This window comes from Marasmitruncus massiliensis (assembly GCF_900186535.1).
Taxonomy (GTDB): Bacteria; Bacillota; Clostridia; order Oscillospirales; family Ruminococcaceae; genus Anaerotruncus; species Anaerotruncus massiliensis_A.
Genome location: NZ_FYDE01000005.1, coordinates 1,031,679 through 1,147,021 on the forward strand (window position 1 = coordinate 1,031,679; position 115,343 = coordinate 1,147,021).

The 115,343-nt window shown below is 50.4% G+C and carries 100 protein-coding genes, 4 tRNA genes and 1 riboswitch (2 of these 105 cut by a window edge); of the genes, 66 read left to right on the forward strand and 38 right to left on the reverse strand.

From position 1 onward, the window contains the following. The 3 genes from C1A10_RS13020 to C1A10_RS13030 all read left to right on the forward strand — a co-directional run. Nucleotides 1-317 carry the 3' portion of a cyanophycinase gene (locus C1A10_RS13020; protein ID WP_101910667.1) on the forward strand. It extends 517 nt beyond the left edge of the window, so 317 of the gene's 834 nt are visible here — the last part of the coding sequence; the start codon falls outside the window, past its left edge; it ends in the stop codon at nt 315-317. Next, the gene (cphA, locus tag C1A10_RS13025; RefSeq protein WP_101910668.1) at nt 289-2,946 is read left to right on the forward strand and encodes a cyanophycin synthetase; all 2,658 of its coding nucleotides are present in this window, start codon (nt 289-291) and stop codon (nt 2,944-2,946) included. Before C1A10_RS13020 ends, cphA begins: the two co-directional genes overlap by 29 nt. Nucleotides 2,947-3,070: 124 nt before the next feature. Next, nucleotides 3,071-3,709: an HAD family hydrolase gene (locus C1A10_RS13030; protein WP_101910669.1), complete on the forward strand. Its 639-nt coding sequence runs from the start codon at nt 3,071-3,073 to the stop codon at nt 3,707-3,709. Nucleotides 3,710-3,779: 70 nt separating this feature from the next. Here the strand turns inward: C1A10_RS13030 and C1A10_RS13035 are convergent, their stop codons facing one another. From C1A10_RS13035 to C1A10_RS13045, 3 genes are read right to left on the reverse strand one after another with little or no spacing between them, the layout of a single operon-like run. Further along, on the reverse strand, nt 3,780-5,885 hold the full coding sequence (locus C1A10_RS13035) for a carbohydrate-binding domain-containing protein (RefSeq protein WP_101910670.1): 2,106 nt from the start codon (nt 5,883-5,885) through the stop codon (nt 3,780-3,782). Nucleotides 5,886-5,897: 12 nt separating this feature from the next. Next, complete coding sequence (locus tag C1A10_RS13040; protein ID WP_101910671.1) at nt 5,898-6,557, reverse strand: DUF4956 domain-containing protein; 660 nt, start codon at nt 6,555-6,557, stop codon at nt 5,898-5,900. Continuing rightward, nucleotides 6,550-7,275, reverse strand: a complete 726-nt coding sequence (locus tag C1A10_RS13045) for a polyphosphate polymerase domain-containing protein (RefSeq protein WP_101910672.1) — start codon at nt 7,273-7,275, stop codon at nt 6,550-6,552. Before C1A10_RS13045 ends, C1A10_RS13040 begins: the two co-directional genes overlap by 8 nt. Before the next feature lie 190 nt (nt 7,276-7,465). On the opposite strand from C1A10_RS13045, the gene C1A10_RS13050 reads away from it, so the two are divergent. Both C1A10_RS13050 and C1A10_RS13055 read left to right on the forward strand, forming a co-directional pair. Beyond that, nucleotides 7,466-8,143, forward strand: coding sequence for a response regulator transcription factor (locus C1A10_RS13050; protein WP_101910673.1), 678 nt, complete (start codon nt 7,466-7,468; stop codon nt 8,141-8,143). Next, the gene (locus C1A10_RS13055) at nt 8,140-9,372 is read left to right on the forward strand and encodes a sensor histidine kinase (protein ID WP_101910674.1); all 1,233 of its coding nucleotides are present in this window, start codon (nt 8,140-8,142) and stop codon (nt 9,370-9,372) included. The genes C1A10_RS13050 and C1A10_RS13055 overlap by 4 nt, the downstream gene beginning before the upstream one ends. 140 nt (nt 9,373-9,512) lie before the next feature. Here C1A10_RS13055 and C1A10_RS13060 read toward each other — a convergent pair whose 3' ends face one another. The 4 genes from C1A10_RS13060 to C1A10_RS13075 all read right to left on the reverse strand — a co-directional run bounded on the left by C1A10_RS13060 (nt 9,513) and on the right by C1A10_RS13075 (nt 13,936). Continuing rightward, nucleotides 9,513-10,850: a GntP family permease gene (locus tag C1A10_RS13060; RefSeq protein ID WP_101910675.1), complete on the reverse strand. Its 1,338-nt coding sequence runs from the start codon at nt 10,848-10,850 to the stop codon at nt 9,513-9,515. A 33-nt stretch (nt 10,851-10,883) separates the two neighbouring features. After that, a complete protein-coding gene (locus C1A10_RS13065; RefSeq protein WP_101910676.1) occupies nt 10,884-12,032 on the reverse strand; it encodes a CdaR family transcriptional regulator in 1,149 nt (382 codons plus the stop codon). 11 nt (nt 12,033-12,043) lie between these two features. Beyond that, nucleotides 12,044-12,847 carry an MBL fold metallo-hydrolase gene (locus tag C1A10_RS13070; protein WP_101910677.1) on the reverse strand — a complete coding sequence of 268 codons (804 nt, stop codon included), beginning with the start codon at nt 12,845-12,847 and terminating at the stop codon, nt 12,044-12,046. A 402-nt stretch (nt 12,848-13,249) separates the two neighbouring features. Further along, complete coding sequence (locus tag C1A10_RS13075) at nt 13,250-13,936, reverse strand: FadR/GntR family transcriptional regulator (RefSeq protein ID WP_101910678.1); 687 nt, start codon at nt 13,934-13,936, stop codon at nt 13,250-13,252. 346 nt (nt 13,937-14,282) lie between these two features. On the opposite strand from C1A10_RS13075, the gene C1A10_RS13080 reads away from it, so the two are divergent. From C1A10_RS13080 to C1A10_RS18905, 11 genes are all read left to right on the forward strand, one after another. Next, nucleotides 14,283-14,585, forward strand: a complete 303-nt coding sequence (locus C1A10_RS13080) for an alcohol dehydrogenase catalytic domain-containing protein (RefSeq protein WP_101910679.1) — start codon at nt 14,283-14,285, stop codon at nt 14,583-14,585. 71 nt (nt 14,586-14,656) lie between these two features. Then, nucleotides 14,657-15,421: an SDR family NAD(P)-dependent oxidoreductase gene (locus C1A10_RS13085; RefSeq protein ID WP_101910389.1), complete on the forward strand. Its 765-nt coding sequence runs from the start codon at nt 14,657-14,659 to the stop codon at nt 15,419-15,421. A gap of 23 nt (nt 15,422-15,444) precedes the next feature. Then, nucleotides 15,445-16,695 (forward strand): enolase C-terminal domain-like protein, encoded by a 1,251-nt coding sequence (locus tag C1A10_RS13090; protein ID WP_101910680.1) that lies wholly within the window; start codon nt 15,445-15,447, stop codon nt 16,693-16,695. A gap of 242 nt (nt 16,696-16,937) precedes the next feature. Then, entirely contained in the window at nt 16,938-18,254 is a 1,317-nt protein-coding gene (locus C1A10_RS13095; protein ID WP_101910681.1) for an amidohydrolase, read from the forward strand. 2 nt (nt 18,255-18,256) lie between these two features. Beyond that, nucleotides 18,257-18,790 (forward strand): L-2-amino-thiazoline-4-carboxylic acid hydrolase, encoded by a 534-nt coding sequence (locus C1A10_RS13100; protein ID WP_101910682.1) that lies wholly within the window; start codon nt 18,257-18,259, stop codon nt 18,788-18,790. After that, nucleotides 18,759-19,547 (forward strand): ABC transporter permease, encoded by a 789-nt coding sequence (locus tag C1A10_RS13105; RefSeq protein ID WP_207654733.1) that lies wholly within the window; start codon nt 18,759-18,761, stop codon nt 19,545-19,547. The genes C1A10_RS13100 and C1A10_RS13105 overlap by 32 nt, the downstream gene beginning before the upstream one ends. Nucleotides 19,548-19,610: 63 nt before the next feature. Further along, complete coding sequence (locus C1A10_RS13110) at nt 19,611-20,720, forward strand: ABC transporter substrate-binding protein (RefSeq protein ID WP_180951137.1); 1,110 nt, start codon at nt 19,611-19,613, stop codon at nt 20,718-20,720. A gap of 15 nt (nt 20,721-20,735) precedes the next feature. Then, the gene (locus C1A10_RS13115; RefSeq protein ID WP_101910684.1) at nt 20,736-21,518 is read left to right on the forward strand and encodes an ABC transporter ATP-binding protein; all 783 of its coding nucleotides are present in this window, start codon (nt 20,736-20,738) and stop codon (nt 21,516-21,518) included. An 18-nt stretch (nt 21,519-21,536) separates the two neighbouring features. Next, nucleotides 21,537-22,373: a nitroreductase family protein gene (locus C1A10_RS13120; protein WP_101910685.1), complete on the forward strand. Its 837-nt coding sequence runs from the start codon at nt 21,537-21,539 to the stop codon at nt 22,371-22,373. Nucleotides 22,374-22,384: 11 nt separating this feature from the next. Next, the gene (locus tag C1A10_RS13125; RefSeq protein WP_101910686.1) at nt 22,385-23,080 is read left to right on the forward strand and encodes an SDR family oxidoreductase; all 696 of its coding nucleotides are present in this window, start codon (nt 22,385-22,387) and stop codon (nt 23,078-23,080) included. 133 nt (nt 23,081-23,213) lie between these two features. Beyond that, nucleotides 23,214-23,831, forward strand: a complete 618-nt coding sequence (locus C1A10_RS18905) for a DUF1801 domain-containing protein (RefSeq protein ID WP_180951138.1) — start codon at nt 23,214-23,216, stop codon at nt 23,829-23,831. 120 nt (nt 23,832-23,951) lie between these two features. Here C1A10_RS18905 and C1A10_RS13135 read toward each other — a convergent pair whose 3' ends face one another. After that, entirely contained in the window at nt 23,952-25,004 is a 1,053-nt protein-coding gene (locus tag C1A10_RS13135) for an XdhC family protein (RefSeq protein ID WP_101910687.1), read from the reverse strand. Nucleotides 25,005-25,306: 302 nt separating this feature from the next. Here C1A10_RS13135 and C1A10_RS13140 point away from each other — a divergent pair, with 302 nt between their 5' ends. The 8 genes from C1A10_RS13140 (at nt 25,307) to C1A10_RS13175 (ending at nt 35,183) form a co-directional block, all read left to right on the forward strand. Beyond that, nucleotides 25,307-26,422, forward strand: coding sequence for a M20/M25/M40 family metallo-hydrolase (locus C1A10_RS13140; RefSeq protein ID WP_101910688.1), 1,116 nt, complete (start codon nt 25,307-25,309; stop codon nt 26,420-26,422). Nucleotides 26,423-26,435: 13 nt separating this feature from the next. Beyond that, the gene (locus C1A10_RS13145) at nt 26,436-27,056 is read left to right on the forward strand and encodes a cysteine peptidase family C39 domain-containing protein (RefSeq protein ID WP_101910689.1); all 621 of its coding nucleotides are present in this window, start codon (nt 26,436-26,438) and stop codon (nt 27,054-27,056) included. Between the two features lie 433 nt (nt 27,057-27,489). Next, nucleotides 27,490-28,176 (forward strand): hypothetical protein, encoded by a 687-nt coding sequence (locus C1A10_RS13150; RefSeq protein WP_101910690.1) that lies wholly within the window; start codon nt 27,490-27,492, stop codon nt 28,174-28,176. A 313-nt stretch (nt 28,177-28,489) separates the two neighbouring features. Then, complete coding sequence (locus tag C1A10_RS13155) at nt 28,490-29,056, forward strand: hypothetical protein (RefSeq protein ID WP_101910691.1); 567 nt, start codon at nt 28,490-28,492, stop codon at nt 29,054-29,056. Nucleotides 29,057-29,253: 197 nt separating this feature from the next. Continuing rightward, a riboswitch (TPP riboswitch) is annotated at nt 29,254-29,359 on the forward strand. Between the two features lie 109 nt (nt 29,360-29,468). Further along, on the forward strand, nt 29,469-30,773 hold the full coding sequence (gene thiC, locus C1A10_RS13160; protein WP_101910692.1) for a phosphomethylpyrimidine synthase ThiC: 1,305 nt from the start codon (nt 29,469-29,471) through the stop codon (nt 30,771-30,773). A 372-nt stretch (nt 30,774-31,145) separates the two neighbouring features. Further along, a complete protein-coding gene (locus tag C1A10_RS13165; protein WP_101910693.1) occupies nt 31,146-31,574 on the forward strand; it encodes a MarR family winged helix-turn-helix transcriptional regulator in 429 nt (142 codons plus the stop codon). Between the two features lie 31 nt (nt 31,575-31,605). After that, entirely contained in the window at nt 31,606-33,330 is a 1,725-nt protein-coding gene (locus C1A10_RS13170; RefSeq protein WP_101910694.1) for an ABC transporter ATP-binding protein, read from the forward strand. Continuing rightward, the gene (locus tag C1A10_RS13175; RefSeq protein ID WP_101910695.1) at nt 33,330-35,183 is read left to right on the forward strand and encodes an ABC transporter ATP-binding protein; all 1,854 of its coding nucleotides are present in this window, start codon (nt 33,330-33,332) and stop codon (nt 35,181-35,183) included. The genes C1A10_RS13170 and C1A10_RS13175 overlap by 1 nt, the downstream gene beginning before the upstream one ends. 241 nt (nt 35,184-35,424) lie before the next feature. Here the strand turns inward: C1A10_RS13175 and C1A10_RS13180 are convergent, their stop codons facing one another. After that, nucleotides 35,425-36,600, reverse strand: a complete 1,176-nt coding sequence (locus C1A10_RS13180; RefSeq protein ID WP_101910696.1) for an MFS transporter — start codon at nt 36,598-36,600, stop codon at nt 35,425-35,427. A 266-nt stretch (nt 36,601-36,866) separates the two neighbouring features. Here C1A10_RS13180 and C1A10_RS13185 point away from each other — a divergent pair, with 266 nt between their 5' ends. The 6 genes from C1A10_RS13185 to C1A10_RS13220 all read left to right on the forward strand — a co-directional run bounded on the left by C1A10_RS13185 (nt 36,867) and on the right by C1A10_RS13220 (nt 45,052). Continuing rightward, the gene (locus C1A10_RS13185) at nt 36,867-37,874 is read left to right on the forward strand and encodes a C45 family autoproteolytic acyltransferase/hydrolase (protein ID WP_101910697.1); all 1,008 of its coding nucleotides are present in this window, start codon (nt 36,867-36,869) and stop codon (nt 37,872-37,874) included. A gap of 321 nt (nt 37,875-38,195) precedes the next feature. After that, nucleotides 38,196-38,810, forward strand: coding sequence for a MarR family winged helix-turn-helix transcriptional regulator (locus C1A10_RS13195; protein ID WP_101910699.1), 615 nt, complete (start codon nt 38,196-38,198; stop codon nt 38,808-38,810). 90 nt (nt 38,811-38,900) lie between these two features. Beyond that, nucleotides 38,901-41,135 carry an ABC transporter ATP-binding protein gene (locus C1A10_RS13200; protein ID WP_101910700.1) on the forward strand — a complete coding sequence of 745 codons (2,235 nt, stop codon included), beginning with the start codon at nt 38,901-38,903 and terminating at the stop codon, nt 41,133-41,135. Continuing rightward, nucleotides 41,132-43,006, forward strand: a complete 1,875-nt coding sequence (locus tag C1A10_RS13205; protein ID WP_101910701.1) for an ABC transporter ATP-binding protein — start codon at nt 41,132-41,134, stop codon at nt 43,004-43,006. Before C1A10_RS13200 ends, C1A10_RS13205 begins: the two co-directional genes overlap by 4 nt. 1,276 nt (nt 43,007-44,282) lie before the next feature. Continuing rightward, nucleotides 44,283-44,525, forward strand: a complete 243-nt coding sequence (locus C1A10_RS13215) for a hypothetical protein (RefSeq protein ID WP_101910703.1) — start codon at nt 44,283-44,285, stop codon at nt 44,523-44,525. 353 nt (nt 44,526-44,878) lie between these two features. After that, on the forward strand, nt 44,879-45,052 hold the full coding sequence (locus C1A10_RS13220; RefSeq protein ID WP_242968930.1) for an IS110 family transposase: 174 nt from the start codon (nt 44,879-44,881) through the stop codon (nt 45,050-45,052). Between the two features lie 328 nt (nt 45,053-45,380). Here the strand turns inward: C1A10_RS13220 and C1A10_RS13225 are convergent, their stop codons facing one another. From C1A10_RS13225 to C1A10_RS13245, 5 genes are read right to left on the reverse strand one after another with little or no spacing between them, the layout of a single operon-like run. After that, complete coding sequence (locus C1A10_RS13225; protein ID WP_101910704.1) at nt 45,381-45,833, reverse strand: NanQ anomerase/TabA/YiaL family protein; 453 nt, start codon at nt 45,831-45,833, stop codon at nt 45,381-45,383. Nucleotides 45,834-45,890: 57 nt separating this feature from the next. Next, on the reverse strand, nt 45,891-47,336 hold the full coding sequence (locus tag C1A10_RS13230) for a four-carbon acid sugar kinase family protein (protein ID WP_101910705.1): 1,446 nt from the start codon (nt 47,334-47,336) through the stop codon (nt 45,891-45,893). 9 nt (nt 47,337-47,345) lie between these two features. Next, nucleotides 47,346-48,320, reverse strand: coding sequence for a hydroxyacid dehydrogenase (locus tag C1A10_RS13235; RefSeq protein WP_101910706.1), 975 nt, complete (start codon nt 48,318-48,320; stop codon nt 47,346-47,348). Nucleotides 48,321-48,345: 25 nt separating this feature from the next. Then, nucleotides 48,346-49,245, reverse strand: coding sequence for a dihydrodipicolinate synthase family protein (locus C1A10_RS13240; RefSeq protein WP_101910707.1), 900 nt, complete (start codon nt 49,243-49,245; stop codon nt 48,346-48,348). Nucleotides 49,246-49,266: 21 nt separating this feature from the next. After that, a complete protein-coding gene (locus C1A10_RS13245; protein WP_101910708.1) occupies nt 49,267-49,650 on the reverse strand; it encodes a hypothetical protein in 384 nt (127 codons plus the stop codon). 219 nt (nt 49,651-49,869) lie between these two features. On the opposite strand from C1A10_RS13245, the gene C1A10_RS13250 reads away from it, so the two are divergent. The 3 genes from C1A10_RS13250 (at nt 49,870) to C1A10_RS13260 (ending at nt 53,291) form a co-directional block, all read left to right on the forward strand. Further along, nucleotides 49,870-50,709 carry a class II fructose-bisphosphate aldolase gene (locus tag C1A10_RS13250; protein WP_101910709.1) on the forward strand — a complete coding sequence of 280 codons (840 nt, stop codon included), beginning with the start codon at nt 49,870-49,872 and terminating at the stop codon, nt 50,707-50,709. A 162-nt stretch (nt 50,710-50,871) separates the two neighbouring features. Beyond that, nucleotides 50,872-51,834, forward strand: coding sequence for an AraC family transcriptional regulator (locus C1A10_RS13255; protein WP_180951139.1), 963 nt, complete (start codon nt 50,872-50,874; stop codon nt 51,832-51,834). Continuing rightward, nucleotides 51,831-53,291: a four-carbon acid sugar kinase family protein gene (locus tag C1A10_RS13260; RefSeq protein WP_101910711.1), complete on the forward strand. Its 1,461-nt coding sequence runs from the start codon at nt 51,831-51,833 to the stop codon at nt 53,289-53,291. Before C1A10_RS13255 ends, C1A10_RS13260 begins: the two co-directional genes overlap by 4 nt. A gap of 246 nt (nt 53,292-53,537) precedes the next feature. On the opposite strand, the gene C1A10_RS13270 is transcribed toward C1A10_RS13260, so the two are convergent. From C1A10_RS13270 to C1A10_RS13290, 5 genes are all read right to left on the reverse strand, one after another. After that, nucleotides 53,538-55,508, reverse strand: coding sequence for a TRAP transporter permease (locus C1A10_RS13270; RefSeq protein WP_101910713.1), 1,971 nt, complete (start codon nt 55,506-55,508; stop codon nt 53,538-53,540). Between the two features lie 78 nt (nt 55,509-55,586). Continuing rightward, on the reverse strand, nt 55,587-56,684 hold the full coding sequence (locus tag C1A10_RS13275; RefSeq protein ID WP_101910714.1) for a TAXI family TRAP transporter solute-binding subunit: 1,098 nt from the start codon (nt 56,682-56,684) through the stop codon (nt 55,587-55,589). 772 nt (nt 56,685-57,456) lie between these two features. Beyond that, nucleotides 57,457-57,533 (reverse strand) — tRNA-Met (locus C1A10_RS13280). Nucleotides 57,534-57,696: 163 nt separating this feature from the next. Next, a tRNA-Ala gene (locus C1A10_RS13285) sits at nt 57,697-57,772 on the reverse strand. Between the two features lie 7 nt (nt 57,773-57,779). Beyond that, nucleotides 57,780-57,855, reverse strand: a tRNA-Lys gene (locus C1A10_RS13290). Nucleotides 57,856-58,036: 181 nt separating this feature from the next. Here C1A10_RS13290 and recG point away from each other — a divergent pair. Next, nucleotides 58,037-60,076, forward strand: coding sequence for an ATP-dependent DNA helicase RecG (recG, locus tag C1A10_RS13295; RefSeq protein WP_101910715.1), 2,040 nt, complete (start codon nt 58,037-58,039; stop codon nt 60,074-60,076). A gap of 43 nt (nt 60,077-60,119) precedes the next feature. Here recG and C1A10_RS13300 read toward each other — a convergent pair whose 3' ends face one another. Both C1A10_RS13300 and C1A10_RS13305 read right to left on the reverse strand, forming a co-directional pair. Continuing rightward, nucleotides 60,120-60,872: a coenzyme F420-0:L-glutamate ligase gene (locus C1A10_RS13300; RefSeq protein ID WP_101910716.1), complete on the reverse strand. Its 753-nt coding sequence runs from the start codon at nt 60,870-60,872 to the stop codon at nt 60,120-60,122. Between the two features lie 102 nt (nt 60,873-60,974). After that, nucleotides 60,975-61,838: a DMT family transporter gene (locus C1A10_RS13305; protein ID WP_101910717.1), complete on the reverse strand. Its 864-nt coding sequence runs from the start codon at nt 61,836-61,838 to the stop codon at nt 60,975-60,977. Nucleotides 61,839-62,029: 191 nt separating this feature from the next. On the opposite strand from C1A10_RS13305, the gene C1A10_RS13310 reads away from it, so the two are divergent. The 3 genes from C1A10_RS13310 to C1A10_RS13320 are packed head-to-tail and all read left to right on the forward strand — an operon-like array spanning nt 62,030 to nt 66,153. Further along, the gene (locus tag C1A10_RS13310) at nt 62,030-63,433 is read left to right on the forward strand and encodes an MBOAT family O-acyltransferase (RefSeq protein WP_101910718.1); all 1,404 of its coding nucleotides are present in this window, start codon (nt 62,030-62,032) and stop codon (nt 63,431-63,433) included. A gap of 23 nt (nt 63,434-63,456) precedes the next feature. Then, on the forward strand, nt 63,457-65,088 hold the full coding sequence (locus C1A10_RS13315; RefSeq protein WP_101910719.1) for a DHHW family protein: 1,632 nt from the start codon (nt 63,457-63,459) through the stop codon (nt 65,086-65,088). A 24-nt stretch (nt 65,089-65,112) separates the two neighbouring features. Beyond that, complete coding sequence (locus C1A10_RS13320) at nt 65,113-66,153, forward strand: TRAP transporter substrate-binding protein (RefSeq protein WP_101910720.1); 1,041 nt, start codon at nt 65,113-65,115, stop codon at nt 66,151-66,153. Nucleotides 66,154-66,192: 39 nt separating this feature from the next. Here C1A10_RS13320 and C1A10_RS13325 read toward each other — a convergent pair whose 3' ends face one another. Further along, entirely contained in the window at nt 66,193-68,445 is a 2,253-nt protein-coding gene (locus tag C1A10_RS13325) for a transglycosylase domain-containing protein (RefSeq protein WP_101910721.1), read from the reverse strand. Between the two features lie 194 nt (nt 68,446-68,639). On the opposite strand from C1A10_RS13325, the gene C1A10_RS13330 reads away from it, so the two are divergent. Further along, nucleotides 68,640-68,978 (forward strand): BofC C-terminal domain-containing protein, encoded by a 339-nt coding sequence (locus tag C1A10_RS13330; RefSeq protein ID WP_101910722.1) that lies wholly within the window; start codon nt 68,640-68,642, stop codon nt 68,976-68,978. A gap of 271 nt (nt 68,979-69,249) precedes the next feature. Here the strand turns inward: C1A10_RS13330 and C1A10_RS13335 are convergent, their stop codons facing one another. Further along, a complete protein-coding gene (locus tag C1A10_RS13335) occupies nt 69,250-70,026 on the reverse strand; it encodes a type III pantothenate kinase (protein WP_101910723.1) in 777 nt (258 codons plus the stop codon). A gap of 211 nt (nt 70,027-70,237) precedes the next feature. On the opposite strand from C1A10_RS13335, the gene C1A10_RS13340 reads away from it, so the two are divergent. Next, nucleotides 70,238-70,313: transfer RNA gene (locus C1A10_RS13340), tRNA-Thr, on the forward strand. A 120-nt stretch (nt 70,314-70,433) separates the two neighbouring features. On the opposite strand, the gene C1A10_RS13345 is transcribed toward C1A10_RS13340, so the two are convergent. The 3 genes from C1A10_RS13345 to C1A10_RS13355 all read right to left on the reverse strand — a co-directional run bounded on the left by C1A10_RS13345 (nt 70,434) and on the right by C1A10_RS13355 (nt 75,504). Beyond that, on the reverse strand, nt 70,434-73,517 hold the full coding sequence (locus C1A10_RS13345) for an efflux RND transporter permease subunit (RefSeq protein WP_101910724.1): 3,084 nt from the start codon (nt 73,515-73,517) through the stop codon (nt 70,434-70,436). A gap of 6 nt (nt 73,518-73,523) precedes the next feature. After that, nucleotides 73,524-75,077 carry an efflux RND transporter periplasmic adaptor subunit gene (locus C1A10_RS13350; protein ID WP_242968931.1) on the reverse strand — a complete coding sequence of 518 codons (1,554 nt, stop codon included), beginning with the start codon at nt 75,075-75,077 and terminating at the stop codon, nt 73,524-73,526. A gap of 199 nt (nt 75,078-75,276) precedes the next feature. Then, entirely contained in the window at nt 75,277-75,504 is a 228-nt protein-coding gene (locus C1A10_RS13355) for an HPr family phosphocarrier protein (RefSeq protein WP_242968932.1), read from the reverse strand. 277 nt (nt 75,505-75,781) lie between these two features. Here C1A10_RS13355 and hrcA point away from each other — a divergent pair, with 277 nt between their 5' ends. From hrcA to C1A10_RS13400, 9 genes are all read left to right on the forward strand, one after another. Next, nucleotides 75,782-76,813: a heat-inducible transcriptional repressor HrcA gene (hrcA, locus tag C1A10_RS13360; protein ID WP_101910726.1), complete on the forward strand. Its 1,032-nt coding sequence runs from the start codon at nt 75,782-75,784 to the stop codon at nt 76,811-76,813. Between the two features lie 36 nt (nt 76,814-76,849). Continuing rightward, nucleotides 76,850-77,491: a nucleotide exchange factor GrpE gene (gene grpE, locus C1A10_RS13365; protein ID WP_242968933.1), complete on the forward strand. Its 642-nt coding sequence runs from the start codon at nt 76,850-76,852 to the stop codon at nt 77,489-77,491. 58 nt (nt 77,492-77,549) lie between these two features. After that, nucleotides 77,550-79,394, forward strand: a complete 1,845-nt coding sequence (gene dnaK / locus C1A10_RS13370; RefSeq protein WP_101910727.1) for a molecular chaperone DnaK — start codon at nt 77,550-77,552, stop codon at nt 79,392-79,394. Nucleotides 79,395-79,483: 89 nt separating this feature from the next. Continuing rightward, nucleotides 79,484-80,641 (forward strand): molecular chaperone DnaJ, encoded by a 1,158-nt coding sequence (dnaJ, locus tag C1A10_RS13375; RefSeq protein ID WP_101910728.1) that lies wholly within the window; start codon nt 79,484-79,486, stop codon nt 80,639-80,641. Between the two features lie 121 nt (nt 80,642-80,762). Then, nucleotides 80,763-81,683 carry a 50S ribosomal protein L11 methyltransferase gene (gene prmA, locus C1A10_RS13380; RefSeq protein ID WP_101910729.1) on the forward strand — a complete coding sequence of 307 codons (921 nt, stop codon included), beginning with the start codon at nt 80,763-80,765 and terminating at the stop codon, nt 81,681-81,683. A 13-nt stretch (nt 81,684-81,696) separates the two neighbouring features. Continuing rightward, nucleotides 81,697-82,422 (forward strand): 16S rRNA (uracil(1498)-N(3))-methyltransferase, encoded by a 726-nt coding sequence (locus C1A10_RS13385; protein ID WP_101910730.1) that lies wholly within the window; start codon nt 81,697-81,699, stop codon nt 82,420-82,422. Nucleotides 82,423-82,466: 44 nt separating this feature from the next. Next, nucleotides 82,467-83,294, forward strand: a complete 828-nt coding sequence (locus C1A10_RS13390; protein WP_101910731.1) for a M15 family metallopeptidase — start codon at nt 82,467-82,469, stop codon at nt 83,292-83,294. Nucleotides 83,295-83,509: 215 nt separating this feature from the next. Continuing rightward, nucleotides 83,510-84,838 (forward strand): glycosyltransferase family 39 protein, encoded by a 1,329-nt coding sequence (locus C1A10_RS13395; RefSeq protein WP_101910732.1) that lies wholly within the window; start codon nt 83,510-83,512, stop codon nt 84,836-84,838. Between the two features lie 16 nt (nt 84,839-84,854). Further along, nucleotides 84,855-85,421, forward strand: coding sequence for a zinc dependent phospholipase C family protein (locus C1A10_RS13400; protein WP_101910733.1), 567 nt, complete (start codon nt 84,855-84,857; stop codon nt 85,419-85,421). Between the two features lie 52 nt (nt 85,422-85,473). Here the strand turns inward: C1A10_RS13400 and C1A10_RS13405 are convergent, their stop codons facing one another. The 3 genes from C1A10_RS13405 to C1A10_RS13415 form a co-directional block, all read right to left on the reverse strand. Beyond that, nucleotides 85,474-86,202, reverse strand: a complete 729-nt coding sequence (locus tag C1A10_RS13405) for an amino acid ABC transporter ATP-binding protein (protein ID WP_101910734.1) — start codon at nt 86,200-86,202, stop codon at nt 85,474-85,476. Continuing rightward, on the reverse strand, nt 86,183-86,848 hold the full coding sequence (locus C1A10_RS13410; protein ID WP_101910735.1) for an amino acid ABC transporter permease: 666 nt from the start codon (nt 86,846-86,848) through the stop codon (nt 86,183-86,185). Before C1A10_RS13410 ends, C1A10_RS13405 begins: the two co-directional genes overlap by 20 nt. A 134-nt stretch (nt 86,849-86,982) precedes the next feature. Further along, complete coding sequence (locus tag C1A10_RS13415; RefSeq protein WP_101910736.1) at nt 86,983-87,825, reverse strand: transporter substrate-binding domain-containing protein; 843 nt, start codon at nt 87,823-87,825, stop codon at nt 86,983-86,985. Between the two features lie 724 nt (nt 87,826-88,549). On the opposite strand from C1A10_RS13415, the gene C1A10_RS13425 reads away from it, so the two are divergent. From C1A10_RS13425 to gatB, 10 genes are all read left to right on the forward strand, one after another. Then, nucleotides 88,550-89,758 (forward strand): ABC transporter substrate-binding protein, encoded by a 1,209-nt coding sequence (locus tag C1A10_RS13425; RefSeq protein WP_101910738.1) that lies wholly within the window; start codon nt 88,550-88,552, stop codon nt 89,756-89,758. A 168-nt stretch (nt 89,759-89,926) separates the two neighbouring features. Continuing rightward, complete coding sequence (locus tag C1A10_RS13430; RefSeq protein WP_101911671.1) at nt 89,927-90,820, forward strand: branched-chain amino acid ABC transporter permease; 894 nt, start codon at nt 89,927-89,929, stop codon at nt 90,818-90,820. Between the two features lie 9 nt (nt 90,821-90,829). Further along, on the forward strand, nt 90,830-91,876 hold the full coding sequence (locus C1A10_RS13435) for a branched-chain amino acid ABC transporter permease (RefSeq protein ID WP_101910739.1): 1,047 nt from the start codon (nt 90,830-90,832) through the stop codon (nt 91,874-91,876). Beyond that, nucleotides 91,873-92,637 (forward strand): ABC transporter ATP-binding protein, encoded by a 765-nt coding sequence (locus C1A10_RS13440; RefSeq protein WP_101910740.1) that lies wholly within the window; start codon nt 91,873-91,875, stop codon nt 92,635-92,637. The genes C1A10_RS13435 and C1A10_RS13440 overlap by 4 nt, the downstream gene beginning before the upstream one ends. A 14-nt stretch (nt 92,638-92,651) precedes the next feature. Beyond that, a complete protein-coding gene (locus C1A10_RS13445; protein WP_101910741.1) occupies nt 92,652-93,356 on the forward strand; it encodes an ABC transporter ATP-binding protein in 705 nt (234 codons plus the stop codon). A gap of 61 nt (nt 93,357-93,417) precedes the next feature. Then, nucleotides 93,418-93,900 carry a Cys-tRNA(Pro) deacylase gene (ybaK, locus tag C1A10_RS13450; RefSeq protein ID WP_101910742.1) on the forward strand — a complete coding sequence of 161 codons (483 nt, stop codon included), beginning with the start codon at nt 93,418-93,420 and terminating at the stop codon, nt 93,898-93,900. 362 nt (nt 93,901-94,262) lie between these two features. Next, nucleotides 94,263-96,014 (forward strand): aspartate--tRNA ligase, encoded by a 1,752-nt coding sequence (gene aspS, locus C1A10_RS13460; RefSeq protein ID WP_101910744.1) that lies wholly within the window; start codon nt 94,263-94,265, stop codon nt 96,012-96,014. An 11-nt stretch (nt 96,015-96,025) separates the two neighbouring features. Further along, nucleotides 96,026-96,304: an Asp-tRNA(Asn)/Glu-tRNA(Gln) amidotransferase subunit GatC gene (gatC, locus tag C1A10_RS13465; protein WP_101910745.1), complete on the forward strand. Its 279-nt coding sequence runs from the start codon at nt 96,026-96,028 to the stop codon at nt 96,302-96,304. A gap of 4 nt (nt 96,305-96,308) precedes the next feature. Beyond that, on the forward strand, nt 96,309-97,760 hold the full coding sequence (gene gatA, locus C1A10_RS13470; protein ID WP_101910746.1) for an Asp-tRNA(Asn)/Glu-tRNA(Gln) amidotransferase subunit GatA: 1,452 nt from the start codon (nt 96,309-96,311) through the stop codon (nt 97,758-97,760). Further along, nucleotides 97,757-99,175 (forward strand): Asp-tRNA(Asn)/Glu-tRNA(Gln) amidotransferase subunit GatB, encoded by a 1,419-nt coding sequence (gene gatB / locus C1A10_RS13475; protein WP_101910747.1) that lies wholly within the window; start codon nt 97,757-97,759, stop codon nt 99,173-99,175. Before gatA ends, gatB begins: the two co-directional genes overlap by 4 nt. Before the next feature lie 33 nt (nt 99,176-99,208). Here the strand turns inward: gatB and C1A10_RS13480 are convergent, their stop codons facing one another. The 3 genes from C1A10_RS13480 to C1A10_RS13490 form a co-directional block, all read right to left on the reverse strand. After that, nucleotides 99,209-100,003, reverse strand: a complete 795-nt coding sequence (locus C1A10_RS13480; RefSeq protein ID WP_101910748.1) for a ZIP family metal transporter — start codon at nt 100,001-100,003, stop codon at nt 99,209-99,211. Nucleotides 100,004-100,081: 78 nt separating this feature from the next. Next, the gene (gene rbr, locus C1A10_RS13485) at nt 100,082-100,624 is read right to left on the reverse strand and encodes a rubrerythrin (protein WP_101910749.1); all 543 of its coding nucleotides are present in this window, start codon (nt 100,622-100,624) and stop codon (nt 100,082-100,084) included. Nucleotides 100,625-100,654: 30 nt separating this feature from the next. After that, nucleotides 100,655-101,035, reverse strand: a complete 381-nt coding sequence (locus C1A10_RS13490; protein WP_101910750.1) for a Fur family transcriptional regulator — start codon at nt 101,033-101,035, stop codon at nt 100,655-100,657. Between the two features lie 249 nt (nt 101,036-101,284). Here C1A10_RS13490 and C1A10_RS13495 point away from each other — a divergent pair, with 249 nt between their 5' ends. Further along, a complete protein-coding gene (locus C1A10_RS13495) occupies nt 101,285-102,049 on the forward strand; it encodes a DUF975 family protein (protein WP_101910751.1) in 765 nt (254 codons plus the stop codon). Nucleotides 102,050-102,149: 100 nt separating this feature from the next. Here C1A10_RS13495 and C1A10_RS13500 read toward each other — a convergent pair whose 3' ends face one another. The 3 genes from C1A10_RS13500 to C1A10_RS13510 form a co-directional block, all read right to left on the reverse strand. Continuing rightward, entirely contained in the window at nt 102,150-103,670 is a 1,521-nt protein-coding gene (locus C1A10_RS13500) for a sodium:solute symporter family transporter (RefSeq protein WP_101910752.1), read from the reverse strand. Nucleotides 103,671-104,033: 363 nt separating this feature from the next. Then, nucleotides 104,034-104,729: a superoxide dismutase gene (locus C1A10_RS13505; RefSeq protein ID WP_242968934.1), complete on the reverse strand. Its 696-nt coding sequence runs from the start codon at nt 104,727-104,729 to the stop codon at nt 104,034-104,036. Next, nucleotides 104,674-105,423 (reverse strand): N-acetylmuramoyl-L-alanine amidase, encoded by a 750-nt coding sequence (locus C1A10_RS13510; RefSeq protein WP_101910754.1) that lies wholly within the window; start codon nt 105,421-105,423, stop codon nt 104,674-104,676. The genes C1A10_RS13505 and C1A10_RS13510 overlap by 56 nt, the downstream gene beginning before the upstream one ends. Nucleotides 105,424-105,633: 210 nt before the next feature. Between C1A10_RS13510 and C1A10_RS13520 the strand changes: the two genes are divergently transcribed. After that, entirely contained in the window at nt 105,634-106,278 is a 645-nt protein-coding gene (locus C1A10_RS13520) for a hypothetical protein (RefSeq protein WP_145997742.1), read from the forward strand. A 17-nt stretch (nt 106,279-106,295) separates the two neighbouring features. Here the strand turns inward: C1A10_RS13520 and C1A10_RS13525 are convergent, their stop codons facing one another. After that, a complete protein-coding gene (locus C1A10_RS13525) occupies nt 106,296-106,874 on the reverse strand; it encodes a hydrolase (protein WP_101910757.1) in 579 nt (192 codons plus the stop codon). A gap of 282 nt (nt 106,875-107,156) precedes the next feature. Here C1A10_RS13525 and cysK point away from each other — a divergent pair, with 282 nt between their 5' ends. Next, nucleotides 107,157-108,089, forward strand: coding sequence for a cysteine synthase A (gene cysK / locus C1A10_RS13530; RefSeq protein WP_101910758.1), 933 nt, complete (start codon nt 107,157-107,159; stop codon nt 108,087-108,089). A 61-nt stretch (nt 108,090-108,150) separates the two neighbouring features. On the opposite strand, the gene C1A10_RS13535 is transcribed toward cysK, so the two are convergent. After that, on the reverse strand, nt 108,151-108,972 hold the full coding sequence (locus C1A10_RS13535) for a zinc ribbon domain-containing protein (RefSeq protein ID WP_101910759.1): 822 nt from the start codon (nt 108,970-108,972) through the stop codon (nt 108,151-108,153). A 362-nt stretch (nt 108,973-109,334) separates the two neighbouring features. Between C1A10_RS13535 and C1A10_RS13540 the strand changes: the two genes are divergently transcribed. Together C1A10_RS13540 and C1A10_RS18535 are read left to right on the forward strand one after the other, a co-directional pair. Beyond that, complete coding sequence (locus tag C1A10_RS13540; protein ID WP_101910760.1) at nt 109,335-110,474, forward strand: sodium ion-translocating decarboxylase subunit beta; 1,140 nt, start codon at nt 109,335-109,337, stop codon at nt 110,472-110,474. A gap of 13 nt (nt 110,475-110,487) precedes the next feature. Continuing rightward, a complete protein-coding gene (locus tag C1A10_RS18535) occupies nt 110,488-110,643 on the forward strand; it encodes an OadG-related small transporter subunit (RefSeq protein ID WP_180951140.1) in 156 nt (51 codons plus the stop codon). An 81-nt stretch (nt 110,644-110,724) separates the two neighbouring features. Here C1A10_RS18535 and C1A10_RS13545 read toward each other — a convergent pair whose 3' ends face one another. Then, nucleotides 110,725-111,474, reverse strand: coding sequence for a GntR family transcriptional regulator (locus tag C1A10_RS13545; RefSeq protein ID WP_101910761.1), 750 nt, complete (start codon nt 111,472-111,474; stop codon nt 110,725-110,727). A 264-nt stretch (nt 111,475-111,738) separates the two neighbouring features. On the opposite strand from C1A10_RS13545, the gene C1A10_RS13550 reads away from it, so the two are divergent. The 3 genes from C1A10_RS13550 to xdhA all read left to right on the forward strand — a co-directional run. Next, complete coding sequence (locus tag C1A10_RS13550) at nt 111,739-113,022, forward strand: amidohydrolase family protein (protein ID WP_101910762.1); 1,284 nt, start codon at nt 111,739-111,741, stop codon at nt 113,020-113,022. Between the two features lie 107 nt (nt 113,023-113,129). Then, nucleotides 113,130-114,608 (forward strand): NCS2 family permease, encoded by a 1,479-nt coding sequence (locus C1A10_RS13555; protein WP_101910763.1) that lies wholly within the window; start codon nt 113,130-113,132, stop codon nt 114,606-114,608. Nucleotides 114,609-114,826: 218 nt separating this feature from the next. Then, nucleotides 114,827-115,343, forward strand: the beginning of a protein-coding gene (gene xdhA, locus C1A10_RS13560) for a xanthine dehydrogenase subunit XdhA (RefSeq protein ID WP_101910764.1). Its footprint extends 1,772 nt past the window's final position; only the first 517 of its 2,289 coding nucleotides appear in the window; the start codon lies at nt 114,827-114,829; the stop codon falls past the right edge of the window.

Sequence of the window (115,343 nt, forward strand, 5' to 3'; positions counted from 1 at the left end):
TTGACCAGCGGGGCAGGTTCGGACGGCTGCTCTGCGGCGTCACGGAAAATCCGGGCGTGCTGGGTATCGGGATTGATGAAGACACCTCGATCAAAATACATCCGGACATGCATTTTGAAGTGATTGGTTCCAACGCAGTTACCATTATTGACGGAAAAACCATGCAAAGTTCCAATGTGTCTGAATTAGAGCAAGATGAAATTCTCGCGGTCAACGGGGTAACGGTCCATGTTTTGCCCCAGGGATACGGTTTTGATTTAAAAAACAGAAAGGTTCTGCGTCTTAAAAATGAAAACAGAGCAAATTCAAATTTATGAGTTCACAGTATTCAGCGGACGCAATATTTACAGCCACAGGCCTGTGATCAAGATGGTTGTCAATATTGGGAAATATGGGGAGATTCCGACCAACGAAATTCCGGGATTCAATAAGAAACTGCTGGAACTGTTTCCGGGGCTGAAAACCAACTGCTGCAGCCTGGGCTATGAAGGCGGGTTTGTACAAAGGCTCCGTGAAGGAACCTATATGGCTCATGTGCTGGAGCATGTGATCCTCGAAATGCAGTATATGCTGGGCTATCAGGTGAGTTTTGGAAAGACAAGGGCAGTTTCCGAGAATGATGTCTATTCGCTTGCCTATGAATATCAAAACGAGGTTTGCGGGCAGGAATGCGGAAAAGCCGCTGTTTTTATCTTAAATCAGCTGCTTGCCGGAGAAGAGGTTGCGATCGAGCAGTTTTTTGACTATTTAAAAAAAATTTCCCTGGAGGCCGAATTGGGCCCCAGTACATCCGCTATTGTAGATGAAGCAAAGAGAAGGGGAATCCCGATTACGAGAATCGGCAATGAAAGCCTGGTGCGCTTAGGTTATGGGAAGCACAGCAGGCTGATCGAATCCACGCTGACCGACGCCACATCGTGCATCTCAGCGGACATTTCCTGCAACAAACAGCTGACAAAATTTCTGCTCAATGAAAATAAGATCCCGGTGCCGTTTGGAAAGATTGTTTATTCCGAAATATCAGCCCTGATGGTGGCGGACCAGATTGGGACGCCGGTCGTTATCAAACCGTTTGACGGCAATCAGGGCAAAGGCGTGCATTTGTGCCTGAAAAATGAAAAAGAGATCAAAGAGGCTTTCCGCGATGCTGCCAAATACAGCAAAGGCATTATTGTAGAAAAATATGTTTCGGGAAGGGACTTCCGGATTCTGGTGGTCGGGGGAAAAGTCAGGGCGGTATCGGAACGGCTTCCCGCCAGCGTCATTGGTGATGGCGTCCATACGGTCAGGGAACTTGTTGGCATTACCAATCAGGACCCGGACCGCGGTGAACAGCATGAAAAGCCGCTGACGAAAATCTGTCTGGACAGTGTGGCCGAGAGCATCCTCGCTAAAAATGGAATGTCGGCGGAATTCATTCCTGAACAGGGACAGGAGGTCATTCTGCGGGAAAACGCAAACCTGAGCACCGGAGGGACGGCAGTGGACTGCACAGACATCATCCATCCGGAAAACATAGAGATTGCGGAAAAGGCAGCCGCGACAATCGGCCTTGATATAGCAGGCATTGATGTTGTATCAGAGAATATTTCGGAGTCAATTCTTGATACCGGCGGAGCGGTTGTTGAAGTCAATACCGCTCCGGGAATCCGCATGCACCTGTATCCCAGCAAAGGAACCCCGCGCAGCGTGGACCGGGATATTGTAAATATGCTGTTTCCCGATGAGAACTCCATGCGATTCCCGATTGTTTCCGTCACAGGCACGAACGGGAAAACCACAGTGGTCCGCCTGATTCAGCATATTCTCTCCCTGACCGGAAAAACCGTCGGAATGACCAGTACAAGCGGGACTTTTGTCGGGAATAAATGTGTGTGCAGGGGGGATAATTCCGGCCCGAGAAGCGCACGGTCGCTTTTGTCCAACAAGGCGGTGGAAGCCGCCGTTCTGGAAACGGCGCGCGGCGGGATCGTCCGTGAGGGTCTGGGATATGATCTCGCGGATGTGGGCGTGATCACCAATATCACGGAAGATCACCTTGGTATAGACGGCGTTGATACGCTGGAGGATCTGGCTTTTATCAAATCGCTGGTAGTGGAAGCCGTCAAAAAAGAAGGCGCGGCGGTCCTGAACGCGGAGGACGCCATGACCCCCTATATTTTAAACCGGGTCAAAGTACGAACCGTTCTGTTCAGCAAAGACACCGACGCAATCAAGCCTTATTATGCGCTGGGGCGGATTTTTGTCTTTCAGCATAAAGGCAAAATCCAGATCCAGGATGGACCTGTTCTTCAGGATGTTGTGCCGGTGGAGGAAATTCCGATTACAGTTCATGGCATGATAGAATGCAACATTGAAAATGCGCTTGCCGCCACCTCTGCGCTCTATGCGCTTGGGGTGCCTATTGATATCATCAGGGCGGGGCTCAAAAGCTTTACGGACAACACCGGAAGGTTTCATCTATTCGCATTGCATGGAATCCGGGTGCTGTTGGATTACGGACATAATCCGGCGGGCTACGAAAAAGCCATTCAGGTTTGCAAAAAGCTGGGCGGGAATGCGCTGGCAGGGGTGATCGGTGTCCCGGGAGACAGGATGGACCGCGCGGTAAAAGCGGTCGGAAAACAATGCGCACAGGCTTTTGACCGCCTTTATATTAAAGAGGACCGCGATCTGCGCGGCAGGAAAAGCGGGGAGATCGCCGGAATCCTCTACCATACCGTTATGGAGGAGAATTTCCCGAAAGGTGCGGTCAAGCTGATAGAGGATGAATTGGAGGCACTGAAATCGGCAATTGAGGATGCAAAGGAAGACGACCTGATCGTAGCGTTTTATGAGAAATTTGAGCCTTTGAAAGACTATCTGGAATCTGTTGGCGCCGTGGCTGTAGACCCGATGGAGATCGAACAGGCGGTCAGGCAAAAAGTACAAGCATCCGGGCGATGAACGCCGGGATGCTTGTTTTTTACGCTTCGCGTTAAAATTTTAAAAAACTTCATGAATGATTTACCAAACCGGTTATAATGGAGGATAGGAACAGCGGCATCCGATTTCAGGACAGGAGGGCATTATGAACATCACCCACATCATATTTGACATTGACGGCACCTTGCTCGACACCGAGGACGCGGTTTTGCTTTCTTTAAAAGATGTGATTGAAGAAAACAAAAATCAACCGGCAGACATCAATACCTTGCGGTTTGCGCTGGGAATCCCCGGTCCGGATGCACTTTGCCGGCTCGGTTTCGATGATCCGGTCTATTACAATTCCAGATGGGAAGAAAAGTTTCAAAACTACTATGATCGGATTCGCGTTTTTGACGGCATTCAAACCATGCTCACCGAATTGAGAAAACAACAGTATCAGTTGGGAATTATCACATCGAAAAACAAAAAGGAATTTCAGGCGGATTTTGTTCCGTTTGGTCTGGCGGATTATTTCAGTACCGTTATTTGTGCCGAGGACACCCGCAGGCATAAGCCCTTCTCCGAACCCATGGACAAATTTTTGCAGCTTTCCGGTGCGAAGCCCGACGAAGCGATCTATATCGGGGACACTTTATATGATCTTCAATGCGCCAAAGGGGCGGGCGTTCGCTTTGCGCTTGCTTTATGGGGCTGTAAAGCCCCTGAGGGGATCGCCGCGGATGATTTTCTGGAGAAGCCGGAAGATATTTTTGACCGATGCCTGCAAAAAGCAGCCCTTTGACTACATAAAAATCAAAGATTCCCGCCGCTGTTTCAGCTTGCGGGAATCTTTTTTATCTTGAAGGAATCCTTCAGCTGTTTTGTCCGGATGTGTTTCCTGCTTCGGTTGGAGAGGCGGCGTCATTCTGAGAAGGCGGCGTTCTGCCGCCGGGCTGCCCAAATCCGCCTCTTCCGCCCATCCCGCCGGGCCGCATTTCATTGGCGGCAGTTGTGGAACCGTCATCCGCAATGCGGGTTACTGCGCCCGACAGCGTTACATCCGTGAGTTTTGTGCCGCCGGAATAGGCCGCATCGCTTTCATACAATCCCCCTGTCTGTTCCCCTGTGCAGCTGCCGCCGGAAAACAGGGTATATGTTTTTCCCTGCTCCAGAGCGGGAGAACTGATCACAATGGAACGGTATTCCTTGGATGGGGCGAATGTGACAACAGGATTTCCATTTTCGTCGGCGAGACTAACTAACGTACCCGCCGCCTGCGCTGAGGAATAGGTTACCATCAGGGTGTTTTGCGAAGAGGATTCACCGGGAGCCTGCGCCATACCGGAGCTGCCTGATGCGATGAGAACCCCGCCGGTAATTTCGCAGCTGCCGTTATAATCCAAAGAACCGTTGCCGTCATTGACAGGCCCGTTTACCAGCGCCATACCGCCTTCAAAATAGAGGTTTCCGTTGGAGTCGATTCCGTCGCCTGCCGCATCGACTAAGACAGTTCCGCCTGAAATTCGGATGTAGCAGGTTTCATCAGCCGAATCCGGTCCGCCCTTTTGGGAAGAAGTTTCGGCACTGGAAGCATTGATGCCGTCGTCTTTTGCAGTGAGCTGTACAAAACCTCCGCTGATCGTAATCGATTGGCCTTCCAGCCCTTCGTAGCAGTTCGTAATGTTCAGTTCGCCGCCGCTGACAGTCAAAGCGGCATCGGCGTGAACGGCATCATCGCCGGAAGCAAGCTGGAACGTGCCGCCCTGAATCGAAACATCGCCGTTTGCATGTACCGCGTCGTCGCAGGAATCAATGGCAAACGTGCCGCCCGTGATCACGATTTTGCCGCCCGCTTTCAGACCCTTGGTGCTTTCGGCGGACTCTTCTGAAGAATCGGATGCCTGCATTTGCGGCATCGCTCCTTCGCTTTGGTCGGGTGGATTTATCGTTGCCCCGGCGGTTGTATCAGGCTCTGTCTGCTGCGGGGGAGCCGGCTGGCCGGAAGGTATATCTTCCGGCGGGTTTTCGCTGTCCGCCGATGCCTGCATTTGTCCCGGGAAATCGTCCCGCGGATCATCGGACTCGGCGTTTGCGCTTCCGCCGCCGGTAACAAGGTCAAATTCGCCACCGGTTACCTGAAGCGTGGTTTCCGCCTGAATCGCGTCGTTTCCCGACGTGATCGCGAAGGAACCGCCGTCAATGGAAACAGAGCCTTTTTTGGGGTCTTCATCGTTATTGGACTGAATACCGTCGGCTTGGGCGTCGATGGTGAAATTTCCTGCCAGAATGGAAACCGAGTCCCGCCCGCGCAGGCCGTCCTTTGCCGCCGTGGCTTTAATCGTTCCGCCGGTAATCACCAGGTCGTCCTTGGAGGCAACCGCGTTTTCATAGTTGCCGGTGACATCCAGCGAACCGTCCCCGTTGATCGTGACATCATCCTTTCCGAAAATCGCGGCGTTCGGCTCATCGGTTGTCTCATCAGGGTACTGATAATCCGGACTGTCTGAAACGGTATTCTCAGTTCCCGGCGCAAGCGTGAGAATGACCTTTTCGGACTGTTCGAAATAAAAGGGCGCGCTGTCGGAGCAGGAAATCGTCACGCCGTTCAGTACCAGCCGGACGAGATCATCTTTTCCCGCTTTTACGAGAACCTGCCCGTCAGTCATTGTGCCGCTGAGCACATAGGTACCGGCGGAGGAGATGGTGAGCACGCTCCCGTCGGCGGATGCGCCTGCCCCATTTACCGTAAAGGAATCGCCGTCCAGCGAAACGGAGACGGCGGACGCTTCCTCCCAGCTTGCGTCAAGATTTTCGCTGCTGTATTCTGTGAGCGGAGAAGCATTTGAAGCGACGGATTCGGAGGAAGAGCTTGAAGCGCCGGAAGAGCTTTGCGGCTGGGTACCGCATCCGGCGAACGTTCCAATTAAAACTGCCGCGGCACTTAGGCAGGCAAAGGTTTTTTTTGTAAAGCAGTTCATAAGTCCCTCCTGTTATAATTCATCCTTGGCGGTCGGCACGCGGCCGCATACAATTGTCAGATTGCCGTTGCGGCAGCGCAGCTCGTCAAGAAACTGCTTGTCGATGGAAGTCCCCTTAAGGGTAACATGATAATAAAGTTCGTACAGGCTGCCCATATTTGTAGTCCGGACACGGAGCAGCTCCGCCTTTTTGGTATATTTTCCGAACAGGTCGTCAAAAATGCCCTCATAGTCCAGATTTTCAGGGATGGTGATTTTCAGCTCCTTTTCCGCGGAGCGCTGCTCACCGAACTTTGTGGCGGAAAGCAGGACTGTCATGATACCGGTCAAAGCGGTAAACAGAACGGCAAAGGCCAGATACCCCATGCCGGTTGCAAGGCCGATTGCCATGGCTGCAAAGATGCTGCCGATCTCCCGTGCGCTGCCGGGTACCGAACGGAAACGCACAAGGCTGAACGCTCCCAGAACGGCCACTCCGGTGCCGAGGTTCCCGTTTACCAGCATAATGACCGACTGCACCATAAGGGGCAGCAGGGCCAGCGTCATTACAAAGCTTTTGCTGTAAGTGTTGCGGTACATATAAAAGAGCGCGGTGCAGATCCCCAAAAGCAGGGAAGCGGCGGTGCACAGAAGGATATTCTGTGAAGTGGCGTTAAGCAGTGTTTCAAGCACAAATGGGTCCTCCGTTCGTTACAAGATGTTGAATCAAATGATCTTTATAGCAGGTTCCGTATTTGGAGAAGGATGTGGGGAAAATTGCAAGCTCCGTCAGCAGATCGCTCATCCAGACAGGCATCGCGCCGGGAATCTTGATTTCCATGAGGACTGTTTTGGAATCGAGAATCAGGTTTCCCCAGTCGCCCCGCGACAGATCGAGCAGGGACTCCCGGAAACGGATATTGCGGTCGAAGGTGACGCGCAGGCTGCTGTTTTCGTTGCCGGACAGAGCAACCCGGTCGTAAGCGATGAATGCTTTTGGGGATGGCCGGTACAGCTTCATGAACCATCCAATTTCGTGAAGAATCTGACAGGTCTTTTCGGGCTCTGTTCCCCGCAAAAGATAATCGGACGCTTCCCGCAGGGTTATGGGAACCCGGCGTTTATAAACAACGCCTTTATATTTCTTTTTCAGCTCGATAAAAACGGTGTCGTCCTGTGAGGGGACGCCATAGCTGCGCAGCCGCAGTTTTTCCTTATAAACAGGCTTGTCAAGCGATGCACGGATCAGTTCAAAGCTGTCTGTGTCAAAATAAAGATTGCAGATCGTGTGCCGGCCATACTGATCCACCGTCATTCGGCTTTCCAGTTCCTTATGAAGCGTGGCATATTGCTGTTCGCTGAGCAGATATTTCTTTTCATAACGTTTAAAAACATCCTGATAGGATGACATACCAATTACCTCCTGTCGCGGCGAATTTTTTCAGCCGTCCCGTTTTCTGTACCCGTATCATAAAGCTGAAACCTGAAAACAGTCTGAAAAAGTGTATTCAGACTATTTTCAGGTTTCGTCACTAGAATGATTGCGTAAACAAATGCAACTCTTTATAATAAATACAGCTTGTGGGAAAGAAGGGTGGGCAATGCGTGTTTTAATTGTGGAGGATGAGGTCCGGCTTGCGGAAGCACTGGAACAGATTCTGACTGAGAAAAAATATGTGGTGGATGTGGTATACGACGGGTCGGACGGGCTTGAATATGGGTTAAGCGGAATCTATGACGTCATCGTATTGGATGTGATGCTGCCGAAACGGAATGGATTTGAAATCGTAAAGGAACTGCGGGCGAAAAAAATCGCGACGCCGGTCATTTTGCTGACGGCGCGCGATGAAACGGCGGATAAAGTGACCGGGCTGGACTGCGGCGCGGATGACTATATGACCAAACCGTTTTCGCCGGACGAGCTTCTTGCGCGGATTCGGGCCCTTTCCAGAAGGCAGGGGGATGTGGTGCTGGAGGAACTGACCTTTGCGGATCTGGCCCTTAACCTGTCTACCTATACGCTGCGGCGCGAGACAAAATCGGTACATCTGGGCTTCAAAGAGTTCGAGGTGCTCCGGCTTCTGATGACCAATCCGCAGATGATCGTTCCCAAGGAAAGCCTGATCACCAAAATCTGGGGGGTTGAGTCCGGTGCAGAGGATAACAATGTAGAGGCTTATATTTCTTTCCTTCGTAAAAAATTCTTCTTTCTCGGTTCTTCTGTCAACATCGGCACCGTTCGGAAAGTGGGTTACCGGCTGGAGGCGGAAGGGGCATGATTCAAAAACTTCGCAGAAAGTTTATTCTCATTAATATGGCGCTGGTGACGCTGGTGCTGCTGATTGTGTTCGGCGCGCTTTATTTTTCCAGTTATCAGCGTATGCGCGGGGAAAGCTTTGATTCCATGCGCAGAATCACCGGCCGCAATGCGCAGATGCCGCCCCCAAAGTTTGAAATCGGCGATCACAGCCCCAAGAACCCTGCCCAGATCATGCCTGTATTCTGCGTGTTGCTGGATGACAGCGGGGAGATTCAAACGATCACGCGGGATAATGTAGAAGTGTCTGATGAGGTGGTTGCGGATGCGGTAAAACGCGTCAAAGAGGCCGGAAAGGATATTGGGACGCTCTCGGGCTTAGGGCTGCGGTATCTGCGGGCTGATACATCGGAAGGGCCGAAAATCGCATTCGCGGATTTAAGCAACGAACGAAGCGCAATGGCAAGCCTGCTGCTGACTTCTCTGTTGGTTGGTTTTGCCGGTCTGGCCGCGTTTTTCCTGATCAGCCTGTTTCTTGCCGGTTGGGCGCTGCGCCCGGTCGAGCAGGCATGGACACGGCAGCGCCAGTTTGTGGCGGATGCTTCACATGAATTGAAAACGCCTCTCACGGTAATCTTAGCCAATACAGAGATCCTGGTTTCGCACAAAACGGACCCTATTGAACAGCAGATGAAATGGGTGGAATATATCCGCGCGGAAGCGGACCGGATGAAGAAGCTCGTCGAGGATATGCTTTTTCTCGCGAAATCAGATGCGGCGCGGGCGCCTTTGCAGCGCATACCGGTCAATTTCAGCGACACGGTCTGGAATTGCCTGCTGCCGTTTGAACCGGTGGCGTTTGAGCAGGGGGTGGAGCTGGACAGTGAAATTGAGCCGGGGATTCTGCTTTCCGGAGATGAGGGACAGCTCAAGCAGCTGGTGATGATTTTACTGGACAACGCCTGCAAGTATGCCGGGGAAAACGGCACTGTAAAAGTAACGGCGGGACGCCTTGCGGACAAGGTACGGCTGTCGGTTCATAATACGGGGGCTCCGATTCCCCAAGAGGATTTGGACCATCTCTTTGAGCGGTTCTTCCGGGTGGATAAAGCCCGCGCCCGCGATCAGGGCGGGTTCGGTTTGGGTCTGGCCATCGCGAAAAGTATTGTGGACGGACACCGCGGAAAACTGGCGGTGGAGAGCAACGAAGAAAAAGGGACCACCTTTACGGTTACGCTTCCTTTCAAATAGGCTTGGCATCAATAGCGCGTGTAAAAATTCCTGCAGCGCTGTGAATACGAATGAATGGCTCACATAAACTTGTGGAACAGTGAAAAAGAGGGCGTCCCGTTGGGACGCCCTCTTTTTCTGGAAGAGACAATGGAACCTCATTAAAGGAACATTGAAAGGATGGAAACAACGATAATGGTTGTAATGCCCATAGCGGCGGTCATACCGGTCTGACACTTATACGCCTGGCTTGGAGTCATATCGGAAAATTGGGATACAACCCAGAAATAAGAATCGTTGGCGTGGGAGACTGTCATTGAGCCTGCCCCGATTGCCATAATAATTAAAACTTTGCCGATGGGGGTGGTGCAGCCCAAAGCGGGCAGCATGGGTGCGATCATAGCGGAAGTGATGATCATGGCCGGCGTGGAAGCTCCCATGGCAATCTTCAGCAGGGCGGCGATAATGAACGGAAGGAAAACGCCAATTCCCAGCTTGAGCAGGGAACCGCTGAGAGCGTCCGCGATCGGCAGTTTTTGAAGGATTGCTCCAAACGAGCTGCCGGCGCCTGTAATCGCCAGAATGGATGCCGAATTCGTAATGCCTTCCGAAATCCAATCCAGCTTCTTTCCTTTTTCTGATACCGGAATGAGTGTGAAAGCAAGGAACACACCGATGATCAACGCGATAACCGGATCTCCGATAAAAGAAAAGAACTTTTGGACAATACCTTCTCCGAAAGGTCTTGAAGGGAAGTCAGAAACCGACTTTAATGCAATCAAAATAATCGGAAGCAGAATCGGGGAGAAAGAATGAAGCGCACCAGGAAGCTTGCCGTATTTTTTTATCAGTTCTTCCACGGTATATTCCGAGTTCGCGGGGATATTGATTTTACTTGCAACCTTATTCGCGTAGATAATTGCGGCGATCACGCCGGGAATGGAAACGAGCAGGCCGATTCCGATCGTTAGTCCCAAATCAGCCTCTAAAGTGCCCGCCATGGCGATTGGGCCGGGTGTAGGCGGAACCAGACAGTGGGTGGCGTACAGACCGCCGCTGAGCGCGGTTGCAAGAATTGCCAGCGATTTTCCGGATTGGGCGGATAAAGCGCGGGCAATCGGGGAGAGAATCACAAACCCCGAATCGCAGAAAACCGGAATGCCGGTAACATAGCCGGTAATCCCCATTGTGAGAACGGAACGGTCTTTGCCGACCAGTTTTAAAATGCTGTTTGCCATGGTCAGGGCCGCGCCGGTTTTTTCCAGTATGGTGCCGATAATGGTGCCCGCCAGAATAACAATGCCGATATTTGACATAATGCTGCCAAAGCCAGCCTTTACGGTACTGACGACATCGCTGGCAGGCATGCCGCACAGCAGACCGACCAATACTGCGACAATCAGCATAACCAGGAAAGGATGCTGCTTAAACCTGGAAATCGCGAGTATCATTGCCACAACACCAAGAATAATGACCGCAAACATATAAATGCCTGACATGATATTCCCTCCAAACTATTTTTATAGTAGGCATCAGCCTTTGAGACGATGATCGTAAACCAGCAGAATTTTCAAAAAACACCTCTTTGTAAAATCGTCTTCCGCCTCCAGATTCAAGGCGGAATATATCCGGTTCATACGGTAAAGCATCGTGTTTTTATGCACATGGAGAAGAGCGGCCGCCTTATTGATACTGCCGCAGCAATCGTAATAAACCTGGATTGTTGCCATTACCCAGTCCATTTCCCGCAGCCCAAAGCTATCCTCCAACTGTGCATACATCATGCGGGGGAAGCGTGCTTCATCTGCCTTTTGCAGCCTGAAAAACAGATAATCCAGTTTGCTTTTGCTGTCATCCATGCTGAAACAGCCCTTGCCGTTTTGTACGAGCGTCAGCGCCTCCTGATAAGAAAAGCGGAGCTGGCTTTGGCTGCCGCAGTTTTCACCGATGGCCGTTGATACGCTGAGCTTTTGACCGGAGCAAACCGCCTCCTGCACCTGATGAATGAATGCATCCGTATTCTGTATGTAATCTGCCTGCTTGAGAAAAACAAAACAGTCATCCAGGACCCCGTACAAATCGTTTGAAGGATTCAGCAAACTCGTGCTGATCAAAATACCCGGCAACTTATCCAGGTTTTTTAACCTGTTTAGCGGATCAGTCTCGTTTTCACCGAGGGAAACAACGACTGCGCGCATCGGCATGCGAATTTTGATGCCGACCAATGCACTGAGCTGATGAATTTCTTCTGCCGGACTGTTGAAGTCGAGCACTAAAAGCTTGAGCAGCTGCGAACGCAGCTCGTTTTCCATGTGCTCCTTCCGGTTGAGAGCCATCTGTGCAAAATATTGCCGCACATAGATACATAGAAGGTTGGCGGCATCCTTTACTTCGTCAGGGTTGCCATAGATTCCAACCACTCCGAATAGCTTATCATCCAGCACGATGGGGAGGTTGATGCCTTCCTTTGCGCCTTCGTAGCGGGAGAGCGCGTCTTTTTGTATGTAAACCGGTTTTCCGCTCGCAAGCACTTCCGCTGCGCCCTGATGAAAAGTGCCGATTCGATTCGGGTCTGAGGAAGCAATGATGACAGCATTTTTATCCATAATGTTGATGGTTCTGCTGCTCACGATCTGGGCTATGGCATCCACCATTTCCTGCGCCGACTGATTAATCGTCATAGTCTCTCCCCTCACAGCACAATGCTTTCTCCAACTGCCAGATGGCAGCCCACGACGTCGCTATCCGCTTGAATCATCCGCTCGGCCAAGTCACCCGAGCAATGAGATAACGCCAACAGTTTCAGCCCCATCCGCTTCATTTCGGACACCGTATATTGAATGCGTTCCTCGTCCGCTTCCACAAGATGGGTTCCTCCAATCACCGCATAAACGGGCTGGTTCAGCCGTTGCGTAACCGTCCTGAGGATGTTCAGTATCCCGGGATGGGAGCATCCTACCACTACGACAATGCCTTTTTCTGTTTCCAGTGCCAGACAGATTTCATCCTCAAAATAATCCCGGATGAACCCTTGCTCTGTTTGCCGGACAAAGCGCTGCGGAATGGTTTCCATGGGGTATGTTTTTTGAAAATCTCCGATTGCATAGCATCCGTCTGTCAGTTTATACAGCCCTTCGCAAACCCGATGGGAAATAGCGTGCTGTTGCAGAAACTTTAAATCGAAACTGGCTCCCAAATAGGTATACTTTGTGCCGTCAAAAGAATATTTGGGTTCGAAAAATCCCGGGCCGGTAATCAGGGATTTCACTTTTACCCAATCAAGAAAATCCGGGAATCCTCCGCTGTGGTCATAGTGAGAATGACTGCATACGGAAAAATCCAGCTCTGATAAATCGATGGAGAGCATTCTTGCGTTTTGAAAAGCTTTTTTGTTGTTGCCGAAGTCGAAAAGAATACGTGTATGTCCCGATTGAATCCAGAGCGATAAGCCGTGTTCGGCATGCAAACTATGATGATCGGAATTCAAATTATCCATTAACGCTGTTATTTTAAAAATGGGAATTCCCCCTTTTTTGTGAACGGACTATGAATGTCCTAATGCAGTTTTAATTATATCATCGGAATATAGCAATATCATTGTGACATAGCACAAAAATATCAAAAAACTTTTTTGTTTGACAAAATATATATACAATTTCACCACTAGCGGTTATACAACTTTGTATCTTTCGACGATGCCATTTTTATGATTTCAGCACAGATCGGAATATGTTCAGGAAAGATCAAAAAAGATGTGAAAGGGGTAGATCACAGCAAATTACGCAATACAGAAAAAGAGGGCACATGACTCATGCGCCCTCTTTTATGCAGAGAAATCCCAAATCGAATATCCTTCTAAAAGGAAGAATAAAGACCCTTTAGAAAGAACGATATGTGTCTAAACAGAACCGTCTTCATTGCCGATTTCGAGGTCCTCAATCCCTTTTTGCAGGTGTTCGCGCATAATGCTGTGCGCACGTTTGCCGTCATGCTTTTGCAGCGCATCCAACAGCAAAGTATGATAATAGATACCGCCATAATAACCTACCGCATTATTGAGTTGGATATGACGTTCACTTTTTCGTTTCAAAACATCCGACATGACCGTTTTGAGCACCGCATTATTCATTGCATCACAGATTTCCTGATGAAAATCCATATCAGAACGAACGAAGCTCTCTCCCTGCCCGATTTCAGACTTCATCTGATCCAAAAGTAGACTTAGCCTGTCCAGTGTTTCGGGTGTAATTTGCTGTGCAACAACGCTGCAAATTTCCGGCTCAATCAGGAGGCGGAATTCGAGCATCTGTTTCATATCGGAAAAGTTCTTGTCCGATGACAGGCCGTACCCGAACACCCCAAGGTCGTCTGACAGTACGAAGGTGCCTTTGCCGTGCTGGCTTTGCAGAATATTCAAGGCGATAAACTGCTGCAGTGCACTCCTGACGCTGATACGGCTTACCCCGAGTTCCCCGCAAAGCTCGTGCTCCGACGGGATTTTGCTTCCAACCGGCCAAATTCCGTCCCGAATATTCTTCTTCATATAGCTAACCACGCGGCTGGTCACATTTTTTGCGCTTGCCACTTGGGATCACCCTTTCTGCCAATTACTGCAACCTGGTAATACAAGTATATTTTATTTTCTCTGTAAAATCAACTGGGAAACGAAATATCATTCACTTTACGCCGGATGGCATTTATTTATTGGAGGTGATATTGTTGTACTTAACCTGTATTTTTGTTCCAATCAGGTACTGAAAATCAACAATCAGGCACTGGGATTTTAAAAATTGAAAAAACCCCCTTGCAATTTTCAGCTGATTGTGTATACTAAAATAAACGCCATCTTGTATTACAAATACGTTGAATATGGCAGCTGCGATTCGATTTATTATTACAAGTTATGGTTGAGTAAATGGGAGGGGATATCTATGAAATCTGATGTTATCACAGAGGCGAACAAATATCAAGCGCTGGACATTCCCGTACCAGAAGTGGGAGACAATGACGTATTGATCCAAATGAAAGCCGCTGGAGCTTATGGAAGCGACTTTCAAATTCTGTATCATGGAAACAACTCCTGCTCTGCACCTACGCTTGTTTCCGACTATGAAAACGTGGGGATTGTTACTAAGGTTGGTAAAAATGTATCCAAAATTAGGGAAGGCGACTATGTCGCGGTTGATCTTGTGATAACATGTATTACAAGAAAAGACGGCCATCAGGATACCTGAAAGAAGCCCAGTGTAAAAGCGGTCATTATTTTTTATAAATCATTCAATAAAAGTAAAAGGAGACAGTTCAAATGGTTTCTAGTAAATTTGATGTCGCAGGGAAATGCTGCATTGTAACCGGCGGCGCTCAGGGGCTATCCCGCAGCATGGCGGAAGGCCTGCTTGAGAACGGCTGCAAGGTTGTACTGATGGATGTCCAGAAGGAAAAGCTGGAGGCTGCCGTGTCCGAATACCGTTCAATAGGCTATGACGCCTGTGCCGTATCCGGCAATCTAGCCGACCGCGCCGAAATAGACCGGATGTTTGAGGAAGCAATGAAATACCTTGGAGGAAAGCTGGATGTTCTTGTGCCGGCTGCCGGTATTCAGCGCCGCCATCTGCCAGAGGAATTTCCCGTTGAGGAGTGGGATTTGGTGCTGGCTGTCAATCTGAACCATGTCTGGCTCATGTGCCAAAATGCGCTGAAAGTTATGCTTAGGCAGCCCACCGGCGGAAAAATCATCAACATTGCCTCTATGGTGTCCTGGTTTGGCGGTACGACCGTACCCGCTTATACGGCGGCTAAAGGCGCTGTGACCCAGCTGACCAAATCGCTGGCCAGCGACTGCGCAGGGCGCGGCATCAACATCAATGCGCTTGCCCCCGGCTATATGGATACCGAAATGAACAGCGGACTGACCGATGCCCGCAAAGCGGAAATTTCTCAGCGCATTCCGCAGGTCCGCTGGGGAACCGGAGAAGACATGAAAGGCCCTCTGCTGTTTCTGGCTTCCGGCGCTTCCGACTATCTGAACGGCGCTATTATTCCGGTCGACGGCGGTTATCTGGTGAAGTAAATACTGTTACGGAGGAAATTTAAATGAGCCCCAAGATTCAGGATGTGCAGGTGATCTGCACTGCGCCGGAGGGTATCAATCTGGTAGTCGTCAAAGTGCTGACGACGGAGGACGGACTGTATGGATTGGGCTGTGCCACCTTTGCATACCGCCATTTAGCCGTAAAACTCCTGATTGAAGAGTATATCAGGCCGCTGATTGTAGGCCTGGATGTGAGCAATATTACGGAAATCTGGCAGCTGATGCACCAGAACGCATACTGGCGCAATGGCCCCATTGAAAATAACGCAATATCAGGCGTCGACATGGCCCTATGGGATATCAAAGGGAAAATGGCCGGCATGCCGCTTTACCAGCTGTTCGGCGGAAAAGTGCGGGAAGGGGTTCCCGTCTATCGCCACGCGGACGGCAGGGACGTAAATGAAATCTGCGAAAATATCGAGAAGTACCGCGGTATCGGCATCAAGCATATTCGCTGCCAGTGCGGCGGCTATGGCGGCGGCGGCTACGGCGCCGCGCCAACAAGCGCGCCGGCAGGCGCAACCCCCGGTATCTATCTGGACGGCGGGAAATACATGCGCGATACCGTGAAGCTGTTTGAAGGAATCCGCAGCAAAATCGGCTTTGAAATGGAGCTGGTGCATGATGTGCATGAGCGCATTCATCCCGCTGACGCCGTTCAATTCGCAAAGGAAATGGAACCGTTCAAGCTGTTTTTTCTGGAGGATACCGTTTCTCTGGAACATTTGGACTGGCTGCGCCGCATCCGTTCCGCCACGACTACCCCGCTGGCACAGGGCGAGCTGTTTAACAATCCACAGGAATGGCAGCAGCTGATCAGTAGCCATCTGATCGACTTTGTACGTGTCCATATCAGCCAGATCGGCGGCATTACACCAGCGCGTAAGCTGGCCCTGTTCGCAGAGCAGTACGGCGTACGGATCTGCTGGCATGGGCCCGGGGACATGAGCCCGATTGCGCACGCCGCAAATATTCATATTGACCTTTCCGCCCCGAATCTGGGTTTACAGGAATGGAGCGGCATTGAGCCGCCCAATTTCGTGATACAGGAGCTCAAGGGTCCGCGCGGCGCATTGCTGGATGTTTTCCCGGGATTGCCCGCCTACGGCAACGACGGATTTGTTTATGCCAATGACAAACCCGGCCTCGGTGTGGACCTTGTCGAAAAGGAAGCCGCAAAATATCCCTGTGAAAATACGGTGACAACCTGGACGCAGACGCGTTTGCCGGATGGCTCTCTGCAAACACCGTAATTAACGGGGAGATCGTCAGTAAATATGCAGAACATGAAAAACACGGTGATTTGTGAATCACCGTGTTTTGTTTTCTACAAAAGAATTCCTCAAGCGGATTGTGATACTGTGGATATCGCCAGTTAAGTGTTTAGTACCGTGTATCGGATTGATTTCCTATTGACATTAAAACCCACTAATCATATAATGATAATATGAATTATAAAACATATATATTTTGTATGTTTACTGAGGTGAAGGCAATGGAAGATATAGAAAAAAAGATTCTTGAAATCATTGATGCAAATAAGGAGCAGATCATAGGCTTTGGACAGGATATTTACGAACATGCGGAACTTGGTTACAAGGAATACAGGACCGCAGAAAAATTTGCTGCATTTTTAAAAAACTTACGGCTTGAGACTGCAGAAGGGTTAGCCATTACAGGCGTAAAGGGATATCTGAAGGGAAATCGGCATGATATCACCCTTTCTTTGATCGGTGAACTGGATGCGCTGCGTATCCCGGATCACCCGAACGCAAACCCGGTGACCGGGGCCGCGCACTGCTGCGGGCATCATGCACAGCTTGCGGGCGTCATCGGTGCGGCGATCGCTCTGTCCGACGAAGAGGTTGCCAGGTCTTTGGACGGGGACGTTGTCTTTTTTGCGGTTCCGGCAGAAGAGTATGGCGAAATCGAGTTTAAAAACCAGCTTCGGAACGAGGAAAAGATCTGTTTTGGGGGCGGCAAAAGCGAACTCATCCGCATCGGCGCTTTCGATGATATCGATCTGTCCGTTGTGCATCATATCTCCCCCGACGGCATTCGCGTGGGGAATGGGACTTCCAACGGATTCGTATCGAAAGTAATCCGTTATATCGGCAGGGAAGCGCATGCCGCAGCGCAGCCGGAACGGGGAATCAACGCTTTGAACGCGGCGTCGCTCGGCTTATCCGCGCTGGCGTATCAGCGCGAGACGTTTCGTGACGAGGATTCCGTCCGTGTCCATCCTATCGTTACGAAGGGCGGAAACCTGGTGAATGTCATTCCGAACGAGGCGGTTATTGAAACGCTGGTGCGGGCGAAAAGCACGCAGGCAATTCTTGACGCGGCGGAAAAGACGGATCGCGCGTTTAAGGCGGGGGCGCTTGCCGTAGGCGCGCAGATAGAAATTGACACGATGCCCGGCTACCTTCCCAGGCTGTCTCAGCCCGCGCATCCGGTACTTTTGGAAGCGGCCTGGCAGGCTGCTCCCGGAAGGAACGTTACGGAAACGGACCCTGCCACCCATGGTGCCGGTTCCACCGATGTAGGCGACCTGCAGCATATCATGCCCGTGCTGGAATTTAACACTTCGGGGGCGGCGGGAGCGCTGCATTCCAAGGATTTTGCAATTACCGATGAGGAGGAGGCATACCTCGTTACGGCGAAAATATTTGCGCTGACCGCCTACAAACTTTTGAAAAACGGGGCACAAGGCGCGCGGAATATCGTATCGGATTTTAAGCCCCGCTATACCAAAAACGAGTACATAAACCTGATGAACGGGCTGATCAGCCACGAAAGGACGGAATTTTAGTGATGAGCGATAACACCCTTCCGTATGAGGATGCCGTTTGTGAAGTACGCAAGGCTTGCCGCCAGTTCGCAATGCTTTATTTCCATTTCGCCAAGGTTCTGGTCGAAGAACTGGGAATCGAGAGGGCGAAGCCGCTCATTCAGAAAGCCGTATTTGAGCTGTCCCTTGACCGTTCCGGCCAGCTTCGGGAAAAAGCGGCGCAGGAGGGGCTTCCCTATACGATGGAAAGCTTCATGAAACTGGTCGATCTCCCTTTTATTGGCTGGGTGAAAGAACTTGGCCGCGACCATTGCCCCTATGCCGAAACCTGGAGGAAGTATTATGACGAATATCCATGGTTCCGGGAGATCGCACCCCTATACTGCGATGTAATCGACACGACGAATGCCGAAAATTTTACGCGATGTCTGTCCCATAAAATCACAAAGAATGTGTTGACCGGCGCAGATACCTGTGCAAGAGTGTATTTTGAAAGTGAATCCGTGCAAAAAGGAGAATACAGCTATGGCGAAAAAACAGCAGAAACGAAAACCTAAACAGCCCTTATGGATTACTTTTACGCAAGCCGCAATGATCGCGGCGCTGCTCCTGTTCGTTGAATTTGTGGTAAGCCGGGGATATGTAAACCCAATCTTTCTGGCATCGCCAACCCAGATAACAAATGAGCTTCTCTATATGCTTGAGAAAAATACATTGCTGCCCCATTTGCTCATTACACTTCAGGAGGCCGCGGTGGGGTATGTGATTGCGGCGGTAACCGGCATCAGCATCGGCGTGTTGTTTGTTACGTTCCCAAAGGTTGAAAAGCTGTTTACCCCCTTTTTCGCCGCGTTGATGGCCATCCCCAAAACAGCCATCATGCCTCTTTTGATCGTATGGTTCGGTATCGGCTTTCGAAGCAAGGTCGTCATGGTATTCCTTTTCTGTATGTTTACCGTTCTTTTTAATACTGTGTCGGGAGCCAAACAAACCAAAGCGGAGCACTTGAAAGTAGCAAAGGTGTTCGAAGCAAACCATGCGCAGATTATTTTTAAAATCCTGCTGCCTTCTGCGCTGCCCAGCATTTTCGCGGGTTTGAGGGTTACGGCGGCGACTGCGATTACAGGCGTCCTGTTTGCCGAGATGGTTGCCTCGAGGGGCGGCGCCGGTTTTCTGCTCAGCGAGGCACAGCAGGTATTGAATACACCGGAGCTTTTTCTGATTATCATTATTGTTACGATTCTGTCCGTGCTATTTGTGACATTCATTAATTTTATTGAATATATTGTCTGCCATAATTGGCGCACGATGTAATTTGGCTTTTTAGGTATTTTAAGCGTATACGGTTTAAAAATTTAGTATTTAAGAGGGATGAAAATGAAAAAACAGTTCAAACAACAACACAACAGATTGCTTGCGATATTTCTGGCGTTCGCGCTGACTTTACCGCTCAGCGCCTGCGGCGGGGCTCCGTCAGTCTCCGGCAGCAGTTCAGCTGCCGCCGGCGGCGGCCAGGATACCGATGACCGTGTCCCCGTGCCGGAAGATGCGCCCTGGAAAAACCGCGATCATGAATCGATTACAGTGAATTCCGGCTTTGCGCTTGGAATGACAGGAATTGCCAACCAGTTTGCTATTAAGAACGGCTGGTATGAAGATGCGGGGATTATCCTGAATCAGGTCGATATTGACAATCCGGTATCCGCTTTCGGCTCAGGCGATATTGATATCGCGGATGGCGATCCCGGCACGTATGTGCCTGCCATCGTGAATAAAGTCCCTATGAAAATCATCAGCAACATGTGGAGAAACCGGGGCGCTTTCTGGATCATTGGCAGCAATGATATCAAAAGCTGGGAAGACCTGAAAGGCAAGAAGGTCGGCACCGCTGCCGCTACCGGCGGAATGAAGCTTACATTGATGGAGACGCTGTCGAAAAATGGAGTTGACCCGGAGAAGGATGTGGAGCTCGTAGCCAACGGTGTCCGTCAGGAAGCATATGCGACCCTCACCTCTGGAGAGGTTGACGCCACCGTGATCCATCAGCCTTTTGCCACACTCGCCGAAAAAGAGGGAACCGGGCATGTCCTTGCGAAGACATGGGAATTCATTCCGGATTATACAACGGGAGTCCTTGTGGCTTCGAACCGGCTGATCGAGGAACAGCCGGAGGCAATCGAGAGAATTCTGGAGGTTTATTACTACGCAAACGAATACTGCAAAAACAATTTTGACGTATTTATCCCGTGGGCTGCCGAATATCTGAACCTTGATGAAGCAACCACCAAAGAAACCATAGAGTCGGAAATCGTACTCTGGGAAAACGACCCCATTGTCGACATTGCCCGCCTGCAGGTTACCGAAGACCTTCTCTATAAATACGGCATGCAGAAAGAATCCTTTGATGTTGGAGAAAATGTTGTCGACAACCGTTTCGCCGAAAAAGCTGCCCAGGATTTGGGGCTGGGCAAATACGCCGCTAAATAGCACGAGGGTGATCGAATGCCAATCATTGAATTTCGTAATTTATTTAAAACGTACGCCAATCAGGAAGGCGAAGAAATGAACGCGCTGGAAAATATCAATCTAAAGGTGAAAGACGGCGAGTTCGTTTGTATCTTAGGCCCAAGCGGGTGCGGCAAAAGCACGCTTCTGGAGATTGCGGCGGGTCTTTTGCCGCCGACCAAAGGCGAGTTCCTATTGGATGGCACGCCCCGGACGGGTACCAGCCGGGATATCGGCGTGGTTTTTCAGGATTCTTCCCTCTTTCCATGGCGCAATATCCGCAAAAATCTGGAGTTCGGCCTGGAGATAGCCGGAGTGGACAAAGGCATCCGCGCGCAGAAGGTACAAGAGGCAATCGAGATGGTCGGGCTGAGCGGGTTTGAAAACAAATATCCGCACCAGCTTTCCGGCGGGATGCGCCAGCGCGCGGGCCTGGCCCGCACGCTGGTCAATAACCCGTCCTGCATCCTGATGGATGAACCGTTCAGCGCGGTCGACCATCTGACGCGGCTGACACTGCAGGAGGAGATTGTCCGGATATGGCAGAGGGAAAAAAAGACCATCATATTCATTACGCATGATGTCTCGGAAGCGGTCTACCTTGCAACCCGCATCGTGGTGCTTACCCCGCGGCCCGGAAGAATCCAGAAACTGTTTGATGTCCCGTTCCCGCAGCCGCGCAACCGCAATGACATCAGCTTTATTGAAATCATAGAAAAAATATATATGTGCCTGAACAATCCCGAAGGAAAAGACGGTAAGATCGAATATACAATATAATATCAGGAGGAATGATCAATGGCGGAAGAATTATTGAGGCAGTTTCATTTGAGCGACGAAGAATATCTGGCCCTGGATGAGGTCGAATTTCGGGCCAGGTTCCGCGAGCGTATCCACCACACGCTGGAAATCCAGGCCTATGCGGCCGCTAACGGCGAGGGCAAATTGAGTGCGGACCAAAACAGCACGGCAAAGAAGTTTCTCCGCCTTTGGGAAGAGCGCAAGCTCCCCAAAAACCTGCCGGAGTATCTGTATGCTGAAAAGCTGGTCGGCTTTTCGGAAAAACTCCTGCGGGGAGAAAAGCTCGAGCTTAATGAGTTTCAGCCGTATGCATTGACCGAAGCGGAGAAAGATGCCTTTTATAAGGTCATCTTTGAGAGAAGGTCGGTCCGGCATTTCACCGATCAGGACGTTCCCGACGAGCTTATCAACCAAATATTGACCAGCGGGTTATGGGCCGCGCATTCCTGCAATCTGCAGTCGATCCGCTATCTTGTTGTACGGGAAAAAACAACGGCCGGGCTTTTTAAAGGAAGTGATGTTCCCGGAGGGCCGGTGCATCTGGTGGTGCTGCAGGATGAACGCGTATACAGGGCAAACCCGCTTAATCCCGTGCGCAACCGGTTGATCGACGCGGGGGCTGCCGCGCAGAATATTGCGCTTGCCGCGCACGCTTCGGGGCTTGCCGGTGTCTGGCTGACATTTAATAATACAATGATCGAACGGATCAGCAAATACTTTGATCTGCCGGAGTATATCAAAGTCGTAACCTATGTCGATATCGGGTATCCTAACCAGACGCCTTATCCGCCTCAGCGGCTGACTTTAGAGGAAGCTGTTCTGGCAAATGTCTGAGGAATAGAACCATGAAAATACTTATAACAGGCGCAAGCCAGGGCATCGGGCTCGCAATTGCGCAGGAACTGCACGAGCGGAAGCATGAGCTTTTTCTGGTTGCCAGAGATGCCCAGAGACTTTCTGACGCGGTCAGCCGCTTTGGCGTAAACGTCTCCGGCACAAGCTGTGATTTGGAAAACCCAGAAGAAATTGCAAAACTGATTCAAAAAGTGAAGCAGGAGCATTTTTCACCGGATGTGCTGATCCTGAATGCCGCCTCTTTCGGACAATCGCCCCGGTCGGTGCTGAAAGCCCCGGCTGATGAATTGAGAAAGCTGCTTGAGATCAATGTGGTGGCCAACTACCAGCTGGTGCAGGGCTTTATTGATTCACTCAAGGCAAGCCAACACCCGCGCATCATCCTGATTGGCTCTACGGCCGGAATCCGGGTGGACGACGGTTCTCTTTATGGCATATCCAAATGGGCGCTGAAATCCTATGCTTATTTTTTGCGGAATGAACTCAAAGATCTTGGCATTGGCGTTACGCTTCTTAATCCGGGCGGCACCTTTACGCAAAAGCGTGTGCCCAACGAAACCATGCCGGAAGACAGGCTGCTGAATTCCACGGATATCGCGAAAATGATTTCGGCTGTACTGGAGTTGAGTCCACAGGCGGTGGTGGAGGAGATCAATATCCGCCCCATGCTGGGGGATACCTATTAACTTATCCGGCCCACTGACAGATCACCTGTAGCTGCCAGAAAGTTCCAATTAAATCAGCCGTCTGACTGTGTAAAATAAGAAGGCCCCCTTTTCAAAATGCAAAGGTGGCGAAAATAGAAGCGGGAGGTGCGCTATGGCAAAGGAACGCCCGGCCACCATTGACGACTATATTGCCGGATGCAATCCCGCAGTGCAGCCTGCCCTGCGGGAGCTGCGCCGCACGATTGCGCAGGCCGCGCCGGAGGCGGCCGAGAAGATCAGCTGGGGGATGGCCACATTTTCTTATCAAGGGAATCTGGTACATTTTTCCGCGGAGAAAAAGCATATTGGATTTCATCCGGCACCCAGCGCAATCGAAGCCTTTCAGACGGAGCTTGCAGATTACCATTGCTCCAAGGGGACGGTGCGGTTTCCCTACGAGGAACCGCTCCCGCTTGATCTGATCCGCAGGATGGTCCGCTTCCGGGTAGAGGAGCAGATTGCATTGGCCGAAGCGAAAAAAGCAGGCGGGAAATCCGAAAAGGTTTTGCGCCCGCGTTATCCTATACCGGACGATGTGGCAAAAGCGTTGCAGCGTGAGGGACTGACAGGGCAGTATGAGGCCCGGCCGCCCTATCAGCGAAATGATTATATCGGCTGGATCACACAAGCCAAACGTACACAAACGCGGGAGAAGCGCATACGGCAGATGCTTGACGAGCTGCGCTCCGGAGACATCTACATGGGCATGGCCTATTCCGCAAAGAAATAACAGCCGGAGGCCGGCCGATTCCGGCCTCCGGCATTTTGCCTGTTTTTATAGAAATCATTTCAGGTGTTCTTTTTTACGAATTGGTCTTCTATACAAATATGGGCCGCTGACTGCCGCTCGTCAATCATATGGCTCGACGATCACTTTCATTGTGCCGCCACATACCATTCCTTCCTCTTCAGCAACTTCACCGGTCATATCGATGTCAACCAGTTTGCATCTGCCGCTTTGAATCACATCATAAGCCACTTGCATGACGGAGCTTTCACTGCAGCCGCCACCAATGCTCCCTAAGGTTTTTCCGAAGGGCCAGACCACCATTTTCGCGCCAATATTTCGTGGAACGGAGCCTTTGGTCTGAATGATGGTGGCAAGAGCTCTGGGCTCCTGTCGTTCTTCGCTCAGTTCAGAGAGAACCGCACGGTCCAATTCCGGCCAATTGCGATCGGCACATTTCCTCTTGAACTGTATCAGCTCGGAGAGAATGGAAACGGAAATTTCTTCAGGCGTCTGTGCGCCGATATCCAGGCCAATGGGGGCGCGAACCAGATTCAGCTTTTCATCTGAAAAGCCTTCGTCGGAAAGCTGCGCTATTGCGGCGCGCACCCTTCTTTTGGAACCAATCATGCCCGTGTAGGCAGTTTCAAAATGCAGCGCCTGCCGGAGGCAATCCAGATCGTGCCGGTGCCCCCGGGTAATAATAACGATAAACGTAGAACGGTTGATGTTCAAAAGGGGAAAACAGCTGTCAAAGCTCTCGCACAGGACCTTGTCCGCCAGGGGAAACCGCTGCTTGTTTGCGAATGAAGGGCGGTCGTCTACGACTGTAACCGAGAACCCGCATTTTGCGCTGAATTCAGCCAACGGTTTTGCAATATGCCCGCCGCCTAAAATAATGAGTCGGGATTCGGGAAAGTACGGTTCCGCAATGAGATAGTTCCCTTGGCCGTCTTCCTCATAGTTCAGCTTTCCGTCCTGAAGAGCGGACTGCGCAAGCCGGAAAGAACTGTCCGCGGCGTCAGCCGCTTTTTTGATTTCTGCTTCTGTCAGAATCGTCTTATTCGAGGCATCTGGGGAGTTGGATTGAAAGCACAGTCTGGTCAATATGACAACCTTATGCCCGCAATCCAGTTCTTTTGCCACTGCCTGATAGAGTTTATAGTATGATCTCATGTTGATTGAACCTCTTCGCATAAATTTTTATTCCAGTGCTAATTGACTATTCATATAAGTTTTGTATAATATAGTTATGATAACGCTTTCATGAATTACTGTCAATATGGCGCAATAATAGGAGAATTATAATGGATTTTACTGCCGTTTATATGCTTATGACCGATGGCAGAAAGCCCAAGTGAGGTGTCGCCGGCCAGTTGCTCCTCTCATTGTAGCTTAGGCACGAGATGGATGGAAGCCGGACTGGCTGCCCGGCTTTCTTGTCCAAATTTATTGTAATAGTGAGGTGAAAAGCTGCGATGATTCATAGTGAAAGATTAGTCAGAGAATTTATCGAGCTGGTCTCGATTGACAGCCCCTCTTTTGGTGAGAGAACAATGGGGGATTACCTGAAAACTCAACTTGCTGCGTTGGGCCTCACTGTGGAGGAGGATGGTGCGGGGAGCTGCCTTGGAGGGAATTGCGGGAATCTGTACGCGTTTCTGGAAGGCAGAAAAGATCTGGAGCCGATCCTGTTCTGTGTACATATGGATACGGTCGAACCCTCCGCAGGCAAGCGGGCGGTACTGGACGGTGACGGTGTGATCCGCAGCCGCGGCGATACGGTGCTCGGCGCGGACGACTGTGCGGGAATCGTCGCGATACTTGAAGCTTTGCGGGTTATTCACGAGCAAAACCTCACACATCGTCCGGTAGAAATCCTGTTTACCGTTGCCGAGGAGGTTTACTGCAAGGGCGCGAAACAGTTCGATTTTTCCAAAGTCCGATCCAAAGAGGCTTATGTGCTGGATTTATCCGGCCCGGTAGGTTCGGCGGCCTGCCAGGCGCCGACCATTCTGTCATTTACTGTTGAGGTACATGGGAAGGCTTCCCATGCGGGATTTGCCCCGCAGGAAGGCGTTCATGCGATTCAGGCTGCGGCTGACGCCGTTGCCGGGCTTTCCATGGGAAAAATTGATGAGCATACGACGCTGAACATCGGAAACATCCATGGCGGTCTCGCAACGAATATAGTCCCGGATTTGTGCGTGCTCAGCGGTGAAATCCGCAGCTATTCACATGAAAAAGCCATGGAAGTTGCAGAAACTGTGCAAAAACAGTTTGAGAGCTCCGCTCATGCAGTTGGCGCGGCGGTGGATTTTGACATACAGATCGGCTGTCGGGCCTATGAGACGCCGTTAAGTCATCCGGTAATCCGGCGATTTGAAACAGCCTGCCGAACGCTGCATCTTCCCAGTTCGCTTCATCAAACGTTCGGGGGCAGCGATAACAACATTCTGGCTGAGTATGGAATCTCGGGAATCGTGTTGGCGTGCGCCATGAATCAGTGCCATTCCTGCACGGAATATACGACGGTCGACGAATTGGTCAGAATTTCAGAGCTGACAAAAGCGCTTATGATAAGTGAGGATTAACTGAGAGAATGATATGAAAAATCCACTGAATTATCAGGTAACAGAATATGACTGCGGCCCAACCACCTTATTTAACGCGATGAGCTTTTTATTCAGGCGGGAAGAAATTCCCCCCGACATTATAAAACATATCATGCTTTATTGCCTTGATTCCTACAACGACAAGGGGGAGTTCGGAAAAAACGGGACTTCCCATATGGCTATGATGTTTTTAAGTGACTGGCTTAATCAGTTCGGCAAGGTGAAAAGGTTCCCGCTCCACTGCGAGTTCCTGACGGGCGGGCAGGTATCTGTTGGGCAGAGCAGCAAAATTGTTACGGCGTTGCAGCAGGGAGGCGCAGTAGTTGTGCGGTTAAGATATGGCTGTTGGCATTATGTGCTGCTGACAGGAACCGATGAACAAAATATATATCTGTTCGATCCCTATTACAGGAAAAAGCCGTTTAAGCAAGAGGGGCTGGAAATCGTAACGGACATGCCTTACAGTGTGAACCGGAAGGTACCCTGTGATATGATGAACAGTTCCGGAAAGGGTGCTTATGCGCTTGGCCCCAAGGAAACGAGAGAGGCAATCATCCTCTTTAACAAGGAAACCCAAAAGACACCGGGAAATACGATAGAGTATTTTATCTGATTTTTGCGGCCGCTGAATACATGCAAAAGGGGGCTATTCGCGGATAGCCCCCTTTTTATGTCTAATTCAGACAAATAACGTACTGCTTTATGCAAAATTCACTATAAGATAATTTGCTGCAGCCGGGATTAGAAATATTCCGGCTGCTTTTCTATGCCGCGCCTCCAAGTGTTACCAGATAAGCAGAGGCTGTTTGGTTTTTTGCTGGAGGGAGCAAAAGGTGCAGTTCACTCCATTGCGGTTTCCTGATGGAAATTACAAGACCTACATGATTCGTATTATTTTGTTAATGAACTGTGAACACAGTGCAAGATAAGCAGGAAAACAGGTCAATTTTGCGTTTTTTGGTCTTTATCTACGAAATTGTGGTATATTTATAACAACAAATAGAAAAGGTGAGTCTAAAAAAATAAATTGAAATAGGAGAATAGAAATGAAAAAATGGTATTTAAAAATAATAAGTGCAATTTGTGCATGTTTATTTATACTGCATCCTCTGTCTGTATACGTATATGCAGATCAAGACTCGTCTCAAACTCCGTTATTAGATCAGAAAATGATCGATGCGGTGAGATTAAATCTTCAATGCGGCCAAATAATTCGTCAGGGAGAAGATGCAATTGTTGCGGCTTATGTGGTTCATCAGACTGAATATGATCATATACTTCGTGTATTTGCTTATATAAAATATAGCATTGTATCTTCAAATAAGGATATCCCGATAGAAGATTTCCAGATAATCAATGTGGTGGCACCGTTTGAAATAATTTTTATAGAGGACGATAACCAGATAAAATCTTATTGCGGAGCGTTATTCGCACCGTCCAAAATTGATTCCGGTTTTGATTCGGAACAACAATTAAATCTTGAAGAAAATTTATTATATGATTTAAAACAACATGCATCTCATGAAACATATAAAACTGTGTCGGAAATTTTAGAATCGGATACAAAATTTTTAGATGAATCATGGGAGAAAATTATTGGAAAATCCTTGAAAGATGCTTCTCAAGAAGAAATAGTAAAAGGATTTAACGCTGTTAAAAATGAGGTGGAAAAACAGTATGAAAAGGCAGAAAATCAATATTATAAGCAAATACCATCAACAGGTAAGTATTAGTTAAAAAGAAAATAAAAATAAATCTTTTGAACACGGTTTTTGCTGGGTAGTGCAGAAAAGATTGTGCAAACCTCCATTACCAGGTAAGATAGAAACGACAATGGAGGCTTTGTGATAGCGGGGCACAATACTTCGTATTCAGTTATGATGATAAAGAATTAGGAACGGTAGAGACCCGATTCTGGCCACAGTAGCAGCGCTGGCCCTAGTTTTTTCACTGATTTTTCACGGCTTGAAGATATCTACGATGCGAGTTTACCCTGGGACTGATTAAATAAGCTTAAAAAAACTCATTGGCGATTGGTGTGATAAAGTGATAAAAATTTATATAAAATTATTTGTGCTTTTATTTGTGTTGATCATATGCGGCGCCTGCCACCCACAGTCACAAGATGATTTGGTTCAATCATCTATCAGTGTAGATATTGCTTCGCAAAGAACAAATTCCTCAGAGCAACAGAATGGCGAAACAATAAATCTCTGGGATTTTACAGAAAAGTATGGTGATCTGGAAGTATATTTGGATTCCGATATTTTAGGCGGCGTCTATATAGGGGATGATCAGCGCTTTCATATCAAGACCACCGATATCGCCCAAATGGAGGCTGATGTGAAAAGTCTCAAGGAACAATATTATATTAGTGATGAGGTGATCATTGAGCCATGCCAATATACATACAATGAGTTGACCAGCGCCATTGGTCGGATTAATACCAGAATGAACGATTTAGATATTAATATACTGGGGACAGATGTCATGGCCAATGGTATTGTAGTTGGTTCTCCGGAATGGAATGATGCAAAAAAATCACTCATTTTGGATTTGGCACAAATTGATCATGTCCAATTTTTAACCAACTCTAGAAATCAATTGGATTAAAAGAGGTTCTTTTTTGTCTTGCCATGTCGGCTATTGCCAGCATTTTTTATTGCAACAAAATGAAAAAGGAGGAAAAAATATGGACTTATTACGGACAAATGGTATTGATCATTCCATTCTATGATTTTTTATAGACAAATACTGCATCCGTGAAATATGGCATTTGACTTTTTACCATTCATGCGTCATAATAAAGGAAATTAAAAATGGGGAGCTTCTATGCTGAGAATGAGTGCACCGCATTCTAAACCCAATGAACCTGATACGGATAATGCCGACGTAGGGAAAATAAGCAGAGACATCTGCGCTTTTTGTATTTTGCATTTTTGGCCGTATTGGTTTATCCGATACGGCTTTTGTTGTGGAAAAAAACGGGTGCCCCATTTTTATGAAAATTTAAGGAGGAATCAGTATGGGGTACACTACACAAATGGATGCCGCAAGGCAGGGAATTACAACAAAGGAAATGAGGACAGTTGCAGATTACGAAAACATGGATGTCGGCACACTTAAAGAGTTGATCGCAAAAGGGCAGGTGTGCATTCCGGCAAATAAAAATCACAGATGCCTTAAACCGTATGGGATTGGAAATGCTTTAAAGACAAAAATTAACGTCAATCTGGGCACCTCTAAGGATTGCCTTGACCTGAATGTTGAGATGGAAAAAGTCATGAGCGCAGTTAACATGGGGGCAGAGTCTATTATGGACTTGAGTTCTTACGGCGATACGCAGACCTTTCGCAGAAGGCTGACTGCCGAATGTCCTGCGATCATTGGCACCGTTCCAATCTATGATGCAATTGTTTATTACAATAAACCGCTTAAAGAGATTACAAGCCGCGAATGGTTAGATGTATTCGAAATGCATGCGAAAGACGGCGTTGATTTTATGACGATTCATTGCGGAATTAATCGGAATACCGCACACCGTTTTAAAAATAACAAGCGTGTTATGAATATCGTTTCACGCGGCGGCAGTTTGATTTTTGCATGGATGGAACTGACCGGGCAGGAAAACCCGTTTTTTGAATACTTTGACGAGCTTCTTGAAATTTGCCGCCGATATGATGTCACGTTGAGCCTTGGAGACGCTTGTCGTCCGGGCTGTCTCGCAGACGCCGGAGATATTTCCCAGATTGAAGAACTGGTAACACTTGGCGAACTGACTGCACGCGCTTGGGAAAAAGATGTGCAGGTTATCATCGAAGGACCGGGCCATATGCCTCTCAACCAGATTCAAGCGAATATGGAAATCCAGAAAACGATCTGTAAGGGCGCCCCGTTTTACGTCCTGGGTCCTTTGGTTACGGATATTGCCCCCGGTTACGATCATATCACCTCCGCGATTGGAGGCGCGATTGCGGCTACTTATGGAGCCTCTTTTCTGTGTTATGTTACTCCGGCGGAACATCTGAGACTACCAACATTGGAAGATGTTAAGGAAGGCATCGTTGCTTCCCGCATAGCGGCTCATGCTGCGGATATTGCCAAAGGAATCGAAGGAGCCGCAGATTGGGATTTGCAGATGGCTGATGCCAGGCGGCAATTAAACTGGGAAAAGCAATTTGACCTTGCAATCGATCCGGAAAAAGCGCGGCGCTATCGGCATGAGTCTACACCTGAATGTTCCGACACCTGTACGATGTGTGGAAAAATGTGCTCCGTGCGTAACATGAACAAGATTTTAAATGGTGAAGACGTGGATATCATGGAATAGCTCAAAACTAAGATTGCATAATTGAAATTGTTCGGTATGGAGAAAGGTTTCAAATTTTGTATCTAAATATAGGTGAGCTGTAAAAGACCATCTGCCAGAAGTCTTGATAGCAAAAGCCTGCCCGATAGCAAGGACAGGCTTTTGTTGCCGGATTCTAAAAAATTAAACCGGCGACAAGCCTGGGGCTTGCAGTTCTCCAGCTTGCTGACAGCGATAACTGAAGCCCGAGATCCGCGCCGGAAATTGTAATTGGATTGTCCGTTCCTTGAGATTTATTATACACTTGACAAAATAAGATAGATGTCTTAATATTAGCATACTAATAATTAGGTTTATAACTGTTAGCATTCTAACTGTAAAAGGAGGTATTGGATGGCTGTTGAGCTTCATTGGGCAATAACGCAGACCCATCACGCCCAGAAAAATAAATTGCGGCCCAAGATGGTAAAAATCGGCCTTTCGCCGGGTCAGCCAAAGATTTTAACCTATCTCACCAGAAACAACTACTGTATGCAAAAGGAAATCGCGATCGCACTGGACATTGAACCGGCAACCGTTTCCCAGCTTTTAAACAATATGGCTCAGGTTGGTTTGATTCAGCGCTCCGCACTTGCTGAACGTAAACGCGCGGAATCAATTTCCATTACGGATAAAGGCAGAGAAGCATATAAAAAATGGCAGCAGATCTGCACAGAGATTGAAGAGGTTTCCATGCAGGGGTTTACCCCAGAGGAACAGGATCAGTTTCTCTGCTACCTCAGCCGTATGTATCAAAATCTGGCTGGAAAGGTTTTGGAATAAAACCGCGATTCGGTGCTTGGGAGGGAAATATTTGTTTCAGCGTTTTTTTGTTTATTTCCACAACTATCGGAAACATCTGATCGGCAGCGTCTTCTGTGTTGCAATGGAAGCCGTATTTGAACTCATCGTTCCGCTCATCATGGCGCAGATCATTGACGTGGGAGTAGTAAACCGCGACAAAAGCTATATTCTGCAAAAAAGCCTGCTCATGGTTGCCTGCGCACTGGTGTCCCTGCTTCTGGGCGCACTGTATGCACGTCTGGCCGCTGTGGCAGGTCAGGGGTTCGGTGCGGAGCTAAGGAAGGCGGAGTACCGTAAGGTACAGGGGTTCTCCTTCTCCAATATGGACCATTTCAGCACCCCGTCTCTGATTACCCGCCTCACGAGCGACATTACCATTTTGCAGAATACGGTGTGCAACGGAATCCGCCCCATAATACGCGGTCCGGTTATGATGGTGATGGCGCTGGCGATGACGGTCATCATGAGCCCGAAACTTGCGGTCATATTTCTGATTGCCATCCCTGTACTGGCAATCTGCCTTTTTTTTATTCTGCGAATGCTGCGCCCGATGTATGGGAGAATGCAGAAAGCATTGGATCGGGTAAATTCCATTGTGCAGGAGAACCTGACAGCCATCCGTACGGTGAAGTCGTATGTCAAAGGCCAAAGCGAATCGGAGAAATTTGAGGAAGTCAATGGGGTATTCCGGGAATCTTCCGAGCGGGCTTTCCGTTATGCCGTCCTCAACATGCCCTGTTTTCAGCTTGTTATGTATGCTACCATTCTCTGTATTCTCTGGTTTGGCGGTAATTTCATCCATACCGGAACCATGCAGGTCGGTACTTTGACCGGATTTTTAAGCTATGTTCTGCAAATTCTGAACGCGTTGATGATGATTTCCAATGTTTTCCTCATGCTCAGCCGTTCCATGATTTCGGCCAGCCGTATTTTTGAGGTGATGGACGAACCGCAGGAAATTGTCGGCGGGACGCAGGAAAGAATGGTACAGCGCGGGCAAATTGATTTTGACCATGTCTGCTTTAAATATCAGGAGGCGGCAAAGGAAGATGTGCTTTCAGATATCTGTCTGCACATTGGAGCCGGCCAGACGGTGGGTATTATCGGCGGAACAGGCTCTGCAAAATCTTCGCTGGTGCAGTTGATTCCGCGCCTTTACGATGTGACCTCCGGAAGCCTGAAGATCGACGGGCACGATGTGAAAGAATACCCAATTGCCCATTTGCGCGACGCCGTTGGTATGGTGCTCCAGAAAAACACTCTTTTTTCTGGTACAATCCGTGAAAATCTGAAATGGGGCAATGTGGATGCGACGGAGGAAGAATTGAATTGGGCCTGCCATATCGCATGTGTGGATGAGTTCCTTCCCCGGCTGCCGGACGGCTACGAAACCGACCTCGGTCAGGGCGGTGTGAATGTCTCCGGTGGGCAGAAGCAGAGGCTGTGCATTGCGCGCGCCTTGCTGAAACGCCCGAGAGTGCTGATCTTTGACGACTCCACCAGCGCAGTGGATACCGCAACCGAGGCAAAAATCCGTGAGCGCTTGGCAGAAAATCTGAAGGATACGACAAAAATTTTTATCACCCAGCGCATCAATTCCATCGAACACGCCGACCTGATCGTAGTGCTGAAGGACGGAAAAATCAATGAAGCCGGCAAGCACGGGGAACTGCTCGCACACAATCCAATCTACCGCGACATCTACGAATTTCAGCGAAAGGGGACAACGGCGTAATGGCACAGCCAACAAGACATGAAAAGCCGAAGGATCTCCGCAAAACCCTGAGATTTTTATGGCGTTACTTGAAAAATCACAGAGCCATCCTCTTTCTCATATCATTTCTTACCGTTGTCAGTGCGGGTGCCAACGTATACGGCACCTATCTGCTCAAACCGGTCGTCAATAACTATGTACTTCCCGGAAATATACCGGGCCTTGTCCGGATACTGGTTTTCATGGGCACCGTCTACCTCGCGGGCGTAGCCGCATCGTATGGATATTCTCAGCTTATGGTAAAAATCGCTCAGAAAATCGTCCAGGAAATCCGGAACGATCTCTTCCGCAAGGTGCAGACACTTCCACTCGCCTTTTTTGACGCAAGAACTCACGGCGAACTGATGAGCCGTTTCACCAACGACATCGACACAATCGCAGACGCCCTCAACAACAGTTTTACGGTGCTGATACAAAGCTTTATTACACTTGTCGGCACGTTTCTGGTGCTGATTCTCTTAAATTCCGAGTTGTCGGTCATTGTGCTGATTTCCTTTCTCGGTATGTTTTGGTTTCTGCGGTACAGCAGTAAAAAAAGTCATGCTTATTTCTCCCGCCAGCAAAAATTCATGGGAAGCCTGAACGGATTCATCGAGGAAATGGTGGAAGGGCAGAAGGTCGTCAAGGTATTTAACCATGAAGAAATGAATTTCACGGAATTTTCAGAACGGAACCAAAAACTTCAGGAAGCCGCAACAGGAGCGCTGACCTACTCGGGCATCCTCGTCCCCGTGGTCGCGAGCCTCTCTTATTTTAATTATGCCCTTTGCGCCTGTATCGGGGCGTTTTTTACTATTTCCGGCGGGATGGATTTGGGCAGCCTTGCATCTTATCTGGTTTATGTCCGTCAGACGGCGATGCCGGTCAACCATTTTTCCCAGCAGATGAACTTTATCATGGCAGCGCTTTCCGGTGCGGAGCGCATCTCCGAAATCATGGAGAGTATGCCGGAAACGGACAGCGGAACCGTAACTTTAGTACATACGGCCATCAGCGCGGACGACAGGCTGCAGGAGAGCGAAAAAGGTGAGTGGGCGTGGCGTAAGCCGAATGCGGACGGCTCTGTGGAACTGGCGCCGCTCCGAGGCGACGTTCGTTTTCATGATGTGGTATTCGGCTACGACCCCGGACATCCCGTGCTGAAAAAAATCAATCTCTATGCGAAGCCGGGCCAGAAAATTGCGTTTGTCGGCTCCACCGGAGCCGGCAAGACAACCATTGCAAACCTGATCAACCGCTTTTACGACGTTACGTCTGGGAACATCACCTATGACGGTATCAATGTCCGGGACATCAAAAAGGACGACTTGCGGCATTCGCTTGCCGTTGTCCTGCAGGATACCCACCTGTTCACCGGAACCATTGCCGACAACATCCGCTATGGGAATCCAAATGCAACCATGGATCAAATTGTAGAGGCAGCAAAGCTCGCAAATGCAGATTCCTTTATCCAGCGCCTGCCCGACGGTTACGATACCATGCTTTCCGGTGACGGGGCGAACCTGAGTCAGGGTCAGAGGCAGCTTCTCGCTATTGCGCGGGCCGCGGTTTCCGACCCGCCGGTGCTGATTCTGGATGAGGCAACCAGTTCGGTGGACGCTCACACAGAAAAGCTGATTGAAACCGGAATGGATCACCTGATGGAAAACCGGACGGTATTCGTGATCGCACACCGGCTTTCCACCGTGAGGAATGCGAAGGCTATCATCGTGCTGGAGAATGGCACGATCCTGGAACGTGGCAGCCACGACGAATTGGTTGCCCGGAAGGGCCGATACTATCAGCTGTACACAGGGCAGTTCGAGCTGTCTTAATTGGGATTGAGGAGAATAAGCGACCGGTTGTTGATAATATCTAGACTTATTTATGGATATGAGTTTATGATATCTGTCTGTTTTGGAGTAACGTAACGCTGGAGCTTCTCCTTTGCGGCAACCAGTAGTCGGCAATCGCCATTAATCTGATACCCGCATCCGAACACATTTGGGTCAATATACCTGGCGGATACTCCCCGTCTTCGCTATAACAGGAATGAATATATAAAGTCCATTGTGCTCATGATCTCCCGTTCTTCGCACCTGTTTTTTTGTATAATTGTATCACCATGAATATCATAAGCAGCAACAATACCCCAAGAAAAGCTGGAAACAAACCATAACTGACTTTTGACCCTAATAGTCCAAAGAGGGGTGGCATAAAGGTAGTCCCCACATATGCACAAGCCATTTGAAGCCCTATCATAGACTGTGAATACCGGCTGCCAAAGTTGATAGGCGTTTCGTGTATCAGACTTGGGTAGATGGGTGCCAACCCAAAACCAATCAAGAACAGGCCAGCCAGAATGAAATAACCTTGAATGGGCAAGAGTAGAACGATTATTCCTGTACCAATTAGAAGCTGGCCAAGTTGGACCATTTGTTTATGCCGCAGTTTTATAGCAAGAAATCCGGACAAAAACCTACCGAATGTGATACCAAAGAAGTATAAAGAAATCCAACTGGCAGCCGTTACCGTGGGTATACCGCGAATGATCACAAGATAACTACTTCCCCATAAGCCTACCGTGTGTTCAATTCCACAATAGCAAAAGAACGTGAACAGTACTTGTTTGGCTCCGGGCAGGCCAATAAGCTGTCTCATGGATAAAACCTGTTGTTCTGTTTCTTCACTTTCGCTTACAGGGGATTGCACTTTTTTCCAAAGCGGCAGCGAAAACAACAGCACAACTACCAATGCGAATTGCAATATGCTAATTACCCTATATCCGGCATTCCACGATTGCGTCCGTACCAAGCAGTACGACAGCACAATCGGCCCCAACGAAGCGCCAATACCCCAAAAACAATGTAGCCAGCTCATGTGCTTCGCTTTATAATGCAATGCCACAAAGTTATTTAGAGCAGCATCCACAGAACCGGCACCCAAGCCCAATGGAACCGCGCAAACGCACAGCATTACAAAATTGTTGGAAAATGAAAACCCCATAAGGGCAACGGCTGTCATGGTAACGCTCGCAAACGTAACCATGCCGGTGCCAAACCGCCGGATCACCCGGTTACTCGATAGGCTTGAAATAACGGTACCCACCGATATAATCATTGAAATGATTCCCGCGCTGTCAATCGATACGCCCAAGCCTTCATACATGGACGGCCATGCGCTCCCCAACAGGGAATCCGGTAATCCCAAGCTGATAAATGCCAAATAGATAATCCCCAATAGCAAAATCATCGAATATACCTCATAATCACTTTTACAAATTTAACTTTGTAATATAATAATATCATCTTCAGGGATTTGAAACAATCAGCTTATCGCCGTATACAAAAAGGGATAATCAAATGAACTATTTCAGCATAGGCAGCAAGCTGTTCGGTGGCTGCTTACCTGAACAATTCTTTTGAAATTAATATAGTTCTTGACATAAAATTTTTATTCAGTTACGCTTAAGTCAAGAGATGACGTCAACTCTCAATACAACGAACGGAGAGTTAAAAATGTATCATGGAAGATTTTCCGGTACCCACTATGAGGTTGGATACAAATGGGGACGCTTACTGCTCAAAAATGGGAAAAAGCTCGATCATTGCCCTACCTTTGAGCTGACAACTGATAAGTATTCCTTTGCCAGAGAGTGCGTCAAAGAATATCAAACCCATTTTCCTGAGATTCTTGATGAAATTCAAGGTATTGCAAACGGCAATGAAGTGCCTTTGGAAACTCTTCATACGTTGCTGTTTTGCATGTATTGCTTTGAGTTTAATAACAAATGCACCTGCTTTGCTTTCAGCACGGATGACGAGATCGTTTTTGCGAGAAATAGTGATTTCCTCGTGAGCCTTGAAAAGCTCTACATGAATTGCCTATATCGCCTTCAAGGTGGTTATTCATTCAATGGAAACACAACCGCTTTTGTACAGATGGAGGACGGTATAAACCAGCATGGTTTAGCGGTCGGGCTTACGTTTGTCTATCCTCACATGCAAAAACCAGGTTTCAACGCTGGAATGCTGCTGCGGTACCTGCTGGAGAAATGTAAAACAACCGCTGAAGCTATAGAAGAACTGCACAGGCTTCCCATCGCATCGGCGCAAACGCTGACCATTGTGGATAAAAGTGGCGAAATCGTAGTTGTAGAGTGCAACCCCAAGGAAATTGAAGTCATTCGACCACGCACCGGGGAACAGTTTGTCGCGACTGCCAACAACTTTAACTCTAAAAAAATGCGCCCTTATCGCAATCCGGGAATTGATGACTGGCGTTCGGATGAGCGCTATCAATCTGTACATTCTGCGTTGGTGCGGAATAAAGGTGGTTACATCGTGCCTTTTGCAAAAGATGTCCTGTCTGGAAAATACGGCTTCATGTGCCAGTACGATCGCAGGCAAAACGCAGATACGGTATGGTCTGTTGTCTATGATCTCAAGCGAAAACAGATTTGGCGCGCAGAGGGAAATCCCTCGCGGAAATCTTTTAAGGAAGATCATCGGATGGAATTAGAGTAAGCCACAGGTATTGTTGTACGGCACCGAGCGGTTTTTAGTGGTTTCCCGGTGCTGTATTTTCATTACATCCTAAGTATAGACCTCTCGATATTTGCATAAAGTCGGTAAGAACTTTACGGGAAGCAATGATTTTTCATTGCTTTCCGTTTTTATTTGTCCGGGCGTGAAGATTTCCTCCTTTAATTTAGGCATAAAAAGTTTCCGTAAAATGTTTACGGTACCTGTAAAAAAGGTCTTGACATTTTCTACAGGTACCATTATAATATCTTCATACGGTGCCTGTAGAACAGGTACCTGTGTAAATGTAAGGAGGTATTCTCAATGAATGAGACGAATACAAAACTATATGAAAAACTGGGAAGGCTGCTAAGATTGCTGCACAAGCAGCATCTACGCGCATATGCAGAAAGAGGCCCTATGGCCGATCCTACGCGCGGGCAAGGAAGAATTATCACCATACTTAAAATGCAGGACGGTATTTCCACCAAGGATATGTCTTATCTGCTGGATATCCGCATTTCCTCTCTCAACGAACTATTGTCCAAAATGGAAAAGGCCGGCTACATCAAGCGCGAGTCCTCCGAGGCCGACAAGCGTGTTATGCTTGTCAAGCTGACCGAAAAAGGAAAAAGCGAGCAGCAGCAGGAGTGGACCCCCGGTGAAATTTTTGATTGTCTTTCAGAAGACGAGCAAAAGGATTTCGGAGAATATCTGGATCGGGTAATCGCTTCAATCGAAACCAATTTGGGAGAAGAAATGGGTGAAGACGAGCGCGAGTGGTGGGTTCACGAAGTACGGGAACGCATGGGTGATGAGATGTTTGAACGTCTCGCTTCTATGCGGCACGGCGGATTCATGATGAGAGGTTTTGACCCGCGTGGCGGTTTTGGCGGCTTCCACGGCGGCCGGGGCGGCCACTCCGGACAGGGCAAATAATGAGGGAGAGGTATTTATGAAAAACAAAAGATTATTTGCCTTCGTCGCCGCCGTCTGTATCGGAATGTTCAAAAACTGGAGGATTAATCAGTGCTGAAACTCGTTAAATACTTGAAGCCTTATGTTGCTCTGCTTATCGCTGCGGTCGTACTGCTCGGCATTCAGGTGGTCTGTGATCTCTCCCTGCCGAATTACATGTCCGATATCGTCAATCAGGGAATCCAGCAGGGGGGAATTGTAAACGCGGTCCCGGAGGCAATCCGCCAAAGCGAAATGAACAAGCTTACGCTGTTCATGAACGCCGGCGAGAAAAAAGAAGTGCTCGCCGACTATACGTTGCTCGATCGCTCCACGCTTTCCGCAGATGCGTATGGCAAGAGTGTTAGCCAATATCCCGCCCTTTCCAAAGAGCCCGTCTATCAGTTGAAATCCATCGACAATACCGAAAACAATACGATCAATTCTGTCTTGGGTAAGGCTTTCCTTGCAGCATCGTTCGTCAACGAACTCGCGGCGCAGGCTGAGAGCGGTCCGGTGAACCTGGGCGGCACGATGGTTCCCAAGGGGACGGATCTATACGAACTGCTCCAAAAGCTGCCCGCTTCGCAGCTTGAACAGATACAGGCGCAAATGAATCAGAAAATGAACGCCATGAGTGACTCCATGATCACCCAGTCGGCCGTTGGTTCGGTGAAGTCGGAATACAAGGCGATCGGCATGGATACGAATAAAATCCAAAGCCAAACCATCACCCGCACCGGTCTGCTGATGCTGCTGTTCGCCCTGCTTTCCGCTGCATGTACCGTGCTGGTTGGACTGATCGGCGCGAGGGTCGCGGCCGGCTTTTCGATGAATCTACGCAAGCAGGTCTTTACCAAGGTTGAGAGCTTTTCAAACCGGGAATTCGACCGGTTCTCCACCTCATCCCTGATTACCCGTACCACCAACGACATCACACAGATTCAGACGGTGGTTTTCCTGGTCATCCGGATGCTGATCTATGCGCCGATGATCGGCGTGGGCGGTGCGGTCATGGCGCTCCAGAAAAGCACCTCCATGTCCTGGATGATCGCCGTCGCGGTGATTATCCTCGTCGGCGTGATCCTCACGCTGTTTTCCTTCTGTCTGCCGAAGTTCAAGATCGTGCAGAAGCTCACCGATAAACTGAACCTTGTGGCAAGGGAAAGTCTTTCGGGCATGTTGGTAATCCGTGCCTTCAATACGCAAAAGTTTGAGGAACAGCGTCTTGACGGCGTTAATCATGACATTACAAAAACCAATTTGTTTGTCAACCGGGCGATGGCAACCTTATTTCCTGCCATCACCCTGATCATGAATGGAATGTCCCTGCTGATTGTCTGGGTGGGCGGGCACCAGATCGCCCAGTCCAGCATGCAGGTCGGCGACATGATGGCGTTCATGCAGTATGCCATGCAGATTTTCTCGGCTTTCATCATGATCTCGATGCTGTTTATTATGATTCCGAGAGCTTCCGTTTCGGCGCAGCGCATCACCGAGGTGATCGGCACCGACCTTTCCGTCAAGGACCCGAAGCAACCTGAAACGTTCACTGAGTCTCAGAAAGGAACGGTCGAATTTAGAAATGTCCATTTCCGTTATCACGGCGCGGAGCGGGATGCTTTAAGCGACATCAGCTTCACCACCCTGTCCGGCCGGACGACCGCCATCATCGGGTCTGCGGGTTCCGGCAAAACCACCCTGGTTAACCTGATCCCGCGTTTTTACGACGTGACTCAGGGCGAAGTCCTGGTGGATGGGATCGATGTGCGCAAGGTTCCGCAGCATGCGCTGCGCGACCGGATCGGGTATGTTCCGCAGAAGGCGTCTCTCTTTAAAGGGACGATTGAAAGTAATTTGAAGTACGCGGATGAGAATGCATCGGAGAATACGATCCAAAAAGCTGCTGAAATCTCGCAGTCCATGGAGTTTATTGCATCGAAGTCCGAAGGCTTTGAAACAGAAATCGCCCAAGGCGGCAAAAATGTTTCGGGCGGCCAGAAGCAGAGACTTTCGATTGCCCGCGCGCTCGTGAAAAATCCGGAAATCCTGATATTCGACGACAGTTTTTCGGCTCTCGATTTCAAGACGGATTTCCTTGTGCGAAAGGCCTTACATTCCGAAACCGGAAAAAGCACAGTAATTCTGATTGCCCAGCGTATTTCTTCGATCATGGGCGCCGACCAGATCATCGTGCTGGATGAGGGCCGGATCGTCGGGAAAGGCCGGCATGATGAATTAATGAAGACCTGTGAAGCCTATCGGGAGATCGCGCTGTCCCAGCTTTCAAAGGAGGAACTTGCATGAGTGAACAAAAAAGCCACAGAGAAACAAATCAAACGCCTTCCCATGGTCCCGGCGGTTTTGGCGGTCACGGAATGATGATGCCGGGGGAGAAAGCGTCGGATTTCAAGGGGACTATTAGGCGGCTTGTCAAATATCTTGGGGCCTATAAGATTTCCATCCTGGTCTGCTTCGTTTTTTCCGCCGCAAGTGCCGTCTTTTCCATCGTCGGGCCGAAAATTCTGGGCCAGGCGACCACAAAGCTGTTCGAGGGTGCGCTGGGGAAAATCGCAGGCAGCGGGGTGGGTATCGATTTTTCCGCAATCGCGCGTATTCTGCTCACCCTGGCGTTGTTTTACGTTCTAAGCGCGTTGTCCGGATACATTCAAAGCTGGATCATGTCGGGCGTTGCCGTCAAAATCTCCTATCGGTTCCGTAAGGATATCTCCGAGAAGATCAACCGCCTGCCTCTCAAATATTTTGACGGGATCAGCCAGGGCGAAGTGCTGTCGAGGGTCACAAACGATGTGGATACGGTCAACCAGACCCTGAACCAGAATATCTCCCAGATTATTACCTCCGTCACAACGCTGGTCGGCGTGCTGGTGATGATGCTTACCATCAGCTGGCTGATGACGCTCGTTACGCTGCTGATGATTCCGCTGTCACTGATCCTTGTGGCGGCTATTGCGAAGTTCTCGCAGAAATACTTCGTCCAGCAGCAAAATTACCTCGGCCATGTCAACGGACACATTGAGGAGATGTACGGCGGGCACCTGGTGATGAAGGCCTTCAACGGTGAGGAGAACAGTATTAAAGAATTCGACAAACTGAACAAGGTGCTCTATAGCTCGGCATGGAAATCCCAGTTTCTCTCCGGCCTGATGATGCCCGTCATGAACTTTATCGGCAACATCGGCTTCGTTGCGATGTGTATTCTCGGTGGCTGGCTGGCCGTGCAAAAGGCCATCACAGTCGGCGATATTCAGGCATTCGTACAGTATATCCGTTCTTTCACCCAGCCGCTGGCGCAGGTGGCAGGCATCTCCAATACGATTCAGCAGACCGCCGCCGCGGCTGAACGGGTCTTCGAATTCCTGGATGAAAAGGAGGAAGACTCCGACGCTGAGAATGTGGAGCCATTACAGCCGATCGCGGACCAGGTGGAATTCCGGAACGTGCGCTTCGGCTATTCCCCCGATAAAATCGTCATTAAAGATTTCTCGGCATCGGTGAAGCCGGGCCAGAAGGTAGCAATTGTAGGACCTACGGGTGCCGGAAAAACCACCATCGTGAAACTTCTGATGCGGTTTTATGAGTTAAACGGCGGTGCTATCTTGATCGACGGTCACGACAGCCGGGATTTCACCCGTGTAGACCTGCGATCGAAATTCGGAATGGTGCTGCAGGACACCTGGCTTTATAACGGAACGATCATGGAGAACATTCGATATGGGCGTCTCGGCGCCACCGATGAGGAAGTGATCGAAGCCGCGAAGGCCGCGCACTGTGACAACTTCATCCGTGCACTGCCGGACGGATACAACATGGTGCTTGACGAAGAAGCCTCTAACATCTCGCAGGGACAGAAGCAGCTGCTGACTATTGCCCGCGCCATCCTCGCCGACCCGAAAATACTGATTCTCGACGAGGCGACAAGCTCGGTTGATACACGCACTGAAGTGCTCATCCAAAAGGCTATGGACCATCTGATGAAAGGCCGCACGAGTTTTGTCATTGCCCACCGCCTTTCCACCATCCGCGACGCGGATCTGATTCTTGTGATGAACGACGGGGATATTGTGGAACAGGGCAGCCATGAGAAACTGCTTGATAAGGGAGGCTTTTACGCAAGCCTGTACGATTCACAGTTTGAAATGGCGCAGGCCGGATAAAGATTTATGGAATACAAGCAATCAGCGGATCGTCTTTGTTTTAGACAATCCGCTGATTGCTGCTTATTGTTATCAGGATACTACCAATCTAAAATTTCTGACTTTCCGCAGCTTGTTGACCCTAATTTGTTAACGGCTGTTCTTTAAACAGGATTTTCATCGTCTATGACTATCCTGGTCGGGTACTTACGGGGCGTCCATGTACACCGATAGGCGTTGCCGCAGACGAAATGGCCGGTTTGAAATTTGATGATAGAGCGATCATGTCGAGGAAATCCTGAATGCGAACCTCTTCTGGCAGGTGGGGACTGAGATCTGATTTTACTTGCTGCTGTAATAACCATATTCTTAACAGAAGTGCTACTTGGAAAGCGCACTTATGATTTATTGGAAAAGCATATTGAAAACAGCAGTAGAGAAATAGCTAACGGTTAGGTTTTACCTGTATCCAAGAAACAGGCACCACAAAAAACAGCATAAACAAACCAGAAACAACTATGAAATAAATAAGCACAGACCCGCATAAAAAGCCGATTCGCGCTTGTTTTTCCAACCATATTGTGGTACAATAAAGATGTAGAAAATGGTGTTGGTCGTAAAGACGGTTACCCCGCTTCCACCTGAATCAGGCAGGTTCCCTGCCCGGACAGAGGGGAGGTGGTGAGCTGATGGAATACATAGTTATCGCTTTGGCGCTAATCTTGTTTACCATCGTTGCAATAAAAAAGTAACCGTCACCCCTTCCACAAGCTGACGGTTACTTTTAACTAGATCTTGCGGGATAACCGTTTGAAGCGGTTAGCACCTTTTCTACCTTAATTATATACCGCAGGATGAAAAAAGTCAACTACATAGGCTTAGAAAGGGCGGTTAGGATAATGACAGCAACAGTAAAAAAGAATCTTTTGATTTTTGGGGCGTCATCCGTGGGAGTCCTTATGGAGTTAGAGTCATTATAAAACCTCTCCCGCCATGCTTCTTTGGGATAAAGTGGATAAAGATGAGATCAAGGTTGAATTCGGAACGACGGAAATGACTTACATTGTAAAAAGTCTCTCAGAACTTGAGGAACATACGCAGTATATCGTCAGGGGCAAGTTCCGTGGAGATTCTGTGGAGGATTTCCAATGTCGCCCGAGCGGGGGAATCAAATATGGCTGTACAATCACTTCTTTCGACGTTTTCCCGGTGATCCAGGGGGGAGGACCTTAAGGCGGGAGACGTCATCAAGGTCGGTGAAGAGTACTATGTAGATAGCAAGGGAGTTTTGCAGACCATGTTTAATTACATGCCTTCTGAGACAGGGAAAGAATATATCCTTTTCCTGAGCAAGAAAACGAATCCCAAGTCTCGTTACTATGGTATGTATGCACCGATCAATTTCGAAAAAGGCAGATATCCGGTTGAACCTCCGGCAAATATTGATACTGCTTCCAACCGGACGTTGGATTTGGGCTCAAAAAGCTCTGATGTTTATAAGTCAATCTACAAGGATGTTATTGCAAAATATCTGCCGTGAGATCAGTGAATAAGCAAAACAGAGAGAACACAGCTTTTGCTGTGTTCTTTTGGTACTATAAAAAGCGTAAATGTAAGACACCGACGGGTGTTTCGCATTTGCGCTTATTCTTTTACAATGAGGGAATAATTGTGGTCTGGTGTTGTTCTTTTTGGAGCGCAGCCTCCCAGACAAAAACTGTCAGCCATCCCTTGTTGTAAACATTCGATTAAGCAGGTTGAAACCCTTTGGGGCTTTCGCGTAACGAGCCAAACTGAATCGCAATAAGTGCAGATGGGATACAATTACAGACATCTATTCAGGAGGATCAGAATTACCGCATAGGAATTGACGTATCAAAGGGAAAAAGCAGGGTGTGTATACTAAATCCTTATGGCGAAGTGGTGGCGTCGCCATATGAAGTAATGCATACCGAACCAGAGGTCAGCGGTTTGGTTGCCCGTATTCTCTCGTTGGACGGAGATGTCAGGGTTGTAATGGAAGCAACAGGAGCATATCATCTTCCACTGCTGACCAGTTTCAAGTAAGCGAGGGCTGTATGTTAGTGTCGTTAATCCTTGGCTAGGATGGTAAACTTTTTAAGCTGTTTTTTATACAATCGAACCCATTGATTTTTGCGAAATATATAAATAGATACATAAGAGGAAGAGCCACTATTACAACCATAAACGCCTGCAATTAAAATGCCGGCTGGCACCATTTGGAAAGCGGTGCCAGTCGGCGTAATTCCAACGATATTTTACAAAATGTTTTTCTTTGTCTATTTCTTCTGGGAGTCTATCATTTATCAGAGGGAGCTTTTTCGCCTTTTTCCGGACTACCTGGGCAGTCCGGAAAAAGGCTCATACCAGAGCGTCAGATTTTTACTTTTATCAAGAATTTGCGAACCGGTTCGGGCTGGTCAACTGCGCAGCAGACTTTGTGTGCGTCGTTTGGGAGAAAGATAGCTGCAACGCCTGGCTGAAGCCGGATGACAGCCTGCTGCTCTCCGACAAAGTTTTGCTTGTCTTTATCCGGGATATAAGCACCGGTCGGGGATAGGCCGCGTTTGTCGGCATAAAACGCATCCTCTTTACCGGAAAATACACACTGGATATCCGCGTAGCGGTCATGGGTTTCATATTCCCGCTCCTGCGCCGGGAAGGTCGTATAACTGCTTACCATTGCGTATACGTCGTCCCCCTTGATTTCATATTTCCCATCGGCAAACGAGTCGATATCAGCCGTTTCCAGATATTCAATGGCAATACGCATATTGTTGCTTACCACTTTAAACTTGGAAAGCATGTCTAAATTAACAACGATCATAGGAAAGTTTCCTCTCTTTTTCAATATCGGTACACCCACAATGGGTTCCGGCCCAGGTCAGGAGCGATCCCCCATCAGCGTTTTTACCACATCCAACAATGTGCTGTCTTCTCCGACGTTCCCCGGAAAAATCACATAGGGTATATTCGGGAATTTGCTCTCTGGGCCGGTCATCCAGACCGGGATTCCAGCCTGAATCTGCCCCATGACAAGTGCTTTCCTCACGCGCAGCGCCTTGGTTCCCACATCGCTGGAGGTAATGCCACCTTTGGCCACAATAAAGCGTGGGCAGACCTCCAGATTTCCGATCACGCTGGTCAGAGCATCGGAGATTGCCACCGATATTTGCAGCTGTTGATCCTTATCGTCCGTGTCCACATCCAGACGTGTGCGGCGGGTATAAACAGCCGCTGTTTCCCCTGCGGCGATGGCCTGCTCTGCCTCACGAACGACGCGGCGTGCCTCGTCCTCCAGACCGCCCTGCTCCAGTACCCGGTGCTGGTTGAACTCAATGAATCGGATTGGACTGGTACTGTTTTGGAGCGCTTCCAACTGGCGAGTGGTCTTCTGCACGTGTGAGCCGACCAAAATGATTCCTCCGCGAGCGCAGTGATCTGGCACCAGTTCTTCCTTAGTCAGCAGGGGTTTGTCGGGAATTCCCCCCAAAATCTTCGGAACAGCTGCGGCGCTGCGGAATAAGAACTCTTTTCCGAGTGCAAGCACGGACAGATAGGCGGCAATAAACACCTTGACGTCGGCATATGCCGACGCGTTTACCACGACTTTTCCAAAACCACTTACCTGCATGAGCTGCGCGGTAATACGGCTTAGATCCAACGCGCGCAAACTTTCCAGCGAAATGCTGACGACCTCTTCCGGCTGAACCTTCCCGGCATTTTTTTCAGCACACCATTGAGTCAAATCGGAGGAGCGGTATCCAAAGGACTTATCCTTGGCAAATTCCGTCTCACCCACCGGGATCAGCCGATCGCCGGATTTTACATAATGGATGTTTTCCAGCGTGTATCGCCCGCCCTCCAGAAAAAAGGGAAAGATAATCTCGCCGTCAAAGCGCTTTGCACTATGCGCCTCGATCTCTCTGCGGAGCACCTGCGTTTCGAGCGGATAGTGGCCCCGCAGCGTGGAATCCCCACGACTGATCAAAATATAATCCGTTTTGGTTTGCTGCGACACACGCGCAAGTCTGTTTCCAATCTCCGCATGCACGGCTTCCGTCTGGGAGGTGGTGAAGCTGCGCGAATTGGTCAGGATAAAAAACAGGTTGTTCTGCTCCGCAAAGCCCTGTGCGATGGTGTCTTCCTCCCAGCCGGTATACACCGAAACGCCGTGCACTGTCTGCACCCCGGTGGGGTCGTCATCCAGAACGACAATTTTACGGCGGAGACCGTGGAGCCGTTCTTCCAGCAGATTTCCGGCGGCGGTGTCGTCGGGCGGGGAATAGTTGTTCAAAGCCGAAAGATCAAGTGGATAAAAGCGGTTCATGCATCCTCCTTATTTCAGCCAGCGCGGGTGGTTATAAACCTGCGGGTTGGCGACATGCTCCCAGTGTTCTCCGCGCAGCACGGCAAGCGTGCCCTCCGCTGTGAGCCGGGAGGTGCGGGCGGCGCTCTCTCTTGTCAGCGCCGCCATGTGGGGCGTCGCTATAAAGTTTTTGCAGGTAAATAAGAGACTGGCCGGGTCCATCGGTTCCGCCTGCATGACGTCCGCCGCTGCCCCCGCAAGTTTCCCGCTTATGAGGCTGTCGTAGAGCGCCTGCTCGTCAACAACCTCCCCGCGCGCGCAGTTGATCAGAAACGCCCCTGTTTTCATCGACGAAAGTTGCTCCTTGCCAAACATTCCCCGGGTTTGGGGGGTCAGCGGGACATGCAGCGAAACCACGTCGCAGGCGCCAAGGCAGTCCTCAAGCGTATCATGAGGGACGTAGCCGCAGCGCTCGGCCTCCTCCATCGGGACATAAGGATCGTATGTATGAATCTTCATTCCGTTTGCGGCAAACAGGGCCGCTGTCAGATGCCCGATATTCCCAAAGCCGATAATTCCGAGAGTATGGTTTTCCAATTCAATCGCGGCGTATTTATTGCGGATTCCGAAGTTGCCTCCCGCTGTCTCGCTGAGGCTTTCCGAAATGTTCTTTGTCAGGGTATAAGTTAGCGCGACCGCATGCTCCGCAACCGAGCGGGCGTTCGTGCCGGGGGCGATAACCACTGGGATACCAAGCTCAGTTGCCGCCTGCATGTCAACGGTGTCCACCCCTACCCCCGGGCGCGAAATCACCTTTAGATTCGGGCATTTTTCCATAATACCGCGGTCAATTTTTCCGACGCGCAGAATTAATCCGTCGGCTTTCTGCAATTGGGTAAGTACCGCGTCCATATCGCTGTTATCCGCTATGATGACCTTCGCCTGTTCGCGCAAAAGCCGCATCCCATCCTCGTACAGGGCGTGCGACAACATTACTGTAGGCATGCTGGTCTCTCCCTTCCTATTGCTTTTAGGCTATATATTCTTTGAGCTCATCCAGCTTCCGGTCAATGTTACGCTCTTCCTCGGCGGTAATCGGCTCGGTAGGGCGGATCACGCGCTTATCGAGGAATCCCAACTTGCTAATTGCATACTTGGTGGAAGCGGTCTGGCTTTTTGCCATCGGATAGATTTTGCAGGTTTCGTCCACAATGTAGGCCCATTTCTTCGCCTGCTCGATGTCTCCCCGGATACCCGCGTTATAAAGCTCGATATACGGCCTTGGAAAAAGCGGGGCAAGGGAAGGAATATAGCCGTCAGCGCCAAGCAGCAGGCTCGGCAGGGCCAGATTGGTCGCGCCCTGATGCAGGAGAAAATCGGTACCTTTAAAATACCGGAGGCATTTAAGAAAATCGGGGAAATTGCCCGATGTATCCTTATAGCCGATTACTTTATCGATTTTTGCGATTTTGAAAACAGTTTCAGCCTTCAGCAGTTGGCCGGTAAATGGCGGGATATTGTAAATCATCAGCTTGGCGCTGGTAGCCTTCGAAATTTCCTCAAAGTGACGCACCGTTTCGTCCTGCGTCGCATGGCGCGCGTAAAAGACAGGGGTTACGACGGCAACCTCGCCGCCCATATCTTCAAACCGTTTAATATTTTCAATAACACGCGGTGTACTTGCGTCCATAACGCCGGCAATCAGCGGAACTCGGCCGCCCACCTGATCAAGCGCAATTTTGATGGCACGGTCACGTTCCTGCTGTGTCAGCGCGAGGCATTCTCCGTTGGAGCCGGCCACAAAAATTCCATGGATTCCATTTTCGATGCAATGGTCGATGAGGAGCCGCAGCGCCTTTTCATCTACCCTTTCCTGTTCGTCGACAGGGGTAATGATCGGGGGAATTACCCCGATAATGTTTTTAGACATAATCGGCAGTTCCTTTCCGTTTTAATTTTTTTGAATCTCTTCGGGACGGATGTTGTCAACCTGACCGTAGATGCACAGGGCGTCCAGATGTCCGCCCTTTTCGTATTGGAATACATGCCATTCCAGCTCCGCAAAGTGCATCACATCGCCGGTCTGGAGCACCTGCTTGTGTTCCAGGCAGTCCTTGGAGGAACCCCACAGAACATAGCTGTTCTCCGCGCTGAGAACCACAACTGTTTCCTCCGCGTGATTGTGAGGCTCCATCGGTCCGCTTTCGGCAGAATAATGCGCGAAGCAAACGGTCATCTTTCCGCTCTCAATCGGATACTGTTTGCCGACAACATTCTGAATGACGCGTCCAGGCAGACAGCTTTTGTTTACCGCGCTTCTCTGTAAAAAGTCCATAGCGTGTTCCTCCCTGCAATTCGATGTTTGAGTTCATTATAATTCATTGGCCCGCGAAGGTCTTTGCACGTTTTTTTTGTTCTTTTGCTGTTTTATTAGATTGCAGACGCTGCTTTTTTATTTATCCTGGCTAAAATAATTATTTGACTTTTCCTAGGGGAAATGATACTGTGAAAAAAACTTTGACAGCATATTGCATGCCGTTCAGGAGGATCATAAATGGAAAACATGAGCAGAATGTTGCACCAGGCCCGGGAGAGAAAGAGCGCGGTCGGTGCATTTAACGCCTACAACTACGAAACCGTCAAAGGAATTCTGGCAGCGGCGCGGGCGTTCGAAGCGCCCGTTATCGTTGCATTTGGCGAGAAGTATCTGGCGAATATGTCCCTTTCCGACATTTACGCTGTTACCGATTCTCTGAGCCGGCAGCATCCGTTTCCGGTTTGTCTGCATCTGGACCATTGTAGCAGCCTCCCGGTGATTGAAGCCGCCATCGGCGCGGGCTTTTCATCGGTCATGTTCGACGGTTCCGCCCTGTCGTATGAGAAAAACCTGCGGATTACCCGGGAGGTCTGCAAAATGGCGCATGCACACGGCATTACCGTCGAGGCCGAATTAGGCAGCCTTGCCGCTGGCAATGAGTCCCATGAGGGCTCCGAAGAGGACCGGGAAACCTACACCGACCCGCAGCAGGCGCACGAATTTTCAGAATCCACCGGCTGCGATGCGCTGGCGGTGTCAATCGGTACGGTGCACGGCCTTTACCGCAAGGCTCCGCAGATCCGTCTGGATATTCTGGAAGCAATTGCAAAGCAGGTTGCCGCCCCGCTGGTTCTGCACGGGGGATCGGATACGCCGGATTCTCTAATTCGCGCGTGTATCGAACGGGGAATTACCAAAATTAATGTAAATACTGAGATTTCCGGTTCTGTCATTGAAAAAACAGCGGAGCTCCTGCATACGGAAAAGCCGCATTTGGCAGTACTTTCCCTGCGCCAGCAGGAATTTGTCAGTGAGGCCGTTTCACGCGCGCTTTCCCTTTTCTGGGGGAAATCATAAATTTGTACAACTTTATAAAAAATGAATGCATATACTTTTCTGCCGGAAAACGGTATGATAAATTAAATGGGGGTTGCCCGGCCGCGAACCGGAGTTTGCGGTACTTGTATGGAACTCTGGCAGCCTGCACCCATATCCTGCCGTACCCAAAAAGGAGATCCTATGCGATATGATATAACGGTACATCGCGTGGTTAAGGAAAAAAAGTCGGCCAATACCTACATTCCAAGCCATACGCACAGCTATTTTCACTATATATACGCGCTCAGCGGCGTCGGCAGGATCCTGGTGGACGGGCATTGGCTGATTGCGGAAAAGGGAATGCTGATTATGGTGCCGCCGAAAATTGTCCACGCAATCTATGGCGTCGATGAATTCAACGCGTTTGATTTGAAATTTACCGCCGGGGAGGAACTGACCCGAAAGCTATGCAGGACTGGGTACTGCGTCAAAAGCGTAACCGGTTATGAGGACACTCTCCTGAAAGATATTTTCAACGAAGCGGTGCTTAGGCGGGAACTGTCGGAGGATATCATTAATGTCCATATGCTCGAGCTTCTGATACGCATTCTGCGCCGGGAGAAAAACGGAATTTTTATGGTCAGCCCGCAGGATCTGACCGATCACTTCTTTAACACCTCCAACGACGTCCGGCAGGGAAACATCAAAATGGCGCTGGACTATATCGAGCGAAACATTTGCAGTGATATCCGTGTTTCCCAGCTTGCTCAGATGTGCGGGTACTGTGAAAACTATTTTTCCACATACTTCAAGGAATGCGTGGGCTGTTCCCCCAACAAATATATCAACATGAAAAAAATCGAGATGTCCCAAAAGCTGATGCTTTCCACAAACCTGAACATCACGCAGATTTCCGAACAGCTCGGTTTTGAAAGCGTACATTATTTCAGCCGTCTGTTTAAAAAAATCCTTGGCATTTCGCCGAGGATTTACAGCAACCGTACCAGCGTAAACATCAGCATCAACATCCAGCATAACGCGCACACCCCCTCGGGCGAGTTTGAGATCCCGCTGCGCACGCTGGACGCGAGTGAAAGCGCGGGAGCCCCGAAGGAAACCGGGTATCTTCAGGAACAAAAATTTACAAAAGCAGGTGGAGCATGAATCCGGATACACCTCTTCTCACGCAAACCCTACCCGAGCATTCTGCACAGGATCCGACCCTGATTCGGGCGGTGCTGCAAAGCAGGCTCAAGGAACTGGACCGAAAGATCATCGTCCTGGACGACGATCCGACCGGCATGCAGGCCGTGCATGGGGTTTCGATCTATACCGACTGGGATATTCCCGCAATCCGGCAGGGATTCGCAGAAAAAGGTGAGATGTTCTTTGTCCTTACAAATTCCCGCAGTTTTACTCGTGCCCGGGCCGAACAGGTGCACCGGGAAATTGCGCGCAATATTGTTGCGGTTTCCAGAGAATGCGGAAGAAAATACATTATCATTAGCCGGAGCGACTCCACGCTGCGCGGTCATTATCCTTATGAAACCGAGGCCCTGCGACAGGAAATGGAACAGCTAACCGGGCAAAAAATTGACGGGGAAATTATCGTTCCTTTTTTCAGCGAGGGCGGCCGTATCACAATGGACAATGTCCATTATGTGAAAGACGGTGATAGTTTTGTACCGGTTTCTGGTACCGAATTCGCGCGGGATACGCTTTTCCCCTATACCAGCTCCCATTTGGGCGAGTGGTGCGAGGAAAAGACAAACGGTCGTTATAAAGCCGCTGATATGATCTATATCACCTTGGAAAGCCTGCGCCATTTTTCGACCAAACAGATTGTATGGCAGCTGGAGCAGGCGGCGGATTTCAATAAGATTATTGTAAACGCAGTGGATTACAGCGACCTGGAAACTTTCTTGTGCGCCTATTCCGTTGCGGTCGGGCGAGGAAAGACCTTTCTATTCCGCTCGGCTGCATCCCTGACCAAAGCGCTCGGCGGGATACCGGATAAACCACTTCTGCGCCGGGTGCAGCTGATACAGGGCCTTCATTCCAACGGCGGCCTTGTGGTTGTGGCTTCTCCTTCCGAAAAAACGACGCTCCAGCTTGAGATGCTCCATTTGAGCCGCCTGCCTGTTTTATTCATCGAATTCAACCAGCATCTGGTTGAGGACACACCCGGCCAGTTGGAAAAGGAGTTGGAGCGGGTCATAGTATTGACCGAAAATGGGATTGCAAACGGGCATACGGTTGTCCTGCATACCCGGCGCAAACGCGTTGATGCAGGCCAGTCTGTCCATGAGTCGCAGCTTGTACTTCATTCAAAAATTTCAAAGGCTATTACGCAGATCGTATCCTCCATCCACACGCCACCAGCTTTTTTGCTTGCCAAAGGAGGGACCACGGCAAGCGACGTCATTTCCGGCGCGCTGAACATAAACCGCGTTTCGGTAATGGGGCAGATTTCTCCGGGCGTTCCGGTCTGGATGACCGGCGTCGGTTGCCGTTTTCCGGATATGCCATTTATTATCTTTCCTGGGAATGTGGGGGATGAAACGACCCTGCGGGATGTTGTCGCCAAACTGCTGGAACCGCCGGAACGGGACAACCTGTAAGGTCGTCTCAGATGCCAAATTCTTTGTTTCCTGAGAGCCCCGAAAGCACGCGTGCTTTCGGGTTTTTTGTTTATTTAAACATTGTTTTTTGTATTTTACGCACGCAAGCCCCGCGATCAAACGCGGGGCTTGGAATTGGAAGATTAGATGAAGAGGTGGATTTTGAGCGTTTCAAGAATCGCCGCATCTACTGCCGCGGATACCTGTCCGAACGGGTGCTCCGCACGGACTTTGCGTGACGGTATCCTAAGCCGTAGTGCTTGCGGATTTTTCCTTGCGGGATTTTAGATAACAGAAAGTAATGATTATGAAGCCGCCAATTACCCCAATGACATCGGTAATCGATTCCGGAATAATGATAAACACAGCACAGATTCCCAGAAGGATCCGGATAATTTTGCTGTCAATGGAGGTGAAGATATACCCCGCCATGCTGGCAGACAGAAAAATGGTGCCAACCGCCACAATCGCGGAAGTGAAAAGGATTTCCGTGATGGTTCCCTGCAGCAGAATCGCTGGCTGGAAGACAAATACGTACGGCACCAGGAAAGCTACCAGGGCGTAGCCGAATGCTGTCCATCCGGTTTTCCAGGAGTTTGCTCCCGCAATACCCGCCGCGGTAAAGGATGCAAGGCAAACGGGAGGGGTGATTTGCGCAATAACGCCGAAGTAGAAAATGAACATATTCGCGGGCAGGGATGGAACGCCAAGCGCCATGATGCTCGGGCAGAACAGAATATTCGCAATCAGATACGCCGCGACCGTCGGAAGGGCCATACCTAACAGCAGGCAGCCAATCATTGCGATGACGAGCGCTACGGCTACGTTGGAGCCTCCCACTGCGGCAATGATTTTGGAAAGCTTGTTGGCCGCGCCGGAACGCACCACGATCCCAATCATGATGCCGCAGGCGCCGGTTGGAATGGCGATGGCCGCCGCCTGCTTGATGCCGTCAATTAACGCGTCGATCAGCTTGGAGAAGGTCATGCGGGTCTGTTTTGAAAACATGCTGACGATGATTGACAACGCGGTGCCGGCGAGTGCGGAAGTGGTCAGAGAGAGACCGGTAAATACCATGGTTACCACTACGATGATCGGCAGCAACCGGTAGAGCCGGGGAATGATCGGTGTGCATTCATATTTCACTGCAGCCTTATCTTCGTTTTTCAGTTTCTTTTTCTTCGCGATAAAATGTACAAGCAGGAATACCGAAACATAATAAGCAACCGCGGGAATCGTCGCGGAAAGCGCAATATTCGCATAGCTGATTCCGATCATTTCGGCCATGATAAACGCGCCGACACCCATGATCGGGGGCATAATCTGCCCACCGGTGGAGGCCACCGATTCAACGGCCCCGGCCTGCTCCGGTGTGTAACCGGCCCTTTTCATCAGCGGTATGGTTAAGACACCGGTCGTGGTTACATTGGCGACCGCGCTTCCGCTGATCATCCCCATCAGGCCGCTGGAAACCACGGCTGCTTTAGCGGGACCTCCGGCTGTTTTGTCGCTCAGTTTCATGCCGCAGTCGATCAACACCTCTCCGCCGCCGCAGGTGGCAAAAAACGCACCGAACAGCAGGAAGTAAAACAGGGAGTTCACAGAGGTGGAAAGCGGGGAGCCGAAAATACCGTCTGTGGAAAGCGTGAGCATTTCGGCAAATTGCTGCCAGGTCATGCCGCTGTAACGGAACGGTCCGGTAAGATACTGCCCCAAGAAAGCGTAGGCAATAAACAGCAGGATAAAAATAAACAGATTCATGCCCAGGGTACGCCGAACCATTTCCATGATGATGACGAGCAGGGCAAGCGAGCAGAACAGGTCAACCGGAAGCATTTTATCCACCATCATAATGCGGTAGGTCAACCGGTCAAGGTTTGTAATAAAATAAAACCCGATAAATGTAATACATGCGACCATGAGAAGGTCAATTGTCCATGTCCATTTCATTTTTGTTTTTGCGGCCAAGGGCTTGCTCAGAATCGTTATAATTAGGGCAAGGCACAGGTGAATCGGGCCTGCGATAAACGGAGGCAACGGTCGGACCAGCCCCATGTATAGTTGATAAAGCAGGAAGACAATGGAGATACCGGCGATAATCCAGTACAGTCCGGTCGTCTGGCTTCCTTTGGGAGTGATGTCGGAGGGTGTTGCAGCAGTCGCGGATGCGCCTTCGGCTGTCGCCTCCGCAATGGTTTGTTTAAGTTTTTTAAACATTTCTACACCTCAAAAATATCTTTGGTTGTTTTGGAGAGGGGGCTGCTCCTAGAACAGCCCCCTCCGGTGACGTACGAATTATTTGATATAACCCAATTCCTTAAAGTACTTTTCAGCGCCGGAATGCAGCGGAACATTGCCAAGCTTTTCGGGTTTCCAGCAGGAGGGAGGATCGAACGGCGCAAGCGAGGAATATTGCCGAACAAGTTCATCGCGATTTTCACACATTCCCTTGGCAAGCGCATATGCGACGTCATCCGGCATGTCTTTGGCTACGTAGATGCAGTCTGGGCTGCCGGCGAGGATGATGTCCTCGGTTTGGCCGCTGAACGAGTTGGCCGGCAGGACAACACGCTCAAAGCCCTGGGTTGTAAACCAATCAAGCGTTTCGTCGGTCCATTGGGTGAATTTAATTTTTGCCGTCATCGCGATCTCGGTCATTGTGGAGGACTGGGCAGAGGTCTGGTCGAGCATCATGTCCAGTTTTCCGTCCTTGACCATTGCTGCCAGATCGGAACCGCCACCATGTACGATGTCGCCGCCCCACGATTTCACATCATCATAGGTAACCCCCAGATACTCCAGAAGCATTTCCAGAATTTTTTCATCCATCGAGCCTTTGGGGCTGCATCCGATGCGGATGGGGAGCTTTTTTTCAATGACCTCTTCAAACGTGGTCACGCTGTATTTGTCAAGGAACGCCTGCGTCATGAAGTTGACGGCTCCGACAGCGGTAAGGGAGCCGATCAGCCCGCGGAATTCCTGCGTGGCGGGCTTTCCGAGAACCCCTTCCTCATAGGCCCACTTTGCCGGAGCACCGTTCACAAACGCAATGTCCGCTAATCCGTCCGCAAACAGATAAGGGGCTCCCATGCCGCCCGGGGAGGTTGGCTGAACATCTACCATTGAGCCTTCCGGCAGATAATTTTCCCACAACTGACCGAGTCCCGCCGCGATATTATAAGTAGCTGTACCAACCGAGTGGGTAGAATAAAGGAGGCTGACTGCTTCGCCCTGCGGTTTTTCTGCGGCAGGGGTGGAAATTGCTGCCGCAGAGGACGCGGGGGCAGGAGCGGAAGATGCCGGAGAGGATGACGAGCCGCAGCCTGCTGCGCTCAGAAGAATCGCACCACATAGAATCGCAGAGAACAGTTTCATGCTACGTGACTTTTTCATTTGAATTCTCCTTCTACAACTTTCTTTTATTTATCATAACGCCGCCGGCTGCGGCATTACCAACATGGATTGCACCGGATGCTCAGATTTCGAAATATGCATTCTGCACAATCAGATTCAACCACGCGATTAAATTATACTCAATTAATATAAAACTGTATTTGTTTAATTGTTTTTTTTATTTGTACGATTATTAGATTGGTTCCAACCATCCGGGCACGGGATTCTCAGCGTCTGCTGTTTTTCGCCAGCAAAATCCTTATTCAATCGCATGAATCAACATCCCCAAGATGCCGGGCAACTTCGAGTTGGATGTGTGTGCGTCAAGAAAATGGGGAATGACTACTCCGCTCCACGTGCCGGGGAGAACGCATTAGTATCGGTAGAAAATTTTTTATTCTGTAGACGATGATTTAAAAGAGTAGCACTGAAGGGGGGCTTCAGCTGGTATGCCAAGAGTATTACGGCGGAATGGACAGCATCACGATTTCGAAACGGTTGGGACATGCCAAAGTATCAACTACGACAGATATTTACGCGCATATTATTAAACAAGCTGACGAACGAGCCAGCGAGTGCATAGCAGATGCCATTTTAAGGCCCAAAAAAGAAATCGGATAAGACAAAAAGCAGGTGTGACCTTCAACTAAAAAAGGTTGCACCTGCTTCATTTTTTATGACTTGTGCGCCAAATGTGCGCTAAATCTTTAAATTTAATGTGCTGGAAATAAAAGTAAAAACCCGCGAGGCGGCTAGCCAAGCGGGTTTATGATGGTTGCGGAGGCAGGATTTGAACCTACGACCTTCGGGTTATGAGCCCGACGAGCTACCGGACTGCTCCACTCCGCGATATATCAGACTAATTTGTACACACCCTAGCGATGAGCGCTTATATATAATATCATATGCAATGTTAAATGTCAACAACAAATTTGTTGAATATTTAATATTTTTTTAAATATCTGAAAAAAGAAAAGAACTTGAACTTTATGGTCAAGTTCTTTTCCACAGGTGGTGGAGATGATCGGGATCGAACCGACTACCTCTTGAATGCCATTCAAGCGCTCTCCCAGGTGAGCTACACCCCCACAAGGATGGTGATCCATCGGAGATTCGAACTCCGGACACCCTGATTAAAAGTCAGGTGCTCTGCCAACTGAGCTAATGGATCATGTCGTATTTTGCGTAGGTTTCTGTATGACGCTTGATTATTATAGCAAAGAGGATGGGGGTTGTCAACCTCCAACTTCTATTTTTTTTGGAATTTTTTCTTTTCGTGGGAATTCTAGTGACAAATGGAAGAGAATGAGCTATGCTAAGAACATATATTCGAGAACTTGGGAGGCAGGTGCATGCTTACATGGGAAAGCAGTGTGCAAGAGCTGCAAGGCGTGGGCACACATCGGTCTGAGCTGCTGAAAAAATTGGGGATCATGACTTTGGGTGATCTATTGTCACATTATCCGCGCGGATACATTGATTTGTCTTCACCTTGCGGAATCGCGGAAGCGCCTTACGATGAAGTATGTGCGGTTTTAGCAACGGTTATCCGGAAGTCGAACGAAATACGGCTGCACAGCGGAATGAAACTGTATAAAGTTACAGCCGCCGACGATTCGGGTGTGCTGGAGCTGACTTTTTTTAATACGAAGTATCTGGTGGAAAAGTTGGAGTACGATACCCCTTATTTATTTTATGGGCGGGCAGAGGGTTCGCGCAATCGCCGGTCGATGACAACCCCCTTGGTATATCCCGCAGATTCAGGACACCCGTTTATGGCAGTCTATCCGCTTACGGCGGGCCTGACCGGGGGGATGATTTCAGGGCTGATGAAACGGGCGCTGAAGTTGAACCTGCGGCTGCCGGAGGTATTGCCGGAAACAGTACGGCTGCCTCATCATCTCATTGGCATCAAAGAAGCGGTTTACTCTATCCATTTTCCAACTAGCCTGGAACAGTTGGAGCGGGCGCGCAGGCGGTTGATTTTTGAGGAACTGTTCATACTCGCTGCAGGCATCGGAGCATTAAAAACCCACACTAAAGTATGCCGCGCGGCGGCTATGCAGCCACATTCCCTGCAACCCTTCTATGATGCCCTGCCGTTTACGCTGACAGACGCACAGCTTCGGGCAATCGGCGATCTGGTCAATGATATGCAGCGGACAATCCCCTCCAACCGTCTGATACAGGGGGATGTCGGTTCCGGAAAAACAATGGTTGCGGCGGCAGGCGTTTATTTCGCGTTTCTTTCCGGGGCTCAGTCAGCGATGATGGCGCCCACAGAGCTGTTGGCACGCCAGCATTATGAAGGGCTGGCGCCGCTTTGCAAAAAACTGGGTGTCAAAATAGAATTGCTGACAGGGTCTATGACCGCGGCACAGAAACGGGCAGTTTACCAGCGGCTGTCTCACGGTGAAGTGGATTTTTGCGTGGGAACCCACGCGCTGCTTTCCGAAGGGGTGGAATTCCGCCGGCTGGGGCTTGTCGTGACGGACGAACAGCATCGGTTCGGCGTGGCGCAGAGGGCGGCGCTGCAGATGAAAGGCGAGCACCCGCATACGCTGGTGATGTCGGCCACACCGATTCCCAGAACGCTTGCTTTGATGGTCTACGGGGAGCTGGATATCTCCGTGATTGACGAGCTTCCGCCCAACCGAAAGCCGGTGAAAACCTATAAGATCAGTTCTTCCAAACGGGAACGGGCGTTCGGGTTTATCCGGCAGCATCTTGACAGGGGATTGCAGGCTTACATTGTCTGCCCGCTGGTCGAGGACGGGGAGGAAAACACCGGCTTGCAGGCGGCGTCCAGTTACGTGGTGGAGCTGGGCTCCAGCGCGTTTTCAGGCTACACGCTGGGGCTCCTGCATGGCAGGATGAAGGCCGCTGAAAAGGAAAAGATTATGGCCGGATTCAAAAACGGCGAAATACAGATTTTGGTTTCCACGACCGTGGTGGAAGTAGGCGTTGACGTCCCCAATGCGGTGATCATGATGATCGAAAATGCCGAACGGTTCGGACTGAGCCAGCTGCATCAGCTGCGCGGCAGGGTAGGGCGGGGAAAGGAACAGTCCCATTGCATCCTCGTGTCCGACAGCCGCAATCCGGATACAGTCAGCCGCCTGCAGATGCTGTGCAGTTCCAACGACGGATTTGAAATTGCGGAATATGACCTGAGAACCCGCGGGCCGGGAAATTTTCTCGGCCATCAGCAGCACGGGCTGCCCCAGCTTCGCATTGCAGATCTGACGGAAGACCTTGACCTGGTGCGGGATGCGCAGGCGGCGGCAACGCAGCTGCTGAGCGTTGATCCCATGCTGGAACATCCCGAGAGCGCCAGCCTCAGGCACGCAGTGGAACAACTGATGGGGCAGGTGGGCGAACGCCCCAACTGAACAATCAAAAACAGCTGCGGTACAAACCGCAGCCGTTTCAACATCAGCTTACCTTTCGGATAATTCCCATCGGGGTTTGCTCACTGCACTGCCCGAGCGGGTTATCTTTCAGGATTTTGCACAGGAGATCCCGGCCCATGGACCGGTCGGAAGCGCCAAGAATCTGGCCTTCCAGATCGTTGATATCGGTGATGGCCACCTGCGTGCCGACAGCGGCCGCAATCTCCGCGGCGACCTCATCGGGCCTGTCCGGCCCCAGCACGACATAGTGGTTATAGGGCGGAAGCGTAAAATGGCAGGGCCCGTCGATGCTGCGCGCCTTATAGCCTGCGATCTGATAAAACCAGCCGCGCTTGTGGAACAGCTTGCCGATGGCCGAAACCGCCGCCGCAAACAGAATCCGGATGGTGCCGCATTCCTGGAGGGCCATCTCCATCGTTTCCGGAATACCGAGGCCGATACCATACGGTGTTTTCAGGACGAACTTGCACAAAAACCTTGCCAGCGGACGCGGATGAATCTCCTCCATCGGAATGGCGCGCTTTTGCGTGCAGGCTACCGCCTTTTCCGTGATAAAAACAATGTCGCCTTCTTCAATTAAGGGAGAGGCATATTTCTTAACGACTTCGACAATATTGTCCTTGTCGGTGATCACGTGCGTTTTAATACAAAGACGGCGGTATCCGACACCGTTCACCGTAATAATTTCTGTTTTTTCCGAGTTGACAACATAGCCTGTCCCGTTTTCCCCGTTGATTTCGCTGACTGGGTTTGCCTCGTTGATTTCGTTTGACATTTCGACCCCCGCTTTACTTCAATTCATCTGTCATTATCATGCAGTATTATCTCAAAAATTATACAACACCCGTATGCAATAGTCAAATGAAACCCAAGATTTTCAACCGTTGGTTTGCAGGGCATAGCGGTCCCGCCAAACGCACCAGACGGTAATTGTGGCAATGACCACAGCGCCGCCCAGAAGCGCAAACACGCCGGGGCGTTCCCCTGTAAACAGGAACACCCAGACCGGATTCAGCAGCGGTTCAATTGCTCCCAAAAGGGAACAGGCCAGCGGCGGGCAGTCTTTCACTGCGATGCCGTAAAGCAGATACGGGATGCCCAGTTGGACAATCCCCAGAGTGAGAATGCTGAGAACGGCAGGCATTGTCACGGGCGTCTCATAGACAAACAGGAACGGAATGCCGATTGCCGCCGTGAACAGGTGCCCTAGAAGGATACCGCTCATGCGGCTCTCCTCGTCGGTGCTCCCGGTGGCAAGGTACATGGCCGCCATCGAAAAGCCGGCCCCGATGGCGACAAAGTTGCCGAACAGGTTGCCGGGTGAGAGCTGGTCGAAGAAAAACAGGGAGATGCCGCCCATGGTTAACAGCACAGTCAGCAGGTCGGGGAGGGTAACCTTTTGCTTCAGGAAAAGGACCGACAAAATTAAAATGAAAACAGGGGCGGTAAACTGCAGAACGATCGCGTTGGCCGCCGTGGTCAGCTTATTTGCGGAAACAAACAGCAAAAAAGTGACCGCCAGAAAAATCCCGCTGCGGATGGATGCGCGGTTGAGACGGAAGGTCTGCCCGGTGAAACGCTGATAGACAAGCACACAGGCCGCCGAAAACAGGCTGCGCCAGCCGGCGATGACCAGCGGGTTCCACGGAATCAGCTTGATAAAGATTCCGGCGATGCTCCAAAGCGATGAGCAGATGACCATTAGCAGGACAGCCCGTTTTTCCGGTTTCAGATGAACCATGTCTTACATCCTTCTTTTGAAAAAATATTACACCATATCATATCTTACTTTCCGCTAAAATTCAATGGCTGGAAAGAAATGCTTTATTATTTTGCAAAAACTGTGTATAATAAAGGGTATTGAATCGTGAAAAATGGGTTTGCAAAAAGTAAATCATTTGCATAAAAATACTAAATGTATTAGGAGTCAACATGGTTTTTGCAAATTTGCTGTTTATTTATCTGTTCCTGCCGCTGAATATTTTACTCTATTTTCTGTCCAAAAAGATTGTTTGGCGAAACCTGGTGCTGGCTGCTTTCTCGTTTGTATTCTATGCTTGGGGAGAACCGGTCTGGGTAATGCTGCTGCTTTTTTCAGCTTCATTCGACTACATGCACGGCAGGATGATTGAGCGGTACCGCGGTACATGGCTGGCAAAGGCCGCCGTTCTTTCTTCGCTGGTCGTGAACCTGTCGCTGCTCGGAACTTTTAAATACAGCGGCTTTTTTGTGCGGAATCTCAACGCAGTTTTCGGCACTCAGCTTTCCGTACCCTCTTTTGCGCTTCCGATTGGAATTTCTTTTTACACATTTCAGACGATTTCTTATGTGATCGATGTTTATCGCGGGGATACTAAAGCGCAGACAAACCCGGTTTATTATCTGCTCTACCTTTCCATGTACCATCAGCTGGTGGCGGGGCCGATTGTGCGTTATCGGGATATTGACCGCGAAATCCGTACGCGCACGACAAATGCCGCCGGATTTTCCGAGGGGCTGACCCGTTTTATCTTTGGGCTGGCGAAAAAAGTACTGATTGCGAATACGGCGGGAGATCTGGCCTCCCAGTATCTGGATGGGGAACTGGCCGGGCTGACGGTGGCGGGCGCATGGCTTGGGATACTGTTGTTTTCGCTTCAGATCTATTATGATTTCTCCGGCTATTCGGACATGGCAATCGGCCTCGGCCGCATATTCGGGTTTCACTATCGGGAGAATTTTAATTATCCGTATATTTCCAGATCCGCCACGGAATTCTGGAGGAGGTGGCACATCTCACTCGGCAGTTTTTTCCGTGACTATGTCTATATCCCGCTGGGGGGCAACCGCCGCCACCAGTATCTGAACCTGGCGGTTGTCTGGTTCCTTACGGGGCTGTGGCATGGCGCGAGCTGGAACTTCATTCTCTGGGGGCTTTATTTCGGGGCGCTGATTGCACTTGAGAAGAAATTTCTGCATCAGGTGCTGGAGCGGATACCCGCGTTTTTCAGCCACCTTTACCTGCTGCTCCTGGCGGCGCTGGGCTGGGTCCTGTTCTATTTCACCGACATGAAAAGGCTGGGGCAGTTCCTGCGGATTCTGTTCGGGGGCGCCCCGTTATGGGACAGCCGGGTGGAAATCGCGCTTGTCAACAATCTGTTCTGGCTGGCGGCGGCGGTTCTGTTCTGCGCCCCGGTTGTTAAATTGGTCAAGTCTTTTGTATCCAAATGGTTCAATGAAAATCAGCTTTCAATCGTTCTGATCTGCCAGACAGCGGTCAATGTTATACTGCTGACCGCTTCAACCGCTATGCTGGTAGGGCAAAGCTATAATCCATTCCTTTATTATCGGTTCTGACTTTTCGGAAAGGAGGGCGGGGCATGAAAGAAGAAAAAGAAAATTACCGTTATCGTCCTGCATCCGGCCCTTCGAGAAAGCCAGGCGCGGAGGAAGAGCGGGAACGCTACTATGAATTGGTGCGGCTGAAACTGTCAACCGGACGGCTGCACAGGATTTCCGCCGTGAATATTGCAGTCATTCTTGGCGTGATTGCTTTCTTTTTTCTTGGTTCCCTGCTGTTTCCGAAGCCGGTGACCTCCGCGGTGGAAAAGCGCGCTCTCGCGCGGATGCCCAAATTTTCCACTGAAAGCCTTTTCCATGGGAAACTGACCCGGGACATAGAGACTTTTTACGCGGATACTTTCCCAATGCGGGACCAGTTTGTAAGCCTGTCGGCGGTTCTGAACGAACAGCGCGGAATCCGGGTGGACAATGTCCGCATTGTCGCCCCTTCCGGCGGCGAAACGCAGGACATCCCTTCCCAGCCGCAGGTGGATGTCGTGGCGCCGGCTTCCTCGGTTCCGGAAACGCACGAAACCGAATCTTCTTCCAGTGAAGCAAGCAGCATTGCCCCACCCCCCCCTTCAACGGAAAATGAAACGGTTGGGCCGGTTAGCAACGGGATGTTTGTCTATAAAGGGATGGCAATGTCCCTGTTTGGCGGAAGCGATCAGATGGCCCGCTGGTACGCGGACGTTGTGAACACCTATCAGCGGGAACTGCCCGGCGTTCAGGTTTATGATATGATCATTCCGACCGCGATCGAATTCTATGTACCGGACAAGTACCGCGATCTCACCGCTTCCCAGAAACGAACGATGGATATCATCTATGACGCGCTGGACAGCAATGTGAAGAAAGTGGACGCCTATTCGGAACTGCAACAGCACACGGACGAATACCTGTACTTCCGAACCGACCATCACTGGACGGCGAGGGGGGCATATTACGCCTATCAGGCATTCTGTCAGCAGGCCGGTTTTACACCGATCCGGCTGGAGGACTGTGAAACAAGGCGGCTTGACAACTTCATCGGGACGATGTACGCGCAGACGCAGGATTCCACCCTGCTGCAAAACCCGGATTATGTGGAGTACTTTATTTTCCCGCAGTCCTATCAGGCGCTGCTCTACGCACGGAATTCTCCCTATTACGGGGTGCCCTGTTCGCTGTGGGCCGAATATGCCAAAAGCCCGAACAGCTACTCGGTGTTTCTTGCCGGCGATTACCCGTTGATTCAGGTAAAGACCGACATTCACAACGGCAGGAAGATTATGATCGTAAAGGAGTCGTTTGGGAATGCGTTTGCGCCGTACCTGATCAACCATTACGAGGAGGTCTATATCGTCGACCAGCGGTATTTCCAGCTGGCTTCCGTCGAGTTTATCAAGGAGCACGGAATTAATGAACTGATCTTTGCAAACAACAGCTTTGCCGCCTGCACACCTTACCATATCCGCTGCATTGACAACATGCGCCATCAGCCTTATGTGCCTTATGTCCCGCCGGAGGCGGCAAGTTCGCAGGAGGAAGAGACTTCTTCCTCAGAAGATAGCTCTTCCGGGGCTGAAGATGATACAGATCGGAAAGAAGCGAACAAGAAGCAGAAGGAAGAATTAACTAATGAGCTCCACAAGCTGATCAGGGCAAAAAACAATAAAAAAGACAGTTAATCGGATTACGGACGGGGTGGATGCATGAAGGCTGTGAAACAAAAAGCGACGGCGATTATGATGAGCGGGTTGCTGATGTGCTCCTGCTCACCGGCAAAACCCAAGGATGAGGCGGCACCTGCGCCGGCAGGCAAAACGCTGGTGATGGAAGTGGACAGCGGGCTTGGAGCAGACGTTCTGTCCGAAAGCGGAGCATTCGCAAAACGGGTTGAAAAGCTGAGCGGGGGCGCGCTGAAAATTGATGTGAAAGAAGCAAAGACCGATACAGGCCGTCTCTCACAAGGCGGCTGCGATCTGGCGTTTCTTTCCAGTGCGCAGGCTGCCCGGGCCGACGATGTTTTCGCAATGCTATCGCTGCCGTTCCTTTATGATGATGCCTCGCATATGAGTCTGGCGCTGAATTCCGCGGAGATGGCAGGAATTTTGACAAGAAAACTTGCGCCCGGGGATCTGACCCCAATGGCGGCAATTTATAACGGAAGCCGCTATATTGTAACGGACAAAGGGCTGCTCAGAATACCGTCTGACTTTAAAAAATTAATTCTGGCGGCAGATGTCGGCCAAACCGGGAATGTAAATGTTTTTCAAATGTTTGGGACCGTTATTGCCGCTTCTTCGGCTCAGCCGGTGGTGAGTGCGTTTAACAGCAAGCAGGAAGTAAAGGATCAGAGCGGAAAGCTGATCGGCAGGGTTGACGCGGCGGAACTGACGCTTGAGCAGGTTTCGGAACTGCTTGCAGACCCTCAGGGCCTGTTTTTAATCCGAACCAGCCACGCAATTGCCCCGATATGGCTGCTTGCCAATGCGCAGACAGCCGCCCGGCTGAGCGACTATGAGCAGGCCGTTTTAAAAGAGGCGACGGCGGGCCTGATTGCAGAGATGGAAGAAGACTGGCGTGAAAAAGAGAGAGACCTGATTCAGCAGTTCAAGGCGGAAGGAATCACCATTGTAGATGCGGAACGGCCCGAATTCGCAGCCGCTGTGTATGACAGCAGCGACAGCGCGAAGATTCCCGCGTATTTTGACCGCCAAATATACCGTATTATTCAGCTGTTTGTTGATTGAATAAAGAAGGGGCGGAATCCCGGGATTCCGCCCCTTTTATCAGTCATCATTCGCGATAATCAAACCGCTCCTTGAGCGTCGTATCACTTTGCCGTTTTTATCCCTGTAAATGATTCCGTCGCTGTCCAAATCATCCAGATCGTCAATGTCGTCAAGATCCTTCGAATCTACGATACCGGAATGCAGAGAACACTCCGGAGGAATGTTGGTGGATTTATACCATCCGGTGAGTGTCTTGGTACAGCCGTCCACCGCCAGTTCGCCGCTTTCCGCACAGTAGGTCTTCTCCACTACATCGCCCCAGACAGGGAACTGCTTGACTTCCAGTCCTTCATGGAGATGCCCCATGACGGATTTATAAAGAAGCGGAGGCGGGTAGGGAAGACCGGTGTAGCGGATGGTTTGCGGTACACCGTCGTCGTTATCATATCCCATCCAGAAAGCACCGACATAATAAGGGGTAACACCTAAGAACCACTGGTCAATATCTTCGGAGGAGGTTCCCGTTTTACCGGCAACCGGCATCGCGGAGAACGGCGCGGCGGCACCGGTACCCATCGGGCCCCTGGTAACGCGCTGCATCAGCTTATTCACAATCGTGGCGGTTTCCGCCGATATGACACGGCGGGGGGTCGTATCCTTCTCCAGCACGACATCACCGTTTGCGTCAAGCACCTTGGTATAGGCGTAAGGCTTTGTAAAGTAGCCGCCGTTGCCATAGATCTGATAGGCGCCCGCCATTTCCATGACAGTGACGCCGTGCGTCATACCGCCAAGCGCCATTGACGACAGGTTGACATCGCCCACGACCTGTCCGTTAACGACTTCCCGTTCCACGAGGGAATCAAATCCGAGCTTATCCTTTAAGAAGTCGAAGGCACGGCGCGGAGTAACCATTTCAATGATTTTGACAGGAATGGTGTTAATGGATTTCTGGATCGCCGTGTCCACCGTGGACGGGCCGAGATAGCTTCCGTAATAGTTGGACGGCCATTTGGTTCCGTCGGGAAGGGTAATAGGGCTGTCTTCTATTACAGTAGAATAGGTAATCACATCGTTTTCGATTCCTTGCAGATAGGCGGCAATCGGTTTGATGGAGGACCCGCACTGGCGAAGCGCCTGCGTGGCGCGGTTAAAGGAACGGTCGTACTCCTTTTCACCGATTCCGCCCGCAAGAGCCAGCACACGGCCATTCAAATCGGTGATTACACAAGCGGACTGCGGATAGGTTTCATTGGATACCCGGGGGAAATTTGCGACATCGCTGTAAAATTCCTCCACATAGTTCTGCATTTTTTCATCCATTGTGGTATAAATGCGGTAGCCGCCGCTGTATAACTGCTGAGTAGCGTATTGTCTCGTAAATCCTTTTTCAGACTGCAGATCTGCAAGGACTTCTTCGATCACATGGTCAATAAAATAGTTTTGTGTGCTGTTGATCGCCTGATAAGCAACATCCTTTTGGAAAACCAGTTTTTCCGCGACGGCTTCGTCATACTCATCCTGCGTGATCATGCCTTGCTCCAGCATCTGGTAGAGGATATCTTCCTGTCTTTCTTTATTATATTCGGGATACGCAAACGGGTCATATTTTCCGGGGAACTGGGTAATGCCGATAATAGAAGCGGATTCAGCGAGTGTGAGTTCGCTGACATCCTTGCCAAAATAGGTATTGGCGGCTGCCTGTACGCCATAACAGCTGTTGGAATAATAAACGGTATTCAGATAGGCTTCCAGGATCTGCTCTTTGGAATAGTGCTTTTCAAGGTTGAGCGCGCGGAAAATTTCCTGTACCTTTCGCTCAATACGAAAGGCATCGTCACCGGTGATATTTTTGATCAGCTGCTGGGTGATGGTGGAACCGCCGGCCTGTGTAGGATAGATAGGGACAAACAGATTGACGAAAGCACCGGTGGTGCGCTTCCAGTCCACGCCGTGGTGCTGCCAGAAACGCTTGTCTTCAATTGCAATCAATGCATCTACCATATGTTCCGGAATCTGATCGTACGGAACCCAAATGCGGTTCTGCTCATAATGCAGACGCTTAAGTTCGTAAGGCTCACCGGTCGCAGGGTCGTCCGCATACAGGATGGTTGTATAGTTCAGTTTCAGGTCAGTCAGGTTGATTTGTTCGTCAGAATTAATGTAACGCAGGACATAGACGGTCAATACCGCAGCTACGATACAGCCGGTAATGATGCCGACCATAATCAGCGCAGCAAGCACACGGCCGATATTGGCAAACGTGTCTTTTACGGCGCTGCCGGCAGTTCGTTTTTTATGAGATCCCATTGGATAGAATCCTCCTTGTCTAACAGAAAAAAGGTAAAAGGCGCAAAACTCTGAATTTTACATATCTTATAGTATACCACATACTCTATTTAAAGTGTTAGGAATTTTTAAACGATTTTTTTGCTTTGCATATTTTGCCTTTTCAATGCCCAAAATACTGTAAAAGACTCACCGCGATTAAAGAGGTGTTATCCATGCGTAATGCTATTTTGCTCATATTGGTTGGAATTATCGTCGTTTCGCTCATCACCATCGGCGCGGCATACGCGCTTCCGCAGGAGGTTCCTATTGAGTTGGTGCCGTCCAGCATGCCTGAGCCGCCGGCCTCAGAGAATACTTCCGGTTACCCTTATCTGCTGCGCACTTATGAGGGAAAGCTTGCGGTCTTTACCACCGACCTGGTGGAACCGGATATGGTATTTGATGTATATGTGCGCACTCTTCCCGCAGCAGATCAGAAAGCACTGGAAAAAGGGGTGCGGGTTGAAACGTATGAGGAATTGACTGCTCTGATTGAAGATTACATCAGTTGATCAGGCCATGTAACCTTTTTGTCATTTTTGTCTTGCGTTTGTTACCGGATTGTAATGGATTTGTAATCTAAAAAGGAGGACTTTTGGTTTTCTTCCCGTTATAATATAGTCATGGTTCAGATAGTTCAAACCAATCCCTCCTTAAAAATCAGTTTAAAATCGTGGGGTCTGATCAGCCCCGCAACTCTCCAATGATTTAGGCGGCTGTTTTAACAGCCGCTTTTATTCTGTATAAAAAAGCCGCTGCCAGATAGCAGCGGCCTACTGAAATTCAGTGGTTCTCCTGATATCGATCATAGATAATCCGAAGACCGTCGAGCACCAAGGAACGGTCAATGGTTTCAAAAACGTCCGATGCGTCATCAATCAGCCTTGCCAGACCGCCTGTTGCGATTATGCGGGCACTGGCTCCCAGTTCATTTTGTATCAGGCTGATGATATGGGTAACCGCCCCCACGTAGCCGTTTACGATTCCGGATTGCAGGCTTACAATGGTATTGCGCCCGATTACCCGTTCCGGACGCACCAGCTCGACTCTTGGAAGCTTGGCCGTTTTGTTGAACAGTGCGTCCATGGAAATTTTAATGCCGGGATAGATGGCGCCGCCGAGATATTCCCCATTTTTGCCGATTGCGTCAAATGTGGTTGCGGTTCCAAAATCGACGACAATCAGCGGTCCGCCGTATTTATGATGCGCTCCGATACTTGCCACCAGGCGGTCTGCTCCGACGTCGCCGGGGTTATCATAGAGATTGATGATATCCAGATCAATGTTGTCTCCGACTACCAGCGGCACTTTATTGTAAAAGTATTTTTTGATTGCATTCGTAACCGAATACATTACCTGCGGCACAACGGAAGCGATGATAATGTCGTCAATATCTGTCCGGTCAATGTGGTTGTTGAGAAAAAACTGACTCGCAAAGAGCCCCACCTCATCCGAAGTAATATCCCGATTGGTTCCGAGCCGAAATGATGCCATGATTTCCGAGCCTTTGAATACGCCGAATTCCATATTGGTGTTACCGATATCGATGGCCAAAAGCATTGCGGCACCTCCTAGTCTGTTAAACTTTTGCCGGACTTTCTATATTTTACTTCTCATCGCACGCCGCGTCAACAAAAAAGTTATGATGAAAAAAGGATATTGACGTTTCGCTCTGCCGGTGCTATACTATTTAAGCAACTGAAACGGCGGGGCTGGAATCGTGTCAGAATATCCGGGTTTTTGTTGATCATGCATTCATGTTATATCGCCTGCTTGTATGGCTCAGTTGGTAGAGCAGCGCATTCGTAATGCGCAGGTCGTCGGTTCGAGTCCGACTACAAGCTCCAGAAAAAAGATACAGCCTTAGGCTGTATCTTTTTTTGCGTCTTTATTCGATAAAGTAGATTTACGCTTTCACAAGCTAAATAAAAATGCCCGCTGCGTGCGGGCATTTTTTCATGAATCGATTAACGGAATTCTTCGGGGAGAGGGGTCTCAGAGCTGGTTTGCTGCTGTTCACGCTGGTTTCTTCTGAACAAGGAGCGCCTGCCTGTTGTGTGCCCCTTTCTGCGGCGGTCTTCGCCGTCAAACAGCAGGTAAACGGTAGGAACAAGCACAAGCGTGATCAGCGTGGAGACGCTGAGCCCCCCGATGACGACAACCGACATCGACTGCATCATTTCCACATCGCCGCCGATTCCCAAAGCAGTCGGCATCAGTCCGAGGATCGTTGTCAGTGTGGTCATAAGAATCGGGCGCAGACGGGTTTTGCCGGAGAAGATCAAAGCCTCGCGGGCCGTCATACCCTGATCGTGCCGCAATATGTTGGTATAGTCGATGAGCACGATGGCATTGTTGACCACAATACCTACCAGCATGATCAAACCGATAAGAGAAGTCATGCTGATGGACTGACCGGTAAGCAGAAGTCCCAGGAATGCACCGGTCATGGCGAAGGGAACGGAAAGCATGACCACAAGTGAAAACCGCATCGACTCAAACTGCATTGCCATCACAACAAATACAAGGAAAATTGCAATCGCAAGTGCGTTAAAGATCTTGCTGAATTCGTCGTTCATCGTCTGCATGTTTCCACCGGCGGCAATCTCGACGCCGTCCGGAAGGGACAGCTGCTGCACGCTTACCATGATCTGGTTGGAAAGCTGGGTGGCGGATGCGCCTACAACGGTGGTGCCTGTGATCGAAACCTGATAATCCCCGTCGCTTCTCCTGATTTGAGCAGGGCTGTTGTTATAAACAATCGAGGCCACATCCGTCAGCGGAACGTGCCCGCCGGATTTGGTTTTAATCATGAGGCCGGAAAGGTCGCTGACATCGTCAAAGCGGTCCTCGGGATACATGACCATGACGGAATACTCCTCATCACTTTCCTGGAGGGACATTGCATTGATGCCGGATATCATGTTTTTGACGGTGCTGACCACTGCCGACGGGGTTGTGCCAATGGCGGCAGCCTCAACCGGGTCCACCACGATTTCCGCGCGCGGGCTTCCGTCCGACAGGCTGGTGGTTGCCGATTGAATCCCGTCAAAGCCGGCCATCAGATCTTTGATCTGATTGGCAACCTCTCCCAGTGTGGTAAGGTTCGAACCTGTCACATTGATCTGCACACCGGACGATCCGAAAGACATGCTGCGCCTCTGGCTGACATCAATGCTGCAGTTTTCAATATTGGCGGTCTCTTTTCTCATCAGGGAGACGAAATCGTCCGTGCTTATGGAGCGGCCTTCCTTCAGATAAGCGGTAATTGTTGCAGATCCATTGCTTCCGCGCATAGAATAGCTTTCAATATCATCCTGCTCGGATACGATTTTTTCGATCTGTTTCATGATGCTGTCGGTCTCCTCGATATTCAGGCCGGTCTTTGTTGTCACTGTAATACTGACAGAGCCCTCGTCTGAGGATGGCATTAATTCCATATCAATCCGCGTGTACATGAGCACGGTTCCTGCAAGGATGCAAATTGCGATGATAATGACGGTAAATTTATGATTCAGCGCCGAACCGAGAAACCGGGAATAGACAGTCTCCAGTTTATGCAGGAATCTGTTAATCAGCGACTGCTCTTTTTCAACCGGCTTAAACTGCACAAAAAGCAGAGGGACCATCGTCAGGGCAGAAATCAGGGAAGCGGTCATGGAAAAGACGATGGTAAAACCGACTTCTTTAAACAGTTGCCCGGCCATGCCGTCCATCAGGGCGATCGGCAGGAAGACGACGATTGTTGTGATGGTGGAAGCAATGACCGAACCGTTGACGAGATTCGCGCCTTCTATTGCGGACTGCTCAAAGGTTCGGATTTCATTTCGCGCCCTAAAGCAGCTGTCGAGCACGACGATGGAGTTATCCACCATCATACCGATGCCGACCACAAGCCCGCCCAGGGACATAATGTTGAGCGTCATACCGAAAGCGCTCATGAGCACCAGGGCGGCAAAGACCGATAACGGCATGGAAGTGGCGACAATCAGAGCCGCGCGCCAGTCTCCGAGGAACAGAAGCAGCACCAGCATGGACAGGCAAAGCCCCTGTATGAGCGTGGAAACGACGTTCATAATGTTTTCGTAGATTGTTTCTCCGCTGTTGTCGGTAATGGTGACAGCGAGGCCGAGACCCGCCTGATTGAGCTCGTCAACCTTTTCTTTGATTTCGTTGCAGATTTTTACCGTATTTACGCTTTGATTCTTGGAGACGGAAATGCTGATATTTTCCATGCCGTTATAGCGGCTGATGGAGGAGCTTTCTTTTTGCGCCATACTGACATCGGCAACATCGGAAACGTGAATGATATCGCCGGAATCAAGGGAAATCGGAATACTGACCAAATCCTCATATTGATCATAGTTTACGCCGCCCTGCAGCGTGAGGGAAATGTCGCCGCGTTTGATGTCACCCGCGGTTGTGGTGAAGTTTGCGGAAGAAATGGCATTGGCGACGTCGTTCATTGTCAGCCCATATTGCTCCATGTTTTCTTCATTGAGCTCCACCTTGACATATTCCTGCTTGCCGCCGCGCATATCAACGGAGGATACGCCGTTGATCCGTTCCAGCTCGGGAACAATGGTATTTTCAATATAGGAGTAGATGTTGTTGTTGGATTCAGCCTGTATGGACAGCGTCATGATGGAGGAAGAGTCCATCTTCATTTCCATAATGGTCGGGTCGTCGGCGGAATCCGGCAGATTCAGACGAGTAAGGGCTTCGTTGATGTCGTCATATTTTTCGTCCATATCCACGTTGTAGCCAAATTCCAGCGTCGTCCTCGACGAACCTTCCGAGGAAGTGGAGGTCATGGATTCGACATCGCTGATCGAGGAGAGCGCCGATTCGACCACATCGGTAATAAGTTCGTCCACTTCCTCGGGGCTTGCGCCTTCGTAGCGGGTCATAATCATGAAGACAGGCATGGACATTTCAGGCGTGGATTCCATCTCCATCCCGAAGATGGAGGAAATTCCAAACACCAGAAGCATCAGCACGCACATCAGAACCGATACAGGGCGCTTAACGGCTAATTTAGGCAATGTCATGTTTCATTAACCCTCCTGTGATCTTTTCTTGGAGGGTGCCAGGGAGGAATCGGCGGAGGGCTCCGCAGAAGAGGAGGACTGCTGATCGGAACTCTGTTCCGCGCCCGAAAGAACAACCTCGGCGCCGTCTTTCAGGTCCGGATGCCATGTGGTGATGATTTGGCTGTCAGTGGTTACGCCGGAAGCCGCAACGACATATTCCGTATTGGACATGCCGGTTTCAATATCCGTACGATGCGCTTTGCCGTCGGCATAGGTGAAGACATAGGCCTGCCCGTCGTCATAGTAGACACAGCTGACCGGAACCAGGACGGCATCTTCCGCTTTCGCGGTTGCAGCGGTTACTTTCACCGAGATGCCGGTGAGCAGGGTGCCGTCGTCATCCTGCACCTGCGCCTCAATCGGAAACAGGCCGGAAACGGAATCCGCCTTGGAATCGATGGAGGTAATCACAGCGGTATACTCCCTGTCACTCTTGGTAAGGGTAATCGAGTCTCCAGTCGAAAGCGCGACAGCGGCGTCGGCTGTTGCGTTGAATTTCACGGACATATCATTCTTGTTGGAGATCGTGTAGGCAGCGGTATTTGTACCGGCAGTCTCATAGAGCGTAATGGATTTGGACTCAATCACACCGTCGATGGGGGAATAGATTTTATACTTTTCCAGTTCGGACGAGCTTTTTTCCAAAGTCAGGCCGGCCGATTTCAAGCTTGCGTCGGTGGAGGCTTTGGTGTCGTCCAGAGAACCGCCGGCAATCAGATTATAATTTTTGAGCGCGGTTTCATAACTGGTCTGGGCGTTTTTATAAGAATTGCGCAGATCGCGGGCCTCCGAGTCCTCGTCGTCTTCAAGGTCCTTAACAGCGCTGTGCGCCAGAGAATATTGCTGTTCGGCTGCTTTCCAGGCTTTATACAGGTCCGATTTTTCATCATTGTCCGTGCCGGCGTAGTCATTATAGGCAAGTTCTGCGTCTTTCATTGCCTGTTCAGCTTTATCTTCCGACTTCTGCGCGGAAATCAGGCTGTCGTCATAGCCGTCGTTGTAATCTCTGAGCTTCAGACGGGCGTTGTTTAAACTCTGCTGAGCGGAATCCAGCGTGCTTTTCGCGGAATTCAGTTTCGAATCATAGCCGCTTCCAAGTGTAGTATCCGCGCTGATGACCTTTTCGTCATAGCTTGCCTGGGCAATCTGGTAGGCCAACTGCGCATCGGTATCATCAATTTCAAAAAGGAGATCCCCTTTATGTACGGTGTCGCCGGCTTCAAAGTGGACCGTACTCACCTTTCCGCTGACTTCCGGATAGACATTGACGCTTTCCGCGGGTTCCATTTTACCGATAAATTCGGTGTTGCGGGTCAGACTGCCTGTTGTGGGGTTTTGCAGCTTCACAGTGATAACACTTTTGGACATCTTGACATCGCCCATGTTCCCGCCGCTTCTTCCACCGGAACCGCCTCCTCCGGGTCCTGCCGCAAACACCATGGTCGACACAGCCACAGTGCCTGCCAGGAGGAGAACTATGCCGGATGTCAATTTTTTTCTGTCTAAGGATCGTTTCATTTTCGATTCTCCAATCTCCAACATGAATATTTGTCATTTTATGAGGATAAAACTGATTATTTTCTCTATTATATATACCGGACGAATGTGGGGGGAAGCTAAAATAAATATGAACAAACTGTGTGTTTTCTGTGAAGTATTGGGAATTTGTGCCAAAAAGTAAAAAAGACGGGGCATCGCCCCGCCTTACGACTATCGGTTATTCTTTTACGCTCCATTTGGAAAGCTGTTTGACAAAATGGCTGTCCTCCGTAACAACTTTGACCGGTTTGGAATAATCCAGAGACATCAGCCCTAAGACGGACTTTGCATCTGCAATTTTACCGTCGGCGGTATGTACGCCGATCTCTTCGGAGGACTGCATGGCAAGGAACATGAACTGGCGGAGATCTTCCGCGGATTTGAGCATAACTTCATGAATCAACATGATAAATAGCCTCCTCTAAACATTTCATTTTGGATTCTGATTGCTGTATCTTTATTAAACAACATTTTTTCCCAAAAGTCAATATAAATAGTTTAATTCAATGAAGATTGTGCATAATGCTCAATACTAGCACTCTCATATATCGAGTGCTAAAAAATGTGTAAACATTTCATGAATTGTATTGACTTCTGAAAAATCTGTGGTACATTATAGATGTTAGCAATCATGGAGAAAGAGTGCTAAGGAGCTGTTGCATGAACTCGGGGTGAGGGAAAACATGAATCTGGACTCCAGAAAATTGAAGATTTTGACCGCGATCGTTGAGATTTACATTGAAACGGGGGAACCGGTCAGCTCTAAAATGCTGAATCAGAGGCTTGATCTGAGTGTGTCCCCCGCAACGATCCGCAACGATATGTCGGCGCTGTTCGACTTGGGCCTTTTGGAACAGCCGCATACTTCTGCGGGGCGCGTCCCGTCCCATCTGGGGTATCGCATTTACGTCGATCAGCTGATGCGTCCGAAGCCTATCAGTGAGGAGGAACGCAGGCAGATCGACGCGCTGTTTAATGTGCGGGATCCGGACCCGGACCGCCTGCTGGAGGATGCCGCGGAAGCGCTTGCGGATTTTACCAACTGTGCGACGGTATCCACCACCATCACGCCGAAAAGCGTGCTGGTGAAACGGATTGAAATTGTTCCCGCGGGAATCCGGACGGTCGTGATTCTGCTGATTGCCACCAATGGGGTGATCAAAAATCGGGTTTGCCGTGTGGATTTCAGGGTAACGGGCGAAATCCTGGAATTCCTGAACCAGTTTACCAACGGACGGCTGGTGGGAAAATCGGTCAATGAGATTTCTCAGCGGTATATTAATGCGATTGCGGTGACGCTGGGGGATTATTCCCAGCTGTTTACGCCGGTGCTCGCTGCGGTTTATGACCTGTGCAGGGAAGTCAACGAGGGGCAGTTTTATGCGTCCGGAGGCGAAAACCTGCTGGGTTATAGGGAGTTTGGCGATATCGCGCGGGAGCTGCTTCAGACCATGCATGACAAGGATCAGATTCTGGGTTTGATCGGCTCCAAAAAAGACGCGGTGTTTATTACCATCGGTAAAGAAAATACCAAGAGTGAGCTTACCGATACTTCGGTGGTTGTGACAAAATATCGGATCGGGGCTCAGAATGAGGGGGCCATCGGGGTGATTGGTCCTGTACGCATGGATTATGCCAAACTGATTCCCCACTTGGAATATTTTTCTAGGACTTTGGGGAAATTGCTGGCTGAGACTTTTGAGCAGCAGGAGTAGTGCAGACTGAAAATACGAGTTAAGGTGGCGAATGGATTGTCCAACGAAAATAAGCAGGAGTGCCCGGATAAGAAAGACATCGGGCAGGAGGCGCAAGCCCCGGAGGAAAACCCGGGAACCCACCCGCAGGATACGACGGAACAGGAAGGTGCGGAAAACCCGGAACAGCAGGCTCAAACTCCGGAAACTCCCGAAGACGGCTGCCGGGAAGAAAGCCGGAAGGCCGAAGAGACAACGAAAACACAGGAGGAGCTTTTGCTGGAAAAGATAGACAGCCTGAATGATCAGCTGCTGCGGACGGTTGCGGAATATGATAATTTCCGCAAGCGGAGTCAGCGGGAAAAGGAAGCGATTTATCCCCAGGCAGTTGCCAAAACTGTGGAAAAGTTTATTCCGATTATTGATACTGTGGAGCGCGCACTCGCTGTTGAATGCAGTGATGCCGAATTTATAAAGGGCATCGAAATGATTTTGCAGAATTTTAAGGATGTCTTGCAGAAACTGGGTGTTGAGGAATTCGGCAAGGCCGGCGAACAGTTTGATCCGGAAAAACACAATGCAGTCATGCACGTGGAGGATGAACAACACGAAGCAAACACCATTGTTGCCGTTTTCCAGAAGGGCTATCAATTAGGTGATAAGATTATCAGGCATGCCATGGTTCAGGTCGCAAACTGAACACATATGATCGAATTAGCGTTCAAGAAATCACTGTTATTATTGGAGGAATGAATTTATGGGTAAAATTATTGGTATCGACTTAGGTACAACAAATAGCTGTGTTGCCGTCATGGAAGGCGGCGAGGCGGTTGTCATCGCCAATGCGGAAGGCGCCAGAACAACCCCGTCCGTCGTGGCATTTGCAAAAACCGGCGAGCGTATGGTGGGCCAGGTGGCCAAACGTCAGGCGATCACGAATCCGGAAAGAACAATCGCTTCCATTAAACGCCACATGGGCAGCGACTTCAAAGTCTCCATTGACGGGAAAAACTATACCCCGCAGGAGATTTCCGCAATGGTTCTGCAGAAGCTGAAAGCCGACGCGGAAGCGTACCTCGGCGAAAAGGTGACCGAAGCGGTCATCACCGTCCCGGCTTACTTCTCCGACAGCCAGAGGCAGGCTACCAAGGACGCGGGACGCATTGCCGGTCTGGAAGTAAAGCGTATTATCAATGAGCCGACTGCTGCCGCGCTCGCTTACGGTATTGATAAAGAGCATGAGCAGAAGATTATGGTTTACGACCTCGGCGGCGGTACATTCGATGTATCCATCATCGAAATGGGCGATGGCGTGCAGGAGGTGCTTGCCACCAACGGAAATACACGCCTCGGCGGCGATGATTTTGACCAGCGTGTCATTGATTATCTTGCTGATGAGTTCAAGAAGTCAAACGGAATTGACCTGCGCGGCGACAAAATGGCGATGCAGCGTTTGAAGGAAGCAGCCGAGAAAGCGAAAATCGAGCTTTCCGGCATGACAACCGCCAATGTCAACCTGCCGTTTATTACCGCGGACGCAACGGGGCCGAAGCATCTCGACGTCACCATTACCCGCGCGAAGTTCAATGAGCTGACAGCCGACCTGGTTGAAAAAACCATGGAGCCGGTCCGCAAAGCAATGGCGGACTCGGGCCTGAAGGTTTCCGATCTGGATAAAATCCTGCTGGTGGGCGGTTCCACCCGTATCCCTGCCGTTCAGGATGCGGTCAAGGCGTTCTGCGGCAAGGACCCGTTCAAAGGCATCAATCCTGACGAATGTGTTGCGGTGGGCGCGGCGATTCAGGGCGGCGTCCTTGGCGGCGATGTCAAGGGCCTGCTGCTGCTTGACGTAACCCCGCTCTCTCTGGGCCTTGAAACCCTCGGCGGCGTCTGCACCAAAATTATTGAGCGCAACACCACGATTCCGACCAAGAAATCTCAGATCTTTTCCACTGCCGCGGACGGGCAGACCTCTGTTGAAATCAACATCCTGCAGGGCGAGCGTGAAATGGCCCGCGACAACAAGCAGCTTGGTACGTTCCGTCTGGATGGGATTCCGGCGGCTCCCCGCGGTGTGCCTCAGATTGAAGTAACGTTCGATATCGATGCCAACGGCATTGTGCATGTTACCGCGAAAGACCTTGGCACCGGCAAGGAGCAGAATGTCACCATTACCTCTTCCACCAACATGTCTAAAGACGATGTGGAAAAAGCGGTTCGCGATGCCGAGGCGTTTGCTGCCGAGGATAAAAAACGCCGCGAGGAGATCGACGTGCGCAACGGCGCCGACCAGATGGTCTATCAGTGTGAAAAGACCATGGGCGATCTCGGCGACAAGATTTCCGCTGATGAAAAAGCAAAGGTGCAGGGGAAACTGGACGCTTTGAAAGAAGCGCTGAAGGGAACCGATGTCGATGCGATCAAGGCAAAACAGGAAGAACTTCAGAAAGATTTCTACGAAATGAGCGCAAAGATGTACCAAAACGCGCAGGGAACTCAGGGCGCGCAGCAGAATCCCGAAGATAACGCGGGCGGAACAGCCGGCGGCGCGGATTATGTGGACGCGGATTATAAAGAGGTTGACGAGGACGACAAAAAATAATACAATAACAAAATGAGTATTAAGGCGGGGGTGGTTCTCCCGCCTTAATACGGCGTGAAAGTTAACGGCTGTAAACAGGGGTGAGACATTTGGCTGACAAACGGGATTATTACGAAGTGCTGGGCGTGTCGAAGGATGCGTCCGCCGACGATTTAAAAAGAGCGTATCGCAAGCTGGCAAAGCAGTACCACCCCGACATGAACCCCGGGGACAAGACCGCCGAGGCAAAGTTCAAGGAGGTCAATGAGGCTTACGAGGTACTTAACGACCCGGCGAAGCGCCAGCGGTATGACCAATTCGGCCATGCAGGTATTGACCCGTCTTATGGGGCGGGCGGCGGTGGTTTCGGCGGGGCGGGCGGTTTCGGCGGATTTGACGTCGGTGATATTTTTGAGAGCTTTTTCGGCGGCGGTTTCGGAGGCTTCGGCGGCAGCAACCGCACGAGAAACCCGAATGCCCCCATCAGAGGCAACGATATCAATGTGACCATCGGGCTTTCCTTTATGGAAGCGGCCAAGGGCTGTAAGCAGAAGATTCAGATACAGCGTCTTGAGCAGTGCGAAACCTGCGGCGGTACCGGCGCGAAAAAGGGCACAAGCCCGGAAACGTGTTCTGAATGCGGTGGTACCGGCCAGGTGAAGGTGCAGCAGCGTACGCCGATCGGCATCATTCAGACGACGCGCACCTGCACACGCTGCAACGGCAAGGGAAAGGTCATTAAGGAGCCATGCTCCTCCTGCCGCGGCATGGGCCGTGTGCGCCATAGCAGGACGCTGGAGGTTTCCGTTCCGGCGGGGATCGACGACGGGCAGACCTTTATGCTGCGCGGGCAGGGTGATCAGGGAATCAACGGAGGCCCCGCCGGCGATGTGAATATTATGGTGACCCTGCGTCCCGACGAACTGTTCGAGCGGGACGGATTCGATGTTTGGTGCGATATCCCCATTACTTTTTCTCAGGCGGTTTTGGGAGACGAAATCACGGTTCCGACCATTGACGGCAAAGTGAAATATGAGGTGCCCGAGGGAACGCAGTCCGGAACGGTCTTCCGCCTGCGCAATAAGGGGATTCAGTATGTGAACGGCCGCGGGCGCGGTGACCAGTATGTGAAGGTGAACATTGAAGTCCCCAGAAATCTGTCCTCCAAACAGAAGGATGTTCTGAAGGATTTTGAAAAACTCTCCAGTGATAAAAATTATGAAAAGCGTAAAACCTTTTTCGATCGTCTCAAAGATGCAATGAAATAACAATTTTTTAAAACCACCCTTTTGAAAAGGGTGGTTTTGTATTATAATAATGCCTGTGACAATGAAAAAATGCAGTAATCGTGACTGTTTTTGACACAGCTGTAATATGAAGGAGATTGAAATGCAGTATAGCGAAGTGAAAATCAAGGTTGCCACCGAACATTTGGAAACGGCTTCCGCAATTGCCAATATGGTGGTGCCGTATGGAATTTATATCGAGGACTACAGTGACATTGAGGAGCTGGCCCCGCAGATTGCCCACGTGGACTTGATTGAACAGGAGCTTCTGGAGCGCGACCGGTCGCATGGCCTGATTCATATTTATATTTCTCCCGAAGAAAACCCCAATGAGGCGGTTTCCTACATTCGGGAGCGGCTCGAGTCGGAGGGGATTCCCTATACCATTGAGTCCGGCAGCATTGACGAGGAGGACTGGGCGACCGCGTGGAAAAAATACTATTATCCAACCAAAGTCGGCAAGCGTTTGGTGGTATGCCCCTCGTGGGAGACTTATTCGCCGGCTGCGGATGAGATTGTGATGGTGATGGACCCGGGCATGGCCTTCGGGACCGGCACCCACGACACGACACGCCTGTGCATGCAGTTGGTGGAGGACTATGTGACGCCCGATACGACGCAGCTTGATATTGGAACCGGCAGCGGCATTCTCGCGGTGGCGGCGCTGCTGCTGGGGGCAAAATCTGCGGTTGGCGTGGATATTGACGAAGTTGCAGTCCGGGTTGCCAGGGAAAATGCCGCCGCAAACGGTGTTGACACAAAAGTCACTTTCCACGCAGGGGATCTGACCGAAAAGGTCAGCGGCAGGTTCCTGCTTGTAACCGCGAATATCGTGGCCGATGTCATCATCCGCCTGATTCCGGATTTGGAACAGTTCCTGCTGCCGGACGGCGTGTTTATCGCATCCGGAATTATCGACACGCGGGAGCAGGATGTGCTGGATGCCCTGACGAAAGCGGGTTACCGCCTTGTACGCCGGGAAGAATCCGGCGGATGGGTGGCGCTGGCGGTTCAGAGAAACTAGACGGAGGACGGGTATGCCAAGATTTTTTACGGGAGAAGTACATGACGGTCTGGCCGTCATTACCGGAGAAGACGCGCGGCACATGGCGTTGGCGCTTCGGATGAAAACAGGCGAACTGGTGACCGTCTGCGACAGCACCGGCAGCGACTATCAGTGCCGCATTACGGATATCCACCCCGAGCAGGTGCGGCTCTGTGTTGAAGCCGTGGAGTCCTCAAAAGGGGAGCCTGATGTGGAAATTACGCTGTATCAGGCACTGCCGAAGGGCGACAAGCTGGAAACCATCATTCAGAAAACGGTGGAACTGGGCGTCAGCCGGATTGTCCCGGTGCTCACCAACCGGTGCATTTCCCGCCCTGATGAAAAAACCGCGAAAAAAAAGCTGGAACGGTATCACAGGATTTCGCTCGAGGCGGCAAAGCAATGCGGCAGAGGCCGGATACCGGAGGTGGAAAGCCTGATTGACTTTAAAACGGCTGTCGAACGCATGAAAAGGGACAGTCTGGCAATCCTATTTTATGAAAATGCCCAGAACTCCCTGAAAAGGACGCTTGCAGAGCGCTTGGGGAAAAGTGTTTCTATTCTGGTGGGGAGCGAGGGAGGATTCGAACCGTCCGAAGCTGCGCACGCTGCCCAAAGCGGCCTGCTGTCCCTGTCTCTGGGAAACCGTATCCTGCGCTGTGAAACCGCTCCTCTTGCGGCTGTCACTGCGATTTTGTATGAGGCGGGAGAACTGTAAAAAGATGATCAAATCATGAAGCAGAAAGATGGGTACTGTCATATATGAGTATTAAGTATGGATTTATCGCGGTCGCGGCTGTTGCCTTAACCGCTACCGCCGCTGTGTTGGTGCAAAAAAATGTAAACTGGCAGGATATACTAACCGCGAGATCTCTGCCCGAAACATCGCAGTCCGTGCAGGAAAGCCCTTCGGAGGCATTTTCATCCGAATTAGCTTCTGTGCCGGATAAAGAGTTCTCTGCCGGCGGGGAGTCGCAGACATCCGGACAGTCTGAAACAGAAGAGGCGTCGAAGACTCCGGTGCAGACAGAGGAGGAATGGCAGTTGATTCTGGTAAACTCCGACCATGCGATTGATCAGAGTTTCAAGCCTGAGCTTTCCGAGGTGCAGAACGGTTATCTGATGGATAAGCGGGTTGTTGGCAACGCACAGCGCATGATTCAGGACGCCAGGGAGCAAGGGGTCGAATTACTGGTCTGTTCGGGCTATCGGAGCTATGAGTCGCAGCAGCAGCATTTTGACAGCAGTGTGCAGAGCCTGAAAAATTCGGGTTATACGGAAGCTGCGGCAATTGCGTCGACCCAGCAGCTGATTGCGCGCCCCGGGACCAGCGAACATCAGACCGGCCTTGCACTTGATATCGTAACCCCCTCCTATCAGGGGCTGGATGACGGTTATGCGGAGACCGACGCGGCAAAATGGCTGTTGAAGCATGCCGCCGAATACGGGTTTATTCTGCGCTATCCGAAGGACAAGGAAGAAATCACAAAAATCAGTTTTGAACCCTGGCATTACCGCTATGTGGGCAAACAAGCAGCCACGGAAATTATGGAAGAGGGCATCTGTCTGGAAGAATATTTTGAAAAATAGAGCAGGGCTGTTCGAGTGCGCTGCTGTATAAAATAGACAATTTGGACAATTGGAATGTTTTTCAAGATTCGTCCATTGCATATTTTAAATGAAAATTTTTGAAATTTTCCGCATTTTTCTAATTTTTAGTACAAAAAGAAAAGAATTGTGCTATGATTATTTTATTCGGGATGTGGAAAGGAACTCTGTGTCCTGGATTACTGGAGTTTTATTACTTGAAGAAGGATCGCTTTATTACCGAACGATTTCAGATTGGACGCAGGCAGATACACTGGTTTCTGTTTGCCGTCACCGCTTCGGCGCTGCTGGTACGTCTGATGGTTGCTTACGCCACCGTCCATCATTATGATTTAAACTATTATGTAAACTGGTCGGCCGGAGTGAATCAGAATCTATTTGGAGCATATAACAGAATAGAAAGTTTGGATTATCCGCCTCTGTTCCTGTTTCCGCTGTTTATCACGGGAAAGCTGATGACACTTCCGCTGGTCGGCGAAATACAGGGGCTGCAGATGCTGGTGCTGAAGGGCTGGCAGATTTTATTCGATACTGCCACCATTCCGCTGATTTACGCGGTTCTGCACCGCGAAAGCAGACTGCTCGCCGCCGCGGGAGCGGCGCTGTGGGCGGTGAATCCCACCGTCATTGTGAATTCCTCGTATTGGGGACAGACGGACAGCATCATGCTCTTTTTGCTGGCGCTTTCCTTTTGGCTGTTGAACGAACGCAGGCCGGTGGTTTCCGGGATTGTCATGACGCTTGCCTGCCTCATGAAGTTTCAGTCGCTTTATTTTGCTCCGATTTTCGCGCTGTTTTTACTGACAAAATTTTCCCCCAAACGGATTGCGATGACCATTGGAGCGGGGGCTGTGACCGGCCTGACGGTATTCATGCCGTTTATGGCGCACAGCGGCTGGAAGCTTCCGTTTGAGATTTATCTGGGCGGATTTGCGCAGTATCAGGACGCGAGTCTCAATGCATTCAACTATTTCACCGCCTGTGGATTGAATATGAAGCACAGCAGCGGATTGCTGCTGGGAGGAATCTCGGCCGACATGGTTTCGGCGGCTGTTATGGTACTAAGCGTTGTGATGCTCAGTTTTCTGTATTTTACCGCTACGGAAAAAAGCCCGTGGCTGCTCTGTTTCCTGTTTATCCAGACGATTTTTATGTTTACGACCCGCATGCATGAGCGTTATCAGATTCCCGCCGTTTTGTTTTCGCTTCTCGCATGCCTGCACCACCGCAGCAGGGAACTCTTCGTCAGTTATCTTGCTGTTACCGCAGTGACCTTTCTCAATCATTTTCTGGTCCTGGAATATGTCCTTTCCGGCAAGGCAATGCCCGGATTTTTTGAAGTCATCTGCGTGCTGATGTCCTATGTAAACCTGTTTGTATATATGATGACGGTTTATCACACTGTGCGGCTGCTCTACCGCTACGGACATTTTCACTTTGCGGGTGCCTTCAAATGTGTGCTGCCGGAGAGATGGCGGAAATATGTTCCCGATTATAAAAACAGGCAAAGCAGCCATAAGCTATAAGATAAGGGTGAACTGAATGAATGTTTTTGCGCACATCACGATGGGAAGATATCTTTACTCCTACTTTAAAAAGAACCTGAATCTGGAGCTGGATAAGGCGACTTTTGTCCGATGGAACTTTTTACCTGACATTGCGCCAAGCCTGCTGAAACTCTCCCATTTCAAAAAAGATATTTATGACCTTGTGATGGATAAAGCGGAATATCTGGCAAGAGAGGGAGAATCCATGAGTATCCGGGAATACAGCAAACAGCTGGGTATCCTCTGCCACTTTATGTCGGATTTCTTCTGCTATGCGCACGCGGAATATTTTGAAGGCAGTAAAATTGAGCATCTGAAATATGAACTGAAAATGCAGTTTTACGGGTATCGCAGGCGGGGTATGCTGCACGCGGTTGACCTGATTTCCAATGCCGCGGAAATTGACCGCTCTCTTGCTCTGTATGAACAGATTAACCTGCTGCACGATCAATACAGGCAGATGGAGCCGTCCTATGGAGTGGACTTTATCTATTCGATGACGGCCTGTGTTGATTTGGTAATGGATATGATGCCAAAGCCTGCCGCTGTCTCGATATCTTAAAAAAGAAAAAGGGTTCCGGATGTTCAAAATCCGGAACCCTTTTTGAATCTGTTTACAGAACCTGATTTAAAAAGTTAATCGTACGCTGCTCTTTCGGGGAGCTGAAGATCTGCTCAGGGGTTCCCTGTTCCACAATGACCCCGGCGTCCATAAAGATAACGCGGTCCGCGACCTCACGGGCAAAGCCCATTTCGTGGGTAACGACTACCATCGTCATTCCGGCATCCGCCAGCTGGCGCATAACCGCCAGAACCTCGCCGACCATTTCAGGGTCCAGCGCGGAGGTCGGCTCATCAAACAGCATGATATCCGGCTCCATAGCCAGCGCCCTTGCGATGGCTACACGCTGCTGCTGCCCGCCGGACAGCTGGGCCGGATAGGCGTCCGCCTTATCGGCCAAGCCTACGCGTATCAAAAGCTCGGAGGCCTTTTTCGCTGCCGCAGCCTTGTCCATCTTTTTGCGGTCAAGAGGTGCCATCATAATATTTTTCTGAACGGTCAGGTGCGGGAACAGATTAAACTGCTGAAACACCATTCCGATATTTTCCCGAATTTTATTGATGTCGGAAGCCTTGTCGGTAAGCACAAACCCATCTACCATGACCTCGCCGGAAGTGGGTTCCTCCAGCTTGTTCAGGCAGCGCAGGAAGGTACTTTTGCCGGAGCCGGAGGGCCCGATCATGCAGACGACCTCGCCGTCTTTTACATCCAGGTCGATTCCGCAAAGCACGTCCAGCTTTCCGAAGCTTTTATGTAAATTCCTAACACTTACCTTTGCCATACGAAATCTTCCTTTCGATCAGTTTGGAAATCCTTGAAAGGATGGTGATGGTCACCAAATAATAGAGCGCTGTAATCGACCATATTTTGAACGACTCGAAGTTGACCGCGACAATCAGTTTGCCGGTCTGGGTCAGTTCGCGCAGGCCGACTACCGAAATGATAGAGGTATCTTTCAGGGTGATGATAAACTGGTTGACCATCGACGGAATAACAATCTTAACTGCCTGCGGCAGAACCACTTTCGCCATCGCGTGGGAATAGGGGAGCCCAAGGCTGCGGGCGGCTTCCATCTGTCCGGGATTGACCGCTTCGATACCGCCGCGGAAAATCTCCGAGAGATATGCGCCTGCATTGAGCGAAAGCGTAATGATTCCCGCCGTATCCGCGCTCATGCGGATGTTGAGCAGCTGCGTCATTCCAAAATAGATAAAGAATACCTGCACCAGCACAGGCGTCCCGCGGATAATATCAATATAAACCTGCGAAATAAAATTCAAAATCCTGCTGCGGGAGATCTGGAACAAACAAGAGATCAACCCAAGGACGGTCGCAAAGACCAGCGAAAAAAGAGTGATTTTGATTGTGATGCCCCAGCCAACCAGGAATCGGGGAAAAGTCGATACAAGCAATTCAAAAAAGGCCACAGAGACCGCCCTTTCTCCAGCGACGAAATGGAACTGTATCCGCCATCCTCAGCCGCTGGATGATGAACGGACAATTACGCATCCGAACAGGCTGTCCGGATGCGTAATTTCATGCTGTTTAGATTCAATTATACTTATTTTGCAATGTATGTGTCAAGGATTTCTTGATATTTACCGTTATCTTTCAAATTTTTTAATCCATCATTAAACATTTTGAGCAGTTCGGCATTTTCTCCCTTGGAAACAGCAAACCCATAAGAGGAGCCCTGTTCCTTTTCTGTGACGATTTTCAGGCCGTTGCCCTGTGTAACGCCATAGCCGAGTACCGGATAGTCTTCAAAGCACGCAACGGAATTGCCGGCTTTCACGTCTTCATACATGTTTGCGGAGTCGTCAAAGGTTGTGGTAGTGAAGCCATACTGGTCTTTGATGGACTCTGCGAAGGTTGCGCCTTCGGTTCCGACCTTGATGGCAACGTTTTTACCCTTCAGATCATCATAAGATTTGATGGTCTCATCGGTGGCGGCAATGCCCATTACCACGCCGGAATCAAAGTAAGGCTCTGAAAAATCGAATTTCTGTTTGCGCTCGTCCGTGATGCTCATGCCGGCGATGACGCCGTCGCACTGTTTGGCTTCCAGCGCGGTGACTGCGGCGCTGAAACCGAGCGACTGCACTTCATACTTGAAGCCCTGGTCTTCCGCGATGGCGGCAAGCAGGTCCATATCGATTCCGATTTTTTTGCCGGAAGCATCTTCAAATTCAAACGGTGCGAACGTCGTGTCTGTGGCAATGAGATAGGTTTTGTCAGAACCGGCGGCAGAGGATGTGTCGGCGGCCGCTTCGGAAGAAGCAGCCTCAGACGAAGCCGCTTCGGAAGACGACGCAGGGGTTTCGTTTTTCGTGCCGCATGCAGCGATGGAAGCGGACATTGCAAGTGCCAGTGAGAGAGCCAGAAGTTTGTTTATTCTTTTCATTGTTTTTCCTCCTATTGTATAAGCTCGTTTTGTGTAGGTCTGCGTGCAGGAAAACACGAAAAATCCTGCAAACAGATTTGTAAATAATGCCCATTATCTGGAATCAGATATTTTATATTGTAGCAGGAAACAAGGCGTTTTGTCAATCCCTGCGCGTATCCGAAAAGGGCGGATCTGACAGTGAAAATATGAGCGAAACTTTTAAAAAAGTGCAACTGATGAAGGCGGCGGATGCAAGCAGAGTGCCGCTATCAGGCAGATTGGCTGTTTTAGGGGAAACTTGTACTTTCTTGTCGAAACTGTTATCCGGCTGCAAGATAAATCGTGATAATATTCAAAACCAATTTAAAAAAACGATAAAAAATAGAGATTCTGTAAATTCGGACTAAAAAGAATGCTTCTAAAATAAGGACGACTGTATGCTGTGGGCGGATACTGTGAGGATTTCGTGTAAAATTTTTGCAGCTAATTTTATTAATATCGCCTAATTTATTGCCAAAAATACTAAAAATCAAAAATTATGGTTATATAATAAGTATATATATTTGTAAAATTCAAAGAATTTATGAATATTTCTAAAACTCAGAAGGTTTGGATATAGATGATTGGCGAAAAAAGCAATGGATTTTACATAAAAATTGCAATATACTTTTTAAAAGCGTATGATGATTTAAAGCGCTAAGCAACACGAAACCACATCCGCTGTAAATTAGGAGGAAAGAATATGAAAAAGTTTTTTGCTGTGGCATTCGCTGCTATCATGGCTGCGACAACCTTCGCGGGTTGCGGCGCCAAGACGGACACACCTTCATCCGAGGCTGGGTCCGAAGCTGCTGCTTCTGAATCTGCTTCTTCCGAGGCTGCATCTGAAGCCGCATCCGGAGAGACGATTAAAATCGGCTGCCTTGCTCCGCTGACCGGAGAGGTTTCCACTTACGGAATTGCCGCTTCCAACGGAATTAAAATGGGTATAGACGAAATCAACGAAAACGGCGGCATCGGCGGCAAACAGATCGAACTAATCACGCTGGATGAAAAAGGCGACCCGACTGAAGCTGTCAACGCCTACAACAAGCTGGTTGACCAGGGGATCGTTGCTCTGATCGGCGACGTTACTTCCAAGCCCTGCCTGGCTGTCGCAGAAGTAGCGCTTCAGGACAATATGCCGATGCTGACTGCTACCGGAACCGCCGAGGATATTACCAAGGTCGGCGAAAATGTGTTCCGCACCTGCTTTATGGACCCGTTCCAGGGCCAGATTATGGCGACTTTCGCTGCCGATAATCTGAGCGCGAAAAAAGTGGCCGCCATCTTCGATACCAGCTCCGACTATTCCAAAGGCCTTGCGGATTCGTTCAAAGCGCAGGCTGAATCGAAAGGTATGGAAGTGGTTGCGTTCGAAGGCTATGCTGCTGCCGATACCGATTTCACCACCCTGCTGAACAAGGTCATCGCGACCGCTCCCGACGCCCTGTTCGTTCCGGATTACTACGGTGACGTTTCCCTGATTCTTGATCAGGCCCGCACTGCCGGTTATGAGGGCGCGATGCTCGGCGGAGACGGCTGGGACGGCGTGCTGTCCACCCTGCCTGCCGACAAGCTTTCCGTTGCGAATAACGGCTATTTCTCCAACCACTATTCCGCTGCTGATGAAGCCGCCGCGAAGTTCCTGGAGAAATACAAGTCTACCTTTAACCTCGACGGCAACGCGTTTGCGGCCCTCGGCTACGACTCCGCTTTCATCATGGCTAAAGCGATTGAAGCCGCTGGTTCCACCGACAGTCAGGCAATCGTGGACGCTCTGAAAGAAACCGAATTTGACGGTGTAACCGGCCACATCACTTTTGATGAGAACGGTGACCCCATCAAGAGCGTAGCGGTTACCAAGTTTGTGGACGGCAAAGCAGAGCTTGCCGCGAAGGTAGAAGCGTAATCTCAGCTTTTAGAAAACGTCAATAAGGATATTTGCCGCAGGGCAGAGCAAATCGCTCTGCCCTTTTGGTGAATTTTCGGGGAAGTTGAACAAAGGGGAAATCTGCCGGGTTTTAGAAGCGTTGAGAATGGCGCGATGCCCGAGAATACAGGGAAAGGCGAGGGGCACATGGACTTTGTACTATTTATCAAGCAGGTCATCAACGGTATCCAGGTGGGCAGTGTGTATGCACTGGTGGCCTTGGGATACACTATGGTGTATGGCATTGTGAAGCTGATCAATTTTGCGCATGGGGACTTTATTATGGTAGGAGGCTATGTAGCGGTCTTCCTTATCCCATTTCTGCTGAATATGGGAGTCCCGGCATGGGTAAGCGCTGTTGCTTCCGTTGCTGTATGCGCGTTGATCGGCGTACTAACTGAAAAAATTGCGTACAAACCACTGCGCGGAGCTCCGAGCCTTTCTGTGCTGATTACTGCGATTGCAGTCAGCCTGTTTTTGGAGAACCTGGCGCTTTTGCTGTTTTCTTCCGCGCCGCGTCCCGTCAGCAACGTGTTCAATATGCAGCCAGTGAACGTGGGCCCTGTACAGTTTTCCGGTATTTCCGTCATTACGATTGTACTGTCGCTGATCATTATGGCTGCGCTACAGCTTTTCATCAAAGGCACGCGCATGGGCAAGGCGATGCGTGCTGTTTCAGAAGACGGCAAAGCCGCAATTCTGATGGGCATCAGCACCAACCGTACGATCTCTCTGACGTTTGCAATCGGTTCCGGCCTTGCCGGTATTGCTGCTGTGATGTATTGCGCGGCATATCCCCAGGTACAGCCTTACATGGGTACCATGCTGGGCCTGAAGGCCTTTGTCGCCGCTGTACTGGGCGGTATTGGAAGCATCCCCGGCGCGATGCTTGGCGGGATTTTAATCGGGCTTGTGGAAAGCATGACTAAGGGGTATATTTCCACTCAGCTTGCGGACGCGGTCGTCTTTTCCATCCTCATTATCGTTCTGCTGGTGAAGCCGACTGGGATCTTCGGCAAGAACGTCGGCGAGAAAGTGTAGGTGTTACCAGTGAAAACAAAAAAAGAAGTTTTTCGTTCCTATCTGGTGAACCTTATCGCGGTTGTTTTGCTCTTTGCGCTGCTATTGGTTGCGAGCAGCCAGGGACTGATTAACCGCTACATCAGCGGCATTGTTATGACAATCTTCATCAATATTATTCTGGCGATTTCGCTGAATATTGCGACAGGATTTTTGGGGCAGATCGCGCTGGGACATGCCGGTTTTATGTCTATTGGCGCTTACAGTGCTGCGCTTCTCGTGAAGTATGCGCAGGACGGTATGGGCGTCACGCTGCTGGTCAAAGGCGTGCCTACGGCTGCGGGAACGGCTTGGTTCTTAATATCGCTGGTTTTCGGCGGCTTGATTGCGGCATTTTTCGGGCTGGTGGTCGGTATCCCGGCTCTGCGGCTCAAGGGAGATTATCTGGCGATCATTACACTGGGGTTCGGCGAAATCATCCGGGTTCTGATCGAGAACCTCTCCTTTACAGGCGGCGCACAGGGCCTGAAAAAGATCCCTAAGCTGGCAACATTGAATGTAGTTTACATTGTCATGATTGTCTGTGTGGCAGTCATGTTTATGTTTATCCGTTCACGACACGGGCGTGCCATTATGGCAATCCGTGAAGATGACATTGCTTCCGAGGCTTCGGGAATTCCGAATACTTATTATAAAGTTCTGGCCTTTACAGTGGCGGCGTTCTTTGCGGGCGTTGCGGGCGGAATTTATGCGCAGTACCTTGCGGTGCTGGGCGCGGCAAACTTCGGATTTATGAAGTCAATCGATATTCTGGTCATGGTGGTGCTGGGCGGAATGGGCTCCATTACCGGTTCCATCGTTTCGGCCATCGGCCTGACAGCCCTGCCGGAGTTCCTGCGCCAGTTCTCAGACTACCGGATGCTGATCTATTCGGTGGTGCTGATCGTTGTTATGATCTTTAAGCCTTCAGGGCTGCTTGGCACCTATGAATTCTCGCTTACGCGCCTGATCGACAGGCTGTTTGGCAAAAAAAGCAATCTGCCTGCGAAAGCCGGGAAGGGAGGGGCTGAAAAATGAATCAATCTGTTTTAAAAGCGGAAAAGCTCGGGATTACGTTCGGCGGTCTGAAGGCCGTGGAAAACTTTGAGCTGGAAATCGGCGAAAGCGAGCTGGTCGGTCTGATCGGGCCGAACGGCGCGGGAAAAACGACCATTTTCAATATGCTGACCGGCGTTTATCAGCCCACGGAGGGCGCCGTTTATCTGGGCGGCCGTCTGATGGCGGGCAAAAAGCCGCACCAAATGGCTAAAGCGGGAATCGCGCGTACCTTCCAGAATATCCGTCTGTTCAAGAAAATGACGGTTCTGGAGAATGTAAAGGTCGCGTTTAATTTAAACATGAAATATAATGGCCTGCAGACGGTTCTGCGTCTCCCCGGCTACTGGAAAGAGGAGGCGGAAATTGACCGGAAAGGCAGGGAGCTGCTGAAGGTCTTCCATATGGAACATCTCGCGGACAATATCGCTGAAAACCTGCCTTATGGGCAGCAGCGCAAGCTTGAAATTGCGCGCGCACTGGCAACCAATCCCAAGGTGCTGCTGCTGGATGAGCCGGCCGCGGGCATGAACCCGACGGAGACCGCTGAACTGATGGAGGTAATTGCGATTATCCGGAAAGACTTCCATATCTCTATCTTGCTGATTGAACATGACATGAGCCTTGTAATGAGCATTTGCGAGCGCCTTGTGGTGATCGACTACGGGCAGATCATCGCCAAAGGCACACCGAAGGAGATTGCAAGCGATCCAAAGGTGATCGGCGCTTATCTTGGCAAATAGGGAGGGGAAAACCAATGCTGAAAGTGAAGGATCTGAACGTATCCTACGGCGCAATTCACGCGATCCATAATATCAGCCTGGAGGTCAATGAAGGAGAAATTGTGTCGCTGATCGGTGCAAACGGCGCCGGCAAGACGACCACGCTTCATACGATTACAGGACTCAAAAAAGCAACCTCAGGTTCGGTTACGCTTGGTGATGTAAACCTTCTGACCACCGATCCTGCTCAGATTATTAATCTGGGTATGGCGCATGTGCCGGAAGGCCGCCGGATTTTTTCCCAGATGACCGTGCAGGAGAATCTGGAGATGGGCGCGTTTATTGTAAAAGACAAGGCGCAGGTTGCGGCCGATATCGAAAATGTATATTCGCATTTCCCGCGGCTGAAAGAGCGCAGCCGCCAGGCGGGCGGCACGCTTTCGGGCGGGGAACAGCAGATGCTGGCAATCGGGCGCGCCATGATGAGCCGCCCCAAGATCATGCTGATGGACGAACCGTCGATGGGGCTTTCCCCGCTGCTTGTAAAGGAAATCTTTCACATTATTACGGAACTGAACCAATCCGGGATGACTATTCTGCTGGTCGAGCAGAACGCGAAGATGGCGCTTTCGATCGCGAACCGCGCCTATGTGCTCGAAACGGGACGTGTGGCAATGAGCGGGAATGCAGCGGATATGATGGAGGACGACAAGGTCCGCAAGGCATATCTGGGCATGTAAAAAAGAGCACCGGGCAAAAAGCCGGTGCTCCTTTCCATTTCATCTGGGAGTTGAATTTTGCATGGCGGAACAGAAAACAAATGCAATGCGCATGCTGGACAAGGCAAAAATCTCTTATCAGACCTATACCTATGCGCATGAAGACGGTAAAATTGACGGTGTCAGCGTGGCGGAAAAACTGGGGCAGGACGTCCGCTGCGTCTTTAAAACACTGGTGACGCGAGGCGCAAGCCACGCGAATTATGTGTTTGTCCTGCCTGTGGCCAAAGAACTGGATTTGAAAAAGGCGGCGAAGGCCGTGGGGGAAAAGTCGGTTGAACTGGTGCACGTGGATGAGATCAACCGGCTGACAGGCTATATCCGCGGGGGATGTTCGCCGGTCGGCATGAAAAAACTGTTTGTCACAGTGTTCGACGAGTCGGTAGACCGGCTGCCGAAGGTGATTGTCAGCGGCGGGAAAATCGGCTTTCAGATTGAAACTTCCCCGCAGGATCTGCTGCCGCTTGTCCAGGCAAAAACCGCACCTATCACGATGGAGGGCTGATATCTGGCAGGGCGAAACGGGGCCGGGATTTCCCGCCCTGCTTCGCTTTTTCGGATAAGCTGTCCCAGCAATGGGCATACTTTCCATAAATATCCTCCCAGGCCAAAATCAATGCGCGGAAGATCGGAATTCTCAATGCACCCAAACGCGGGATTCTCGTATAGAAAATCAAAAAAGCTCCCTGTTCTTTCGCCCGCTTGCGACAGTTTTTCTAAAAAAGAGGAGGGAATTCAGAATGTTATTGAAAACAGACAAAAATAATGATATACTTTTGGCTAGAAATATTTACCCGATGATGTGTCTGTATTTCTGAAAATCATTTGTATAGATCAATCAAAATCTTATTGTAAGGTTGTGTTTACATGATTTCAGAAAACATCTATCGCACCCATTCCTGTGGGGCGTTCAGGGAAGAACAGATCGGCAGACAGGTTCGGGCCGCCGGATGGGTCGAAAATATCCGCGACCATGGCGGTATCCAGTTTGTCGATTTGCGTGATCATTATGGCGTGGTTCAAGTTGTCATCAGGGACGACGCTATGTTGTCCGGCGTCACCAAAGAGTGTGTCGTAACCGTGTCCGGTACGGTCATTCTTCGTGATGAGGAGACTGTGAACCCTAAAATTGACACCGGTACGGTGGAAATTGTAGCGGATTCGCTGACCATTCTGGGAAAATCACGCAATGTGCTGCCTTTTGAACCCGCCAATTCCACGGAAACCAAGGAAGAAGTGCGTTTAAAATACCGCTATCTCGATTTGCGTAATAAAAAAGTACATGACAACATCGTTCTCCGCTCGCAGATCATTTCGTTCCTGCGCCAGCGTATGACCGAATTAGGCTTTTTAGAGATGCAGACACCGATTCTCACCGTTTCGTCGCCTGAGGGGGCCAGGGATTATTTAATCCCCAGCCGCAAACATCAGGGGCGTTTTTATGCGTTGCCACAGGCTCCCCAGCAGTTTAAACAGCTGCTGATGGTATCGGGCTTTGACCGCTATTTCCAGATCGCGCCCTGCTTCCGCGATGAGGATGCCCGCGCCGACCGCTCTCCGGGGGAATTCTATCAGCTGGACTTTGAAATGGCCTTTGCGACGCAGGAAGACGTGTTCGCCGTAGCGGAGGATGTGCTGACCGCCGCGTTCCGGAAATTCGCGGATGGCAAGACCGTTTCCGACGCGCCCTATGTGCGGATTCCCTATGCGGAAAGCATGCTCAAATACGGAACGGATAAACCGGACCTGCGCAACCCGCTGGTCATCATCGACCTGAGCGATTTGTTCACGGTCAGTGATTTCAAACCGTTCAGCGGGAAATGTGTCCGCGCCATCAATGTGCCGGGCGCGGCTTCTCAGCCCCGCAGCTTTTTTGCGTCAATGGAGTCTTTTGCGCTTTCCATCGGCATGAAAGGGCTTGGGTATGTCAAGGTGGATGAAAACATGGCATATCAGGGGCCGATTGACAAATTCCTGAATGATGAGCAGCGCGCGGAAATTGCCAGACGCGCGCAGCTGAAATCCGGCGACGTGCTGTATTTCATCGCCGACAGCAAGCGGGAAGCGCCGAAGCTGGCGGGACAGATCCGCACCGAAGTTGCGACTCGTCTGGATCTGATCGAAAAAGACGCGTTCCGCTTCTGCTTCATCGTGGATTTCCCGATGTTCGAGCAGGACGAGGAAACCGGTGCGACCGTGTTCACCCATAACCCGTTCTCTATGCCGCAGGGCGGGCTGAAAGCCCTGACGGAGGGCGACCCGCTCGACGCGCTGGCGTATCAGTACGACATCGTCTGCAACGGCGTCGAGCTGTCCTCGGGCGCGGTGCGCAACCACGATCTGGATATTATGCGCCGCGCGTTTGAGATCGCCGGCTATACGGAGGAAGACCTGGAAACCAAGTTCGCCGCGCTTTACCATGCGTTCCAGTACGGTGCTCCGCCGCATGCGGGCATGGCACCCGGAATCGACCGTATGATTATGCTGCTGACGGGCGAGGACAATATCCGTGAAGTCATCGCGTTCCCGATGAATTCCAACGCGCAGGACGTGATGATGGGGTCCCCGGCGGAAGTCACCGAAGCGCAGCTGCGCGAGGTGCATATCAAACTGAGATAAGGAGGGTGGCCATGGTCACAAGGGAAGAAATCAAGAATATCGCTTTGCTTTCCAAGCTGTATGTCCCGGAGGAGGAACTGGACACCCTCACAAAGGATATGCAGGGCATCATTGCGTTTGCTGACACCATTCAGGCCGCGGATGTCGGCGATACCGGCTTTGACAATATCAACAACCTGTCCAATGTATTCCGCGAGGATGTGGTGGTCCCTTCTTATGACCGGGATCTGATCCTTAAAAATGTGGAAGGCGGCGAGGACGGCTGTTTCCTTGTCAGAAAGCGGGGTTAGACGGATGATCGCAAAACTGAGCCGGATGCTTTCGGAAAAGCAGATTTCCTGCGTTGAACTGACGAAAGCATATCTGGATGCAATCGAAAAAGAAAACAATAAGTTGCACGCATATATCACCGTAACGCCTGAAACCGCGCTGAATACCGCTAGGGCGGTCGATGCGCGGATTGCGGCGGGGGAGACTCTGCGCCCTCTCGAGGGAATTCCGATGACGCTGAAGGACAATCTCTCCACAGCGGGAATTGAGACGACCTGTGCCTCCAAAATGCTCCAGGGCTACCGCCCGATCTACGACGCAACGGTCTGGAAGCTGCTTCGGGAGCAGAACGCCGTTTTACTCGGGAAAACAAATATGGACGAATTCGCGATGGGTTCCTCCTGTGAAACCTCTTATTTCGGCGGTTCGGTGAATCCCCACAATACCGGGCATGTGGCCGGTGGAAGCAGCGGAGGGGTTGCTTCCGCCGTGGCGGGAAATCTCGCGGCCTACGGGCTTGGCTCGGATACCGGCGGTTCCATCCGCCAGCCGGCCAGCTTCTGTGGAATTGTAGGGCTAAAGCCTACCTACGGCGCGGTATCGCGCTACGGGCTGATTGCTTATGCGTCCAGTCTCGACCAGATCGGGCCGATCACTACCTGTGTGGAGGACGCGGCGCTGGTCTTTGACGCGATCGCGCAATACGACCCGATGGATTCCACTTCGCAGGGCAAGCAGTCATCGGCTTTACCGGCTCTGCAAAATGATATCTGCGGAATGAAAATCGGCGTCCCGAACGAATATTTCGAGGGGCTATCCGATGAAGTCACCGCTTCCATGAACGAGGCGATGCGGGCTTATGAAAGTATGGGCGCACAGATTGTGCGTTTCCCGCTTGCTCCGCTGAAATACGCGCTGCCGGTTTATTATATTCTGGCGTGCGCGGAGGCTGCCTCCAATTTGGGACGGTATGACGGCATCCGCTACGGATACCGGGCGGAAAACTATAACACCATCCATGAGATGATCTGCAAGACGCGCAGCGAAGGCTTCGGCAAGGAGGTACAGCGGCGTATCCTGCTGGGCAACTATGTGCTCTCTTCCGGCTATTACGAAGCCTATTACAGAAAGGCGCAGAACCTGCGCGGCGCGATTGTCAAAGGTTTTGATGAAGCGTTTGCTTCCTGTGATGTCGTGATGGCACCCACCGTCCCCATGACGGCTTTCCCGTGCGGAAGGACACACAGCGACCCGACAGAGGATTATCTGACAGATATCTGCACTGTGCCGATTAATATTGCCGGGCTGCCGGCGGTTTCCGTCCCCTGCGGCTTTGACGGGAAAGGGCTTCCGATCGGCATGCAGCTGATCGGTCCCCGTTTCCAAGAGGCACAGGTGCTGAACGCGGCGTACGCCTTTGAGCGGGAAACCGGAGAAAAGAGCTTTCAAGCGGTGAAAATGGGGGTGCAGATATGAAATATGAGCTGGTCGCGGGACTGGAGACCCATATTGAATTGTCCACCAAAACAAAAATTTTCTGCGGCTGCACCACGGAATTCGGTTCCGAGCCAAATACCCACTGCTGCCCGATCTGTACGGGCATGCCGGGAACACTGCCGAAGCTGAACCGCGCGGTCGTAAATTTCGCAATCAAGGCGGGGCTTGCGACGCACTGTGAAATCGCGCCGGTTGCGAAGATGGACCGCAAGAACTACGTTTATCCCGACTTGCCAAAGGCCTATCAGATTTCCGAGTTTGACAAGCCCCTTTGCCAGAATGGCTATATTGAGCTGGAAAGCGGGAGAAGAATCCGCATCACCCGTATCCATATTGAGGAAGACGCGGGAAAGCTTGTGCACCAGCGCGGGGATACCTACGTTGATTACAACCGCGGCGGCGTCCCTCTGATCGAGGTGGTAACCGAGCCGGATATCCGCAGTATTGACGAAGCAAGGGAATATGTCGAAAAGCTCCAGCTGATTATGAAATATATCGGCGTTTCCGACTGCAAAATGCAGGAGGGCTCTCTGCGCTGTGATGTGAATGTTTCCGTCCGTCCGGAGGGCTCGGAGAAACTCGGGACGCGCGCGGAAATCAAAAACATGAACTCATTCACGTTTATGACAAAAGCGATGCAGTATGAGTTCGACCGTCAGGTGGACTTGGTGGAAAGCGGCGAACAGGTGGTTCAGGAAACCCGCCGTTTTGACGACGCAACCGGTACCACCGAGGGGATGCGCAGCAAGGAAGACGCGCAGGATTACCGCTATTTCCGCGAACCGGACCTTGTTTCGATTGTGACAACGCCGGAACAGGTGGAGGAGCTGAGGGGCCAGCTTCCCGAACTGCCGGACGCGAAATACGCACGCTATGTAGGCGAATACGGTCTGCCGCCCGCCGACGCTTCGCTGCTGGTAAAATACCGCAGGGTTGCGGAATTTTTCGATGAAGCGGCGAACGGTCTGCAAACGCCCAAGACCGTAGCGAACCTGATTCTGGGGCAGATTTTCCGCAGGATGCCGACCGACGAGGAAAAAGAGGCCTGTAACCTGTTGATTTCCGCCGGGATGCTGCGGGAACTTGCACTTCTGCTGGAATCCGGCAAGATGAAGATGAACCTCGCCAAATCCACACTGGACACGATGCTTGACACCGGCAAACCGGTCGGGGAACTGGTTTCAGAAGGTGATTTGGCGGGTGTGGATGAAGACGCGCTGTATAAAATCTGCGCTGAAATGGTAGCCGCCAACCCCAACGCGGTGGCGGATTACCGGGCAGGCAAGGAAAAAGCCGTCAAAGCGCTCATCGGCGGCGTGATGAAAGCAACTAAAGGAAAAGCGGACGCCACACAGGCGGAAGCGATCCTGATTGAACTGATTCATAAAGCATAAAAAAATAACCCGCCTGATAAAGGCGGGTTATTTTTATCCAAGAGCCACATCCAGCGTCATCATGACCAGAAATCCGAACATGACACTCAGCGTTCCAATATTGGAGTGTTCGCCTAAATGTGCCTCCGGAATCAGCTCTTCTACTACCACATAGATCATAGCTCCCGCGGCGAAAGATAAAATCCATGGCAGGATGCTCTGGACACCGGCTGCGATCATAACGGTAATAATACCGGCGATAGGTTCCACAATGCCGGAAAGCGATCCGTAAATAAAAGACTTGGTGTTTGAAAACCCTTCTTTTTTTAACGGCAGTGAAATAGCGGCGCCCTCCGGGAAGTTCTGAAGCCCCATACCGATAGCAAGAGCAACCGCGCCGGCGAGGGAATTTGCATTGCTCTGTGAAGCCATGGCAAAAGCGAGCCCCACGGCCATGCCTTCGGGGATGTTATGCAGCGTCACAGCAAGAACCAGCATGGTTGTGCGCTTCCAAGAGGAGGGAAGCCCCTCGGCTTCTTCACTGCCCGCGTGCAGATGGGGCAGGACTCTGTCAAGCGCCAGCAGGAACAGCCCCCCGATCACGAACCCGCCCGCGGCGGGGAGCAGGCCGGTGCCGCCATCTGCCTTTGCCATGTCAATGGAAGGCACCAGCAGCGACCAGACGGACGCGGCAATCATGACCCCGGCGGCAAACCCCAGAAAAATGCGCTGGAGTCCCGGACGTATTTCTCCGCGGAATAAGAAGACCATCGCGGCGCCCAGTGCGGTGCATAAAAATGTGAAGCCGGTCCCGGCGAGCGCCAGCTTCAGAGATTCAATCAGTTCCATCAGGAAACACCTCTTCCAAATCAAAAACGGCGCCGCGCCGGAAGGCAGGCGGCACCGTTCAGTATTTTTTCCGGCAGCTTAATAATTTTTGGAGACAAGCTGGAAATATGCCTGCGGATGGTCACAGACAGGACAGACCAGAGGAGCTTTTTCGCCAACATGGATGTGGCCGCAGTTGGAGCACTGCCAGATGACGACGCCGGTCTTCTGGAAGACTTCATTGGTGTCCACATTTTTCAGCAGGGCAAGGTAACGGTCCTCATGCTCTTTTTCAATCTTTGCAACCGCTTCGAACAGATACGCAATTTTATCGAAGCCTTCTTCTTTTGCTTCTTTGGCAAAGTTTGCGTACATGTCCGTCCACTCATAGTGCTCCCCGGCGGCGGCGTCTTTCAGGTTTGCAGCGGTATCGGGAATTCCGCCATCGTGCAGCAGCTTGAACCAGATTTTGGCATGTTCTTTTTCATTATTGGCGGTTTCCTCAAACAGATTGCCAATTTGCACGAATCCTTCTTTTTTGGCTTTGGAGGCGTAATAGGTGTATTTGTTTCTAGCCTGCGATTCGCCTGCAAAAGCCGTCATCAGGTTTGCTTCGGTTTTGGTGCCTTTCAGTTCTTTCATGTCCATACCTCTTTCTTGTTCAAAATTTTGTCAATGTTTAGCTTTGCAGCCCGGACAAATTCCGGTCAGCAAAACCTGATATCCGGTTATGGTAAAATCGGATTCCTTTTTTATTTGCTCATCGAGTGCTGACAGATCGCCAAGTTCGATGTCAAATAGCTGGCCGCATTTCTCACATAGAATGTGATGGTGCTCATCAAGCCGCCCGTCGAAGCGGTCGGAAGCGTTCGGAATATTGATTTTTCGCAAAAGCCCCTGCTCCGACAGCAGATTCAGATTCCGATAGACTGTGCCGAGACTGATGTTGGGCTCTTGCGTACGCACCATGGAATAGACGGTATCGGCTGTCGGATGAATGGGATTATGCACAACAGTGTGATGAATAATTTCCCTTTGCCTTGAATATTTCATAACATCAACCCTTATCCATGACCGGCTTTGCGGACACTTCAAATTTGCAATAACGATAATAATTACTGATTTGTCATTATCTTACTATAATAATCCGGATTTGTCAATACAAATTTAAAAATTGCTGTGTTTGATTCTAATTTTCGTTGAGTGCGCTGAAATATAATCAGACGGGTTGTGGGTTTTTCTTAGCTTTGTTATAATATTTACAACGATTGAATTCAAAATATATCCAAATGAGGTGTTATTATGTGGCAGCGGGAACAAATAAAGTGGGAGGCGAAGCAGAAGTTACGCCGGTTTTACTGGATGGCGTTTGCGGTTTGCCTGACCTACCTGATGATTGGCGGCGGAGTAAGAGGAATCAGATTCAACTTGAATTTTGACCTCGACCAAATAAGGCCGGTTGTCGGCCAGATCTATGTGAATCCGGAGCGGATACCCGAAGTGATCATTCCAGTTCTGATCATGATGGCCGGCGGTTTCTTTGTTTTTTTGATTTCATTGCTGGTACGCATCTTTGTGCATAATGTGCTCGAGGTTGGGTATAACCGGTTTTTTATGGAAAGCAGACAGTTCGCCAGCCGCTATGAAACTCTGTTCGCGGAATATACGCATGGCTCCGGGGAACTTGGGAATGTTGTCATTACCCTGTTTTTCCGTGATTTGAAACTCTTTTTGTGGAAACTGCTGCTAATCATTCCGGGAATTATTAAATACTATGAGTATAAAATGGTTCCATATATCCTGTGCGAATGCCCGACGATGCCTCGCCAGCGTGTTTTCGAACTCAGCCGGCTCATGACTGACGGGGAAAAAATGAAACTGTTTGTGCTGGATTTGTCGTTTATTGGCTGGTATCTGCTTGCGCTCATTCCGTGCGGGCTTGGAATCCCGTTTTTATATCCCTATATTTCCGCGACAAAAGCGGAGCTTTACACCGCGCTGCGTGAAAAGGCTTTCGGGATGGGATTTTCCAGCCCCGGCGAGCTGCCCGGTTTTTCAAATTCCTGATACTGCCGGATTTTTCGGTGACCGCGATAAAACGCGATGGCAACTGCCATCGCGTTTTATTCATCTGATTTACAAACTGTAATTTTTATTACGGATTTGCCTATTCGGAAACCTGATCAAGCATCAGTTTATGGGGCGCGGGGATGCGCTCATCGTAGCAGGAAAAAGTAACATCGAGATGCCCCATAGACAGCTTTGGCGTCAGCACGCTTACCAGCGGTACAATCAACAAAGAGGCTGTTATGGAAAGCGCGCCCGCGCTGGTAGGCGCGGTAAATGGGAAAAACAGGTTCCACAGGTTGATGCCGAGTCCGGTGATGAAACAGGCCCAGACACCGGAGGCGGTTGCGCCGCGCCAGAACAGGCCGTAGACAAACGGACCGAGGAAGGAACCCGCCAGCACACCCCAGGACAGGGACATCAACGTGGTGATCAGGCTGTTGGGGTTGAGCGCGAGAACGACAGACAATGCTACAAAAAAGACGCAAAGCAAGCGAATCCAGCGCAGCTGCACCTTATGGGACATGTTCCTGAAAAAAATCCCCTGCAAAAAATCGAGCGTGAAGGTGGAACTGGAGGTAATCACCAGCGAAGAGAGGGTAGACATAGACGCGGAAAGGACGAGGATCATGACGACGCCAATCAGCAGGTCGGGCAGGCTGCCGGCGAGCATGTCCGGCACAATCTGGTCAAAGACAGGCTTGCCGGAATCCGGCACTTTGTAGTAAAGCCTGCCGAAAGCACCCATAAAATAGCTTCCCCCGGCAATTACCAGGGCAAAAACAGTGGAAATGATCGTGCCCGTCTGAATTGATTTTTCGTTCTTGATGGTATAAAATTTGTGAACCATCTGCGGCAGGCCAAGCGTTCCGAGGCTGGTCAGAATGACGACTCCGAGCAGGGAAAGCGGGTCCGGCCCGAAAAAGGAAACCAGGGAGCCGCTCAACCCCGGCGCGGAATCGGAAGGGATCTGGGAAAGCTGCGCCAGCGCCGACTGGAAACCACCTTTTCCGTTCAGAATCGCGGCTACCACCAGTATAATTCCAACCAGCATAATGATCCCCTGAATCAGATCGTTCAGTGCCGCGGCCATATAGCCGCCCACCACAACATAGATACCGGTCAGTACGGCGATTCCAATCACACACCAGGTAAAATCAATACCGAATGCCATGGCGAACAGGCCGGACAGACCTTTATAAACCGAAGCGGAATAGGGAACCAGAAAAACAAAAATCAGGGCGGAAGATACCGTCCGCAGCGAATCGCAGCAATAGCGTTTTGCAAAGAAATCCGGCATGGTCGCGGACTCAAAATGCTTGGTCATGACGCGGGTGCGTCTGCCAAGCACCACCCAGGCCAGCAGGCTGCCGATAAGCGCGTTGCCGATTCCGATCCAGGTGGCGGCGATTCCAAAGTTCCAGCCAAACTGTCCGGCATAGCCTACGAAAACCACGGAGGAAAAATAGGAGGTCCCGTAGGCGAAGGCGGTGACCCAAGGCCCCACGCTCCGTCCGCCGAGCACAAAGTCGCCGACGCTGCGCGCCTTTCTATGGCAATAAAGCCCCACCGCGACGGTTACCGCAAAGAAGATCAAGAGCATAAAAATTTTTTCAAACATGATGCTGCCTCCACTTCATTCTGGAGGGCAGGAAAAATCCCGTCCCCCGGATTACTCCAGAGGACGGGACGGGCCCGTGTTACCACCTCAGTTTACCGTTCGCCTCACAGCGGACAGCCTCAACGGGTAGATGCCAAAAGGCACTACCCCGGCGCGTTAACGGGCGCCATGCGTCGCAGCCTACTTGGAAAACCGTTTGGCGCGCGGCTCTCGGAATGTATTCAGACAGACCGCCCCGCGCCTCTCATCCTCCGGCTGCTTTCTGTCAGGCAGAACCCTGTCTTACTGGTTTCCGGTCATTGCTTTTTTCATTTAAATCGATGATCTAAATTTAACACATAAAATCGATAAAGTCAAGTGGGTTCAGCAGTTTTTATAGGGCATGTAATTAAGATCAGCAAATTCCCAGTCAACCACGTTCCACCATGCGGCAATATAATCCGCGCGCTTATTGTGGTATTTCAGATAATAAGCGTGCTCCCAGACATCCACCGTAAGGATGGGGCGCAGCCCAAAGGAAAGAGGAATGTCCTGATTGACCGTGGAGAGTATCCGGAGCCCGCCGTCGGGACAGCAGACGAGCCAGGCCCAGCCGGAACCGAAGTGTGCTTCCGCGACTTGCGTCATCTGTTTTTGGAACGTTTCAAACGAGCCGAAACAGCAGTCAATCGCCGCCGCCAGCCGGCCCACCGCGACGTGGGAAGAAGGGCAGGGCGTCATGCCGTCAAAATACAGCTCATGCGCGTAAACGCCCCCGGCGTTGCGCAGAATTTGGCATCTCAGGTGCGGCGGGAAATTCGGCGCGTCTGTTATCAGGCGCTCCAACGGCAGGCATTTCAGCGCGTCGGGCGCACATGCCAGCGCGGCGTTCAGGTTTTTGACATAGGTGCCCTGATGCGCATCATGATGCAGCATGACAGTCATGGCATCGATATACGGTTCCAATGCGCTGTAATCATAAGGCAGGGGAGTCAGTTCAAACGGGTAGTGCTCATTCATCTCATCAAGTCCTTTCCAGCAGACGGATATACCGCGCATCGGCATATCCAATTGTTCCATAGTAATCCACTACATACCATCCCTGCCATTCACCGTATACAGTGATCGGATTGCCGTTCCACGCCCTGGCGATCACCTGGGCGCCAAGGTTGGGGCGTTTGCGGATGTTGAGCCAGCCTGAGCTTACCCTTACGACTCCTCTTCTGACCGGCTGCGGCGCGATAAAAGGGATTCCGAAATATTCGGTCAGCGAAAGCACGACGTTGGCGGCGATCTCGCTGATGTTCTGCCGGATCCAATTGGCGTCTTCTTCGTTATCATGGTAGGCGAATTCAATCAGGACCGCTACGGCCCTGGTTCTGGACACTTCCCCCAGACTGGTGGTCGGAACGGTTCTCACAAGCCACTCGTAAGGGTAGATATCTTTTAAATTTTCCGTGATGATGTTGGCTGCACGCTGCCCGTTCCAGCTGGTGGGGTAATAATAGACTTCGCTCCCCTGCCGGAGGCCGGCTTCATTCTCGGGAGAGGCATTGGAATGGAGCGCCAGGTGCAGGTCGTAGTTGCCCTGATTGGACTGAACGATAGAAGAGGCGGCGGTCATGGTTGGCGTATTTCTTGTGAAGCGGATACCGCTGGAACGCAGGTAGGGCTCCATTGCGTCAGCAATGAGATTCATGTAATATTCCTCATTGCCGCCGCCTATGTAGGGATTCCATTCCTGGGTTGACGGCGAAAGATAGATATTAGGCATAATCTTGCTCCTTTCGGGTTTCTCTTTTAGAGTATGCATTCGCCGAAAGAACGGTGCCTGAAATCAAAGGCCTATCTGCATATAAAAAGAAAAAACCGGCTGTGCATAAACATGCACAGCCGGTTTTAGGCCGGATTTCATTTTTTTGAGTACAGTTGTCCCTTTTCGTGCTATACTAAACTGTAACAGATTGAAAAAGGAGTCCTTACAGTGCCGGATCGAATTCTGCTCAGCCATTTTCGGCAGAGCCTTGACAGGCAGATGGTTTTGCATCGTCTCTCCTGCGTTCCCGGCAGCGCGGCGCAGGAGGAACTTCTGGCGAGCTGTGAGCAGCTGGAGCCGCTTTTCCGGCAGGCGGTGGAGCCAAAAGCGGTGATCGCTTTTGGAAATGCACCTGTTCAGCTTGCGAACAGGTTCCTGCAAACCGGGGATGGCATTGCCTATGTGATCAGCACGCTGGGAAGCGAAGTCGAACGTCTGGCAGAGGAATTTTTTGAGCAAAAGGATTATTTCAACGGGATGGTGCTCCATGCCATGGCAGACGCTTATCTGTTTACGATGGAACAGGAACTGCTCGAAACGCTGAAAACCGCCTGTGAAGCGCGCGGCGCCGGCGTCGAAAGACGGCTGGAGGCGCCGCTTCATCTGCCGATGGAAGCGCAGATGATCGCCGTGCGGGAAACGGACGCGGAAAACCTGCTGGGGATTTTCGTCACCGAAGGGCTGATGCTCTGCCCGGTAAAAAGCTGCTGCTTTGTGGCAAAACTCACGGCGGACAGTTCTGTTTTCTGCGCAGCGCATAACTGCGGGGATTGCCCGAATCTCACCTGCTCTTTACGGAATCCCGGTTTGTGAGGAATGCCCGGAAGCACTTATGCCGTGGCGCTGTTGACAGCTTCCTCACAGGAACGCATGGCTAGAATGGTTTTGGAAATCAGGTCGTCCAGATCCCAGCCGAGCAGATCAGCCCCCCGCTGTATAACATCTCTGGAACAGCCCGCCGCAAATGCGGGGGTCTTATACTTTTTCTTAACCGATTTCAGCTCCATATCCTGTACGCTCTTGGAAGGCCGCATCAAAGCCACGGCTCCGATCAGGCCGCTGAGCTCGTCCACCGCGTAGAGCACCTTTTCCATCTCGTGCTCGGGTTTGATATCGACCGTAAGTGCCCAGCCGTGGCTGGCCGTCGCGCGGATGATCCGTTCGTCAATCCCGTTTTCACGCATGATCTCCTGGCTTTTGATGCAGTGCTGCTCCGGATACTGCTCAAAATCCAGATCGTGGAGCAGCCCGACAATTGCCCAGAAATCCGCTTCGTCTCCATAACCCAGCTCATTGGCAAACCACCGCATGATTCCCTCTACTGTAAGCGCATGTTTCAGATGAAAAGCATCCTGATTATATTTGGTCAACAATTCCCATGCGCCTTCGCGGGAAAGCACTTTTTCCATAAAAGTCTCCTCTTTTCCGATAAAATAGCTATGAAAACTATTTTATCGCCAAATATTGTAAAAGTCAAACATCTGAAAGGAAGAAGAAAAATTTGAAAGAAGGCTTGACAAAGCGAAATAAAATGCATATACTAATATCATACTAAACGTATATGAATTACATGATTTTTAAGGAGGGGCAACAGACAACAATGGATACGAACTGCCGCAAAACTGAAAAGCGATGTCAAATGGTGCCTATCCGCCTACCAATATTTTTAACTGAGAGAAGGAGATTATGACATGTCCAACATCAAAAAAAGTCTGACCGATCTGATTGGAAAAACCCCATTGCTGGAACTGAGCAACTATGAGAAAAAACATCAGCTGAAAGCAACCGTAATCGGCAAGCTGGAATATTTTAATCCCGCCGGCAGCGTGAAAGACAGAATTGCAAAGGCTATGGTGGAAGACGCCGAGCAGAAAGGACTGCTGAAGCCGGGTTCGGTCCTCATTGAACCGACAAGCGGAAATACCGGAATCGGGCTTGCATCTGTGGCGGCCGCAAGAGGCTATCGTGTCATTCTGACCATGCCTGAAACCATGAGCGTGGAGCGCCGCAACCTGCTGAAAGCCTACGGTGCCGAGCTGGTGCTGACCGAAGGCGCAAAAGGGATGAAGGGCGCCATCGAAAAGGCCCAGCAGCTTTCACAGGAGATCGAAAACAGCTTTATTCCGGGGCAGTTTGTCAACCCCGCGAATCCAGCGGTTCATAAAGCGGCTACCGGGCCGGAAATCTGGGAAGATACAGACGGGAAAGTGGATATTTTTGTAGCGGGTATCGGTACCGGCGGAACAATTACCGGAGTCGGCGAATATCTGAAATCCCAAAACCCCAACGTGAAAGTCATTGCTGTTGAGCCTGCGGGTTCCCCGGTGCTTTCCACCGGTAAAGGCGGTCCCCATAAGATTCAGGGAATCGGAGCCGGTTTCGTGCCGGATGTCCTGAACACAAAGATTTATGACGAGATCATCACTGTCGAAAATGAGGCCGCGTTTGCTACCGGCAGAGAAATCGCACATACGGAAGGCCTGCTGGTGGGTATTTCCTCCGGAGCGGCGCTTTGGGCGGCGACTCAGCTTGCATCAAAGCCGGAAAATGAAGGCAAAACAATCGTTGTTCTGCTTCCCGATACCGGCGAGCGCTATCTTTCCACCCCGCTCTTTGCGGAATAGTAAAACGAAGCCGCTGTACGTTCAGACGTACAGCGGCTTTTCTGTATGTAGAGTCGTTTGATCACCGGTAGTCATATAACTGCGCGTCATCCACCCGGAGCATCAGCGGCGTATAGCCGTTTTCGCCGCTAAGGTTCAGGACAGCGGTATAGGTGGAGGTGACCATTTGTCCCTGCGCATCTTCACGCTCGAATTGCTGAATGACGGTATAATCACCGGCTTCCACGGAACATTGGACCGTGGCGGAGTCAAAATGGACGCTGTTCGGCGCGCGGGCGGCCGCTTTGACCATTTCATGAGCGAAGTTGATGGCTTGCTGGCGATACTCGTCCTGCCGCTGCGACGCCGACTGGGAAGCTCCTGATGGCTTTTCTCCTCTTTCGCTCCATTTTGGGATCAGCAGAAACGCAGCGGCGATCAGCGCCAAAAGAATGATTGCCAACATGCAAAAAAGCAGAAATTTTTTATGGCGGCGGGGCGCCGCTGCTTCCGGCGCGTCAAGCTCCGGCGCATCGTATTCGGCAGGGAGCGGGCAGATTTCCTCGGCCTCCATCACGTCAGCACTGTAAAGGCAGTCCAGACAGTAATCCGAGATGCTTGTTTCCGCAAGCTCTTTGCCGCAGCGCTTACAGCGTTTGACAGCAGGCTTTTCCGGCTGTGGCGGGGTCTGAGGCGCTGTATGATTCTGAGGCATGTTCTGCTGAAAATCAGTACGTTTCTGTTCCTGGCGGCAGGCTTCCCAGACCTCACGCCCTTCCCATTCTTCTCCGGAATCCTGCGGCTCCGCCTCGGAATCAGGCAGAGCGGGCTTTGCCGGCGCGCCGCAGAACATGCAGTAGATACTCTCGTCAGGGATTTTCTCTCCGCAGTTTCCGCAAAACATGACATTCCTCCTTTTGGGTTCATACTTCCCTGCCTCTCAGGGGCAGGGAAACTGCCAGTATTATATAACAAGATGTATGCAGAATGCAACAAGGAGATGTTAAAAGCAGAATTTGGTTGACAAAAAATCTCCTGCGTGCTATTATATAACAGATCTAAAGATACCCTGCCTGCATACTTGGATTTTCATCCGGGGGAGTAGTCAGCACGGAGAGTGCAGTTAAATCAACATCACGGGCTCTGTCCGATACAGTGCCATGGTTTAACTTTAAATGACAAGACCTGTGTTTCGATTCAGAAACACGGGTCTTTTTATGATATCATGCAATTTTGCACATACTGCTATTAAAAGGGGACGATATAATGGAGTTTCTTCTATCCGGAATCCTGGCGATAACCTGGCAGCAGGTTATCATGTACTGCATTGGCGGCTTGCTGATTTATCTTGCGATTGGAAAAGGCTTTGAACCCGCCCTGCTCATGCCGATGGGATTTGGCGCGATTCTTGTAAACCTGCCGCTTTCCGGAGTGCTGGATCAGATTCTGGAAGGCGGAATCGAGTCGCATGGTATCATTCAGTGGCTGTTTGAAACCACGATTGAATCATCGGAAGCGCTGCCAATCCTGCTGTTTATCGGAATTGGAGCGATGATTGATTTCGGCCCGCTGCTTTCCAACCCCAAAATGATGATTTTCGGCGCGGCTGCCCAGTTCGGTATCTTTTTCACCATTGCGCTTGCCTGTCTCTTTGGGTTCGACTTAAAGGACGCGGCTTCCATCGGCATCATCGGAGCCGCCGACGGGCCGACCTCCATTATGGTCTCACAGATTTTTGACTCCAAATATATGGGCGCGATTGCGGTGGCCGCGTATTCCTATATGGCTCTGGTACCAATCATCCAGCCGTTCGCTATTAAGCTGGTGACCACCCAGAAAGAGCGTTCCATCCGGATGCCTTATAACCCGAGGAATATTTCCAAACTTACCCGCATCCTTTTTCCGATCATTGTAACCATCATCGCCGGGCTGATCGCCCCGATGTCCGTATCTCTGGTAGGCTTCCTGATGTTTGGGAACCTGCTTCGTGAATGTGGCTGCCTGAACAGCCTGTCGCAGACTGCGCAGAATGAATTTGCGAATATCATCACGCTTCTGCTCGGGATTACGATTTCCTTCTCGATGCAGGCGGAGAATTTTGTGCGGTTCGAGACCTTCCTGATCATGCTGCTTGGACTGGTCGCGTTTATCTTTGATTCCATCGGCGGTGTGCTCTTTGCAAAGCTGATGAACCTGTTCCTCAAGGAAAAAATCAACCCGATGATCGGCGCCGCGGGAATTTCCGCATTCCCGATGTCTGCCCGCGTCATTCAAAAGCTTGCCATGGCGGAGGATAAGCAGAACCATCTGCTGATGCATGCCATCGGCGCAAATGTATCCGGCCAGATCGGTTCGGTTATTGCGGGCGGCATCATCCTCTATCTGATTCCGCAGTTTGTAAAATAAGGGGGAAAGTGAAATGTTGAGTGCGCAGGCAATTACAAACTTTTTGATCTCTCTTGAAATTATGGGTCTTGGTATGGCAGGAATTTTTACTGTTATTCTTGTAATCATGCTGGTTGTATTCCTGCTGGGAAAAATCGGCGGCAAGCAGGAAGAAGACCTTCAGGACTGACACAAAGTATAAAAAGCCGGAGACGTGCATCTTTACAAGATGCACGCCTCCGGCTTTTCGCTGTGTATTTTAATAAGACTACTAAAATTTCTTGCGCAGGACGTTGAATTCAAAAAAGTTTGTATAAAACTCAAAGGAACGCATGACAGGGCGGCTGAGCTTGCAGTAACCCACCTCGTCCAGCATCATCAGGGCTTCACCCTCATTTAAATCAAGCTTTTGGCGGATTGCCGGATTGGCATTTGTGGCATAAACTTTGGAGATGGTCGTAACGACTGCCAGTCCGCAGTAGCGGTCAAGAATATCGAAAACAGGGGCTGACCAGTCGATATCTGTATAAGCCATGCCGTCAAACAGGCTCAGCGGAAGATAATCGATGGAATAGATAACAGGCGAATTACCGGCAAGAACCCGCTTTTCACAGACAATGACGGAGTCGGCAAGATCAAGCTGAAGTTTCTCGGCAAGCTCATGATCCGCGGGCTCCACGCGCAGGACAATGCTGTCCGCGGCAGGCCGGTAGCCGGCATCGCGAATCAAATCATTATATTCAAATTTTAAATCCAAACGGTTGTTCAGATTCACAATTCCCCGGTTAATGACCGTCCCGATTCCGCGCACACGTTCAATGAAGCCCTCCCGCTCAAGATCCGAAAGAGCATCCCTGATCACTGTCCGGCTGACCCCAAGACGTTCGGAAAGCTCAACTTCAGAAGGAAGACGCTCCGAATGGGAAAAAACACCCTCTTTGAGCTCCTTAATCAACAGAGAACTGACTTGAGTGGACATCAGTTTTCCGCCAAGATGAGGCAAATCATATTCCATTGACATCTTGAAAAACCTCTTTCAATCGTTAATCGGTCTGCGGAAAGTATGCAGATCATGCTGGTACCGCCTCCTATACAAGATCGGCGGCTTGAATTTATATAGATTATATCTTGCATTTTGGGCCTGATTACGCTATGATCTAAGTGATAAGTAATACCATTTTACAAACTGCACAATTTCCTTGGTCAAACAACTCCATAACAAATATTTATATTATACAGGATTATTGTTTGAAATACAAGCGGGATCATTTAGAGGAGGGCTGGCATGCAAAAAACAGCGTTTGCGATAAAGGGAAATCTGTTTTACAGTGCTGATAAAGACCATCTGGTCAGTTTGCCGTCGGGTTACCTGATCTGTGAGGACGGTAAATCTGCGGGCGTATTTGAGCGGTTGCCCGCCGGCTACGAGGGAATCCCTGTGGAGGATTACGGTGACAGTCTTGTTATCCCGGGGCTTGTCGATCTCCACCTGCATGCGCCCCAGTACGGTTACCGCGCTTTGGGCATGGACCTGGAGCTGCTCGACTGGCTTAATATCAATACTTTCCCGCAGGAAGCCAGGTATGCGGACCTCTCCTACGCTGAAAAGGGCTACCGGATCTTCACGGAGGATTTGGCGAAAGGCGCAACGACACGTGCCTGCGTATTTGCGACCATCCATGTTCCGGCAACGGAACTTTTGATGGACCTGCTGGAAAAGACGGGACTTAAAACGATGGTTGGAAAGGTAAATATGGACCGGAACAGCCCCGCATATCTGTGCGAAACAGATGCGGCGCAGTCGCTGGCGGATACCGAGTGGTGGATTGCGGATTGTGAGGGACGCTATCAGAATACCGTCCCTATTTTAACTCCGCGTTTCACCCCGTCGTGCAGCGACACGCTGATGGAAGGTCTCGGAAAGCTGCAAAAGCGTACCGGACTGCCGGTGCAGTCGCACTTGTCGGAAAACCGGTCTGAGGTTGCATGGGTGAAAGAGCTTTGCCCGGAAACCGGCTGCTATGGCGAGTCTTATGACCGGTTCGGCTTGTTCGGGGGGGATGGCTGTCCTGCCGTAATGGCCCACTGCGTCTATTCTGCCGGAGAAGAACTGGATCTGATTGAGCGGCGCGGGGTGTTTATTGCGCACTGCCCGCAGTCGAATACCAATCTGGCTTCCGGTGTGGCGCCTGTAAGGACTTTTCTGGACAGAGGACTGCGCGTCGGCCTCGGTACAGATGTAGCCGGCGGCTTTTCCGCTTCTATTTTCCGTGCCATGTGCGACGCGGTGCAGGCTTCCAAATTGCGCTGGCGCCTGTCGGACGATTCCCTGAAGCCGCTGTCGATGCAGGAAGCATTTTATCTTGGAACATTAGGCGGCGGCGCTTTCTTTGGAAAAGTCGGTTCATTTGAAAAAGATTACGAGTTCGATGCGGTGGTGCTGGATGACAGCGGACTGCGTTCCCCGATGGAACTGACGCCTGAGCAGCGGCTGGAACGGGTGATCTATCTATCGGAGGAAAGCGCAGTAGCGGCCAAATACGTTGCGGGCTGTAAAATAAAAGGGTAAATTCTGTTTGGAGGAGAGGCGGCCTCAGTCCGCCTTGAAATAAACCGGTTCTGTCGTAAGCGGCAAATAGGACGGAACCCTGTCAAATACAACGAGGAGGAGAAAACATGGTTGAAAAAAACACGAACACTGGATTTCTTGAGCGCTTCTTTCAGTTGAAGGAATACAACACAGATGTGAAAACAGAAGTGCTCGCCGGATTCACGACCTTTGTGGCAATGGCGTACATCATCATTGTAAATCCCCAGATGCTGGCGGACCCCTTCTATATTATGGGGCAGAACGATTACGCTGCTCAAGTGGCAAACGGAGTCTTTTTTGCAACCTGCCTGATTGCGTTTTTCGGTACGTTCTTAATGTCTGTATATGCGAAGATTCCTTTTGCACAGGCTCCCGGCATGGGCCTTAACGCATTTTTTGCCTATACGGTGGTTCTGACGATGGGCTATACCTACGGCGAAGCACTTGCAATCGTATTTTTCTCTGGGTTATTGTTTATTTTCATCACGCTGATCGGATTCCGCGAGGCAGTAGTCCGCGCAATTCCGTCCTGTGTCAAAACGGCGATTTCCGCCGGTATCGGGCTTTTCCTCGCGCTGATCGGACTGAAAAATGCCAGCCTTGTTGTAGCCAATGGCTCAACCTTTGTAGGTCTGATCGATTTTTCACTCTGGAACAGCAAAGGGGATGCTGCCGGCATGATAACAGCGGGCGGCGTTCAGTATGCCGCTGACGCTTATCACAGCATGATTGCTTCGGCAATCGTCGCGCTGATTGGTCTGGTGGTTATCGGTGCGCTGCATGCGCGCAAAGTCAAAGGCTCCATTATTATCGGTATTCTTGTAGCTACAATTGTAGGAATTCCGTTTGGACTCACCTCATTCCATGGCTTCTCCATGAACATCGGCGCACAGTTCCAGGATTTCCTGGATGTTTCGCTGTTCAAAATGGATTTCCCCGGTCTGTTTAAAAATTCCACAAATATTTTCCAGATGATTTTTACCATCATTATGATTATTGTCTCGTTCTCGATTGTTGACATGTTTGATACAATCGGAACTCTGCTCGGTACGGCAAAGCAAGCTAAAATGCTGGATGCAAAGGGCGATATGCCCCGCATGCGGCAGGCTATGATGAGCGACGCGATTGCGACTTCGGTCGGCGCCTGCCTGGGAACTTCCACTGCAACAACCTTCGTGGAATCCAGCGCCGGCATCGCGGAAGGCGGACGGTCCGGTCTGACTTCGCTGGTTACTTCGCTGCTGTTCCTCTGCTCGCTGGTCATTGCCCCATTTATCGGCATTATCCCAAGCGCGGCGACTGCGCCGGCCCTGATTTTTGTGGGCGTTTTGATGATGAGCAGTATGAAAGAACTGGATTTCTCGGATATGTCCGAGGCGATTCCGTCTTTCGTAACAGTCGCATTTATGCCGTTTACTTATTCCATCGCAAACGGAATCGCGGCCGGTCTGATTACCTATGTGCTGATCAAGCTGCTTTCCGGAAAGACAAAAGAAATCAAACTGTTTACGGTGGTTCTCTGTCTTTTGTTTGCGCTTCGTTTTGCGTTTATGGTTACAGGCTGATCTCTTTTGCTTACGGCACAGCCGGGACATTCGTTGGAATGTCCCGGCTGTTTTTCAAAGGCGGAAAATATTTAATTTTTTCAAAAACAGTTGTATCCGCATAATGATTGTGCTATAGTGATATCAGAACACAAAAGTATGACTTTTATAATTAATGACGGAAATTTCAAAAAATATGCAAGAATTATAGCGATTATAGTAACAAGGAGGCCTGCAAGATGGGAATCGGAAAAAGTATAAACCGTGTGGACGCGGTCGAAAAGGTGACGGGCGGCGCGCAGTATACCGATGATTTCAGCGTCCCAAATTGTCTGGTGGCAAAGGTGGTGCGCAGTACGATTGCAAATGGATGGGTCAAAAGCTTTGACCTTTCCGAAGCTGAAAAGGTTCCGGGCGTTGTCAAGATTGTCACTTGCTTTGATACGCCGGACATTCAGTTCCCGACTCCGGGGCATCCCTGGTCTGTGGAGCCGGCCCATCAGGACGTATCCGACCGGAAACTTCTGAACCGCCGGGTGCGCATTTACGGAGACGATATCGCTGCGGTTATCGCGGAGGATGAGGTTGCGGCTGCGCGTGCTGCCAGGCTGATGAAAGTCGAATACGAAGAGTATCCGGTATACATTACGCCGGAACAGGCTATGGCGGAAGGCGCTGTCGCCATCCATGAGGAAAATCCGGATAATGTCCTGAAACACAGCGCGTTCCATATCGGCGATGTGGATTTTGATCAGG

Excerpts from the sequence above, each read along its gene's own strand:
- prmA (WP_101910729.1), top strand. The coding sequence starts at position 80,763 with ATGCAGTATAGCGAAGTGAAAATCAAGGTTGCCACCGAACATTTGGAA.
- C1A10_RS13355 (WP_242968932.1), bottom strand. The coding sequence starts at position 75,504 with ATGTTGATTCATGAAGTTATGCTCAAATCCGCGGAAGATCTCCGCCAG.
- C1A10_RS13430 (WP_101911671.1), top strand. The coding sequence starts at position 89,927 with ATGGACTTTGTACTATTTATCAAGCAGGTCATCAACGGTATCCAGGTG.
- C1A10_RS13480 (WP_101910748.1), bottom strand. The coding sequence starts at position 100,003 with ATGGAACTGATTGAATCTCTGAAGCTGGCGCTCGCCGGGACCGGCTTC.
- C1A10_RS13100 (WP_101910682.1), top strand. The coding sequence starts at position 18,257 with ATGAGCGATAACACCCTTCCGTATGAGGATGCCGTTTGTGAAGTACGC.
- C1A10_RS13320 (WP_101910720.1), top strand. The coding sequence starts at position 65,113 with ATGAAGGCTGTGAAACAAAAAGCGACGGCGATTATGATGAGCGGGTTG.
- C1A10_RS13030 (WP_101910669.1), top strand. The coding sequence starts at position 3,071 with ATGAACATCACCCACATCATATTTGACATTGACGGCACCTTGCTCGAC.
- C1A10_RS13275 (WP_101910714.1), bottom strand. The coding sequence starts at position 56,684 with ATGAAAAAGTCACGTAGCATGAAACTGTTCTCTGCGATTCTATGTGGT.
- C1A10_RS13080 (WP_101910679.1), top strand. The coding sequence starts at position 14,283 with ATGAAATCTGATGTTATCACAGAGGCGAACAAATATCAAGCGCTGGAC.
- C1A10_RS13445 (WP_101910741.1), top strand. The coding sequence starts at position 92,652 with ATGCTGAAAGTGAAGGATCTGAACGTATCCTACGGCGCAATTCACGCG.
- C1A10_RS13425 (WP_101910738.1), top strand. The coding sequence starts at position 88,550 with ATGAAAAAGTTTTTTGCTGTGGCATTCGCTGCTATCATGGCTGCGACA.
- C1A10_RS13195 (WP_101910699.1), top strand. The coding sequence starts at position 38,196 with ATGAATGAGACGAATACAAAACTATATGAAAAACTGGGAAGGCTGCTA.
- C1A10_RS13335 (WP_101910723.1), bottom strand. The coding sequence starts at position 70,026 with ATGCTTTTGGCCATCGATATCGGTAACACCAATATGGAATTCGGCGTA.
- C1A10_RS13115 (WP_101910684.1), top strand. The coding sequence starts at position 20,736 with ATGCCAATCATTGAATTTCGTAATTTATTTAAAACGTACGCCAATCAG.
- C1A10_RS18905 (WP_180951138.1), top strand. The coding sequence starts at position 23,214 with ATGGCAAAGGAACGCCCGGCCACCATTGACGACTATATTGCCGGATGC.
- cphA (WP_101910668.1), top strand. The coding sequence starts at position 289 with ATGAAAACAGAGCAAATTCAAATTTATGAGTTCACAGTATTCAGCGGA.
- C1A10_RS13035 (WP_101910670.1), bottom strand. The coding sequence starts at position 5,885 with ATGAACTGCTTTACAAAAAAAACCTTTGCCTGCCTAAGTGCCGCGGCA.
- C1A10_RS13065 (WP_101910676.1), bottom strand. The coding sequence starts at position 12,032 with ATGACGATTAATCAGTCGGCGCAGGAAATGGTGGATGCCATAGCCCAG.
- C1A10_RS13085 (WP_101910389.1), top strand. The coding sequence starts at position 14,657 with ATGGTTTCTAGTAAATTTGATGTCGCAGGGAAATGCTGCATTGTAACC.
- C1A10_RS13310 (WP_101910718.1), top strand. The coding sequence starts at position 62,030 with ATGGTTTTTGCAAATTTGCTGTTTATTTATCTGTTCCTGCCGCTGAAT.
- C1A10_RS13545 (WP_101910761.1), bottom strand. The coding sequence starts at position 111,474 with ATGTCAATGGAATATGATTTGCCTCATCTTGGCGGAAAACTGATGTCC.
- C1A10_RS13240 (WP_101910707.1), bottom strand. The coding sequence starts at position 49,245 with ATGTCTAAAAACATTATCGGGGTAATTCCCCCGATCATTACCCCTGTC.
- C1A10_RS13500 (WP_101910752.1), bottom strand. The coding sequence starts at position 103,670 with ATGTTTGAAAAAATTTTTATGCTCTTGATCTTCTTTGCGGTAACCGTC.
- ybaK (WP_101910742.1), top strand. The coding sequence starts at position 93,418 with ATGGCGGAACAGAAAACAAATGCAATGCGCATGCTGGACAAGGCAAAA.
- C1A10_RS13270 (WP_101910713.1), bottom strand. The coding sequence starts at position 55,508 with ATGTTTAAAAAACTTAAACAAACCATTGCGGAGGCGACAGCCGAAGGC.
- C1A10_RS13120 (WP_101910685.1), top strand. The coding sequence starts at position 21,537 with ATGGCGGAAGAATTATTGAGGCAGTTTCATTTGAGCGACGAAGAATAT.
- C1A10_RS13180 (WP_101910696.1), bottom strand. The coding sequence starts at position 36,600 with ATGATTTTGCTATTGGGGATTATCTATTTGGCATTTATCAGCTTGGGA.
- C1A10_RS13050 (WP_101910673.1), top strand. The coding sequence starts at position 7,466 with ATGCGTGTTTTAATTGTGGAGGATGAGGTCCGGCTTGCGGAAGCACTG.
- recG (WP_101910715.1), top strand. The coding sequence starts at position 58,037 with ATGCTTACATGGGAAAGCAGTGTGCAAGAGCTGCAAGGCGTGGGCACA.
- C1A10_RS13555 (WP_101910763.1), top strand. The coding sequence starts at position 113,130 with ATGGTTGAAAAAAACACGAACACTGGATTTCTTGAGCGCTTCTTTCAG.
- C1A10_RS13125 (WP_101910686.1), top strand. The coding sequence starts at position 22,385 with ATGAAAATACTTATAACAGGCGCAAGCCAGGGCATCGGGCTCGCAATT.
- gatB (WP_101910747.1), top strand. The coding sequence starts at position 97,757 with ATGAAATATGAGCTGGTCGCGGGACTGGAGACCCATATTGAATTGTCC.
- C1A10_RS13300 (WP_101910716.1), bottom strand. The coding sequence starts at position 60,872 with ATGTCAAACGAAATCAACGAGGCAAACCCAGTCAGCGAAATCAACGGG.
- C1A10_RS13315 (WP_101910719.1), top strand. The coding sequence starts at position 63,457 with ATGAAAGAAGAAAAAGAAAATTACCGTTATCGTCCTGCATCCGGCCCT.
- C1A10_RS13495 (WP_101910751.1), top strand. The coding sequence starts at position 101,285 with ATGTGGCAGCGGGAACAAATAAAGTGGGAGGCGAAGCAGAAGTTACGC.
- C1A10_RS13245 (WP_101910708.1), bottom strand. The coding sequence starts at position 49,650 with ATGGACTTTTTACAGAGAAGCGCGGTAAACAAAAGCTGTCTGCCTGGA.
- C1A10_RS13055 (WP_101910674.1), top strand. The coding sequence starts at position 8,140 with ATGATTCAAAAACTTCGCAGAAAGTTTATTCTCATTAATATGGCGCTG.
- C1A10_RS13215 (WP_101910703.1), top strand. The coding sequence starts at position 44,283 with ATGTTTAATTACATGCCTTCTGAGACAGGGAAAGAATATATCCTTTTC.
- C1A10_RS13105 (WP_207654733.1), top strand. The coding sequence starts at position 18,759 with ATGGCGAAAAAACAGCAGAAACGAAAACCTAAACAGCCCTTATGGATT.
- C1A10_RS13330 (WP_101910722.1), top strand. The coding sequence starts at position 68,640 with ATGCGTAATGCTATTTTGCTCATATTGGTTGGAATTATCGTCGTTTCG.
- C1A10_RS13140 (WP_101910688.1), top strand. The coding sequence starts at position 25,307 with ATGATTCATAGTGAAAGATTAGTCAGAGAATTTATCGAGCTGGTCTCG.
- C1A10_RS13260 (WP_101910711.1), top strand. The coding sequence starts at position 51,831 with ATGAATCCGGATACACCTCTTCTCACGCAAACCCTACCCGAGCATTCT.
- C1A10_RS13235 (WP_101910706.1), bottom strand. The coding sequence starts at position 48,320 with ATGCCTACAGTAATGTTGTCGCACGCCCTGTACGAGGATGGGATGCGG.
- C1A10_RS13205 (WP_101910701.1), top strand. The coding sequence starts at position 41,132 with ATGAGTGAACAAAAAAGCCACAGAGAAACAAATCAAACGCCTTCCCAT.
- C1A10_RS13090 (WP_101910680.1), top strand. The coding sequence starts at position 15,445 with ATGAGCCCCAAGATTCAGGATGTGCAGGTGATCTGCACTGCGCCGGAG.
- C1A10_RS13185 (WP_101910697.1), top strand. The coding sequence starts at position 36,867 with ATGTATCATGGAAGATTTTCCGGTACCCACTATGAGGTTGGATACAAA.
- C1A10_RS13230 (WP_101910705.1), bottom strand. The coding sequence starts at position 47,336 with ATGAACCGCTTTTATCCACTTGATCTTTCGGCTTTGAACAACTATTCC.
- C1A10_RS13400 (WP_101910733.1), top strand. The coding sequence starts at position 84,855 with ATGAATGTTTTTGCGCACATCACGATGGGAAGATATCTTTACTCCTAC.
- C1A10_RS13390 (WP_101910731.1), top strand. The coding sequence starts at position 82,467 with ATGAGTATTAAGTATGGATTTATCGCGGTCGCGGCTGTTGCCTTAACC.
- C1A10_RS13525 (WP_101910757.1), bottom strand. The coding sequence starts at position 106,874 with ATGGAAAAAGTGCTTTCCCGCGAAGGCGCATGGGAATTGTTGACCAAA.
- C1A10_RS13110 (WP_180951137.1), top strand. The coding sequence starts at position 19,611 with ATGAAAAAACAGTTCAAACAACAACACAACAGATTGCTTGCGATATTT.
- dnaK (WP_101910727.1), top strand. The coding sequence starts at position 77,550 with ATGGGTAAAATTATTGGTATCGACTTAGGTACAACAAATAGCTGTGTT.
- C1A10_RS13325 (WP_101910721.1), bottom strand. The coding sequence starts at position 68,445 with ATGGGATCTCATAAAAAACGAACTGCCGGCAGCGCCGTAAAAGACACG.
- rbr (WP_101910749.1), bottom strand. The coding sequence starts at position 100,624 with ATGAAAGAACTGAAAGGCACCAAAACCGAAGCAAACCTGATGACGGCT.
- C1A10_RS13255 (WP_180951139.1), top strand. The coding sequence starts at position 50,872 with ATGCGATATGATATAACGGTACATCGCGTGGTTAAGGAAAAAAAGTCG.
- gatA (WP_101910746.1), top strand. The coding sequence starts at position 96,309 with ATGATCGCAAAACTGAGCCGGATGCTTTCGGAAAAGCAGATTTCCTGC.
- C1A10_RS13405 (WP_101910734.1), bottom strand. The coding sequence starts at position 86,202 with ATGGCAAAGGTAAGTGTTAGGAATTTACATAAAAGCTTCGGAAAGCTG.
- gatC (WP_101910745.1), top strand. The coding sequence starts at position 96,026 with ATGGTCACAAGGGAAGAAATCAAGAATATCGCTTTGCTTTCCAAGCTG.
- hrcA (WP_101910726.1), top strand. The coding sequence starts at position 75,782 with ATGAATCTGGACTCCAGAAAATTGAAGATTTTGACCGCGATCGTTGAG.
- C1A10_RS13095 (WP_101910681.1), top strand. The coding sequence starts at position 16,938 with ATGGAAGATATAGAAAAAAAGATTCTTGAAATCATTGATGCAAATAAG.
- C1A10_RS13505 (WP_242968934.1), bottom strand. The coding sequence starts at position 104,729 with ATGGAACAATTGGATATGCCGATGCGCGGTATATCCGTCTGCTGGAAA.
- C1A10_RS13145 (WP_101910689.1), top strand. The coding sequence starts at position 26,436 with ATGAAAAATCCACTGAATTATCAGGTAACAGAATATGACTGCGGCCCA.
- C1A10_RS13550 (WP_101910762.1), top strand. The coding sequence starts at position 111,739 with ATGCAAAAAACAGCGTTTGCGATAAAGGGAAATCTGTTTTACAGTGCT.
- C1A10_RS13385 (WP_101910730.1), top strand. The coding sequence starts at position 81,697 with ATGCCAAGATTTTTTACGGGAGAAGTACATGACGGTCTGGCCGTCATT.
- C1A10_RS13150 (WP_101910690.1), top strand. The coding sequence starts at position 27,490 with ATGAAAAAATGGTATTTAAAAATAATAAGTGCAATTTGTGCATGTTTA.
- thiC (WP_101910692.1), top strand. The coding sequence starts at position 29,469 with ATGGGGTACACTACACAAATGGATGCCGCAAGGCAGGGAATTACAACA.
- cysK (WP_101910758.1), top strand. The coding sequence starts at position 107,157 with ATGTCCAACATCAAAAAAAGTCTGACCGATCTGATTGGAAAAACCCCA.
- C1A10_RS13060 (WP_101910675.1), bottom strand. The coding sequence starts at position 10,850 with ATGTCAGGCATTTATATGTTTGCGGTCATTATTCTTGGTGTTGTGGCA.
- C1A10_RS13440 (WP_101910740.1), top strand. The coding sequence starts at position 91,873 with ATGAATCAATCTGTTTTAAAAGCGGAAAAGCTCGGGATTACGTTCGGC.
- C1A10_RS18535 (WP_180951140.1), top strand. The coding sequence starts at position 110,488 with ATGTTGAGTGCGCAGGCAATTACAAACTTTTTGATCTCTCTTGAAATT.
- C1A10_RS13540 (WP_101910760.1), top strand. The coding sequence starts at position 109,335 with ATGGAGTTTCTTCTATCCGGAATCCTGGCGATAACCTGGCAGCAGGTT.
- C1A10_RS13250 (WP_101910709.1), top strand. The coding sequence starts at position 49,870 with ATGGAAAACATGAGCAGAATGTTGCACCAGGCCCGGGAGAGAAAGAGC.
- C1A10_RS13175 (WP_101910695.1), top strand. The coding sequence starts at position 33,330 with ATGGCACAGCCAACAAGACATGAAAAGCCGAAGGATCTCCGCAAAACC.
- C1A10_RS13350 (WP_242968931.1), bottom strand. The coding sequence starts at position 75,077 with ATGAAACGATCCTTAGACAGAAAAAAATTGACATCCGGCATAGTTCTC.
- C1A10_RS13510 (WP_101910754.1), bottom strand. The coding sequence starts at position 105,423 with ATGCCTAATATCTATCTTTCGCCGTCAACCCAGGAATGGAATCCCTAC.
- C1A10_RS13490 (WP_101910750.1), bottom strand. The coding sequence starts at position 101,035 with ATGAAATATTCAAGGCAAAGGGAAATTATTCATCACACTGTTGTGCAT.
- aspS (WP_101910744.1), top strand. The coding sequence starts at position 94,263 with ATGATTTCAGAAAACATCTATCGCACCCATTCCTGTGGGGCGTTCAGG.
- C1A10_RS13070 (WP_101910677.1), bottom strand. The coding sequence starts at position 12,847 with ATGGATAATTTGAATTCCGATCATCATAGTTTGCATGCCGAACACGGC.
- C1A10_RS13345 (WP_101910724.1), bottom strand. The coding sequence starts at position 73,517 with ATGACATTGCCTAAATTAGCCGTTAAGCGCCCTGTATCGGTTCTGATG.
- C1A10_RS13225 (WP_101910704.1), bottom strand. The coding sequence starts at position 45,833 with ATGATCGTTGTTAATTTAGACATGCTTTCCAAGTTTAAAGTGGTAAGC.
- C1A10_RS13535 (WP_101910759.1), bottom strand. The coding sequence starts at position 108,972 with ATGTTTTGCGGAAACTGCGGAGAGAAAATCCCTGACGAGAGTATCTAC.
- C1A10_RS13045 (WP_101910672.1), bottom strand. The coding sequence starts at position 7,275 with ATGTCATCCTATCAGGATGTTTTTAAACGTTATGAAAAGAAATATCTG.
- C1A10_RS13415 (WP_101910736.1), bottom strand. The coding sequence starts at position 87,825 with ATGAAAAGAATAAACAAACTTCTGGCTCTCTCACTGGCACTTGCAATG.
- C1A10_RS13165 (WP_101910693.1), top strand. The coding sequence starts at position 31,146 with ATGGCTGTTGAGCTTCATTGGGCAATAACGCAGACCCATCACGCCCAG.
- C1A10_RS13305 (WP_101910717.1), bottom strand. The coding sequence starts at position 61,838 with ATGGTTCATCTGAAACCGGAAAAACGGGCTGTCCTGCTAATGGTCATC.
- C1A10_RS13135 (WP_101910687.1), bottom strand. The coding sequence starts at position 25,004 with ATGAGATCATACTATAAACTCTATCAGGCAGTGGCAAAAGAACTGGAT.